Below are 114,084 nucleotides of genomic sequence, written 5' to 3' on the forward strand. Positions count from 1 at the left end.
ATTCCAGCACACCGTGTCCACCATTCCAGCACACCGTGTCCACCATTCCAGCACACCGTGTCCACCATTCCAGCACACCGTGTCCACCATTCCAGCACACCGTGTCCACCATTCCAGCACACCGTGTCCACCATTCCAGCACACCGTGTTGACCGTTCCTGCAGGGTGTGTTGACCGTTCCAGCACACCGTGTCCACCGTTCCGGCATGCCGTGTTTGGCTTTGCTGCGTGGCTTGTTGACCTTCGGCGCGTCGGGATGCTGGGTCTAGCACCACTAAGTCTCCACCTCAGCCGTATGAAGTTCCTGCTTTGGCGCCGTGTTGGTTTCTGTGGCTGGCAACCTTCGCTTTCAATGATGAAGAACCAAAGACAAAGAGGTCCTCGCCGGACGGCAGACCACCAAGAGTGAAGGGGAAAGCCGCCCTCCCTCCCGTCCGGCCTGCCCGATGGGAACCATGGGCGTCAAGGGAGTCGGTATGGCCTGGGTGCCTGGCTGGTCGGCGTTGGCCGACCCTCTTGACACCCATGGTTTGCGGTGCACAGGCCAGACGGGAGGAAGGAGCACGAAGGAGGCTCTTGGCGCTGACGCGCCCGCCGTGTGGCGGCGGTGATCCGTATTGCTGCCGCTGTGGCCTGCTTTTTCGTGGGCGGATCACCGCCGCATCCGTGCCGTTGGCTTTCTTCTTGACCCGATGGTCATGGTCGCTAGCCCTGAGTATTCATGGCGATCTTGATTCGGGCGCCGTGTCGGAACAGGGAAAAGTGCTCCTGAGCTGGGAAGATGAGGTTGCTAATGCCTGTTCTTACCCATGAAGCTCTGGAGCACTTTCGACGTGGATGTTACTGGGTGGTCGCGGGATCTGGCGGTAGAAGTCGGTGGGCGTGGCGTGGTCAGTCATGCCGGGACCGCGGCGGTGCGGTTGCTGGCCGACCGCACCGGGTTGACGGAAGGCTTGTCGCGGGCGATGGCGCGGCGTGGGTTCATGCCGGTGCATGACCGTGGCCGGGTGTTCGCCGACACCGCGGTGTTGATCGCTGACGGCGGGCGGGTCCTGTCGGATCTGGCTGTCCTGCGCGATCAGGCCGAACTGTTCGGGCCGGTCGCCTCAGATCCGACGTTGTGGCGCACGTTGGACGCGGTCGGTCAGGTGCAGCGCAACAAGATCGCCCGTGTGCGTGCCCGGATCCGCGAGCATGTGTGGTCGTTGATCGAGCGACGGCACGGCCGGATTCCGCCGTCGCGGGTGGCCGACCGTGATCTGGGCACGACCGTGGTGGTCCGGTTGGATGGTTCGCTGGTGATCGCGCACTCGGACAAACAACTCGCCGCGGGAACCTACAAGGGCAGCTTCGGTCATCATCCGCTGCTGGCCATGTGTGACAACACCGGCGAATCGCTGGCCCTGTTGCTGCGCACAGGAAGCGCCGGATCCAACACGACAGCTGATCACCTCGAGGTCCTCGACGCCGCGATCGCCCAGATCCCGGCGAAACATCGAAGGAACCTTCTAGTCACCGTGGACGGCGCGGGCGCCTCCCACGGTCTCATCAAGTACATCACCGCGCTGAACGCCAAGCCAGGCAGGCAGGCGCACTACAGCGTCGGCTGGGAACTCGGTGCGCGGGAACGAGCCGCGATCGGCCGTGTCCCCGCGAAGGCATGGCAGGCAGTGCTCGATCACCACGGCGATCCTCGGCCGCTGGACAAAGCCGGCGTGGTGGAACTGACCGCGCTACTACGTCACCACCCCGACGGGGACCAACTGGAGAACTGGCCGGCCGATCTGCGGATCATCTGTCGTCGTGAGAAACCCCACCCCGGCGCACAGTTGTCCCTGTTCGAAGAAGCCGACGGCTGGCGCTACCAACTGGTGGCCACCAACACCCCGGGCAGCGGTTCGGGCGCCACCGTCCAGTTCCTGGAAGCCCGTCACCGCCCGCACGCCCGAGTCGAGGACCACGTCCGCTGCGGCAAGCAAACCGGCCTCGGTCACCTGCCCTCCACCAAGATCGAGATCAACCGGGCCTGGTGTCTGGCCGCCACCATCGCCATCGACCTGCTCGCCTGGCTGCGCCTGCTCTGCCTTGAGGGCACCCTCGCCAAAGCCGAACCCAAAACCCTGCGCTACCGGCTACTGCACACCGCCGCCCGCATCGTCCGCGGCCAACGCAAACGCAAGATCAAAATCCCGGAAACCTGGCCCTGGGCCGACCCTCTCGCCGCCTGCCTCCGGGCAGCGCTGGCCCTGCCACCACCAACTCGATGACCCCTGTCCCTGCCCCTCGACCTGAAAGGCCCGCCCCCCAACCCGGCGCCCAGCCAACACCGGCGGCCGGGCTCGAACCCTGACCATCACCACACAGCAACCAACTCAAGATCAACATCCGAACCGGCACAGGCGGACACGTCACCCACGTGAATGATCAAGGCTAGGGCTGCTGTCGTGGCCGCCAGGATCATCACAGCCGATGGGGACGTTTCGTCCACCACGAATCCTCCGGCTACAGATCTTGAAAGGCCAGGATTACGGCGGTTGTGGTTCGAGGTTCAGTCTGGTGTGGGCGAAGAACGCGTCGATCAGCCCGGGTCGGTACTGGATGCGTTTGAGTCGGTTCTTCACGATGGCGGTGAGCTGGTCGATGCCGTGCACGATGAGGTTTCCGAGGTTGCGTTTGACGTGGGACCACACGTGCTCGGTCGGGTTGAGGTCCGGGGCGTAGGGCGGGAGTTGGATCACGTGTAGCCAGTCGCGGGCCGCGACCAGTTTGCGCATCGCGTGACTGGTGTGCGTGTTGAGGTTGTCCCAGATCAACACGATCGGGGCGCCGAGCTGCTGGTGTGCGGCGTCCAGCAGGGCGGCGTAGTCGGTTTCGGCGAAGCTGCGCCGTTCCCCCTTGCGGCCGCGGTGGGTCCGGACACGGTAGATCAACCGGGGCCGGTGTCCGGGCCGGACGCATACCAGCCCGGCGACCGATACCCGGCCCGAACCCTTGCCCGACACCGGGATCTGTGGTGTCTGGCCCCGGCGGCCCCAGGTGCGGGCTTTCGGCGGGCGCAGCGTTTGCCCGGCCTCGTCCTCGAAACACAGCCAAGCACCTTGCTGCGCCGCTACCGTTTTCCCGCCGGCCATACCTCCCGCCGCCAGGTGGCGATCGCCTGCTCGTCGCGCTCGATCGCGCGGTGGGCGGGTACTTGTGGCGAGAACCCCATGCGGTGCAGCAGATACGACACCCCGCGCAGCGTGTAGCGGGTGTGAAACAGCCGGGCGATCAGATCGGCGACCCGAGCCAGGGTCCAGCGCTGATCCTCGCCGAACCCATGCACGGCTGGGCCTTGTTCCACAGCCTGGGCCAGCCTGTCCAGTCGTGGCTGGTCCAGCCGGCAGGACGATCCGCCCGGTCCCTTCGACGCCAGCCCTGCCTCACCCTCGGCACGCCATCGACGCCGCCAGGTATAGACCGCGTTGGTGGATACCCGCAGTCTGCGGGCGATCTCGGCGGCCGGCACGTCCTGGGCGAACCATTGGGCCGCCTGCAACCGGACAGCTTCGCGTGTGGCCCTGCCCCGCTCGGAAAGGCCACCTCCATCCGCGTACCTCATCCATCCCTGCGTAGATCATGAATCGATCAGGATCCGGGAGGACACGCCGCCCAAGGACAAGATCAACCCTGGCCTTTCATGATCTGTAATGCGCCGATACCGATCGTCGCTTGGAATGATCCTGTGAACAGGACCGAGGCTGCCTCTGGTGCTTCGGGCGCGGACTTGGCGAACCATGTTTGTGAGCAGACTGGGACTGCGCCGTACGCCACGCCCCAGATCATCAGCAGGGCCGCCGCTCCTATGTCCCAGGAACCTAATGCTGGCAGCAGTATTGTTGCTCCGGCGATCATTGCTGTGCTGGTGGTGAATGTTGGTCGTAGCCGGTGCGCGATCATTGCTCCCGCTGCGAAGTTGCCGATGACGCCTGCGGCGCCGTATGCCAGTAGGAGGAGTGTGATCATGCCTGCGTCTACCTGCGTCACTTGTTCGAGGAATGGACGGACGTAGGTGTAGGCACCAAAGTGGGCTAGGACAACGAGAAACGTCACCGACAGTGCTGTCCGGCTGCTTCCGAGTGCACCGCGTAGGACGCTGAGGCGGGTGACGTCGACTGGCGGTAGGGGCGGCAGGGCCACCATCAGGGCGACGAACACTCCGCCTGACAACACCGCCATGACAACGAATGCTGTCCTCCACCCCGTGAAGTCTCCGATGAACGTTCCCATTGGCACACCCAGTACAGAACCCAGTGGGACGGCGGCGAAGATCACCGAGGTGGCTCTGGGGACCGCTTCTGGTGGGACCAACCGGGCTGCTAGGCCTGCGCCGATTGACCAGAAACCGCCGATGGTGATTCCGACCAGCACTCGGGAGATCACCACGACCCAGTACGCCGGTGCCGCTGCCGCGAGGATGTTCGCCAGTGTCAGTAGGAGTACCAAGGCGCACAGCATCTTTCGGCGGTCTACCGCAGCTGTGGATACCGTGACCAGTGGTGCTGACACCGCCGCCAGGAGGCCGGGCATGGTCATTGTCAGGCCCGCTGTTCCTTCTGTAATGGAGAAGTCTGCTGCTATTGAGGTCAGGAGACAGATGGGGAGTATTTCTGTTGTGACTATCGTGAAGATTCCTGTCATCACCGCAAGGACCGCGAACACGCCATCTACTCCATCAGTCCACATCTCGGGTGGGCTGGCGGGTTTCCGACGACAACGTCACCTTCCACTCGGTAGGTTCTTCCTATGACCGATGTGTTGCGCTTGGCTCAGAGTCTCATCAAGCCTGTTGCTCAGGCTGTTATCTCTGATCGGCGGCAACGGGCTCATCGGTCGCTTTCGCTTTCCGAGCTTGTCAATGTCACCGTTCTCGATGACTTCAAGCGTCGTCGGTTGACGCGTGAGATTGAGGCTATGTGCGACTCCGTTGCTGAACGGTTGGAGGCGTTCTCGACAGGTGAATGGCGCGGGCTTGAGGATGCCGAGCGGGCGTTGGCTGTTGAGGGGGTTGTTGCGGCTTTTGCGGCGGCTGATCTCTCTGATGACGCCTTCTTCACGGTGGACGCTGATCCTGCGAAACTCAACCGGCTTCTACAGAAGAAGATGGGCAGGCCTCCTCTGCTGAGTGAGGCTGGGTTGGCTTTGTACAACCGGCTGCTTGCGGAGAGCTGCACTATTTACGTGCAGGTCGCCATTCATCTTGCGTCGTTCACTCCGCGTGGGGTTTCCGAATCGCTCACACGCATGTCTGAGTTGCGGCAACAGGTTGATCAGGTGATTGCGCGGCTACCTATGCGATCGCTTGACGCTCCGGCGGGCACTGATCAGGATGATGAGTTTGTTCAGCGGTACCTGAAGTACGTCATCAGCACGTTCGATCACGTTGAGCTCTTCGGGGTTCATACTCGCAACTTTCGGCCACAGACTGCGTTGAGCGTCGCGTATGTCAGCTTGACTGTCGCCGTCGACAACCGTCATGAGGGTGAAAATCTTCCTGAGACCAGCACTGTGCGGGTTGAGCAGGCGCTTGCTGGGGCTGATCGGACGTTGCTCACTGGCGAGGCTGGGTCCGGCAAGACCACGTTGATGCAGTGGCTGGCTATCACCGCTGCTCGCGGGCGGTTTGAGGCTGATCTTGCGAGGTGGAACGGGCTGGTTCCGTTCTTTGTCAGGCTTCGCGGTTATACGGGTAGCAGGATGCCGAATCCTGAGCAGTTCTTGGACAACTGTCCGTTCGGCTCGCTCATGCCGCCAGGTTGGGTGCATCGGGTGCTCACCGACGGGCAGGCTTTGCTGCTTGTCGACGGCGTGGATGAACTACCTGTGGCAGAACGCAACAGCGTTCGTTCTTGGTTACGGACTTTGCTGCAGACGTATCCGCAGAACAAGGTTGTGGTGACGGCGCGTCCAGGGGCCGCCGCGCCTGCTTGGCTTCAGCATGAGGGGTTTGCTCCTGCCGCACTGGAACGGATGAGTCCGCGGGATGTTCGCGAGTTGATCGCCTACTGGCACAAGGCCATTCGGAAGGCTGGGCATCTGCCGTGCGCGGAGAATGAACTTCCTGGTTACGAGCGGGCTCTCGTGGCGAAGCTGGAAACCAGCGCGCCGCTGCAGACACTCGCGACGAACCCGCTTCTCTGCTCACTGCTCTGCGCCCTCAACCTTGATCAGCACACCGCGCTTCCACCTGACCGGATGGGTATTTACGCCGCCACGCTGGACATGTTGCTCGAACGTCGGGACATTGAGCGGCGCATCGCCAGCGATGTCTCGCTCACCATCCGGAACAAGCTTCATCTGTTGCAGTACTTGGCTTGGCGGCTGTCTTTGAACAATCGGACCGAACTTACGAAGCAGGACGCCGTTCAGCGGATCACTGAACGGCTTGCGACCATGTCGATTCCGGTTGAGCAGGCTGGGTCTGTTGTGGACCATCTCGTGCAACGCAGTGGTGTGCTCAGGGAACCGGCTGTTGATCGGATCGACTTTGTTCACAGGAGCTTTCAGGAGTACCTGACCGCCAGCGAAGCTGCCGAGCATGGTGATGTCGGGCTGTTGATCGATCGCGCGCATCTGGATGCGTGGCGGGAAACCGTGATTCTCGCGGCTGGTCATGCCAACAAGCCCACGCGGCACGAGTTGCTGTCCGGCTTACTTGACCGCGCCGACGCGGAACCTCGGAATGCTCGTACGCTCAGGCTGCTCGCTGCCGCGTGCCTGGAGACGTCTGGTCCGCTCGATGTGGATCTGCGTTGGCGCATTGACGAGTGTCTGGCCAAGTTGGTTCCGCCCAAGCGATTCGCTGAGGCTCAGTCGCTCGCTTCGATCGGTCAGCCGTTGCTGAACCACTTGCCCGGCAGCATCTCCGGGATGACCAAGGCTCAGGCGAAGGCGCTGTTCGAGACGGTCGCGTTGATCGGCGGAGAACAGGCCCTTGACCTGTTGTCGACGTACGCCCGCTCTGCTCCGGGCGATCTGGAGCGGTTCTTGCTGGACAAATGCAGGTATTTCGATCCTGCCGCGTTTGGCGATCAGGTCGTTGTCCATCTCAGGGAATTCCTCGATGTGCCGTTCATCCTCGATGCCGCTCAGCTGGAAGCGTCTCGGCGGGTCGCGCTTGCCAAGATCGAGTATCTGGCTCTGCAAGGCGTGGCCGATTTGGCCATGCTTTCGGGGTCTGCCGCCGATCGACAACTTGTGGCTGTCAGGAAATCTGTCCGATCTGAGCCCGCTGGCACGACACGCGAAACTGACCAGCCTTGCCGTGTGGTCGGCGACCGCACTGACCGGGCTTGGGGTACTGGCCGAACTCCCCGCATTGACCATGCTGACCCTCGGCAGCAGCGGGTTCGAGGACATCGAGTTCGTTCGCTCAGCGCCCGGACTCACCTCGCTGCGGCTGCACGATCTGGATGCCGTCACGGACTTCAGCCCGCTGCGGACTCTGACAAGACTCAACCACCTCAGCATCGAAACTCCGAAAACGCTGACCTCATTCGAGTCAGTGCGGAACATTCCCACCTTGCTTCGGCTGACCCTTCGCGGGCATACGTCGCCACCTGGCGGTCTGCCTCAACTGGCAGCCGAGCTACCGCGCCTCATCACACTGAACCTTTTCGAAGCTGACTGGCTGACCGACCTTGAGCCCATCGGACGTTTCGAGCACCTGGACCGGCTGACCTTGCGGTCTGGCCGCCTATCGAGCATCGCTGCCGTTGAGCAGGTCCCCAACCTGCAGTTTTTTGACCTTGACTGCCCTCAGGTGGACGACATCTCGGTCATCGGCAAGCTCACGAAACTGAAAACCCTGTACCTCCGGGAGCCTGCGGCCAGGGTCGATCCCGTTGCGCTGTCAATGAAGGACACCACCGTGCATGTTCCGGACCGGCCGACCGCGCAGCGGTGGCGGCGGGTGCCCGGTCAGGCCGCGAAGATCAAGGTGATCGACGACTAGAACGTGTTACAGTTTTTCACATGATCCTTGATCGGTTTCGGGTTGACGGACTCGTCGCTGTGGTGACCGGGGCCGGGCGGGGAATCGGGGCCGCTACCGCCGTCGCACTGGCCGAGGCCGGGGCTGATGTAGTCATCTCGTCGCGCACCGCCGAGCAGCTCAAAGACGTCGCCCAACGAGTCGAAGCCGCTGGCAGGCGGGCCAAGGTCGTCGAGGCTGACCTGAGCGACCTTGATGCCGTCACGCAGTTGGCAACGGCCGCGAACGAGGAGTTCGGGCGGCTCGACATCGTCGTCAACAATGTCGGCGGGTCGATGCCAGGTCCGTTCATGCGGACCTCGCCCAAAGCCTTGAAGGACGCGTTCCATTTCAATGTGGCGACCGCGCACGCGTTGAACCTCGCAGCCGTTCCGATCATGCTGGCGAACGACGGCGGGTCGATCGTGAACATCTCGTCGGCCATGGCACGGTTGACTGGCCGGGGTTTCATCGCTTACGGCACCGCCAAGGCCGCGCTTTCGCACTACACCAGGCTTGCCGCCACGGACCTTTCGCCGAAGATCAGGGTCAATGGGATCTGCGTTGGGTCCGTTGCCACGTCGGCGCTGGATATCGTGCTGCAGAACCAGGAAATCAAGTCCAAGATGGAACAGGCCACCCCGTTGAAGGTCATCGGGGAGCCCGCGGACATCGCGGCGTCCGTGCTCTATCTGGTGAGTGGCACAGGGAAGTTCGTGACCGGCAAAGTGCTCGAAGTGGACGGTGGCATCGAGCGGCCGACGCTCGATCTCGGCTTGGAGGATCTGTGACGTATCGCGTTGTCGCGTGGAGCACCGGAAACGTTGGACGCCAAGCCATCGCGGGCATCGACGCCCGGCCCGACCTCGAACTCGCCGGGGTTTGGGTGTCCTCGGCCGAGAAGGTCGGCCGGGACGCCGGTGAGCTCGCTGGGCTTGGCCGGGAGCTGGGCGTCAAGGCCACCAATGACGCGGATGCCTTGCTGGCGTTGAAACCTGACTGTGTCGTGTACACCGCCATGGCTGACGACCGGTTGAGCGAAGCCATGGACGACCTGGCCAAGATCCTGCGTGCCGGGGTCAACGTGGTGTCCAGTTCGCCGGTGTTCCTGCAGTTCCCCGACGGTGTCGTGCCAGAGGAAGTCTCCGGCCCGATCAAAGCCGCGGCGCAGGAGGGCCAGGTTTCCCTGTGGGTCAACGGGATCGACCCCGGCTTCGCCAACGACACGCTCCCGCTGGCACTCACCGGGATCAGCGAACGGATCGACGAGGTCCGTTGCCAGGAAATCCTGGACTACTCGACGTACGACAACCACAAGGTCCTGTTCGAGATCATGGGCTTCGGCGCGAAACCCGGCGACACCCCGCTGCTGCTGCAGCCCGGCGTGCTCGAACTGGCCTGGGGCAGTGTTGTCCGGCAGATCGCCGCGGGCCTTGATGTCGAACTGGACGAGGTGACGGCCACGTTCGACACTGTGCCCGCGCCGGAAACGTTTGAAATCAAGTCCGGTGTGATCGAGGCAGGGACCGCCGCCGCCCTCCGGTTCGAGGTTTTCGGGAAAGTCAACGGCAAAGCGGTGTGCGTGCTCGAGCACATCACGCGGCTACGTTCGGACCTCGCGCCGGAGTGGCCGCAGCCAGTTGGACAGGGCAGCTATCGCGTCATTGTCACTGGTGAGCCGACTATGACCGTGGATCTGCAACTCCTGGCGACCGACGGCGACCACAACACCGCTGGCCTGAAAACCACCGCGATGCGGTTGGTGAACGCGATCCCCGCGGTCGTGACGGTCAAGCCAGGACTGCTGACTGTCCTTGACCTTCCGACGATCACCGGCCAAGGGCTTGTGGCACAGTGAGGACATGACTAGGGGGCATTGGTTAGTCGGATTAACGTCGACCTGCAGGCGATGAGGACCCGTGAGCCGAACGCGGTTCCGCCGCCGGGCGCCGCCTTCGGGTTCAGTGTCAAGGGCGGCTGCGTCACCGGCGCCGTCACGCCGGACGCGGTCAGCCTGAGCGCGACAGGACCGATCGCCGAAGTGGGCTGCAACTTGATGCCCTTCACGCACTGACCGAGGAACGTTTATGTCCTTCCCTCGCTGGATTGTCATCGGCGCGTTGGTGTCACTTGTCGCGGCATGCGGGCAGAACGCACTCGGCAAATCCGATGGACCGCCGACGTACCCACCGCAAAAGCCCAGTCTCCCAGCCGACATGCCGCTGAACCACGTGGACAACAACGCGTGGAAGGACCCGAAGGACATGACCGAGGACGACACGCGCGCTTGCGAGACCATCGCGGGCTGGCTACGTCCCAAGTTGGAAGCCTTGCACGCCAAGCAGGACTTCACGGTCGAGTCGACCCGCAAGGCCATCGCCGACTTCGGTTACCCGGACGCCGGTGTCTCCCAGCTGTACCCCCGGTACGACAACACCGGCACGCTCGTTACCCCGCCTGGTGTGATGTTCGGCTTCAGCATCCGCGGCGGCTGCATCAAGGGAGACGTCACGCCGCAGCGGGCCTTGGTGGTGGTCGAAGGCTCCATCGCGGACGCAGGCTGCATGCCGCCACCGCCGACTCACTGACCGAGGAACTTACGAGCGGCGTCCACCGCAGCCTCGGTGCAGCTGCACATCAACCACAGTAAAGCGACAAGCCCGGCACAAGTGCCGGGCTTGTCCACTTCGTTGGCTGTCTCAGTCCTTCTTTGGCTCCGAGGCCTCGGACTCGTCCTTCTCGTCGTCCTTGGCTTCCGGTGCCGCCGGGACCTTCGCGGTCTCTTCGTCCTTGGCCTCGTCGTCCTTCTCCGAGGCGTCCGAGGCGTCTGCGGCGTCAGAGCCCGAGGGATCCTTCTTGTCCGCGGCGTCCTTGTCGTCGGAGTCCTCGTCCACAGCGTCGTCGGAGGCTTCGATCGGGGACGGGTCCTGTGGCGTGCCGTCGCCGCGCAACAACGCTAGGTCTTCGCGTTCGCCCTTGCTGCGGGCCAGGATGAAGTACACGACCGCGCCGATGAACACCAGGATCGAGACCCAGACGTTGATCCGGACGCCGAACACGAGCGTGGCGTCGTCCGTCCGCATCAGCTCGATCCATGTCCGGCCAAGGGTGTAACCGGCGACGTACAAGGCGAACGCGCGGCCGTGGCCGAGGCGCATCTTTTTGTCGACGTACACGACCAGCAGCGCGACACCGAGGTTCCAGAGCAGCTCGTAGAGGAACGTCGGGTGCACGACGGCGATCGGTGTGTGGTCCACCGCGATGCCCGAGAGCTGGTCGGCGATGCCGGTCTCCGGGTTCACCCGCTGGTAGATCTCCAGGCCCCACGGCAGGGTCGTCGGACCGCCGTAGAGCTCCTGGTTGAAGTAGTTGCCGATCCGGCCGATCGCCTGCGCGACCACGATGCCGGGCGCGACCGCGTCGGCGAACACCGGCAGCGGGATGCCCTTGCGCTTGCAGCCGAGCCAGGCGCCGACGGCACCGAGCGCGATCGCGCCCCAGATGCCGAGGCCGCCGTTCCAGATGTACAGCGCTTCGATCGGGTTCTTGCCCTCGCCGAAGTACCGGTGGTAGTCGGTGATCACGTGGTACAACCGGCCACCGATCAGGCCGAACGGCACCGCGTACACCGCGATGTCGACCACTTCACCGGGGCGCCCGCCCCTGGCCTGCAGGCATTTCTCGCCCCACCAGATCGCCACGATGATTCCGATGATGATGAACAGCGCGTACGCGCGGATCGGGATCGGGCCGATTTCCCACACGCCCCGGTCGGGGCTGGGGATGTTCGCCAGGAAGACTGTCGCTCCGGTCACGAGGGCACACGTTAACGCCTTGCCTCACCCGGCCCGCATACCACCCTGCCGACTGGTTCGGTTAACCGGCCTGACCTGCGACGACGCGTGAACGCACACCTTGCGCCAATTCGCCTGCCAACGTACGAACCTCGTCGGTGCCCGAGGCGGCCTTGGCCACGAACGCCGAGCCCACGATCACCGCGTCGGCGTACGCCGCGATCTCCGCCGCCTGCGCGCCGGAGCGGACACCGAGACCCACACCGATCGGCAAGTCCGTGTGTACGCGGACGCGCTCAACCAGGTCCGGCGCAGCGTTGCTGACCGAGTCACGGGCGCCTGTCACGCCCATGACCGATGCGGCGTAGAGGAACCCGCTCGTCTTGGCGACCGTACGGACGATCCGTTCCTCCGTGGACGCGGGCGCGACCAGGAAGATCCGGTCAAGGCCGTGGGCCTCGGACGCGGCGATCCACTCGTCGGCCTCGTCGACGATCAGGTCCGGCGTGATGATGCCGAGTCCACCGGCCGCTGCGAGGTCACGGGCGAACGCGTCGACGCCGTAGCGGTACACCGGGTTCCAGTACGACATGACCACGGCGTGGCCACCGGCCGCCGAGACGCGCTCGACGACCGAGAAGATGTCCTTCACGCGGAATCCGCCGCGCAGCGCCTCTTCGGCGGCGTGCTGGATCGTCGGGCCGTCGATCACCGGGTCGGAGAACGGCAGGCCCACCTCGACGATGTCGCAGCCGGATTCGATCATGGCCGTGAGCAGGTCGGCCGAGCCGTCCACAGTGGGATACCCGGCGGGCAGGTAGCCGACGAGCGCGGCCCGGTTCTCCGCACGAGTGGCCGCGAAGAGCGTGTCCAAGCGACCCATCAGGAGTCCTTCCCCACAAGGCCGAAGTACTTGGCCGCGGTGTCCATGTCCTTGTCGCCCCGGCCGGACAGGCTGACCAGGATCACGCCGTCCGGCCCCAGCTCCTTGCCCAGCTTGAGGGCACCGGCCAGAGCGTGCGACGACTCGATCGCCGGGATGATGCCCTCGGTGCGCGACAGCAGCTGGAACGCGTCCATCGCCTCCGCGTCGGTCACCGGGTAGAACTCGGCGCGGCCGGAGTCCTTGAGGAACGAGTGCTCCGGGCCGACGCCCGGGTAGTCGAGGCCTGCGGAGATCGAGTACGCCTCGGTGATCTGGCCGTCCTCGTCCTGCAGCAGGTACGACCGCGAGCCGTGCAGCAGGCCTGGGCTGCCCTCGGACAGCGTGGCGCCGTGTTCACCGGACTCGACGCCGTGCCCACCCGGCTCAAGGCCGACCAGACGGACGTCCTTGTCGTCGATGAAGCCGTGGAAGATGCCGATCGCGTTGGACCCACCGCCGACACACGCGGCGACGGCGTCGGGCAGCCGCCCGGCCTTCTCCAGCATCTGCGCGCGGGCCTCGATGCCGATGACCCGGTGGAAGTTACGCACCATCAGCGGGAACGGGTGCGAGGCCGCGGCCGTGCCGAGCAGGTAGTGCGTGGTCTCCACATTGGTGACCCAGTCGCGCAGCGCCTCGTTGATGGCGTCCTTCAACGTCCGCGAGCCGGTCGTGACCGGGATGACCTCGGCGCCGAGCAGCCGCATCCTGGCGACGTTCAGCGCCTGGCGCTCGGTGTCGACCTCGCCCATGTAGACCACGCAGTCGAGGTCGAGCAGGGCGCACGCGGTGGCCGTTGCCACGCCGTGCTGACCGGCCCCGGTCTCGGCGATGACCCGCTTCTTGCCCATCCGCTTGGTGAGCAGCGCCTGGCCAAGCACGTTGTTGATCTTGTGAGAGCCGGTGTGGTTGAGGTCTTCGCGCTTGAGCCAGATCTGCGCGCCACCGGCGTGCTCGGCGAAGCGCGGCGCCTCGGTCAGCATCGACGGACGGCCCGCGTAGTCACGCAGCAGGCGCAGCAGCTCGTTGACGAAGTCGGGGTCGAGCCGAGCCTTGTCGTACTCGGCCGCCAGCTCTTCCAGTGCCGGGACCAGGGCTTCCGGGATGAACCGGCCGCCGAAGGCCCCGAAGTAACCGCGCTCGTCCGGGTCGTGCGAGTCGTGCTCGTGCCCGGTCTTCTCATCGCTCATCGGGACGGCCTCGGGCATGCGGGGTGCGAACCGGCGGTGACCAGCTTGGTCAGCGCCGCCTTGGGATCGCCGCTGGCCACAAGTCCCTCGCCGACCAGGATCGCGTCGGCACCGGCACCGGCGTACGCCATCAGGTCGCCGGGACCGCGGACACCGGACTCGGCGATCTTGATCGTCTCGAACGGCAACCCCGGGGCTATCCGGGTGAAGACCTCACGGTCGACCTCGAGCGTGTGCAGGTTGCGGGCGTTCACGCCGATCACCGACGCACCGGCCTCAAGGGCACGGTCGGCTTCCTCGGCCGAGTGCACCTCGACAAGGGCCGTCATCCCGAGCGACTCGACCCGGTCGAGCAGACCAACCAACGTGTTCTGCTCCAACGCGGCCACGATCAGCAGCACGAGGTCCGCGCCATGCAGCCGCGCCTCGTGCACCTGGTACGGGCTGACTACGAAGTCCTTGCGCAGCAACGGAACACTCACCGCAGCGCGGACCGCGTCGAAGTCAGCCAGCGATCCCCCGAAGCGCCGCTGCTCGGTCAGCACGCTGATCACCCGCGCGCCGGCCTCTTCGTAGTCCTTCGCCAGCACAGCCGGATCCGGGATGTCAGCCAGGTCACCCTTGGACGGACTGCGCCGCTTGACCTCCGCGATCACACCGACATCCGTGGAGCGCAGCGCGCTTCGCGCGTCCTTGGCCGGCGGCACCTTCGCCGCCTGCTCCTTGAGGACTTCGAATGGAAGCCTTGCTTCGCGGGCCGCGAGATCCTCGCGCACACCGTCGATTATCGACTCGAGAACGCTCACGCGTTTGCCCCTTCCCGCCGCACTGATGCTAACCCCGCGCCATTTCGCGGCAGGACGCCGGGTCGGCCGTGCACAGTAAGCATGCGCCTGGCGACGCAACGATTGCGCGACGGGTCATACGGTCGGGTCCTTTCCCTCGGACAGGGCGTTCCAGAGCTCTTTCTCGCCTTCCGGCTCCTTCTCGGCGCCGGGGCGGTCGTACTTCGCACCAAGCCTTGGCATCTTGTGGCCGTAACGCACAAGCAGCACCCCGGCGACGACGACCGCGAGCCCGGCGAGCAACGCCACGCCACGGCCCCACAACACTTGTCCGGCCGCGAAGGCGCCGTTGGCAGCGAGCCAACAAGCCGTGAAACCGGTCAGCGCCAACAACACCCCGACGATCCGGCGGGGCAGTCCGCTGGTCGCCAGCACACCGGCGATTCCGGCCAAGTAGATCAGCGCCAACGGGATCAAGGCGCTCACCTGTTCGGAACCTGTCAGTTCAGCGGACCAATTCAGCCGCGACGAACCCCACAGCCCGGCTGAGGCGGCCAGCAGCAGGACCACCACGATCCATAGTGGACGCCGCTCGGCCATCGGATCCCGCGCAGCCATGGGACCTTGCTCAGCCATCGGATGCCGACCTGATCGTCTCGGCCATGGCGATCGCGGCAAGCACCGCGCCAGCCTTGTTCTGGCACTCGTCGTCCTCGGCGCCAGGGTTCGAGTCGGCCACGATTCCCGCGCCAGCCTGCACGTACGCCACGCCTGCCTGCATCAACGCGGTCCGGATGGCGATCGCGGTGTCCGCGTTGCCCGCGAAGTCGAGGTAGCCGACCACGCCGCCGTACAGGCCTCGCCTTGTCGGTTCGAGCTCCTCGATCAGCTCCATCGCACGGGGTTTCGGCGCACCGGACAGCGTTCCGGCGGGGAAACACGCCGTCACGGCGTCGAAAGCGGTCTTTCCCTCGGCGAGCTTGCCGGTGACCGTCGACACGATGTGCATCACGTGGCTGTAGCGCTCGACCCGGAAGAAGTCGACGACGTGCACGGATCCGGGCTCGCAGACCCGGCCGAGGTCGTTGCGGCCGAGGTCGACGAGCATCACGTGCTCGGCGCGTTCCTTCTCGTCGGACAGCAGGTCCTTTTCCAGGATGGCGTCTTCGTCCGCGTCCACACCACGCCAGCGGGTACCGGCGATCGGGTGCGTGGTCGCGATCCCGTCCCTGACCGTGACCAGGGATTCGGGGCTGGACCCGACGATGTCGAAGCCGTCCAGCCGCAGCAGGTACATGTACGGGCTCGGGTTGGTGGTCCGCAGGATTCGGTACACGTCCAGCGCGTCGGCCTGCGTCTGCATCTCGAACCGTTGGGACACCACGATCTGGAAGGCCTCACCGGCCCGGATCGCTTCCTTGGCCGTCTCGACCGCGGCACCGAACTCAGCACGGCTGCGACGGCGGGTGAACTGCGGTTTGGGCCGCTCGAACACCATCGCGGTCGGCGGTGCCGTCGTCCACAGGTCCTCGGTCATCCTGCCGAGCCGTGCGACCGCGTCGTTGTACGCCTCGTCCACCCGCTCCGGGGTGTTGTCCCAGTTCACGGCGTTGGCGATGAGCGTGATCGTGCCTTCGTGGTGGTCGAGAGCGGCCAGGTCGGTCGCCATCATCATCACCAGCTCGGGGATCCCGAGGTCGTCTTCGGCCAGCTCAGGTAGTCGTTCAAGGCGCCGGACGGTGTCGTAGCCGATGTAGCCGACCATTCCGCCGGTCAGCGGCGGCAGGCCAGGCAGCGGCTCGGTGTGCAGCAGCCGGAACGTCTCCCGCAGGGCCTCAAGCGGGTCGCCGTTGCCGTGCAGGTCGTCCGGCACCTTGCCGGACCACGTGGCCTTGCCGTCCTTGGAGGTCAGCGACGCGGCACAGCGGGCGCCGACGAAGGACCATCGTGACCAGGACCGGCCGTTCTCCGCCGACTCGAACAGGAAGGTCCCGGTCCGGTCGCCGGCGAGCTTGCGGTAGACGCCGACGGGGGTCTCGGCGTCCGCGAGCAGCTTGCGGGTGACCGGGATCACCCTGCGTTCGCGGGCGAGAGCGTGGAACTCCTCACGGGTGGGGCTGATCGCGCCCATCCCGGTGTGCACGGGCAGGTCGGATCCGATCACGCTGGCCATGCCGGCCATTCTGCCGGGACACCACGACAACGCACGACCGGGTTGAGCGGCAGGTTAAAGTACCCAGTCGGACAAAATTCACCGCATGTTGAAAAGTTCGCCGTGGCGAGTGATGATGGTGACGTGACAACAAGCGCGGAACAAGAAGGCAAGCGCCGCGGGCGGCGGCCCGCCGGTGCCGACACCAAGAACGCCCTGATCGAAGCAGCAAGAGCGGTCTTCACCGAACAAGGCTACGAGGGCGCGACGGTCCGCGCGATCGCGAAACGGGCGGGCGTCGACCCTGCCATGGTCAACCACTGGTTCGGCGGAAAGGAAGGCCTGTTCGCCCAGTCGGTGCTGCAACTGCCGGTCGATCCGGCGGAGATCGCGAACGAGATCGCCAGCGGCGACGTCAACACCCTCGGCGACCGGGTCGTCCGGCGTTTTCTGACCGTCTGGGACAGCACCGGCGGCGGCCAGTTCGCGGCTCTCGTGCGTAGCGTCGCTGGCCACGAGATGGCCGTGCACGGGCTGCGGGAAATCTTTCTCAAGCAGATTTTCGCGCGGGTGGCCGCGAAGACCGGAGCCGACAACGCGATGTTCCGGGCCACTCTGGTGGCCAGCCAGCTGATCGGGATGGGCATGGTTCGGTACGTCGCCAAGTTCGAACCGTTGGCAAGCAACGACATCGAGACCTTGGCCGCCGCGGTCGGGCCGACCGTGCAGCGCTACTTCACTGGCGAGATCGCTTCGCCTAGTTGAGGTGGGCCGAGCGGGCCGCGGTCCTGAGCGGCGCGAGAATCCGGGCCACCGGGGACAGTTCGACGACCTCACGCCTGCAGTCCACGCAGACCTCGACGTGGTCGTGAAAGTCCTTGTTCTCCCGCACAGTCAGCACTCCGAGCACATATCCGCCTGCCGTGACTGTGTACGAGCATGTCGACGTCATCGTGTCTCCTTAAGAGGGAAGGGCGAGCGGAGGCCCGGGGGGTGTGACCGCCGCCCGCCCCTGGGGAGTGGCGTCTGCTGGGAGCAAATGTCGCCACTCGCGCCGCGGTCAGTTCTCTGGGCGCGCTGACGGCGGCGTGCCTTTGTCCTTGCCTGGCTGCTCGTCGTTCCCACGTTCCCCAGGTTGCGCCGGGCTGTTGCCGTGCTCCCCCGGTTGCGTCGGCTTGCCTGGCTCGGTTGGCTTGTGCTCGTTGGTCTTCTGTTCGTTTGGCTGCTGCACGGTTGCGCAGAACCCTGGCACCTTGTCCCGGCCGCCAGCGGCGTCGATCAGCGCGCCGAAAGCCGGATTCTCAAGGCGTTTGCCGTGTTCGGCCGCCGGTCCCGCGCTGTAGGCCTGGCAAAGACCGTGCAGCGAAGGCGACGGGTTGTTCGCGTTGTTGTCCTTATCGGACTTGTCGCTGCCCGGCTTAAGGCTGTTATCCGGCTTGTTCGGCAAGTTCTTGTCAGGGTTTTCACCTGGCGCGGTGGTGGAACCGCTGGTCGTGGCAGGCACAACCGGGCTGTCCTGTGAAGGCAGGTTTCCTGTCGCAGCAGCGAAAGCGACGCCGCCAGCGGCCATCGCGCCAATGGCGACGGCTGCCGCCTTCACCGTGACAAGCTTGGTAAGTCTGTGCATCGACCATCTCCGAGGCTGTGTGGTTTCGGCGAGACGAGCCGTTCGAAACGCGGCCACCGCGGCCTCCTCGCCAGCGAGTTCGCTGGCATGGGCCGGTGCGGACGCGTCGGCGAGCAACTGCTCCAACGCCTGGTCCGGCGTACCGCCAAGCCCCTGCTGCCGGGCGGTACGCCGGTCCACCCGGCGGAAACGTCTCGTGCTCATCTCGGATACCTCAGCGTCGTGGTCGTCAAAAGTGTCACTCTGCCTGGTCAGCGGCCTGTTCGAGGAGCTCGGCCAGCTTGCGCAGACCTCGGTAGGCCGACGTGCGCACGGCGCCTGGCCGCTTGCCGAGCACCTTGCCGGAAGCCTTCGCGTCGAGCCCGACGACCACGCGTAACAGGACCGCTTCGGCCTGGTCCTGCGGCAGTTTCGCGATCATCGCCAGTGCGGCGCCGGTGGCCAGTGAGTCCACAGCGGACTCCGCGGTGTCCGTTGTGGCCGGGCGATCGACGACTTCCTCGACCGGTTCGACCGGGCGTCTGCGTTGGCTCCGAAGGTGATCCATTGCCCGGTTACGCGCGATCGTTGTTGCCCAGCCACGGAAACCGTCCGCATCACCACGAAAAGACGGCAGGTCACGCGCGATTTGCAGCCATGCATCGGAAGCAACGTCCTCGGCATCCTGCCCGACCAATACCCGCAGGTAACGCAACAATGCGGGTTGGACGGATCGGTACACCACCCGGAACGCGTTCTCGTTGCCGCCCTTGGCCTGCGTGATGGCCGTGGCCAGCGCGGCATCCGGTGCTGCGTCTACTGTGGACTCAATTCGCCTTATCGGCCGGTCACCGAAAGCCGCCGCAGTCTGCACGCGCGACATCTTGAGCCATCCCGGCGCCGAAAGAAAGCCCTACGGGTCAAAGAACTCAGTCGGTCAACAACACGTCAGCGTCGAAACACGTGTGGTCACCGGTGTGACACGCTGCACCTTCCTGGTCGACGATCAGCAGCACGGTGTCGCCGTCACAGTCAAGCCGGACTTCATGTACGTGCTGAATGTGACCGGAAGTCTCGCCCTTGACCCAGAGTCGCTGACGGCTGCGCGAGAAGTACGTGCCCTTGCGCGTCGTGAGAGTGAGATCGAGCGCCTCGTCGTTCATCCACGCGACCATCAGCACCTCGCCGGTGCCGCGTTGCTGGGCGACCGCGCACACCAGCCCGTCGGAGTTGCGCTTGAGACGTGCGGCGATCTTCGGGTCGAGGCTCATTTCGGCTCCAGGTAGTGCCGTGCGGGCTCGGTGTTGACCAGCACGGCGGTGAAGAGATATCCGGCGGTGAACAGGCCGGACACCACGCGCACCCACCAAGGTGGCATATCGGACAACGCGATCAGCAGGTGGATGAGGGCAAGCAAACTGGTCACGACCATCGCCGCGATGCGGGCGAAACGCAGCCGCAAGATCAGGCCGACACACACGGCCACGGCCACAATGCCCGCGCCGACAGGCAAGCGCAGGTTGCTCGAATCCCACGCCATGGCCACGATCACGAACAACACGGCGCCGAGACCGATCACGCCAAGCGAGATCTTGATCTCGGCGGGCGTGGTCACCGGATCTCGATTCCCGAGGCCCGCATGGCGTCCTTGACCTCACCGATCCGCAACTGTCCGAAGTGGAAGACACTGGCGGCGAGCACGGCGTCCGCACCGGCCTCGACCGCGGGCGCGAAATGCTCGACGGCACCGGCGCCGCCACTGGCGATCAGCGGCACGTCGACGACCGCGCGCACCCGCTTGATCAACTCGATGTCGAACCCGGCCTTGGTGCCGTCCGCGTCCATCGAGTTCAGCAGGATCTCGCCGACCCCGAGCTCCTGGCCCCGCGCGGCCCACTCGATCGCGTCGATGTCGGTGCCGCGCTTGCCGCCGTGGGTCGTGACCTCGAAGCCGTCGCCTTTTCGCCGCGCGTCCACGGACAGCACGATGCACTGTGCGCCGAACCACTGAGACGCCTCTTTCAGCAGCTCAGGGCGCAGAATGGCGGCGGTGTTGATGCTGACCTTGTCCGCGCCCGCCCGCAGCAGCTTGTCGATGTCCTCGACCGCGCGCACGCCGCCGCCGACCGTCAATGGGATGAAGACCTGCTCGGCTGTGCGCCTGACCACGTCGAACGTGGTTTCCCGGTCCGAAGAGGACGCCGTGACATCCAGGAAGGTCAGCTCGTCCGCGCCTTCCGCGTCGTACGCGGCGGCCAGCTCGACCGGGTCACCGGCATCCACCAGGTCCGTGAAGTTGACGCCCTTGACCACTCGACCAGCATCGACGTCAAGACAGGGGATCACACGCACCGCGACAGCCATGCGCAAAGCCTACGTGGACGTGACCGCGTAACAGATGGTGGCGTCGCTGCCCCGCAACAGCCTGCTGCCGTAGATCACGAACACTCCGCTGAGGCCGTACTTGCGGACCATCACCTTGCGCAGCCGCGCGGTCTCGGCCGCGTCGAGTTCGCGTGCCACGCCCGTGATGGGCTCGCTCTTCGGCTTGCCGCGGATGTCGGCCTCGCCGATCTCCACGTTCGGGTTGCGGCGCAAACGTTTCACCTTGCCGACGTCGACCCGGGTCCAGAAGATCAACTCGTCCCCGTCGCGCGCGCACCACACGACGGTCGGCACCTTCCGCCCGTCCTTGCGGAAGGTCGTGACCAGCACGTACTGGGCGTCGGCCAGCCTGGCCAGCTCGGCATTCATGCTCAGACCGGCTGCAGCGGCTGGTGGGGCTGGGCAGGCAGCTCGACCCGGATCTGATCGCCGGTGTGAACGATCCCGCCGATGAGCACGACCGACATGATCCCGGCCTTGCGGATCACGTTGCCCGCGTCGTCCTTGCCGAGGACCTGCTTGAGCAGCCCGGTGGCGAAGTTGTCGATCTGCGCGCACGGGTTGCGCAGGCCGGTCACCTCGACGACGGCTTCGGCGCCGAGGTGCAGCAGGGTGCCGGTGGGCAGGCCGAGCAGGTCGATGCCGCTCGTGGTCACGTTCTCGCCGATCTGGCCGGGCCCGACCGTGAACCCGGCTGCCCGGAAGTCGTCGAACAGCTCCTGGTGGATGAGGTGGACCTGCCGAAGGTTCGGCTGGCTCGGATCACGCCGCACCCTTGATCGGTGTTTCACGGTCACGCCTTGGTGGATGTCATCTTCCACGCCGAGCCCGGCGAGCAACGTGATGCTGTCCACGGTGGGTTTGGTGAACGTGTACTCCTCGCTGCGGCTCACGGCCGCCACTACCCCAGACATGATTACGACTGTACTTCGGCAGCACGCGGCTCCCGTACGCCTTTTGTCGCCACCACGAACACGGGCACAAGCAGCGCCACGACGACCCACGGGAACGACTGGGGTCCGAAGGAGTCGAGGAAGACACCGCCAACAATGCCGCCACCGGCCATCGAGCCGTTCCATGACGTCACGAGCATGGCCTGGGCGGTGTCACCGCCGTGTGCGATCGCGGTCTGCAGCAACGTCGGGATGCCTCCCCAGCCCAACCCCCAGAGCACTGCGGCGACGTACGGACTTCCAGTCAGGCCAGCGGCGGCAACAGCGACGAGAACCGTGCTCACGATCAGCAGGATTCTCAGGTGTCGGTCGATGTACACGCCGACGATCCAGATGCCCGCCATTGAGGCGGCCCCAAGCAGCAACAGCACGAGGTCCACGTCACCGCCCGCGTAGTTCAGGAAGGGCGCGATGTAGGTGTAGAGCACGTTGTGCGCCAAGACAAACGCGATCACTACAAACAAACCCGCCACGACACCAGGGATCCTGAGCGTCTGCCCGAACGAAACCCGCTCCCCTGTTTGCTGTCCGGGATAGTCGGGCACCATCGCGGCGATCCAGACGATCAGCACGACCGCGAGTGCTGAGACAACAGCGAACGTCACCCGCCACCCGACGAGCCCGCCAAGGAACGTGCCTGCGGGAATGCCGAGGGAAAGCGCGATCGGGATACCGGCCATGACGATCGCCATCGCCTTGCCCTGCAACCCTTCCGGCGCCATCCGCCGGGCGTATCCGGCCAGCAGCGACCACACGACGCCAGCGGCTACTCCAGCGACGAACCTCCCACCCATGGTCAGGACGTAGCTCGACGAGACCACAGTGACCGTGTTGGCCACCGCGAATCCGACAATGGCTACCAGTAACAGCTTCTTACGCCGCCACCTCGACGTGACAGCTGACAAAGGGATCGCCGCGATGGCGGTTGCCAGGGCGTAGATCGTCACCGATTGCCCCATCGCGGACTCGCTCACGCGCAGATCGGCGCTCATCCCGGTGAGCAGCCCAGCGGGCAGGGCTTCGGTGAGTATCGTGATAAAAGCGGCTGTGGCCAGGGCAATGAGCGCTCGCAGCGGCAGTTTCCGGTCCATGTCCGGTATGCTCAAACCTTGACATCGATGTGAAGGTCAAGGCGGCGTGAGGGGGACCACAGATGCGGATCGGCGAGCTTGCTGACCGGACCGGAACACCGCCGAGGTTACTGCGCTACTACGAGGAACAAGGCCTGATCAAAGCCAACCGCCTGGCCAACGGCTACCGTGACTACGAAGAGGCCTATGTGGACAGAGTGCTGCAGATCCGCGGCCTGCTCGACACCGGGTTGCCGACGCGGATCATCAAGCAGATCCTGCCGTGCCTGAACAATCCCCGCGAGATCCACTTCGATGACGCGACCCCGGAAACACTGGAATTGCTTGCCGCCGAACGTGACCGGATGACCGCCCGGATCTCGTGCCTGACCCGCAACCGCGACGCGATCGCCGAGTACTTGAGGGCGGTCGCTACCTCACAGCGCGCGACCTGAACTGGCTTCAATGCCGCGAAGGCCACCCTCGCGGCGTTAGACGCGCGAGGGCCTCCCTTGACGCGTTAGAGGCCAATGCCAGGAACCTAAGACTGGGCTCTGGTCGAGACTTGACCGGACTCAGGCTGTTGACCTGTGAATATCATGCGCCTGGTGTGGGTCGTCGGGCGCTGGGACCAGCCGTTCGGGCGGGGTTGCGGGGATTGCGTGGTTCCCGGGGTTGCGAGGGCCGAGTTAGGTGCGTTGAGTCCAATCAAGGCGGCCTTCACGGCGTTGTATCCCGCGTTTCACGTCCATCGTCAACTTAGAGTTGACGTTTTCCGGATCGTCAACCTACAGTTGACGCATGACGAACACGCCAACCCTCGGTGACCTGATCAACGCGGTGGAGCAACTGCACACCGAGCCCCTGAAACAACTGACCGACGCGGTGCTCATCGCACAGCACCTCAACGAAGTGGCCGACCACCTGATCGGCCACTTCGTTGACCGCGCAAGACATTCCGGCGCCTCGTGGACCGAGATCGGGCAGAGCATGGGCGTGACGAAGCAGGCCGCTCAGAAACGGTTCACTTCCAACGCCCCCGAGCAGCTGGATGTCTCCCAGTTCGCCCGGTTCACCGACAAGGCCCGCATCACGATCGTGGCCTCGGAGAAGGAAGCCGAGCGCCTCAAGCACGCCGAGATCACCCCTGGCCACATCCTGCTCGGCCTGTTCGCTCCGCCGGACGCCTTGGCCATCAGGGCTCTCACGTCACTCGGTGGGAAACCAGAGACCATCATCGCCGCAGTGACCCCGAAACTAGGCCCGGCCGTCGAGAATCCGCCGAGCCCGCACACCCCGTTCTCCGGTCAGTCCAAGAAGGTTCTCGAACTGACCGTGCGGGAAGCCCTTCGGCTCGGCCACAACTATGTTGGCACCGAACACATCCTGCTCGGCCTCGTGGCACTGGACGACACCGTCATCAAGGACACGTTCAGCGAGTCAGGAGTACCGGTCGACCGGATCGAGGCCGCGGTCGTCAGCGTGTTGCCGCCAGAGCCTCAGGCAACGTGAAAGCGCCCGCGTACAACGCTTTTCCGATGATCACACCCTCGACGCCATCGGCTTCGAGAGTGGCCAAGGCGCGCAGGTCGTCCACACTGGACACACCACCGGATGCGACGATCGGCGCGTCGGTCCTTGCGCAGATCTCGCCGAGCAGGTCGAGGTTCGGACCCTTCAGCGTGCCGTCCTTGCTGACATCGGTGACCACGTAACGGCAGCAGCCGTCGCGGTCCAACCGGTCGAGCACGTCCCAGAGGTCGCCGCCGTCCTTGGTCCAGCCGCGGGTCTTGAGCCGGTGGCCTTCCTCAGTGATCCGCACATCAAGGCCAACCGCGATCTTGTCGCCGTACTCGGCGATCGCCTTCGCGCACCACTCCGGGTCCTCGAGGGCCGCGGTGCCAAGGTTCACCCGGCGGCAGCCAGTCGCCAGCGCGGCCTTCAGTGACTCGTCATCCCTGATCCCACCGGACAGTTCGACCTGGATGCCGAGCTCACCGACGACACGAGCAACGAGACCCCGGTTGGAGCCGCGGCCGAACGCGGCGTCGAGGTCGACGAGATGGATCCACTCGGCGCCGTCACGTTGCCAGGCCAGAGCGGCCTCCAGCGGGTCACCGTACGCGGTCTCGGTGCCAGCCTCGCCCTGGACAAGGCGCACGGCCTTGCCATCGGCCACATCAACGGCTGGGAGCAACGTCAGAGTCACGGCGGAGACTCTACTTGGCGTAGCGGCTACACTTGGCGTAGCGGCTACCCCCGAGGCTGCGTCGCCGACCGGCGAACAAGAATTTGTTGCGTGTGAATTTTAACCGCTAGCCAAACTCATGTTCGACACGCCATGATGGTAAACGTATGCGCAACGTAACCAGGGGTGGAGATTAATGCGTTTACCCGTTTCTCTTAGTCCTTCCAGAGTATTGACAGCCGCTGTTGTGTCAGCGGCCGCGGCTGTCACTTTCGTCGCACCGACGGCTTTTGCCCAGACTGGAACTGTTCAACGCGTTTCCGACGCAATTCCCGACAGCTACATCGTCGTACTGAAGGATCGCCAGGCCAACATCGCAAGCGCGCTTACCGCAAGGTACGGGGGCAACGTCACGTCGACGTGGAGCGCTGCGCTGAACGGATTCGCGGCGAAAATGACCGCCAAGGAGGCGGCCAGTCTTGCCGCCGATCCGAGCGTTTCCTACGTTCAGGAAAATGGGTGGGTAACAAAGCAGGACTCGCAGTCGAACCCGCCATCATGGGGCCTCGACCGGGTTGACCAGCGGCAGGTCGGACGCGACGGAAGGTACGTATTCGACGGATCAGCTTCGAATGTCACGGCCTATGTACTCGACAGCGGAATCAGGATTTCTCACGCCACATTCGGCGGCCGTGCGCGCTGGGGTGTGAACACGGTTGGCGACGGCATCGACACCGACTGCAATGGGCACGGCACGCACGTCGCCGGAACCATCGGGGGCGCGGAGTTCGGTGTGGCCAAGAGCGTCAACCTGGTCGCAGTGAAGGTACTGGGCTGCAACGGCCGCGGTACGTTTGCAGGCATCATCTCCGGCATCGACTGGGTGACGCGCAACGCCGCACGGCCAGCCGTCGCCAACATGAGCCTCGGCGGCGACCCGAACCCCGCGGCAGACGAGGCTGTTCGTAACTCGATCGCGTCGGGCATCACGTACGCCATCGCATCGGGTAACGCCAGCGCGAACGCGTGCAACGTCTCCCCTGCTCGGGTCGCCGAGGCGATCACGGTCAACGCGACAGACGCCAACGACCGCAGGGCCGATTTCTCCAACTGGGGTTCGTGCACCGACATCTTCGCGCCGGGCGTGGACATCGTGTCGTCCTTCCACACGTCGGACAATGCGACGGCCACCGGGGAAGGCACTTCGATGGCCAGCCCACACGTAGCGGGCGCCGCAGCACTGTGGTTGGCCGAACATCCTTACGACACACCGCAGCAGGTGACCAACGCGATTCTGACTGACGCGACACGGGACAGGGTCGGCGACACGGTTGGTTCACCAAACCTGTTGGTACACACCCGTATCCCCAATGGCGTCACGGATCACGACGCGGACTACAACAACGACAACCGTGACGACATCGCGATGAACGGCGCCCAGAACTGGAGCACCGTCCCCATCGCGGCCTCGGACGGCAACGGCGGATTCAACGTCACCAACTCGCCCGTGTCGAACTTCGCGGGCTGGGCAGGGTCGCCGGGTGTGTACTTCCTCCCGGGTGACTTCAACGGTGACGGCCGGACTGACCAGGCGATGACCGGCGTGAAGGGCTGGAGCACGATCCCCATCGCGTTCTCCAACGGCAACGGCACGTTCAACGTCACCAACAACAGCGTGCCGAACTTCCCGGACTGGGCGACAACCCCAGGTGCGAAGATCGTCACCGGTGACTTCAACGCGGACGGCCGGACGGACATCGCGATGACCGGCGGCTACGGCTGGAGCACGATTCCCATCGCGTTCTCCACCGGTAACGGCGGATTCAACGTCACCAACAACAGCGCGCCGGGCTTCACGGACTGGGCACGCAGCGGAAACGTGAAGGTCGTCGCGAAGGACTTCAACGGGGACAAGCGGGCCGACCTGTCCATGACCGGCGTGGGCGGCTGGAGCACGATCCCGATCGCGTTCTCCAACGGCTCCGGCGGATTCAACGTCACCAACAACAGCGTGCCCGACTTCCCGGGCTTGGCCGCGACACCGAACGCGAAGCTGCTCCCCGGCGACTACAACGCCGACGGCCGGACCGACTATTCGCTCACCGGAGTGAAGGGCTGGAGCACGATCCCGATCGCGTTCTCGACCGGAACCGGCGCGTTCAATGTCACCAACACGAGCGCATCCGATTTTGCGAACTTGGCAACCACCCCAGGCGTGAAGATCATCGCCCGGGACCTGGGAGGTACCGCAGCTGGCACGGACATCGTGCTGACCGGCGGCGCCGGCTGGGGCACGATCCCAGTGGCCTTCTCGGAAGGAACCGGCACGTTCACCTTCACCAACGCGAGCGTGTCGGGCTTCCCGGCCTTCGCGTCGGCACCCGGCGCCGAGGTCGTCGCGCGGGACTTCAACGGCGACAACCGCGTTGACCTGGCAGTGACCGCCGCGAACGGCTTGACCAGCATCCCGGTGGCGTTCTCGAACGGTGACGGCACATTCAACGAGACCAACAACAATGTGCCGAACTTCCCGGACTGGGCGACGACACCGGGAGCACTGGTCCTATAGGGACTTGAGCCAGTTCTGAAGTAGATGCGCGCCGGCGTCGCCGGACTTCTCTGGGTGGAACTGCGTCGCGGACAACGCGGTGTTCTCCACGGCGGCGACGAAATCGCAGCCATGGTTCGCCCAGGTGACCAGCGGCGCCGGCAGCGTGTCAGACGGCTCAAGCTCCCACTTGCGCACGCCGAAAGAGTGCACGAAGTAGAACCTCGTGTCAGCGTCGAGACCATCGAAGAGAACCGAGCCCTCTGGGGCCTTTACCCGGTTCCAGCCCATGTGCGGGACAACGTCAGCCTCAAGCCGCTCGACCGTGCCAGGCCACTCGTTGCAACCCTCAGTCTCCTCGCCGTGCTCGATGCCCCGCTCGAAGAGAATCTGCATGCCAACGCAGATGCCGAGCACAGGCCGCCCACCAGCAAGCCGCGTACCCACTGTCCGATGGCCCTGGATGGACTTGAAGCCCTTCATGCAGGCAGCGAAGGCGCCCACGCCAGGAACCACGAGCCCGTCCGCGTTGAGCGCCGCATGGCTGTCGGCCGTCACCTCGACGTCGGCGCCAACGCGCTGAAGTGCACGTTCGACGGAACGAAGGTTCCCCGACCCATAGTCCAAAACGACAACTCGCACGGCCATAGCCTACCTGCTGCTCCGAACAGGTCACGGCGACCGAAACGAGACGCTGAAGGTGTCGACGAGGCCCACCGCCGGATCGACGAAGCCCGCGACACCGACGTCCTCAACTTGGATGGTCACGACCTGGCGAGCCTGCCACCGGAACCCTTCGAGCTCACGCGTCAGCAAGGGACTCGGACGGCTTCAAGACATACACGAGGGCGACCACATGCCTTCGCTGCGGGCGGAGAACGATGCCGATTTCCGCGCATTCGAGGCGATGCTGGCGCTGTACCTGTGTTCAGAGCACCGGCAGGCTTACCAAGGCTGACACAATCCTCCTGTGTTGTTGATCGGTGACCCACTCGGCTCCGAGGCCGCGCGACGGCTCGAGCGCGTGGGCTGTGTCGACATTCAGCCGGGTCTGACGGACGCCGAGTTCGCGACCATCGAACGACGCTACGGCTTCGAGTTCGCCAGCGATCATCGCGCCTTTCTGGCCGAGGGGTTGCCGGTGCGGACCGTCGGCGACGACGCCCGAGAGCATGCGGGTTGGGGCTGGCCGGACTGGCGCGACGGCGACCCGGAAACCTTGTGGCAACAGCTTGATCACCCCGTGGACGTGGTTCTCGACGCTGTCCGCGACGGCTCCTAGTGGCCAACTGAATGGCGCAAGCGTCCTGCCGATCCCGAGCACGCGGTGGCCAAAGCGCAGGCACAACTCGCGGACCTGCCACGCATGGTTCCCGTGTACTCCCACCGCTATCTACCGGCTGGCCGCGACACCTCAGCACATCCCGTGCTGTCCATTCATTCCCTTCATGACACGGTCATTTACGGGTTGGACCTCGCGGACTACGTCGATCGAGAGTTCCGGACAGCCGATGTCACCGCGGTCATCTGGCGTGACGTCGTCTAGCTCGTCAGCTGAGGACGACTGGGAGCTCCTTCAGGCGGCTGCCGCCTATGCCGCCGAACACGATCTGCTCGAGCTCCTCGTACGGCATGGCGAGGCGTGCGGATGGGAAGTCGCGGGCCAGGACCGTTTGCACTGCGCGGAGTTCGGCTTGGGCTAGTTGGGCGCCGATGCAGAAGTGTGGACCTGCGCCGAAGGTCAGGCCTAAACCGCCGATATCCACGAGTACCGGTGCGCGTTCGGGGAGCTCAACACCGGCGAGCTCCAGTGGTTCTGTAGTGAAGCGCCAGAGGCTGAGGGGTGCAGGTGGGTTGTGCCGTAACGTCTCTTCTACCGGGTCGTCTGCCGATGTTCCGAGGGTGCGGGCAATGAGGAAGCCTAGTGCAGCGTCCGTTGTTACTTGGCTGGCGAAGATCAGGCCGAATAGGTGGTAGCGGATTTCTTCCTCTGGTGTCTCCGGTGGGAGGCGCTGCCTGAGTTCCGCTGCCAAGCCTCCTTCTCGGCCGGTTGCCGCGATGTCCATCAGTGTTTGGGTTGCGTCGGGTTGGTCTCCGGTGAGCATTTGCCTGCAGGCTTCCATCGCTTTGTCCACGTTTCCGGTGGGATCGCCATCATGTCCAGCAGGACCGTTAGGGGGTAGCGGGTTGTGAAGTCTGCCATCAGGTCTACGACGCCTGAATAGGACGAGAGTACGTCACGGGCGAGCTCTTCGATTCTGGCTTGCTGGTCACGGATTCGTTTGCCGGTAAGCAAAGGGGCTTGCGCTCGGCGCAGCGCCGTGTGCGCTGGTCCGTCCATTGTGGTCAGTGAGGGGCGCTGGGTGGCCGTTGGTTCCAGGCCCGCTCTCACCGGGTCCCAGTTCAGCGGCGCCATCGCTGGGTCTTTCACTATTCGCGGATCGGACAGGACCTGTTTGGCCAGGTCAGCGTCGGTCACGAGCCAGACGTTCCCGCCCGCTGGCGCGGCTGCGACGACCACGGGGCCCGCTTCGCGCAGGGCGGCTGGGACCAGGTTGGGCTCGGTCATGTTTCGCACTGTTGAGGCAAAGGGATCGAACATTCGTTGTACCTTCCCCAGAAAGTTTCTTCACTGTGAAGTTACCAGTGGGGTTGGGTAGGTTGTCAATGCAGCAAGTGCTTGGTTGATTGGTGGAGGTAGGGCAGCCAAGTGGCGACGACGCATGCCGAGAACCGGGAGCCGATCCGGCCGCACGCGGCGGATCCGGAGTTCAATGCGCACGCGCTCAGAATCCTCGACGCGTTACGGGGGTTCGGGGCGGACTACACCGAGATCACGCGTCAGTTCGCCGCCCACCTCGGGCTGCATTCCACAGACGCCGCCGCGATCGTCGAGATCCTCTATGCCGAGGACAACGGGCAGCTGCTGTCCCCAAAGGAGCTCGGTGAACGCTTGGGGCTGACATCAGGGGCGACCACAAACCTGCTGAACAGGCTTGAGCGGCAAGGTCACATCGAGCGGTTACGGATACACGTCGACCGGCGCAAGGTGACCATCCGGATGAGCGACGCGATCGAGGAACCGGCGCGCGAGTTCTTCGGCGCGTTTAGCTCCCAGATGGAAGAGTTGGTCAGCGTGTACGAGCCGGAAGAACTCGAGCGCTTCGAGGGGTTCCTGCTGGGTCTACGGCGTATCCTGCACGGGCTCTAGAGCAGCCACGCGACGGCGCCGCCGACCGCCAGCACTGCCAGCGCGCCAAGCAGGATCGCGAAAACCTTGGCCGTCTTCCACGCCGCGTACACGCCGCCGACGAGGAACCCGGCCAGGATCATCAGGCCGATGATCGGCACTTCCTTCGGCACTAGAGCACACCCTTCGTCGACGGGACCCCGCTCACCCTAGGGTCTGGCTCGACGGCCGCGCGCAGTGCCCTGGCCACGGCCTTGAACTGCGCCTCGGTGATGTGGTGCGGGTCCCGGCCGTGGATCACGCGGACGTGCAGCGCGATGCCCGCGTGGAACGCCAGCGAGTCGAACACGTGCCGGTTGAGCACGAACGGGTAGTTGTTGCCGATCGTGAAGGTGTTGAACTGCTCGGGCTCGCCGACGTGCACGCAGTACGGCCTACCGGAGACGTCCACCGCGGCGTGCGCGAGGGTTTCGTCCATCGGGATCCAGGCGTCGCCGAAGCGCCGGATGCCCGCCTTGTCGCCCAGCGCCTCCCTGATCGCCTGACCGAGCACGATCGCCACGTCTTCCACCGTGTGGTGCGCGTCGATGTCGACGTCGCCGGTCGCACGGACGACCAGGTCGAAGGACCCGTGCGCGCCGAACGCGGTGAGCATGTGGTCGTAGAACGGCACGCCGGTGCCGATGTCGAGCTTGCCCGAGCCGTCCAGGTCGATCTCGACGTGCACGGACGACTCTTTGGTTGTCCGTTCGATCTTCCCGATCCGGTTCACCCGATGATCTCCTTACTGGCGGCCAGGAATGCGTCGTTCTCGTCCGGTGCGCCGATGGTGACCCGCAGGTGTCCTGGGATCCCGACGTCACGGATCAGCACGCCACGGTCCAAATAGGACTGCCAGGCGCCGGACTCGAACCGTCCGAAGAGGACGAAGTTGGCGTCGCTCGGCACCGGCGAATATCCCATTCCGACAAGGGCTTCGACGACACGGTCACGTTCGGCGGCGAGCTTGGCGACCGACGCCAGGGTGGCGCCGGCGTGCCGCAGCGCTGCTCGCGCGGCGGCCTGTGTGAGCAAAGAAAGGTGGTACGGCAAGCGAACCAGCTGCAATGCGTCAACAACGGCGGGCGCGGCGATCATGTAGCCGAGTCGCCCGCCCGCGAACGCGAACGCTTTGCTCATGGTCCGGCACACGATCATCTTGTGGCCGTACTCGTCCAGAAGGGACACGGCACTCGGCTGGGACGAGAACTCGGCGTAAGCCTCGTCCACCACAACGATCCCGGGCGCCGCGTCGAGCAGGACCCGAAGGTCCGCAAGCGGGACCGACTGCCCCGTCGGATTGTTGGGACTAGTCACAAAAGTGACGTCAGGCTGCTTCTGGCGCAAAATTTCTACCGCTTGGGAGGCATCCAGCGAGAAATCTTCGCGACGTGGCGCCGGTATCCACTCGGTCTTCGTACCAGCCGAGATGATCGGGTGCATCGAGTAGGACGGCTCGAAACCCAATGCGGTGCGGTCTGGACCGCCGAACGCCTGCAGGATCTGCTGCAGGATCTCGTTGGACCCGTTGGCGGCCCACAGGTTGTCCCGCGTCACCGGATATCCGGTGCTCTTGGCGATATACGCGGCCAGATCTTCCCGCAGCGCCACCGCGTCCCGGTCGGGATAACGGTGCAACTGGCGCGCGACCTCGTCGACCGATGCCGTCACGTCGGCGACCAGCTCGGGTGGCGGCGGGAACGGGTTTTCGTTGGTGTTCAAGCGAACCGCGACATCGAGCTGCGGCGCGCCGTAGGGCGTGCGGCCGCGCAGATCGTCCCGCAGCGGCAAATCCTCTAGCTTCACGTCTTTCATGGGTTCTCGAATCTACCCAAATCGAATCGGGCCGCGACGGCTTGGCCGTGCGCGGGCAGGTCTTCGGCGTTGGCGAGGGAGATCACCATGTCGGCGACCTCGCGCAAGGCATCCGCGGAGTAGTCCACGACGTGGACGCCCTTCAGGAACGTCTGCACTGACAAGCCGGACGAATGTCGCGCACAGCCGCCCGTCGGCAGTACGTGGTTCGAACCCGCGCAGTAATCCCCTAGGGACACAGGTGAATACGCGCCGATGAAGATCGCGCCCGCGTTGCGCACCCGCGCCGCCACTGCCCTGGCGTCCACGGTCTGGATTTCCAGGTGCTCGGCCGCGTACGCGTCGACGACCTTGACTCCTGTGTCCATATCGGACACCAAAACACAGCCGGACTGCTTGCCGGACAAGGCAGTCGCCACGCGCTCGTTGTGCTTGGTCGCTTGCACCTGGCGGCGCAGTTCGGCGTCGACCTTGCCTGCCAGTTCCACCGACGTGGTCACCAGGACGCTCGCGGCCAGCGTGTCGTGCTCGGCCTGGCTGATCAGATCGGCGGCCACGTGCACCGGATCGGCCGTCTCGTCGGCCAGGATCGCGATCTCGGTCGGCCCCGCCTCGGAGTCGATTCCGATCAGGCCGCGGAGCAAGCGCTTGGCCGCGGTCAGGTAGATGTTGCCCGGCCCGGTCACCATGTCGACCGGTGCGAGGTTACCGCCGTCGGTGTCGATCCCGCCGTAGGCGAGCAACGCGACCGCCTGAGCACCACCAACAGCCCACACCTCGTCGACCCCGAGCAGCGCGCAGGCCGCGAGGACGGTCGGGTGCGGCAGGCCGCCGAAGTCCTTCTGCGGCGGCGAACAGACCACGAGCGACTCGACGCCAGCGGTCTGCGCCGGAACGACGTTCATGACCACACTGGACGGATAGACCGCCAGACCACCCGGCGCGTAGAGGCCTACTCGCTGTACCGGAACCCAACGCTCAGTGACCGTTCCGCCAGGCACAACCTGGGTTGTGGTGTCCTTGCGGCGCTGGTCGGCGTGCACAAGACGGGCACGCTTGATCGACTCAAGCAACGCTTCCCTGACGTTGGGCGCGAGCTTACGTTCGGCCTTGGCGAGTTCCTCGGCGGGGACCCTGATGGTCGCCGGCCGCACGCCGTCGAACTGCTCGGTGAACTCGAGGACCGCTTCGACACCGCGATGATGGACCGCCTCGACCAACGGACGGACGCGGTCGAGCACCACGTCCACATCCGTCTCAGCTCTTGGGAGGGCAGCCCGCAGTTCGGCGGGCGACGGCACACGGCCACGCAGATCGATGCGGCTGAGCATGGCTCAAGGGTAAAGGTCGGCTGTTGGCGTGCCGAATGTGGCGTGCATCAGATCGAGGCCGAGGCCGCCGGTGAGCAGCCGCTCCTTGGCGTTGCCGAGCAACTGGCGTGTCCACGTGGTGAAACCACCGTCCGCCAACGACATGTCCCCGGCTTTGAGCTCGAAACAGGCGTCCGTGTAATAGCCGCGGCCCTTCTGCCTTTCATCATCGAAACCCACCTTGACATGGGGAAATGCTGCTTTCAGCGGCCCAAGGACGCGGTCTTTGAGGACTGTCCTGCGCGTCTCGTCGAGCACGGTGACGCCTGCTTGCAGGTCGGTCAGGTGGCCGATCAGTGTGATCATGGCGCTGAGCTGGGCGAACAGGCTTTCGGTTTCGAACCTGAAGGAGCCTTCGTCGCGGCCCGCGATGGTCAACGCGAGCAGCCGGAAATGTGACGACCATCCCTCGGGGAACGGCTGGGCTCGGACCATTCTTTGGGACGCGCAGAGCTTCACCCGGTCCGTTCTGTGCCTGTGGACCGCCGATTCCATGGCGAGGACGTTGGTCGCGTCGGCCATCACTTCGGTTCCTCGGGCCGTGGCGATCACGCGGTTCTGGCCCATTCCGGAGAGCACGCTGACCGTGCCAAGTGGACTGACCGGAGACAGCTCGATTGGAGTGTATCCCTTGGCTTTCAGGATTTCGAAGGCATAGCGGTCGTAGTTCGCGTGGGTTTGTGGGTCCACTGTGGCTGGTTGGGTGAAACGGTCTTGCTTGTACTGCTTGAGAATGTGGGCTGGCTTCAGCTTGCCCGCTTGGCGGCGGTGGACTTCGAGCAGGAGGGAACGCAGGTCCGCCGCTGGCAGGTCGCCCAGCAGCGCGGCGAGGCCGGGCACTCCGGCGGCCCGTTCAATCCGGTCGATGAGTGTCACCAGGCCGACGGTGCCACATCAAGCCACCGCCCGCTCCCCATTTTCGTGTCCACCATTGCGACACCATGAAGTACACGTTCCGGCACCGTGAAACGCACAGTCCGCGCGGGCACGAAGTTGACTCAGGTGATGGTGTGCTCGTGCAGGGAATTTCGGTGTGCCGGAAAGGTCAACACACCCTGCCGGAATGGTGGACACGGTGTTCTGGAATGGTGGACACGGTGTTCTGGAACGGTGGACACGGCGATTTAGCGACTGGCGAGCAGGGTGTCGTAGTACCCCTGCTGGGCCGGGTAGTAGTCGTTGAAGTCCGGGGTCGGCGTGCCGTCGCGCGAGGCGATCAACATGTCCAGGTAGTACTCCCAGCCTGGGCCGATGCTGCCAACGCCGTCAGCCTTCTCGATGTGCTGCACCAGGTTGAGTTCCGTCGTCCCGGCCGTCTCCGAAAGCAGCGCTTCCAGGCGCCACACCCCGTGGTCGTCCACGCTCGTCACGGCAAGACGGCTGGGTGCCTCACACGCGTCGATGTGCATCTCCATCCACGGCTGGCCTTCCTCGTGGACCATCTGGACCTTGATCGTGCTGCCCGCGCCCGCCGAACCCTCCCATGGTCCGAACCAGCGACTGGTGCGCGACGACTCCGTCAGGCTTGCCCAGACGTCCTCGATCGGCGCGCATAATGTCCTGGTCAGGACCAGGTCGTAGCCGTTATCCGTCGGAACCAGTTTTCCGGTTGGGATGGGCTTCATGCTGTTCTCTCCGTTCGCGTCGGGTTCGGTAGACCTCTGTTTCCAGCGCGTCGAGGCGCTGCTCCCATACAGGGGCCGCCACCATCGAGGCGATCCATGCCGCGAGTTCGCCCAGCGCCGCCGGTTCAAGTGCGTACATCCGTTGTCTGCCAACGGTTTCGTCACGCACTAGGCCGCTTTCCCGCAACACGCGCAGGTGGCGGCTGATCGCCGGGCGGGTGATCGTGAACCGGCCAGCGATCTCACCGGCCGGTAGTGGCCCCGCGCGCAGCAACTCCAGGATTTCTCTGCGTACGGGGTCAGCGATCGCGCCGGCCACGAGGTCAACCACAGACGGAAGCGTAACCAGTGGGTTACACGTCAGTCAAGGCCGATGCGAAGGCCGAGATCTCCTCAGCGGACACGAAGTAGTGCGGCGAGGCCCGGACCAGTGACGTCAGGCCTCGGCGGGTCATGTCGTACTGGGTCGAGGTCGAGTACGTCACCGAAGTGGCAATCCCCTTGTCCCACAACCGGTCCCGGACTTCCTCGGCGGAGACACCAGCCTTGGCGAAGCTCACGATCCCGCTCTGCTCCCTGCCGAGATCGTGCACCGAAACACCCGGGATCTCCCGCAAAGCACCCCTGATCAAAGCCGAATTCGACGACACGGCCGAAGCGATCGACGACATCCCCAGCCCCAAGGCGTACTTGGCGGCCGCGATCAGCCCGAGACGCTCGGCCACGCCGTACTCCCACAACTCGAACCCGCGCGCCCCGGCAGCCACAGTGAACCGGTCGGGAAACTCCCACACGGCAGCCTTGCCATCGATCAGACGCGGCCGCAGCCCGGACTGGTCACGCACCACCAGCACACCAGTGCCACGTGGCCCGCGGAGCCACTTCCGCCCAGTTCCCGTGATCACGTCCACGCCCAAAGCAGCCGCGTCAACCGGCAGTTGCCCGATGGACTGGCACGCGTCGAGCAGCACCAACGCGCCCACCGAATGCGCGGCCTCGACCACTGGCTTGACCGGGTTCACCAAGCCGCCATTCGTCGGCACGTGCACCAGCGACACCAGCTTGACCCTGGAATCGAGCATGTTCCGCAAGGCGTTGACGTCCACAGCGCCCGAAGCGTCCGACGGGATCGGTTCCAGCTTGAGACCCAGGTTGAGCAGGCCCAAGGCGTTGCTGTGGTACTCAACCTCCGTCACCAGCACACGGTCGTCAGGCGTCAGGCCCATGGCGTCGACGGCGGCTAGCCACGACCGTGTCGCGCTGTCGGTGAACGCGACCTCGTGCGGCTCGCACCCAAGTAAGGAGGCGACCACCGAGTAGCCCTCTTCAAGGGAGTCCGCGCGCTCGGCGGCGGCACGGTAGCCGCCAATCTGAGCCTCACGGCGTAAGTGCGACAAGACCTCGTCGAGCACCGGTGTCGGCGGCAACGACGAGCCTGCGTTGTCGAGGAAGATCAGGTCATGGCAGCCAGGCGTGTCTGCGCGTACCGCGCCAAGATCGATCACATACCTGACGCTACCTCGGTTGCCACCGGGAGAGGTTCCACCAAGCGCCCCACGTTGCGTCCTGGCTGTCCGCGTCGACGACCGCTTGGTAGCCCGTCCAGTTCCGACGCAACACGTATGTGTGCTCCAGGCCGACGAGCGCGACCATGCTCGGCGCCTCAATGTACGTACGCTGCATCTTTCGGTACTCGGCGACGCGCTGCGCCGGGTCGGACATGCTGCGAGCCGCGTCCAGCGATGAGGTGATCTTGCTGTCGCTCCCACGCAGCAACGGGTACAACGCCAGGTCGGGGTCGAACGGGTCACCCGCACCGACAACCGACGCCTCACCCGCGTTGGGAGTGCCCGCGCGCGTCTGGACCTTCACGCCAACCGCGTCCGCGTCGGCCGCGAAAGCCGTTGCCAAGTCACGTGCGACGTTGTCGCCAACCGGGTACGCGAGCACGAACTGAGCGGCAACACCGTTCTTGGTACGGATGCCGTTCGATCCAGCGACCCAACCGCCGGTGTCGAGGAACGACTTCGCGGTCGGCACGTCATGTGAGAACTTCGCCGTCGGTTCGTAGAACTCGGCCAGGACCGGCGACAGCGGTGTGAACGCTTCGGTGCCGTGGCCCGCGAGCGGACCGTCGATCATCGCGCGACGATTTACCGCGTAGTTCAGCGAGAGACGGATAGCGGGATCGGCCGTCACGGGGTTGTCCGTGGGCATTCCGATGGCACGCACGGCCGCGCTGCGTTGACGCAGCACCTGGAACACGTCGGATTGCTCGAACGCCTGCGCCTGCGCGGGCGGCAAGGCCGCGCTGTCCAGCTTGCCGTCACGAATCCGCTGCACCCGTGCGTCGTCGTCGGGCACGAAGTCGACCGTCACCCGCGCGACCGAGGGCGCGCCGAGGTAGTAGGAAGTGTTGGCACGCAACGTCATGCTCGTGCCGTGCTGCCAGGACTCCAGCTGGTACGGGCCGGTGCCGACTGATTTGAGGCCGGTGAACGGTCCCGGGGTTGACAGCGTTTCGCTAGGAACGATTCCGAGCACCAGCAGGTCCAGGAAAGGCGCGTACGGCTGGGACAAGTCGAACCGCACGGTGCTGCCGACCGGAACCGTCCGCGGCGGTGGCGCGACACGGCTGGACGAAGTCGGCGGAGCCGTCGTCGCGGTCGTGGTGGTCGGCGGCGGTGTCACGTCGGTGACGCCCGTGATCATGCTGTAGCGGTCACGCAGCGGCGAACCGAACTCTGGGTTCAGCAGCGCCTGGTACGTCGCCACGACGTCCTTGCCGTCGAACGCGCTGCCGTCGTGAAACCGCACGTCACCGCGCAGTTTCACGGTCCATGACTTGCCGTCGGCTGACGGCGTCGGCATCTCCGCGGCCAACGCCGTCCGCAACGCCGAGTCCGCTTGGTGCTCCAGCAGCCCGTCGAAGACCTGGGCCGAGCCGTGCGTCCCGTATCCCGCCAACGGGTGCACGTTGGCGGGCTCGGACGGCACAGCCAGCACAAGGGCAGTGCTGTCCGTGCTGCCGGAGGCGGTCGGCGTCGGCGCCGCCGTGCACCCGACCAGGCCAAGGCCTGAGCAGAGCGCGACTGAGCTCAACAGGATTCGACGACTGGGCACACCCGCACCCTAGCGTCCCGCTGAAACAGCCGCCGGTGTTTCCACCGGAGCAAGATCCATCCCGATGTCCACGATCGGCGCGGAGTGCGTCAATGCACCCACTGCCAGGTAATGCACGCCCGTTTCGGCGTATGCCCGTGCGACATCCAGCGTCAACCCGCCGGACGCCTCCAGTTCGGTCCGCGTACCCGCGGCGCGCCGGACCGCCTCCACGCACTGCTCGGGCGTGAAGTTGTCCAGCAGCACCAGTTCCACGCCAAGGCCGAGTGCCTCATCGAGCTGGTCGAGGGTGTCGACTTCGACCTCGCACGGCAGCTGTGGCGCGTGCTGCCGGGCGGCGGTGAAAGCGGCCGTGATCGACCCGGCGGCCAGCACGTGGTTGTCCTTGATCAGCACGGCATCGCCGAGGCCGAGCCGGTGGTTCTGGCCGCCGCCCATCCGCACCGCGTGCTTTTCCAGCAGCCGCATGCCTGGCGTGGTCTTTCGGGTGTCCCGGATCACGCATCCGGTGCCCTCGATCGCGTCCACCCAGGCCCGGGTCAGTGTCGCGACACCGGACAGGTGCGAGACCAGGTTCAACGCCGTGCGCTCGGCAGTGAGCAGGCCACGCAACGAGCCACGGACCACCAGGACAGCCTCGCCCGGCACCATGAAAACGCCGTCCTGCGTCCGGGTCAGGACCTCAAGGTTGTCCACCCGGCGGCGGAAAACAGCCAACGCGGCCTCGTTGCCCGCGAGCACACCCGTCTTGCGCGGGGTGATCGCGGCGGTGCCGATCGCGTCGGCCGGGACCGTGGCTTCGGTCGTGACGTCGGGGCCGTACCGGAGGTCTTCGGCGAGTGCCCAGTCGACGACGGCCAGTGCCTCCTCGTTCATGCCGCGCTCCTCAGCAAAGTGTTGGCCGCCAGCACGGGCTGGCCGGACGGGTTGAGCCGGACCGCGAGGCTGTGCTGCCACGCGGGATCCGTGTCGGGGAAGTCGGTCCGCACGTGACAGCCACGGCTTTCCGTGCGTGCCGCGGCGGCCGCGATGAGCGCGCGGGCCACCAACGTCAACGCCGCGTCCTCGACCCGTTGGCTGGTCTTCAGCACAGTGTCCACTGCGGACACATCGAGCACCGAGCCGATCACGGCAAGGCCTTCGGAATCACGGCCGATCCCGGCGTAACGGCTCATCACGCGCTGCAGGACGTCCCTGTCCGCGACCGGCGCCGTCGGCAACGGCGCCTTCACAGCCGCGCGCGGATCCGCCAGTACGCAGGCCGCGAGGTCTTCCGCGATCGCTTGTGCCGCGCGGGATCCGACCACGAGGCCTTCGAGCAAGCTGTTGGACGCCAACCGGTTCGCGCCATGCAGGCCGGTGCGGGCGACTTCACCGACCGCGTAGAGACCGGTCACGCCGGTCCGCCCGTCCACAGTGGCCGCCACGCCGCCACACGCGAAGTGTGCGGCTGGAGACACCGGAATCGGGTCCTTGGCCGGGTCCACGCCGACCGAGTTGCAGGCCGCGAGCACAGTCGGGAAACGACGGCGGAACTCCGCCGCGTCCAGGTGGGTCGCGTCAAGGAAGACGTGATCGTCGATGCCGCCAGGCTCCGACGCCATCCGGCGCGTGATCGCGGCCGAGACGACGTCACGCGGCGCGAGATCTTCCAGCGGGTGCACGCCTTTCATCACACGCTCGCCAAGAGGGTCGATGAGCACGGCACCTTCACCTCGAACAGCCTCGGTCACCAGCGGGCAGCGGCCACGCGCGCCCGGGCCCGTGTACAGCACGGTCGGATGGAATTGCACGAACTCGACATCCGCCGCGGGCGCACCGGCACGCAGGGCCAACGCGAGCCCGTCTGCCGTCGCCACTTCGGGGTTGGAGGTCGCCTGGAACAACTGTCCTAAGCCACCCGTGGCCAGCAACACGGCTGGCGCGCTCACCACGCCGGGAACACCATTCGGGTCCAGCACAAGCAAACCGACAACCGCACCCGTCGCCGTCCGTACGGTGTCGACAGCAATGTGGTTGTCCAGCAACGGAACGCGCCCGTCCTGCGTCGCCGCCAACAGCGCGCGCTCGATCTCCGCGCCCGTGGCGTCGCCGCCCGCGTGCACGACACGGAACGCGCTGTGCCCGCCTTCCCTGGTCCTGGCCAGCTTTCCATCCCCGGCAGGGTCGAAAACCGCGCCCAGCTTGCGCAGTCGTGTCACGGCTGTCGCGCCGTCCGCCAGGATCGCGCCGACCGCGTCGTTGTCGCAGAGGCCGACGCCCGCCACCAGCGTGTCCTCAACGTGCGCGGCGACCGAGTCGCCTTCGTCGTGCTCACCAGGCAGGACAACAGCGACACCACCTTGCGCCCAGCGTGTGTTGCCTGAGCTCGCCGACGCCTTGGTGATCACCAGGACTCTCAGGCCACGCTCACGGGCCTCCAACGCGGCTGTGAGGCCAGCGACGCCGGTACCGACGACGATCACGTCGGCACGGGCCTCCCATTGCGGGCTCACTCCCCACCGCCGGGCTGGCCGATCTCGATCATCCGCTGCACCGAGGCACGCGCGCGGGCCGCGGTCTCGAGGTCGACGTGCACCTCGTCCTTGTTCTCCCGCAGGCTACGCAGCAACGCGGCCGGTGTGATCATCTTCATGTACCGGCACGAGGCGCGGTCGTTCACCGCCCGGAAGTCGATCTCCGGCGCCGCCTTGCGCAGCTGGTGCAGCATGCCGATCTCGGTCGCCACGAGCACCGAGGTCGCATTGGTCGCCTTGGCCTCCTTGACCATGTCGCCGGTCGACAAGATCTTCACCTTCTCCGGCGGCACGATCCCCTCACCTGCCAGGTAGAGCGCCGAGGTCGCGCAGCCGCACTCCGGGTGCACGAACAGATCCGCCGACGGGTCCTGCGAGGCGCGTTCGGCCAGCTCAGGACCGTTGATCGCGGCGTGGACGTGGCACTCGCCCGCCCAGATGTGGATGTTGTCCCGGCCGGTCACGCGCTTGACGTGCGCGCCGAGGAACTGGTCCGGGCAGAACAGCACCTCACGGTCCGCGGGAATCGAGGCGACCACGTCGACCGCGTTCGACGAGGTGCAGCAGATGTCCGTCTCCGCCTTCACCTCGGCCGTGGTGTTCACATAGGACACGACCACCGCGCCAGGGTGCTGCGCCTTCCACTCCCGCAGATCCGCCGCGGTGATCGAGTCGGCGAGCGAACACCCGGCCCGCTCGTCGGGGATCAGCACGGTCTTGTCCGGCGACAGGATCTTGGCGGTCTCGGCCATGAAGTGCACGCCGCAGAACACGATCGTGGACGCGCTGCTTTCGGCGGCGATCCGCGACAGCGCCAGCGAGTCACCAGTAAAGTCCGCGATGTCCTGGATCTCGGGAAGCTGGTAGTTGTGCGCGAGCAGGACGGCGTCGCGCTGATCGACCAGGCGCCGTACCTCGTCCCGCCAAGCCGCGTCCGGCTCGACCCCGCTATAAGGAGTCAATGTTGCCGTCATCAGGTCCTCCTAGCTCCGGGTTTCCCATCCCGAGGTTTTCGCCTAAGGATCGAAAACATGCTTGATGCTACCACCGAGCCCCCCGTCCTCGGCCATGAGGTTTTGGCCGCGGTACTGCAAGTGAGAGCGGGATCACTCCAGGTCCTGCTCTGGGAACGGGCGAAGGAGCCGCACCTTGGCCGGTGGTCTCTGCCCGGTGGCAGGCTGCGACTGGACGAGGACGTCGAGCATTCGATCCGCCGTCAGCTGAAGGAAAAAGTCGACGTCCGGCAGCTCGCGCATGTCGAGCAGCTGGCCGTGTTCAGCGCGCCCGACCGCGTCCCAGGGCCACGTCTGATCGCCTCGGCTTTCCTCGGGCTCGTGCCGTCCGACAACGACCCCGAAGTACCGCCGGACACCTGCTGGCACCCGGTGAACGCCCTGCCAACGACCGCTTTCGACCATGAGGCGATCGTCCGGCGGGCCCAGCACCGGCTGCGCTCGAAGCTCTCGTACACCAACATCGGCTTCGCACTGGCACCACCGACGTTCACGATGTCCGAATTGCGGGAAATCTATTCGGCTGCGTTGGGTTACAGCGTGTCGTCCACGAACCTGCAGCGCGTGCTGTCCAGGCGTGGGCTACTGGAGCCAACTGGGGAAACCACCAAGCCAGGACGGGCAGGCGGGCGGCCGGCGGCACTGTTCAGGTTCACTGTCCGTGGCATGCAGGTGACCGACGAGTTCGCGGTATTGCGCCCGCCCGCTGCGAAAACGCGGTGATGCCCGTACTTTTAGTGTTGTGCCCGAGACGCTTCCGCTGTTTCCTCTGCAGACAGTGCTGCTGCCGGGCGCGAACCTGCCCTTGCACATCTTCGAGCCGCGCTACCGGCAGCTGACCGTCGACCTGGTCACCGGGACAGTGCCGGAGAAACGCTTCGGTGTGGTCGCGATGAAGGCACCCGTCAGCGAGGAAGTCGACAAGGTCGACCAGGTGCTGGCGGTCGGCTGCTCGGCGCTGCTGCGTCAGGCAACCCGCCTCGGCGATGGGCGCTACGACATCATCACCACGGGTGAGCGGCGGTTCCGGCTGCTCGACCTCGACGCGACCAGCGCGCCTTACCTCGTCGGGACCGTCGAGTGGATCCCGGACGACGAGATCCCCGCCGCCGGTGCGGACCGGATCGACTCGCTGGCCGAGTCGGCTCGGGCGGCGTATCGCCGGTACTGCGAGACCGCTTGGGAACGCGAGGACTGGGACGAGCCAGCGGACGACACGGACCCTGCGGCGCTCGCGCATCTGCTGGCCGCGGATGCCTTGCTGCCGATGGAGGACCGTCAGGCCTTGCTGGAGGAGACGCGGCCGCTGCACCGGCTGCGGATGGTCTACTCCCTGCTCACACGAGAAGCGGGGATCATCGCGGCACTCCACGCTGTCCCCGCTCCCGCGTCGTCCTTCTCGGCCCCGATGAACCTCAACTAAAAGCTCGTGAGTGGTTATCCGTGCTAGAACACGGATAACCACTCACGACAGGCTCTACACTCACCTTTCTGTTGTCCCTCATGACAATCAGCGCGATCGCAGCCGCCACGAGCACACCGATCCCGCTGATCACGAACGTCGTGGACATCGCGTCGGTGAACGCGATCTTCGCGGTCTCGGCAAGGCCGGGCACCTGAATGGACTCACCGATCGAGATCGGCGAACCGGCGGGCATCTCAGCCGTGAACGCGCCACTCAGAATGCTGCCCAAGGCGGCGACGCCAAGCGCGGCACCCAACTGCTGAATGGTGTCGTTCAACGCGGAACCGACGCCTGCCTGCTCCGGCGGGACCGTGCCCATCAAAGCCGCGATCGCCGCCGGCACCGCAAGACCGCCACCACAACCCAGCACCAACAGTGCGGCGCCGATCGGCAGGAAACCCGCGCCCGACGAAAGCGTTGACATCCAGAAGAAGGCGACCGCGTACAGCGCCAGTCCGATCGCGGCCATCAGGCGGTTGCCGATCTTCTGGCCGAGCGTGGCGCCAACACCGTTGCACACCAACGAACCCACGGCCATCGGCAGGAACGCCAACCCGGCCGCGGTCGGCGTGAACCCGAGGACGAACTGCAGGTACTGGGTGACCACGATCATCAGGCCGCCGTTGCCGATCTGCGACAGCGTCAACGCCAGGCTGCCACCGCTGAAGTTGCGGGCCTTGAACAACTTGAGCGGCACCATCGGCGACGGCGTGTACTTCTCCCATGCCACGAACGCGACCAAGCTCGCGACCGCAACACCCAGCGGCACAAGGACATTCGGGTCAGAGAACGCGTACTTCGGCAGTTCGATGATCGTCCACACGACAGCGGTCATGCCCAGCGCGGACAGCACGGCACCCAGCGGATCCGGCTTCTGCCACGGGCCCTTGGACTCCGGCATCAAAGCGACAGCGGCGATGATGGCCAACACAGCGACCGGCACGTTGATCAAGAACACCGCACCCCACCAGAACCACGCGATCAGCGCACCACCCAACACCGGACCACCAACGAACCCGACGGTCGCGGCGGCACTCCACACGGCCATGGCCTTGGGGCGCTCGTTGTCGTCGAAGACCGTGATCAGGATGGACAGCGTGCTCGGCATGATCAGCGCGCCGCCGATGCCCATCACTGTCCTGGCGATGATCAGCTGCGCCGGATCCGACGCGAACGCGGCGAGCAAGGACGAAGCGCCGAAGAGCGCCAGCCCGATGATCATGACCTTCCGGCGGCCGAACCGGTCACCGAGGCTGCCCGAAGTCAGCAACAGGCCAGCGAAAACCAGGATGTAGGAGTCCAGGATCCACTGGATGTCCTGCGGGCTCGCGGCCAGGTCCTCGGACAGCGGCGGCACCGCCACGGTCAGCACCATGTTGTCGATGACCAGCACCAACGTGCTGAGCACCAACACCACCAAGATCCACCAGCGGCGTGGGTTCCGCTCTTGCATCGGGCTCACTCCCCAGATTCTGCGAACGTTGTTCGGTCGATGCGCACACTGTACGCACACTGCGAACAGTGATGCAAGAGCGCACATCGTGCGCTACTGTGAACGCATGACGAGAGAGATTCCGTCCGTGTGGGCCCGTCCCAAGAAGGGGCGCGAGCAGCCCGCGCTGAGCCGCGAGCAGATCGTCAGCGAGGCGATCAAGCTGCTGGACACCGACGGCCTTGACGCGCTGAGCATGCGTAACCTGGGCAAACGCCTGTACGCGGGCGCGACCTCGCTCTACCGGCACGTGGTCAACAAGGACGAGCTGATCGAGCTGGCGATCGACGAGGTCTACGGCGAGATCGAGGTTCCGTCAGGAGACGACTGGCGTGCTGGTGTGATCAGCACCGCGCAGAGCGTCCGGGCGATGATCACCCGGCATCCGTGGGTCGGCTCGGTTCTCGGCCAGGTCGGCCTGTCCTACCTGGGGCCGAACGTGATCCGGATGAGCGACAAGATGCTCGCGCTGTTCGAGCAAGGCGGCTTCGGCCTTGTCGACGGCAACCGCGCGATGCGGCTCGTGCTGAGTTATGTGATCGGCGCCGGGATCGGCGAGGCCGCGTGGCTCACGTCGCTCGCACGCAGTGGCCTGAGCGACGCGGAATGGGCCGAACAGGTGCTGCCCCTGGCCAAACAGGCTGCGGCGCCGTACCCACGACTGCTCGCGGCGCTCGACACCCCGGACACCGAGGACCTGTTCGCTTACGGCCTCGACGCGCTGCTCGACGGCCTGGTGGCCAAGCGGCCCTAACCCAGACGGCGGCCCAGGTCGTCCATGCCGTTCCAGGCAGCGAGGACGCCGTAGGCCAACGCTGTGGCCAGTGGTTGCGCCAGGATCACCCAGATCGATTCGAGGGTCGGCGCGATCGTCAGGGTGTCTCCGATGTTGGTTGTCGACGGGACCTCGTACATCCAGCCGGTGAACATGCCGGTCATCAGCGTGCCGAGATACGCGGCACCCAACGAACCCAGCACGGCGGCGACCATCGTGACCGGGCCACGGCGTTCGCGCAGGAACCACACGGCGACACCGACGATCAGCCCGGCACCGAAGCCGAGCAGCACGAACACCGCGATCGAGTCGAACCGGTGGTAGCTCTCGGCGGTCAACGGGATCAGGCCGCGCGTCGTCACCGACTTGAGCTGGCTCGGCGCCAGCAGCGACCACAGGTACGCGAGCGGAATGCCGACCAGCGTGATCAACGACAACACGCTGACCGCGGGTAGCAGATCCGCCTTGATCACTACGCGTGAGCGCGGCGGCTGCGGGAGGTAGTAATGGGCGCCGTAAAGCGGATACAGCGGAACCTCCGCTGGCGCATCCCGTTGCTGCGCCTCGACGGGCTGTTCCGCCACAGCCAAAACCTCCCCTGGTCGACTACCCAGGGAACCGAGCTTAACTTGTGGACTGCGCCGAAGTTGACTCGCCGTGCCGACTGCACTTGGCCGTCCACCCGGTCGGGGTCACCTGAACGACCATCCGCCGCGCGCACTGCGGGCAGAACCGCGGCGGGTCGATCAGAGCCAGCCGTTTCTGGCAGTACGCGTGGTCGGCTTCGGTCTCCGGCTTACCGCACCAGCTGCAATACGTCACAACGTCTCGTTCAACGCTTTGATCGGCATCTTCAGGTCCGCGAGCATCTCGAGGTCCTGGCTGGCTGGGCGGCCGAGGTTGGTCAGGTAGTTGCCGACGATGATCGCGTTGATCCCGCCGAGCATGCCCTGCTCCGCACCAAGGTCACCCAGGGTGAGCTCACGGCCGCCTGCGAACCGCAGCATCGTGCGCGGCATGGCCAGCCGGAACGCGGCCACCGTGCGCAACGCTTCGGCGCCTTCGACGATCGGGTAGTTCTCGTAGGGCGTGCCGGGGTTGGGGATGAGGAAGTTCATCGGCACCTCGTCCGGCTGCAGCTCGGCGAGCTGGACCGCGAACTCGGCGCGCTGCTCGATCGACTCACCCATTCCGATGATGCCGCCGGAGCACACCTCCATGCCCGCCTCACGGACCATCCGCAGCGTCTCCCAGCGCTCCTCCCACGCGTGCGTGGTGACCACGTTCGGGAAGTGCGAGCGCGCGGTTTCGAGGTTGTGGTTGTAGCGGTGGCAGCCCATGTCGACGAGCTCGTCCACCTGCTCCTGCGTCAGCATGCCCAGTGAGCAGGCGATCTGGATGTCGTTGCCGTCGTCCCTGATCGCCTTGATGCCGTCCCGCACCTGGCTGAGCAAACGCTTGTCCGGGCCACGGACCGCGGCCACGACGCAGAACTCGGTCGCGCCGGCATCCCTGGTCTGCCGAGCGGCCTTGACCAGGCCGGGGATGTCCAGCCAGGCCGAGCGCACCGGTGTGGGGAAGCGGCCGGACTGCGAACAGAAGTGGCAGTCCTCCGGGCAGCCGCCGGTCTTCAGGCTGACGATGCCCTCGACCTCGACCTCAGGGCCGCACCAGCGCATCCGGACCTCGTGGGCGAGGCCGAGCAGCTCCTCGAGCCGGTCGTCGTCGAGCGTGAGCACCTGGACAAGCTGCTCCTGGGACAGCCCGACCCCGCGCTGGAGCACCTGCTCACGCGCGATCTTCAAGATGTCGGTCTTCTCAGCTGCGGCCGTCAATGGTCCTCCCTCAAGCCCGGGGCTGGTTCCGGTCGCTCAGTCTGCCTTAGAACAAGCCCTGCGGTGAGGGACGTATCTCACGCAGATGGTCACGAGGATTTGTAGGTCATCGCGAACTGCTCGGGGTCGAACTCGCCGCCGAACCACGGCGACAGCCCGCCGCGCGCGATTTCCAGGAAACGCTGGCGATCCAGCGCGCCCGCGCCTTCCGGCAGGGCTCCGAGCAGCGGCGCGCCCGCGGCGACCGGGAGATCTTCGAGGTTGCACCGGGCGGCGAGATCGGGTTCGGCTGGCCAACTGCCGACCACCACACCCAGCGATTCGATGCCTCGGCGCAGCAGTGCCTCGGCGGTCAGCGCGGTCGCGTTGAGGGTGCCGAGGCCGGCCTGTGCCACGACGATCACTGGCACGCCCATGGCCCACGCGGCGTCCGCGATCGTCGAGCCGTTGCTGTCGAACCGGACCAGCAGGCCGCCCGCGCCTTCGACGATGACGACGTCGTGGTCCTCGTCCAGCATGGAGGTCTCTTGGGCGATGTCGGCTGGCCCGATCGTAGCCATGCCGCTGCGTCTCGCCGCGGTCTCCGGAGCGAGCGGGTCGATGTATCGGGCCAGCTCACGAGTGGTCACGTCGCCAGCGAGCCTGCGGACGGTGTCCACGTCGCCGGTGCCGTCCTCATTGAGTCCGGCCTGTGCGGCCTTGAGCACCGCGACTCGCCTGCCGTCGGCTTGGGCCAGCGCGGCGATCGCTGCGGTGACGATCGTCTTGCCCACACCGGTCCCGGTACCGGTGACCACGATCACGCTCACGTCGAACCAGACTACGAGCCGTACTCACGGTACGACACGCCGGGGGTTATGAAAGCGCTTACTCAGCGGGGTGGAGTCACTGATTCCCTGACCATCAACTCGGCGGGCATCCAGAGCTTCGTCGGGCCCGTGACGACCTCCACGCCGCTCGCGATCCGTCCCGCACGCCTCGCTCCCTGGTCCAAAGGGAGCCGCACGGTCGTGAGCGCTGGGACGACGTCCACCGCGGCAGGCAGGTCGTCGAAACCCGCGACCGAGATGTCGTCAGGCACTCGGATTCCACGCTGCCGCAACGCAGCGATGACACCGAGCGCCATCAGGTCGTTGCCCGCGATGATCGCCGTGTACCCGGCGTCGGCCAGTTCCATCCCCGCGTCGAACCCCGACGCACGGGAGAAATCGCCGTGCAGGACCACGGATTTCTCGATGGTCTGCTCTTCCAGGGCCTTGAGATGGCCGTTCAGCCGTGCGGTCGTCGTGCTGTTGCCAGGTGGACCCGCCACGTACGCGATCCGCTTGTGTCCCATCGTGATCACGTGCCTGGTCAGCGCGCGCGAACCGCCTTCGTTGTCGAACGCCACGCACGGCACGTCGACATCCGGCGGTGCGGGGCGTCCACACATCACGACCGTCGTGCCCGCAGAGAGCGCTTGGCCAATGAGTTTCGTAATCGCCGTCAGGTGCTCGGGCTCCTCACGGCTACCGCCGGTCAGCACGACGCCTCGGACGCGTTGACGCAACAGCATGCTGATGTACTTCAGCTCGTCCGATGGCGAGCCCGCGGTGTTGCAGATGACAGCGAGCAGGTCCGCGCTCGCGGCCTCCCACTGTGTCCCGCTTGCCTGGATTGAGAAGAACGGGTCGGACACGTCGTTGACGATCACGCCGATCACTTCCGACGTTGCCGCGGCCAGTGCTCGTGCCGGTCCATTGACGACGTAGTCAAGCTCACCAAGCGCCCGGTGGACGCGCTCACGCGTCACGGCGGAGACCGGGTAATTGCCGTTGAGCACTCGCGACACCGTCGCGGTGGACACTCCCGCGCGTGCCGCGACGTCCGCCAATGTCGCCGCCATCCGGTTACCTCCCAGCACAGCCTATTGACACCCGGTCCGGTGCCTGCCTAGCTTACGCTGATAGTAAGCGCTTTCTACGGAGGTGGACGTGACGCGTGTGCCTCCATGCGGGTGGCTCGCCGGTCTCGGTCCGCGAACGGTCGTTGTGCAGGGCAGCGCCTGGTCGCGGCCGAGGCCGGTTTCCGTGAGCCTTTTCAGAAGGGGAAGGGGAGACGATGGCGGATCGTAGGCCGGTCGGCATCGCGATGAACGGCATCACCGGGCGGATGGGCCTGCGGCAGCACCTGCTGCGGTCGATTCTGGCCATCAGGGAGCAAGGCGGGATCCCGGTCGGCGACGGCAGCGTGATCTGGCCGGAGCCGGTGCTGATCGGCCGCAGCGAGCACAAGGTCAAAGCGATCGCCGATGAGCACGACCTGCCGTGGACGACGAACCTGACCGAGGCGCTCGCGGATCCGGGCGTGCAGGTGTACTTCGACTCGCTGGTGACCGGCGAGCGACAGAAGACGCTGCGCCAGGCGATCGAGGCAGGCAAGCACATCTACTGCGAGAAACCGACGGCATCGGACCTCAACACAGCTCTGGAGCTCGCGCGTTTGGCGCGGTCCGCTGGCGTGAAGAACGGTGTCGTGCAGGACAAGATCTTCCTTCCCGGCCTGCTGAAGCTCAAGCGCCTGGTGGACGGCGGATTCTTCGGCCGGATCCTGTCGGTGCGCGGCGAGTTCGGCTACTGGGTCTTCGAAGGCGACTGGCAGCCGATCAACCGGCCGTCGTGGAACTACCGCGCGGAAGACGACGGCGGAATCATCCTGGACATGTTCTGCCACTGGCAGTACGTGCTCAACCACATCTTCGGCAAACCGCGGACCGTGCAAGCCCTTGCCGCCACCCACATCCCGACCCGCTGGGACGAGCAAGGCGCGGCGTACAAGGCGACCGCGGACGACGCGGCCTACGGGATTTTCGAACTCGAAGGCGGAATCGTCGCGCAGATCAACTCCTCGTGGACAACGCGAGTGTTCCGCGACGAGCTCGTCGAGTTCCAAGTGGACGGTACGGAAGGCAGCGCGGTCGCGGGATTGCGGCGATGCCGCGTGCAGCACCGCTCGCAGACGCCGATGCCCGTATGGAACCCGGACCTCCCGCCGACCGAGGACTTCCGTTCGCAGTGGCAGGAAGTCCCGGACAACGCGGTGTTCGACAACGGCTTCAAGACCCAGTGGGAACTGTTCCTCAAGCACGTCGTGCTGGACACGCCTTGGCACTGGGACCTACTGGCCGGTGCGCGTGGCGTGCAGCTGGCGGAGCTCGGTCTGCGGTCCGCGCGTGAAGGCCGTCGGCTGTCGATCCCGGAGTTGGACCTGTGATCATCGAACTGCCTTCCGGGCCGTACACGGTCGTTTCGTCTGGCGGGTATGACCCTGGCCCGGCTCCGGTCAGCCGTCGGCTGTTCGCAGCGGCGCACGTGGTCGCGGATCCGTTGGGTGACAACACACCTGGCAGTCCCGCTGCTGTCGACTGGGACGCGACCCTGGCCTATCGGAACCATTTGTGGTCGCACGGTTTCGGTGTCGCCGAAGCTATGGACACCGCGCAGCGTGGGATGGGCTTGGATTGGACCGCTACCCAGGAGTTGATTCGCCGCACTGGAGCCAATGCGGCTGGGCCGTTGGCTTGCGGCGCCGGGACAGACCAATTGGCGCCGGGTCCGCATTCGGTTTCCGAGGTGATCGATGCGTACCTTGAGCAGATCGCCGTGATCGAGGAGACCGGCGGCCAGGTGATCCTGATGGCCAGTCGTGCGTTGGCCGCCGCCGCTTCCGGACCCGATGACTACCACCGGGTGTACGGACAGTTGCTGTCCCAGACGTCCAAGCCGGTGATCCTGCACTGGCTTGGGCCGATGTTCGATCCTTTGCTGGAAGGTTATTGGGGTTCGCCGGATCTGGACGTGGCAACGGATGTGTTCCTGGAGATCATCAAGGCCAATGCGTCCGCTGTGGACGGCGTGAAGATCTCGCTTCTGGACGCGTCCCGCGAAGTGGCGATGCGTCTGCGACTGCCTGCCGGTGTGCGGTGCTACACGGGCGATGACTTCCATTACCCAGAGCTGATCCTGGGTGATGAGTCAGGGCACAGCGACGCGCTACTGGGAATTTTCGACGCCATCGCCCCGGCCGCGGCAGCGGCTGTCCGGGCTTTGGACACCGGGGATGTGTCGGCCTACTCGTCGATCTTCGCGCCGACCGTGCCGCTGTCCCGGCACATTTTTGGAGCGCCGACGTACTACTACAAGACCGGGATCGTGTTCCTGGCTTGGCTTGCCGGGCACCAGTCGCACTTCAAGATGGTCGGCGGGCTGGAGAGCGCCCGGTCCGTGCCGCACCTGGTGACGTTGTTCAAACTGGCCGACGCCGCCGGTTTGCTGCCCGACCCGGCGCTGGCCGTGCACAGGATGCGTGCGTTCTTGGAGGTTTCCACGTGAGCTCGCGGTTGAGCCTCAACCAGGCCACCACCACCCAATGGGACATGCCTACTTTTGTCGACGGTTGTGCCCGTGCGGGGATTACCCAGGTTGGCTTGTGGCGCGGTCCCGTGGCGGAGTACGGACTTGAACGGTCGGCGAAGCTTGTCCGTGACGCTGGCCTGACCGTGACTTCGCTGTGCCGTGGCGGTTTCTTCGCTTCCGATGACGCGATCGCCGACAACCGCCGCGCTATCGACGAGGCCGCCGCCTTGGGCACGTCGATCCTGATCCTGGTGTCCGGTGGGCTTGCTGCGGGCAGCTCGGATATCGATGGGGCTCGGCAGAACGTGATCGACTCGATCGCCGAGCTTGCTCCTTATGCCGCGGAGCAGGGTGTTCAGCTTTCCATCGAGCCACTGCACCCGATGTTCGCTTCGGACCGCTGCGTCGTGTCTACTTTGGATCAGGCATTGGACATGGCATTCCTGTTCCCAGCCAACCAGGTTGGCGTCTGTGTGGACACGTATCACATCTGGTGGGACCCGGGGGTGTACCAGGCGATCGCCCGTGCGGCCGGGCGAATCTCGATTTTCCAGGTCTGCGACTGGATCACGCCGTTGCCGGAAGGCGTGCTGCTCGGCCGCGGCATGATGGGCGACGGATGCATCGAACTGCGGCGGTTGCGGCAAGCCGTGGACGCCACGGGTTATGCGGGCCCGATCGAAGTAGAGATCTTCAACCAGTCGATCTGGGACAGCCCAGGGGACGAGGTAGTGGACCGAGTGGTTGCCACCTACGCCGAACACGTCATCTAGAGCACACAGCCCAGTACCTGAGCATCACCTCGCAGCCCACAGAGCCCTGTACCCAGCATCACCTCGCACCCAGCATCACCTCGCACCCAACACCACCTCGCACCCAACACCACCTCGTGCCCCACTCCACTTCGTGCCCTGCAACCGCCGCGCACTCCGCACCTCACACCCGCACCACCCCACCTCGCGCCCTGCACTCTGAATATAGAGCACAACATGCTGTGCCCTACATGCTGTGCTTTGCGTTCAAAGTTCAGCATTCTGAATTCAGAGTGCAAGGTGCGCGGGTAGGCGCTGTGCAGGTTGTGCTTTACATGCTGTGCTCTGTATTCAGAATTTAGAGTTCAAAGTTCAGAGTTCATGCCACGGCGGGAGCAAGATCCCTCTGCGGCATGGGCCGTCCAGCCAGGACACTGCGGAAATCTGTCCGTGTGCGCAAGACGAACTGGCTGGCCGGTGCAGCCGCTGCCTGGGCCGCGATGTCCGCAGTGTTCGGGTTTCGCGCCGAACTGGCCGATGGTCGCCATAGGCCTCGTCGGAACGATCGCAGCACTCTTCTGTACCCGCGAAAAGCCGCATGTCACAGCATGGCTAGGAGCATCCGCGGTAGCCGCGATCGCGCTTGCGGGCGGAGTGTTCACGATGATCACGGTCGTAGCCTTCGTACTGACCGGAAAGGTCGACAGCTGGTCACAAGCGATCGCCCAGACGGTCTCGCTCATCGGAGCGGCGATGTTCGCTGCCACAGCAGTCACGGCAAGGCGTCGCGCAAACGGACGGTGCCCGCGTTGCGGGAGAACGCACGACTCCCCCGCACCTCCAACGAAGCCAGTAACGAAAGCACTGCGTTGGACAGCGGCTGCGGGAGCAATCGCATTCGTGCCCTACGTCCTCATGAAGGTGCTATGGGCAATCGGTCTGCCCATCAACGGTATGGAAGGCCCCGACCTGACGAACAGCAACGGATTGTACGGATTCCTAGCAAGACATGGAATCGATGGCACGTCGCTCGCAGCGTTAGCAGGCATAGCCCTGCTGTGGGCGCTAATAAGCAAATGGGGCGAAGCGTTGCCGCGTTGGACGCTGCTAACGCCCGCATGGTTGGCAGCGTTGCTCGGACCGTACGGCGTGCTCGCGCTGGGTTGGGTCGTACTCGCTCTCGCGGGCGTCGTGGACACCGACATCCCAGTGTGGGTGGCCGCCGTCGGCGCGCTCGGGTTTGGTGGGTTCGGGATAGCAGCCGCCGTGACGGCACTGTCGTACCAGCGTCGGACCAAGCCGCGCTGTCAGCACTAGCCTGCCGCGACCGCCGCGCACAGCGCCTTGGTGATCTGTGCGAGGTCCTCGTCTGAGGTGATGTACGGCGGCATCGTGTAGATCAAGTCACGGAACGGCCGGAGCCAGACACCGGCATCCACTGTGGCCTTGGTGGCCTCGGTGACGTCGACCTGGTGATCGAGCTGCACCACCCCGATTGCGCCAAGAACCCGCACATCGAGCACGCCAGGCAAGTCGAGTGCGGGTTCAAGACCGGTGATCAGCCCGTGCTCGATCCGTCTGACCTCACCGGCCCAGTCGCTCTCCAACAGCAGGTCGATTGAGGCGTTCGCGACAGCCGCGGAAAGCGGGTTGCCCATGAAAGTCGGCCCGTGGGCCAGCACCGGCAGCTCGCCCTGGGAAATCCCGTTAGCCACCTCGGACGTGCACAGCGTCGCGGCCATCGACATGTAGCCGCCGGTCAGCGCTTTACCCAGGCACATGACGTCCGGACTCACCGCAGCATGGTCGGCGGCGAACAACGTCCCCGTCCGGCCGAACCCTGTGGCGATCTCGTCGAAAATCAGCAGCACATCGTTGGTCAGTGTCAGTTCACGCAGTACGTGCAGATACCGCGGATCGTGGAACCGCATGCCGCCCGCGCCCTGAACCAAGGGTTCGATGATCACGGCGGCCAGTTCGTCGGCGTTCTGCTCGATCATGTCGGCGAGGGTCGCGACGTACTCGTGGTCGACGCCCGCGTCGAACCCCGCTGGCGGGGTCGGCGCGAAAAGCTGCTCTGGCAAGACACCGCGCCACAGCGAGTGCATTCCGCCGTCCGGATCGCAGACGCTCATCGGGTGGAACGTGTCGCCGTGATAGCCGCCGCGCCATGTCATCAAGCGGCGTTTCTCCGGGCGCCCGGTTGAGCGCCAGTACTGCAGGCACATCTTCACGGCGACTTCGACCGAGACCGAACCTGAGTCGCAGAGGAACACGTGCCGCAGGGGCGTCGGCGTGATTTGGACCAAGCGCGACGCGAGTTGTACGGCGGGCTCGTGTGTCAGGCCGCCGAACATTACGTGGCTCATGCGGCCTGCTTGGTCGGCCATGGCTTTGTCGAGCCGTGGGTTGCGGTACCCATGGATCGCCGCCCACCAGGACGACATGCCGTCCACCAGGTCACGCCCGTCGGCTAGGTGCAGTCGTACCCCCGACGCGGATTCGACGACGTACGGATCCCTCGTGCCCGGCATCGGCCCATACGGATGCCAGACGTGCGCGCGGTCCAACGCGATCAACTCGGCGACGTCCACGGATCGACATTAGTGCCAATTGGTCGCATTTAGGGCCGAATTTCGACACATCGGCGGTATCCAGCCCGGCCATCAGCTGGATGGTCGGCAGGCTAACGTCGTATTCCATGACTGACTGGACCGTTCTGCACCCGTTCATCGACGGCGGGGACCCGGACAACGTCGCACGTCAGGTCCGTCAGTTGGACGCGGGCGTCCGTAAGAAACTGGCTGAATCGCTCCGCGCTTATGAAAAAGAACAACGAACCGGCGCATTCGTCAGCAAGCGGTTCTGGGCGCCCAGAATGTGTGCGATGACCGTCGCGGGCGCGGCATTGTTGCCATCCGCGTCCAGTGTCGCGGTATGGATCGCACGAAACGGCATGCGGGAGGACGAGACCGGCACCGACGTGATCGACTTGGTCATCGAGGTGTTGCTGGACCGCCGGGTGACGTGGCTGCCGGACCTGGTTGACCGCCTCGCCCTCCGGCTGCCGTCGGACCGCCTCGACCCGGACATGCAGCAGTTGGTCACAGGCCTGGCCGCGCACACCGGCATCGCGCCGCTGGCCACCGACGGCCTCGTCTATGCCTGGATCGCCACCGGCCACGCCGACACGAGCCGTTCGTCACTGGCCCGTCGACTGTTCGAAGTGGACGGCCTGGGCCCGTTGCTCGAAGCAGGCGACTGGCCGCGCAAACTCGCCGACGACCAGTCCCTCGACCGGGCAATGCTGCTCGAAGGCTGCCTCTACCGCCTGCGCCGGGGCGGCAAAGCGGCAGACCTCAACGGCTTCCTCTTGCTGCACAAGGCACTCGCGCCCACCCGCGAGGAAGTCGCCAAGCTCGCCGAGGACTACGAGGCGCTGCTTGCAGGCGCACACGCCCCGACCGCAGCCATGGCCCGCCACGAACTGCTGCTCGCCTCGCAGAACGCTTAGGCCAGGCAGCCCGGCCCGAGCAGCGCCTTCAAGTCGCCCATCAGCGCCGGGTTCGGCGTCACGCGCAGCGCGTCGTCGAGCCGCAGCAAAGTCTTGCGCTGCCCGTTGATCAGGCGCAGATGCACCTCGGTCGTGCCGGGATGCGTCGACAACGCGTCCTTCAACTGGGCGACCACGGTCGGCGTGCACTTCGACGCGGGCATGCTGACCCGGAACGGCTGGCTGCCTGCCAGCGATTCGAGGTCGGGCACCACGAGGTCGTTGGCGATCAGCGAGATCCGGTCGTCACGTTTCGCCACCCTGGCCTTCACCAGGACGATCGCGTCCTCGACCACGCTCATCCCGACCACCGAGTACGTCTTCGGGAAGAACAGCGCTTCGATCCCACCGGCGAGGTCTTCGAGCTGGGCGGAGGCCCACGGCTCACCGTTCTTGTTCACCCGCCGGGTCACTGAGGCGAGGATGCCGCCGATGACCACTTGGGCGCCGTCGGCGATGCCGCCTTCGAGGATCGCCGCGATCGGGGTGTCGGACTGGGCGGACAGGATGTGCTCGACGCCGTCCAACGGATGCCCGGAGACGTACAGACCCAGCATTTCCCGCTCAAGCGCGAGCTGGTGCTTGGTCTCCCACGCGTCGTCGGGGACCTTCACGTCGAACACACCACCGGCGTCGTCACCGCCGGAGTCGCCGCCGCCGAACAGGTCGAACTGGCCGACCGCCTCGGCGCGCTTGGTGTCCATGACCGCGTCGATCGCGTCGGTGTGCACGAGGAACAGGCCCTTGCGCGGGTGCTTGAGCGAGTCGAACGCGCCTGCCTTGATCAGCGATTCGACGACCTTCTTGTTGCACGCCTGCGCGTCGACCTTGCGCAGGAAGTCGGAGAAGTCGACGAACGCGCCCTTCTCGTTTCGCGCTCGGATGATCGAGTCGACCACGTTCGCGCCGACGTTGCGGATCGCGCCGAGGCCGAAGCGGATGTCGTCGCCGACCGGCGCGAAGTCGCGGTCCGACTCGTTGACGTCCGGCGGCAGGACCGTGATGCCCATCTTGCGGCACTCGGCCAGGTAGATCGCGGCCTTGTCCTTGTCGTCACGCACCGACGTGAGCAGGCCGGCCATGTACTCAGCTGGGTAGTTCGCCTTGAGGTACGCCGTCCAGTACGACACCAGGCCGTACGCGGCGGAGTGCGCTTTGTTGAACGCGTAGTCCGCGAACGGGACCAGGATCTCCCAGAGGGTCTTGACCGCGTCCTTCGGGTAGCCGTTGTCCAGCATGCCCTTCTCGAACCCGGCGAACTCCTTGTCCAGGATCTCCTTCTTCTTCTTACCCATCGCGCGGCGCAGCAGATCTGCTTGGCCGAGCGTGTACCCGGCCAGCTTCTGCGCGATCGCCATAACCTGCTCCTGATACACGATCAGGCCGTAGGTCGTGCCGAGGATGTCCTCGAGCGGTTCGGCAAGCGCCGGGTGGATCGGCGTGATCTCCTGCTGCTTGTTCTTACGCAGCGCGTAGTTCGTGTGCGACTTCGCACCCATCGGGCCCGGCCGGTAGAGCGCGCCGACCGCGGAGATGTCTTCGAAGTTGTCGGGGCGCATCAGGCGCAGCAGGTCACGCATGGGCCCGCCATCGAGCTGGAACACGCCCAACGTGTCGCCACGCGACAGCAGCTCGTATGTCGCCTTGTCGTCCAGCGCCACGGTCTGCAGGTCGACCGGCTGTTTGCCGTTGCGCTCCATGTTGCGCAGGCAGTCGTCGATCACCGTCAGGTTGCGCAGGCCGAGGAAGTCCATCTTCAGCAGGCCAAGCGACTCACACGTGGGGTAGTCGAACTGGGTGATGATCGACCCGTCCTGCGGGCGCTTCCACAGCGGGATCACGTCAAGCAGCGGCTCAGCTGAGAGAATCACGGCACAGGCGTGCACACCGGCGTTGCGGATCAGGCCCTCGAGGCCGCGGCCGGTGTCGATGATCTGCTTGACCTGCGGATCCTGGTCGTAGAGCGCGCGGATCTCGGTGGCTTCCTTGTACCGCTTGTGGTTCGGGTCGTGGATGCCCGACAGCGGGATGTCCTTGGCCATCACGGCTGGCGGGTACGCCTTGGCGATCCGGTCGGCCACCGCGTAGCCGGGCTGGCCGAACAGCACGCGGGCGGCGTCCTTGATCGCGGCCTTCGCCTTGATCGTGCCGAACGTGATCACCTGGGCGACCTTGTCCTCGCCCCACTTCTCGGTCACGTAGCGGATGACGTCACCGCGACGGCGCTCGTCGAAGTCGATATCGATATCAGGCGGGGAGACACGGTCCGGGTTGAGGAACCGCTCGAAGATCAGCCCGTGCGCGAGCGGGTCGAGGTCCGTGATGCCCATGGCGTACGCGATCAGCGCGCCTGCGGCCGAACCACGGCCGGGGCCAACGCGGATGCCGTTGGACTTCGCCCAGTTGATCAGGTCGGCGACCACGAGGAAGTACGCGGGGAAGCCCATCTGCAGGATGACGCCGATCTCGAACTCGACCTGCTGGCGGTGGACCTCGTCGACGCCGTCGGGGAAGCGGCGGTTCATGCCTTCCCAGACCTTCTGCTTGAAGTACTCGCCCTCGGTCATCCCCTCCGGGATGGGGAAGTTCGGCATCAGGTTGCGGAACTTGAACATCCCTTCCGTGCTGACCTTCTCGGCGATCAGCAGGGTGTTGCGGCAACCTTCCTGCCAGGCGTCGGACGAGTCGATCGCGCGCATCTCGTCCGGCGACTTCAGGTAGTAGCCGCTGCCGTCGAACTTGAACCTGGTCGGGTCCTGCATGGTCTTGCCGGTCTGCACGCACAGCAGCGCGTCGTGGGCGTCGCGCTCGTGCTCGTACGTGTAGTGCGAGTCGTTCGTGACCACGAACGGGATGCCGACCTTCTTGGCCAGGTCGAGCAGCTCGTTGCGGACCTTCAGCTCGATGTCGATGCCGTGGTTCATCAGCTCGACGTAGAAGTGCTCTTTGCCGTAGATGTCCTGCCACTCGCCCGCGGCCTTCACGGCCTCGTCGAACTGGCCGAGCCGCAACCGGGTCTGTACCTCACCCGAGGGGCACCCGGTGGTGGCCATCAGGCCCTCGGAGTTCTCGGCGAGCAGCTCTCGGTCCATCCGCGGCCACTTGCCCAGCTGGCCTTCCATCGAGGCGAGGCTGGCGGCGCGCATCAGGTTGCGCAGGCCGGTGTCGTTGCGTGCCCAGATCGTCTGGTGCGTGTACGCACCGCTACCGGAGACGTCGTCCGATTTCTGCGACGGGTCGCCCCAGCGAACGCGGTCCTTGACGTGCCGTGAGCCGGGCGCGACGTATGCCTCGATGCCGAGGATCGGCTTGATGCCCGCGCCGGTGGCCTGCTTGAAGAAGTCGTAGACACCGTTCATGTGACCGTGGTCGGTGATCGCGACGGAGGTCATGCCCAGTTTCTCGCACTGGGCGAACATGTCTTTCAGCTTCGCCGCTCCGTCGAGCATCGAGTACTCGGTGTGCACATGCAGGTGTGTGAAGGAGTCCGCGGCCACAACTCACCACCCTAAACGTCCACCGCCCAGTCCGTGGGCGCCACCCCGATTGAACATGACAGGTCTGACATTCTTGGGTGTCGTGCGCTTCCAACCTGTGTCCTTCGCCGCACTGACCGAGCACGTCGTGTCATGCATAACCGCTGTGCCCGGCCAGATCCGGGTCGTTGTGGACGGTGCGCCGGCGGCCAGACCGCACGAGCTGGCCGACGCCCTGATCGACCCGCTGCGGGTGCTGGGCAGGCAGGTGATCAGGGTGCGTGCCGATGACTTCCTTCGGCCCGCGTCACTGCGGTTCGAGCAGGGCAAGACCGACCAGGAAATTCGGTATTCGTCCTGGCTGGACGAAGGCGCGCTGCGGCGCGAGGTGCTCACCGGTGACAAGGTTCTGCCATCGCTGTGGAACGCCGAGACCGACCGGGCCACCCGAGCCGATTACGTCCCGCTACCGGCCAACGGCGTGGTCGTGGTGGACGGGGAATTGTTGCTGGGCCGGGGATTGCCGTTCGACCTCGCGGTCCATCTCTGGCTTTCCCCGGCCGCGCTCGCCCGCCGGACCCCGGCGGACGACGCGTGGAGTTTGCCCGTTTTCGCCCGTTACGACGCCGAAGTGGACCCGTTGACCACGGCCGACGTGGCCGTTCGCTACGACGACCCACAGCATCCGGCGATGCGGGTCGGCTAGCCGAGAATCGTGCCGTCCTCCTTGCTGTACAGCAAAAGGCGCCCTTCCTCCGGCGCCGCCGTGACCGTCGAGCCGATCGCCGGTTCGTGCTGCTCGCGGACCGTGAGGCCGACCAGGCTGCCGTCCGGGCACTCCAGTGTCACGAGTGAACTCACGCCGAGGTTCTCGATCGTGGACACGGTCCCGGTGATTCCCGGTCCTTCAGCACCGAGCGCCAGGTACTCCGGTCGGACACCGACCGTCACCTTTGTCTCGTCCGGCAGGTCCACAGGCGAGGGCAGGGTGGCCCCGGCCACCGCCAGTTCGCCGTTCTCGATGGTGCCGTCGAGCAGGTTCATCGGGGTCGAGCCGATGAAGTTGGCGACGAACGTGTCCGCTGGGCGGCCGAACACCTCGCGCGGGCTGCCCAACTGGCGGATCTTGCCGGACTCCATGACCGCGATCCGGTCGGCGAGGGCGAGCGCTTCGGCTTGGTCGTGCGTGACGAACACCGTCGTCACACCGATTTCCTTCTGCAGTCGCTTCAGGAATGTCCTTGCTTCAAGGCGTAGCCGTGCGTCCAAGTTGGACAGTGGCTCGTCCAGCAACAGTACTTCGGCGTCGATCGCGACGGCACGCGCCAGCGCCACACGCTGCTGCTGACCGCCCGACAGCTGGCCTGGCCTGCGCTCGAGCAAGCCGCCGAGGCTCAGGCTGTTGGCTGTCCGTTCGGCCACTTCTCGTTGCTGTGGCTTGGGTTGACGCCTGACCTTCAACGGGTAGGAGATGTTCTCCGACACCGTCATGTGCGGGAACAGGGCGTAGTCCTGGAAGACCATCGCGACCTGGCGCTTGCCAGGTTCGACCGAGGTGACGTCCCGTTCGCCGATCGTCACCGTGCCGTCGGTGGCCTGTTCGAGCCCGGCGATGGTGCGCAGCAACGTCGTCTTGCCACAGCCGGACGGCCCGAGCAGGGCGAAGAACTCTCCGTCGGCGATCTCCAGGTCGAGCTCGTCCACCGCACGTACCCCGTTCGGATACACAGTGGACAGTTCGTCGATCTTGATCCGGGCCATCAGCTCTTGATCCCCCCGTGGAAACGGAAGCCATAACGCTTGCTCACGAACAGGTACAGCACGACCACCGGGATCGAGTACAGCAACGAGAACACCGGGATCACGGTCAGGTTGGCACTGCCGCCCTCGTCGTAGAGGGTGCGCATCAGCACGGCGGCAGGCTGGCTGTCGACGTCCCGCAACAGCAGGAACGGCAGTAGGAAGTTGCCCCAGGCCTGGACGAACGACCACACCACGATGGTCGCGATGCCTGGGCGGGCGATCGGCAGCACGACGTGCCGCAGGATCTGCCACGGGGACGCGCCGAACACTCGCGCCGACTCCTCGTAGGACCGCGGCACCGCGTCGACGAAGTCCTTGAGGATGAAGATCGCGGCTGGTAGCATGCCGCCCGCGATCACCAGTGCAGTGCCGTACTGCGAGTTGATCAGGCCGAGCTGGTACATCATCACGAAGATCGGCACCATCGCGGCCGTCCCGGTGACCACACTGGACAGCAGCAGCAGGACGTACAGCAGGATGTCCCGGCCGGGAATTCGCACGCGGGACAGGGCGTAGGCGGAGACCGCGGCGAGAGCGGTCGTGACGATCATCGCCAAACCACACAGCACCAACGAGTTCAGCAATGAGCCCAGTGCGTACGGATGCTCGAACGTCGCCGTGACGTTGTCGAACGTCCAGTCCGGCCAGCGCAGCCCGAGACCTGGCCTGCTGTCGAACGGCGCACTGGCCAGCCACAGCATCGGGACGGCGAAGAACGCGAGGATCACCGCGAAGAAGACCGTGTACGCGATCCGGCGCAATACCAGGGAAGTCATCCGCGCCTCCGCAGCAACCTGAGGTACACCAACGCGATCACCAAGTTCACCAGCAACAGCAGGAACGAGATCGCCGACGCGTAGCCGAGCGCGCCCGAGCCAAGCGCTTGCTGGTAAATGAACACCGGCAACGTCTCCGACCGGTGGTCAGGGCCGCCCGCGGTCAGCAGGAACGGCGTGAAGTCGTTGGCCGTCCACAAGGTGATCAGCAAGGTGTTGGTCAGCACATGCCCACGGATGTGCGGGAACACGACGTCCCTGAGCGTGCTCAGCTTGCCCGCGCCGACCATCCGCGCGGTCTCCAACTGGGACGGTGGCACGACATCCAGCGCCGAGCTGTACAGCAGCATCGAGAATGCCGTGCCACGCCAGACGTTGAACACGATCAGACTGATCATCGGATACTCGACGAGCCAAGCAGTGCCCGGCGTGCTCAGCAACGCGTTGAGCGTGCCGCCATCCCTGTCCAGCACGGCGACCCACAGGTACGCGACCACCGTGCTCGGCAAGATCCACGCCAGCAACACCATGCCCTCGACCAGGCGCCGCAGCCAACGCCGCGCGCTGCGCAGCATCCATGCCAGCGCGAACCCGAGGATGTTCTGGCCGATCAAGGCTGACCCGAACACGAAGACCAAGGTCAGCCACAGCGAGTTGCCGAACAGCGGGTCGCTCAGCGCGTCGGTGATGTTGTCGACGCCAACGATGTCAGGACGGACCGACGTCGGCCCGGTCAACGTGTAGTTGGTCAGTCCGATGTAGATGCTCCACAGCGCGGGGAAGACCAGGAAAACCCCGATCAGCACCAGCGCGGGTGCCACGAACAGCAGCGCGCGACCACGGCCGAGACCGGCCGAGTCGGTCGCGAGCGCTGAGTTCTTGGTCCTTTTCTTCGCGGTTACCGGCGCAGTCGCGACGTCAGCCGGTGGCAACGTTGCCCTCGCCGACCGCCTTCACCACGGCTTGCTGGTACGTCGCCGCGGCCTCGTCCACGCTCTTGCCCGCGACCACATCGGCCGTCGCCTGCTGCAACGCCGAGGAGACCTGCGTGTACTGAGCAAGGCCGGGACGGTAGCGGGTGATCGGCAGGACCTCTTTGGACACGTACGTGAGCATCGGGTCGCCCTTGAGCACGTCATCGTTGACATCGCTGCGCACAGTGATCTGCGGCGTCGCGGACACACGTGCCTTGGTGGCGTCGAACGAGTTCATGAACTGCAGCAGTTCCCATGCCTGCTGCGGGAACTTGGAGTTCGGGTTGACGATCCGGATCCCGCCGCCGGACATGCTGACGAAGTCCTGGCCGCCGACACCGGAACCGGCCCGCTCAGCCGGGATCTTGGCCCAGCCGACGGCAGTGTCCCGGTCGGCCATCTTGGCAACGCCGTTGGCGGGGTTGACCACCGCGCGCCAGAAGTAGTCGCTCTCCAGCAGGATGCCGATCTTGTTGTCGGCGAACTGTGCGAAGGACTTGTCGCGCCCCTTGGCCTCCTGCTGCAGCAACGGGTCACCGAGGCCGCCGGAATAGATCTTCTGGTACAGCCCGAGGACGTCCTTGACGTTCTGCGTTGCGCCCTGCCACTTGCCGCTGTCGTAGACGGGTTTGCCAGTACCGACGAGCAAAGGCAGCACGCCCTGCATCGTCGTCGCCTCGGTCATGGCGGTGCCCGCGTTCAGCTGGATCGGCACGACACCAGGGATGGTCTTGAGCTTCTGCCCGGCTGCCAGCACGTCGTCCCAGCTGCGCGGCTGCCAGTCGGCAGGCAACCCGGCCCGTGTGAAGAGCTTCTTGTTGAAGTACAGCACGCGACCGTCGGTGCCGACCGGGACGCCGTACCGCTTTCCTTCGAAGTCACCGAGCGCGGTGACGGCCGACGGGATCTTCGACCAGCCCTCCCACGCGTCCACTTTGTCCTGCCCGACCAGGTCGGCGAGCGGTTTGGCCTGCCCGGCCTGCGCGAACTCACCCAGCCAGATCCCGTCGATCTCCTGGACATCGGCGCCGCCGCCGGTCTTCAGATCGAGCGCGACCTTGGTCTTGTAGTCCTTGTCGTCCGCGCCGTTGCCGTCGAACCGGACCGTGGCGGTGACGCCCTTGGCCTTCTGCGCCTCGACAAACTTGGGGATCACGTAGTCGACGGTCCACTTGGCTATGTTGGCGTTCTTGCCGCCTTCAAGGGCGTTCGAGGAGATCGTCAGGGTGATCTCCTTGGCGTCCGCGTTCTGCCCGGTGTTCGTGTCGGCAGGCTTGCCAACACACCCTGCGGCCAGCAACGGCACGGCCACAAGCAGGGACATCAAGGGCCATCGTCGCATCGTCGCGCCTCCCAAGTGGAACCTTCACCAAAACCCACTGGCGGTTGGGTGCGCGTATCTTCACCTCAGAAGGTGATCAATGACAAGAGAGCCTCGCGCCCGTTCGGGCGAGAGGGATACGGCGGTGCACGCGCTGGTCACCACGACGGGGTAGCGTTTCCAGCCGTGGTGACCCCCGATCCCGTGGACATGCGACTGCTCAGCCTGATCGCCGAGATGGGCCGGGCCGCCGTGCACGAAGTCGCCGCCCGGCTGGGAATGGACCCACGAGAGGTGGCCTCCCGGCTAGTCGCACTGTCGGCCAATGGCCTCCCGCTGGTCGTAGGCGTCGAATGCGACCCAAACGGGATACGGGCCGCGCTGGCGGCCATGACACCACCCAGCTACCCGGTCCAGGGCACACCATCCGGTGCATATCCGGCAGCGGCCTACCCGCCGAACGTCGTCCAATCCGGCGGATACCCGCCACCAACGGGCTACCCTGTGGCTCCCTCCGGGGGCGCGCCAACGGGAGCTCCGCCGGTCCACCCGTACCCGCAGCCAGCAGGAACGCCCTCAGGTCCGTACCCACCCCCGGTCCCTGCGACCCCGTCCGGCCCGTACCCGGTCCACGGCACGCCATCAGGCCGCTACGCGGGCCCCGCACAGCCACCAAGCCAGCCGATCCCGGCCCAGCCACCACCGCCACCACCAGCAGACCCGGTGATGAGCACATGGGGGCCACCCCAGACGTCCGCATGGGCCCGAGGCGACCAACCAGCCGGGCACGCGGCCGTCCAGGTGCAACCCGCACCCCCACCCGCCCGCCCAGCAACGGCACGTACCGGCAAGGTCGGCGGCACACTGGAGACCGAAGGGCTCGAAGGCGAGCGCCTGGCAATCCAACTCGTAGAGGTGGTCGACCCAGCCGACTTCCTGTTCACCGCGGCCGGTTACCGCCTGCAGGAAGGTGAACGCTCGGTGGTCGTCCACACGGAGATGGTGAACAGGGGCGCGGTGAACTTCAACTCACTGCCAGACCTGTACCTGGTCCTGGTCACCAAGGACGGTCAAGCGGTCCCCAAGGCCCCGGTCTCACTCTCGTCCCGCCCGCCACACCGGATCGGCGTAGCTCCCGGCGAAACCGCCGGTGGCCACGCGGTGTACGTGCTGCCCGAGAACATCGAGGTCACAGCCGTTCGGTGGACAGCACGGCCCGACGACACGTCCAAAGCTCTGACCTGGACCGTCGAGCCATAGCTGGCCCACGCTGCTGCCAAGGCCCTGCCGGAACCGTTGAGCCATAACCCGGCCACGCAGTCCTGCCAACGCCTCTGCCAGCACGCCATCGAGCCCGACCGACCGGACGCAGTCCGCTGCGAAAGCCCGCCAGAACCATTGAGCCGCGACCAGCACACACTCCGGCCAATGGCTTGCCTCGACCGGTCGACCCGCACCAACCCGACGCCATGATCGAGGCGCTCGCCTCGATCATGGAGCCTTCCCTGCCATCAGGACTCGGCGCGTAGCCCTTCAAGGGCCACCGCGAGGTCCTCGGGGTACTCGCTGGTGAACTCCACCCATCGGCCGTCGGCCGGGTGGTCGAACCCGAGTGTCCGTGCGTGCAGCCACTGCCGGGTGACGCCCAACCGCTTCGCCAGCACGGGGTCCGCACCGTAGGTCAGGTCCCCGACGCATGGGTGCCTCAGTGCCGAGAAGTGCACCCGGATCTGATGTGTCCGGCCGGTCTCCAGCTTGACCTCGACCAGTGACGCCGCCCGGAACGCTTCCAGCACCGTGTAGTGCGTGACGCTCGGCTTCCCTGACGCGACAACGGCGAACTTGTAGTCGTGCTTGGGATGCCGGTCGATCGGCGCGTCGATCGTGCCCGTGCTCGGATCCGGCAGTCCTTGGACGACTGCGTGATAGATCTTCTCCACAGTGCGTTCCTTGAACGCCCGCTTGAGCACGGTGTAGGCATATTCACTTTTGGCGACGACCATGACGCCGGTGGTGCCGACGTCCAGCCGGTGCACAACGCCCTGCCGTTCAGCGGCGCCCGATGTGGACACCCGCACGCCAGCCGCGGCGAGGCCGCCGATGACGGTCGGCCCAGTCCAGCCGGGACTGGGGTGTGCGGCGACGCCGACTGGCTTGTCGACAACGACGATGTCGTCGTCCTCGAAGATGATCCGCAGGCCCTCAACGGGAACAGGGATCATCTCCACTGGACGTTCCGGCGCGGGGAGCGTCACTTCAAGCCACGTGCCCGCGACCAATCGGTCGGACTTACCGGCAGGCCGCCCGTCGATGACAACGTCGCCCGACTCAGCGATGGCCGCGACAGCAGTCCGGGACAACCCGAGCAATTTGGACAGTCCGGCATCTACCCGCATGCCGTCAAGGCCATCGGGAACGGGCAGGGTTCGCAGGTCACTCACTTGGCGCGGTCTCCGTCTTCTTCTTGTCGCGCGAACGACGGCCGTCGTACTCGTGCCCGAGCAGCGACAGCACCACGATCAGGATGCCGCCCACCACGATGCTGGAGTCCGCGACGTTGAACACTGGCCAGTACTCCCCATTCGGGCCGAACAGGGAGACGAAGTCCACGACGTGTCCCCGCAGCGGTCCAGGTGCCCGGAAGAACCGGTCGACCAAGTTGCCAATGGCACCGGCCAGGACCAGCCCGAGCCCAACGGCCCACCCGCCGGACCGCAGCTTGGGCAGCACCCAGATGATCGCGACAACCACTCCGATGGCAACAAGCGCGAGCACCCAGGTCATCCCGGTCGCGACGGAGAACGCGGCACCCGGATTGCGAACGATCTGCAGGTAGACCAGGCCGCCAAGGGCCCGGACCGGTTCCCTGCCCTCCAGCTGGGCCAGTGCCACGACCTTGGTCACCAGGTCGGCCGCGAAGAACACGACGGCCGTGCTCAGCAGGATCGCCGCCTTCCGCGGTGGCCTTGGCTCCTCCGGATTGCTCTCGGTACTCACCTGGTCATTGTCCACGCATCACCCGACACCCCGCTCACCCCCGGCCGGAGCGGGGCCCGCACCGGTCGGAAAGGTCACGCACCCGGGTAGGTGCCGAAGGTCCAGATGTTGCCCTCGGGATCGGCCACGGCCACGTTCCGCGAGCCATAGTCGGTGTCCTCGGGCTCAGTGACCACCTTGCCGCCCGCCGCGACGACCCGCTTGTGGACGGCGGCCACGTCCTGGGTGACCACGTAGATCCACTGGGTGCCGGGAACGGGCTGCGGGTAGTCCGCGTGGGTACCGCCGGAGCCGTACATGATCCCGCCGCCTTCAGGCCATTTCACCTCCGCATGCACGATTCGGGTGTTGTCGTTGTCGTCGCGAACGGTCAGCGTCTCGGCGAAGCCGAGCACCTCGGTCATGAAGACCCGAGCAGCATCAGCGTCGTTGTACCTGAGACATGTCCACACGCCTGGGTTGTTGTCGCCTGCGTTGTTGTGGTCGGTCATGCCAGCGACTGTGCCGGGTCCTCGTCACCTAGGTCTTGGAGAAACGGGAGCTCCTCCCGAACCCACGTCGCTGGAGTGCACCCAGCGAACACCCGCCACTCGTTGGTCATGTGCGCCTGGTCGTAGTAGCCCGCCGCGACGGCGGCTTCGGCCAGCGACTGGCCACCGCGGATGAGCGCCGCGCTGTGCTCGAACCGGATCAGCCGCGACACCTGTTTAGGTCCAAGTCCCACCTCTCGCGCGAATCGTGACGTGAAATGCCGTCTGCTCCACCCGACCTCGTCAGCCAGGTCGTTGACCGACCGCACCCCACGCCCGGTCATCATCTGCCGCCAAGCCCACTGCACTTCGGCCACCAGGTTGACCGGACACAGCGTCCCGGACAGTTCGGCGTCGAGAAGCGTGAACCGCGCCGCCCACGTCGGTTGCGCCGCCAGCCGATCCGGCAACGAGCCAGCCCACTTCACCGGCAGATCAGCCAGGTCAATGACGTCCGAAGTCAGCTCGGTCGCCGGAATCCCGAGCAAGGCCCGAAGACCGACCGGGTTCAGCTCGAGGTGCAGCCCTTGCTGGAACCGGTCCTGCTGGATCAACGTTGGCTCCAGATGCAGCCCACCGACCGCGGCTTGGGTCTGACCGCCGCCACCGGGCCCACCGACCATCTTGATCGGCTCAGCCAAGCTGATGATCAGCGTCACCGCGCCGGACGGCAGCCCACGGTGAACCGACAAGCTGACGTCATGCTGCGTATACCCGATGTACCGCCGGACAAGGTGACGCAGCGCGGGGTGCGGAGCCCGCGTCACGAAGTCCACGTCCGACTCAGTCATCGAGGCCAGCGTAAGCCAGGTCAGTCGCCAAGTAAGTCCGAAGCGACCGAGACCAAACCGGTCTCATAGGCGACGATCACGAGCTGCGCCCGGTCACGAGCCTTGAACTTGCCGAGCAAGTGGCTGACGTGAGTCTTTACGGTGCCCTGGCTGACATACAGCCGTTGTGCGATCTCAGCATTGGAATGTCCTTTCGCGATCAGGGTCAACACATCTGTCTCCCGCTCGGTGATCATCGTGAGCTCCTCGGCGGCTCTGCGCTGCACCGGCCGCCTGGTGAACTCCGTGATCAACCGCCTGGTCACCTTGGGCGCGATCAACGCATCCCCTGCCGCAACAGTCCGGACCGCCGCAAGCAAGTCACCAGGCCGCGCATCCTTGAGCAGAAACCCGCTGGCCCCTGCCCGAAGCGCGCCGTACACATACGCGTCGAGGTCGAACATGGTCAGGATCAAGACCCGAGTCTCCGGTCGCGCAGCACAGATCAAGCGTGTGGCCTCGATCCCGTCCATCTCCGGCATCCGGACATCCATCAGCACGAGATCCGGCTGCTGTTGATCAACGATATCGACCGCCTGCCGCCCGGTCCCGGCCTCACCGACGACGGTGAAATCCGGGTCGGAATCGATCAGCGCCCGAAAGCTCCCACGCAGCAAGGCCTGATCATCGGCAATGACAACCCGAACCATGTCCGCCTTCACCAGCCGAACTCATAACAGCCACAGCCATCCTGTCCTCATTTCCTCTCCCAGCCATAGATGCCAACATCGAGCCTTCCAGAACCCAAGCTCCCCACACCGATCCACGACGTCACCCTACAGTTCGCCTCCGTTTTTCCTTATCTCACAAGGCATGTGTAACCACCAGCTACCCTGACCAGTCAAACCATCACCGGCCCGCACTTGACCCGTCGATCGGCACCCCTCACACGACAATCAACAGAAACTGGTCGTCGGCCAGGACCTGCCCATCGATCAGAAACCGCTCATCGCATGCCCCCGGGCGCGCAGTGTCGACGTCTGCACGCAGGAACTGCGCTGTGAGCACATCCGCCAGGTCCGATCCAGCGGCCGCTCGGTGCTGTCGACCTTGGTCGATCTGGACGAGCTGACCGACCTGCCAGACCGGGTTGTCGTGAGGTAGCGCCGCCATCTCGTGCCCGAAGACCCACCGCCCGCCGGTCACGGCCGAGGATCCAGGCCGTGTGATGACAGCTCCACGCCGAGGCAGGCCACCACGTGAAGACGCAGTCACACTGACTGTCTTCTCCTCACCCACATCTACTGCTAGCAGATGCGACTGAAGCCCTTCCTGTGCGCAGACCGCAAGGAAGCGGAGTGCTTCACCAGACATGACAGCTAGCCCTCTCGTGTGCCGAAGTGACCAGTGAACCGACGCACCGACCGCTTCTGACTTAGACGGTTACCACTCCCGATAAGGACACGTAGCGGCATGGAATCCGCCCCCTGCAACAGGATCCACCCAAACAGACCGGACAACCGACCCAAACCCCTTGCCACAAAAGGCCTCACACCGCCCGATCATGGCGGGGGCGGACCTGGACCACATCTGCTCAGTCGTTGCTCCTCGGCACCACCAGCGGATCGTTCCTGATCACACAAACAACTCACGAAGCCCTCCACAAGGAAGTAGGTCGTCTCCGTAGCCTCTCGCCAGAACAGGGGCCCGCCTCGAAAACGCGGTCGATTCATCGCCTTGCCACTGAGCCCCAACTGCGGCACAGCAGAACCAACCCATGTCTCGTCACTCATTGATCTCTCCCATCACCAACAAATCGCCTCGCAACACACAAGCTGCTCATCACTCCCCTCCACGAAGAAGTACGGCTTGCACCCATACCCCTTGTCCGGGGCACGGCCCCGCCTCGAAAGCCATACATCGCAACCTGCCCACTGTCGTTCAGCCTGCCGACGGACAAAGCGGTGTCTCGCCATCCTTTGTGCCCCAATACCGCTAGCGGATCGCCGACTCATGTGAGCCGTTCATGACGTCGCTCTGTAAGGAAGTGTTGCGGAGACACGGAATCCGCCACTCGGACGTGGTCCTGCTTCGAAGGTTCCGTTGTACATCGTCACTCTTTCTCTGATTCCGATCAGGCCATGACCAGGCTGACGGCCTGAGATGTTGCCGCCGGATCCATCGTCAGCCACCTCGATCCGCACCTGACTTTCGTTGTTCTCCACCACGACTCGGCACACCGTCGGTGCCGCGTGTTTCACCACATTGGTCAATGCCTCCTGCACGATTCGGTACACCGACAGCCCAATACCCTCCGGTAATCGGTCCACGCCTCGGGTCTCCATAGTGACCCGCACGCCTGCCAGCGCGGCTCGATCGGCGAGTTCCACTAAGTCACGGGTCTGCGGCGTTGGAGCGAGGTCGACCGGAGAGCCGTCGGTCCGCAGCACTCCCAACATGTGTCGCAACTCCGTCAACGCGCTTCGCCCTGCTGACTCGATGAGGTCAAACGCCTCTCGCGCCTGGACTGGCTGGACGTTGTGCAAATGGTTGGTGAATCCGGCCTTCACTACGATCAGACCCATACTGTGCGCGACAACGTCATGCAGTTCACGCGCGATACGCAGCCGCTCCTCGGTCACTGCTCGATCGGTCGACCGTGCCAGATACGCGCGCCGATCACGGATCGCCCGGCCCACTGTCCAGGTAGTGCCCATGATCGCGAGGCCGACCAGTAACTGGCCCGCAGTCGACCCCCGCACACCGACCGGGCTGATGAGCAAGACCATCAGCAGGCCGAGGCTGCTGAGCAGGCCGAGTGGCAAGGTCGGTTCCCATCGAGGTCTCCGCTCTGTCAGGGCGAGTATGTACACCGCGGCCGCTGGGGCCACGTAGGGCATGTCGGTCAGATTCAGCAGAACTGACAGTGTTGATAGGGCGAGGACGATCCCGAACACCGGCCGCGGCCAGCGGCGGCGCACCGCTATCGGCAGGATGCTGCCCGCCACGATGACCGCGGCGAGCCACTCCGGCGCAGGCGTCGCGACGCCGCGCAGCAGGCACGAGAACACGGCCAGCAGCGCGAAGGCGAATGCGAAAGCGCTGTCGCACAAGTACTGTTGCGCTTTTGTCGTCCCGCCGAACTGGAAGGGTCGAGGTTCGTTTTCGTCCACGCCTTCGACGCTAGCGTGGGGGTCCGACATCTCGCCTCTGTCTGGAGATAGAGATCGCGGTTCTATCTCCAGACAGATGCGCCGACCAGCCCGGATGCGGCAGCGTGGAGTCGTGATCGAAACGACGCACCTCACCAAGCGCTACGGCGCCACCGCGGCGGTGGAAAACCTGTCGCTGCAAGTAAATCCCGGCTGTGTCACCGGTTTCCTGGGCCCGAACGGGGCAGGGAAGTCCACCACCATGAGAATGGTGTTGTGCCTCGCCGCGCCCACCTCGGGCGAGGCGTTGGTGCAGGGCCGCCGATATGACCAGTTGCGTTTCCCCATGCATGAAGTCGGAGCGTTGCTCGACGCCAACGCTGTCCAAGGTGGACGAACAGCATTCGACCACCTCCGTTGTCTCGCCAGGACGAACCGCATACATGACACCCGCGTGGTGTCCGTCATGGAACAGGTTGGCCTCGCAGGCGTCGCCACACGAAGGATCGGCGGGTTCTCGTTGGGGATGAGACAGCGGCTCGGCATCGCCGCAGCTCTTCTGGGTGATCCTGGCGTGCTGATATTCGACGAACCGGTCAACGGACTGGATCCGGACGGCGTCCGCTGGATCCGCGGCCTGACCAGATCGTTGGCTGCCGAAGGCCGCACTGTTCTTATCTCGAGTCACCTGATGAGTGAGATGGAGCAGACGGCCGACCGGTTACTGATCATCGGCCGTGGTCGGCTGATCAGCGACACCACAGTCCGTGACCTGCTCAGGCAGTTCGACCGAGGTGTGCTGGTTCGTTCCCCTCAGCCAGCCGAGCTGGCTTCGATACTCATGGCATCAGGTGCCACAGTGGACAGTGAGCTGGGTGGCCTGTTGGTGAAAGGACTGGCAGTGGCCGACATCGGCAATATGGTCGCGCGGCACGGAATCACCGTTCACGAAGTGACTCCACGCAACGCGTCCCTCGAGGAAGCTTATTTGGCGCTGACCTCGGACAGCGTCAACTACCGTACAGGTGACCAGCGATGAGAGATGTGCTTTCGGCCGAGTGGCTGAAGATCCGCACTAGTCGATCGACCCGGTTCGTACTGCTCGCGGTGATCGCGATCGCGCTGCTCGGGGCACTGTTGGCGTATGCATGGGGTCAGACATGGGAAGCCATGTCGCTGGAAAGCCGGGGACGTCTCTCGGACGCCTCGATCGAGGACACCACGGCACCCTTCCTGCACTTCTGTCTCGCAGTGCTCGGTGTTCTGATCGTGACGGGCGAGTACGCGACGGGCGCGATACACACGAGCTTGACGGTCGCACCAAGGCGACTGTCCGTGCTGGCGTCGAAAGCAGTTGTGGTCGGTGTGCTCGCGTTGCTGTCCGGTCTCCTCGTCACATTCTCGACGTACCTGGTGAGCAAGGACATCCTTGCTAGAAGGGGGTTTCCTGGATATGCAACGCCCTTCGCAGAGGAGTTACCCAGCTTGGTCCGGGCCAGCGTGGTGGTAATGGTGGTCGCCATTGTCGGTTTGGGACTCGGCGTAGTGCTCCGCTCGACAGCGGGCGCGTTGTCCGCGATCGCCGCACTGGTGTTCATCTTGCCGGTCCTGGTCGGCTTCTTGCCTGCCCCGTGGGACGACCGGATAGGTCAGCTGATGCTGCCGAACATGAACCACCCGTTGGTCGTGATCGGCTACGTCGGCGCGGCTTGTGGTGGCGCGGCCGTCGCGATACTCCGGCGGGATGTGCCCTGATTACCTACCGCATTGCCTGACCAACAGCAGGAAGGAGCACGACTATCTCCGCAAGCAGCCAGAGAACAAGCGACAAGGTCAGAGCGGCGATGAACGCACCGCCACCATCCACGAGGACCTTGACGATCGCGTAGACGTGGTACAGGACCACGACGGCGCCCAGGATCGCGGTGAGCCACCGGGCGAACGCCAGCCTGGCCGCGAGCAGGATCGCCAACAAAACGAAGGTGCAGCCGACCGAGATCCCCATGGAGATGCCGAAATCGACGTTGCCGGTGAGGTCCTCGGAGAACATCATCCCTGGCACAGCCAGGACCGCTTCAATGCTTCTCGTTGAGCCGTCCCAGGAAATGATCGAGACCACAAGGGAGATCACCGCGCACGCAGCAAACAACGCCGCCGAGACATAAGCGGGAGCCGTGCTCGGGCGTGCCGCGTATCCGCCATAGGGCGGCTGCGGCCAACCAGGACCTAGATAGCTCATGGCAGGGAGTATTGACGATGAGACCACACAGGACAGCACGAACGACAAGATCCGGAGATATGGCTGGCCTGCAGGGCCGCGCCCCGCCCGGTGCGATCAGTCGGTCAGGAACGACGGCAGCGGCCGAATGTCGTTCTCGGGCACCCAGCGGCCGTCCTCAAGCCGGTAGTTCAGCGCCGGGCCCTCGGTCACCAATGTCCTCAGTGCGTTGACAAGCCGGTCCACGTGTTCGATGGTGCTGCCAAGGCCGAGGCTGGCCCGCAGGGCACGCTGCTCTGTCGAGCCGACTTTGCCCAGCAGCCGACGAGTCGCGATGTGTGCGCAGAACGCGCCGTCTCGCACGCCGATGCCGTACTCGGCGGACAATGCGGCCGCGATCAGGCCTGCGTCATGGCCAGCGATCGTGAAGCTGACCACGCCGACGCGCGGACCGTCGAAGATGCTGAGCTCGGACAGGCCTGGGACGTCACGCAAGCCCTTACGCAGCCGGTGCAGCAGGGCGAGTTCGTGGGCTTCGATGTCGGCCCACTGCGCGGAGATCGTCTTGCACGCCACCGCAAGGGCGTGCACGCCGACGACGTTCGGGGACCCGGCCTCATGCCGCTCAGGCACAGCTGACCAGGCGACGCCAAGGCGGTCACCCCAGCTCACCACCTGCTTGGTGGCTCCGCCGCCAGCCAGGTACGGCTCCGCCGCCTGCAACCAGTCGGCGCGGCCGATGAGAACACCGGCGCCGAAGGGGGCGTACAGCTTGTGTCCTGACAGCACGACGTAGTCGACGTTCCACGACTTGATGTCGATCGGGCGGTGCGGCGCCAACTGAGCCGCGTCCAACGCGACTCGCGCGCCGTGGCGCCGGGCGACCTCGGCGAGTTCCTCGACCGGCCAAAGCTCACCGGTCACATTGGAGGCCCCGGTGATCACCACAAGACGTGGACCTGTTGGCGCTGCTGCCAATGCGTTGTCCAAGGCGATAACGGCGTCGCCTGCCGACGGCGGAGTCTGGACGCGGCGCACCGAAGGTCCCCGCCACGGCAGCAAAGCGGCGTGGTGCTCGGTGTCGAACAGCACCACTGACGTCGCCTTGGGCAACGATCGAGCGAGGAGGTTCAGGGAATCCGTGGAGTTACGAGTGAAGACCACAGTGTCGCGGGTGCGTGCACCGACGAACTCACGCAGAACGTCACGGGCACGCTCGTAGACCTTGGTGGAGACCTGGGAGGCGAAACCCGCGCCGCGGTGGACGCTGGCGTACCAGGGCAGCAGTTCGTCGACGGCATCCTGCACGCTGCGCAGACAGGGTGCACTCGCCGCATGGTCGAGGTTGGCGTACTGGATCTGCTCACCGGTGGCGAGGGGGACAGTCAGCGTGTCGCTGACGACCGGCGGCACCTGGGCGTGGTCCTGAGCGAACTGGCGTTGGCTGGGCAGTGCGAGCGTCATTTCTCGGCTCCTCCGGGCCTAGGGGACCCAGGAGGGTCCGCGCTTGCCCTGCCACGGTTTGTGGCGGGCCTGGTCCTCACCCGGGGCACCCCACCGCGGTAGGAGGGTTGCCGGCCAGCAAGCCGGGGCTTCGCGCTGGCACTCATGACCTTCGTTTCGAACAGTAGCGGAAGGAGACCGTTTGACGCGACCACCCGACGGCCTAAATGTGCCGTATGCCACAACTCACGCAGCGCACTCACGTTGCTCCACCCGGGCGACGGACTACCTGAAACCCCAGGTGATAGCCAACTTTTGCCGAGAACGGTTCCGAGCCTGCGAGACCGGGAGTTTCGAGAGATGAATGCTGGCGCTCCCCACAGAAGCCGTCACCAGCCGACGACCGAGGACTGACTGTCACCGGCCAGGCTTGACTAGATGGACCGAATCGCAGGGCTTGAACTCGCGGGTCGAACCGCAGATGTGATCGGAGGCCACCGTGACAGGCTTGGCTGGCATAAACCGGTCACGGGCTTATCCATCGGAAGCGCGCCGCAGGCATGGTTGATCGCTTCAACCGCTGGTTCGGTTGCGGCTCGGCTGGCTGGGCTTCGCAGGCGTGGCTGGTAGTTGCTGTGGTCGAGGGGCTTGGTTGGGTCGCTGGTTAGTCGCCGTGCTCGCCGCGCCAGCGGGCGTAGCGGCCGGCCCGGTCGAGGGCGCGGATGCGGCGTTCCGTCGCGTCGCGGGCTTGCTGCGTGGCCACGATCAGGATTTGGTCGTGGACTTGCAGGCGGGTGGTTGGGGCTGGGGTGAAAGCGTCGCCTTCACGGGTGACCAAGCTGACCGTTGCTCCTGGCGGTAGCCGGAGTTCAGTCAGGTAGATGCCGTGCAGCCTGGAGCCGTCCGGGATCTTGACCTGGAGTAGCTCGGCTCCCAGCTCGTCCAGGGGTGCGGCGTCGACCTCCACCTGCTCGGACCGTGCGCCTTTGGCGAGGCCGAGCAACCGGGCGACAAAAGGCAGGGTGCCGCCTTGGACCAGGGTCAGCACGATTACGAGCACGAAGACCGCGTCGACCAGGTCTCTGGCACCGGGCAGGTTTTCGCTGAGCGGGATCATCGCGAGGACGATCGGTACCGCACCGCGTAGCCCTGCCCACGACAGGAAGAGCTGATCTCGCCATGGGACGCGGAAGGGTAGGACAGACAGCAGGACAGACAAAGGTCGGGCCAGCAACAGCAGGACTGCCGCGGCGACAAGGCCGGGCACAACCGATGCGAGCAGACGGGAGGGTGAGGCGAACAGGCCGAGTAAAACGAACAGGCCGATCTGGGACAGCCAGCCCAGGCCTTCAGCGAAAGACAGCGTGTCGGCGCGGTGTGGGAGCTTGGAGTTGCCGAGGACCAGGCCCGCGACGTAGGTCGCCAGCAGGCCGGAGGCGTGGGCCAGTTGACCGGTTGAGAAGGCGGCCACGCATACGGCGACTGTGGCTAACGGGTAGAGGCCGGTGGCGGGCAATGCGACCCGGCGCAGACCTACCGCTCCCAGCCAGCCGAGGCCTAGGCCGATCAACGCGCCCGCTGCCAGTTCGTACACGGCAAGCAGGGGGAACATCCAGTCGATCGTGGTGGCGGTCGACAGCAGCACCACGGCTATGTAGGACGGGGCGTCGTTCAGGCCGGATTCAAGCTCGAGTGAGCCGACCAGACGTTTGCTGACGCCCAGGCCACGCAGAACGCTGAAGACCGCGGCAGCGTCGGTTGATGCCAGCACCGATCCCCACAGTGCGGCCTGTTTCCAGTCAAGGCCGAGGATGTAGTGCAAACACGTCGCGGTCACGCCGATACTGACTGCTACGGCCACAGTGGACAATGCGATGCCGATTCCGACGGATGGTCGGACCTCTGTCCAGCGGGTCGTGAGGCCACCCTCGGTCAGGATCAGCACCAGCGCCGCGAGGCCCAATGCCTGGGTGAGCTGGGCGTCGTCGAAGCGGATGCCGATCCCCGCCTCGCCGATCGCGACCCCGATGCCCAGGTACAGCAACAGCGACGGGAGGCCAAGCCGGACCGACACCCGGACCGCGAGCACGGCCACGAGCACCACGGCGGCCCCGATCCCCAGGGCGAGGGTCAGCCCGTTCACGCCAGCATTGTCTCATCTGTCCTAAGTGCTCTCGGCCAGCAGCGTGTTGAGCCGTTCGGCCGCATCAGTTGGTGCGGGCGACAGCTCGACAACCTTGTCGCGACCACGCTCACCCGCCACAAGAGACACAGCCGCCTTGCGCACACCGAAAGCCTTGGCCAGCACGACACGCAGCTGCTCGTTCGCCTTCCCTTCCACGGCAGGTGCCGCAACCGCAACAATGAGCGCGTTTTCGCCCCATCGGCCGCCGACCCGATCCTTACGCGCACCGGGTTTCACCCGGACAGCAAAGCGAAAATCCACCACCCGATTATCCGGGAGCTGTCGAACACGGTGTGAAACTGACGATGGACTACCCGAAAAAGTCGGCACTATGCACAGTGATCACTGTCGAACATCGCCTGCAAGGCAAGCGCACGCTGAGGTTGGGATTAGGCATGGCCTATGTGGTTCTGTTGGCGGGAGTGTAAAAATTTCGGTGTAACTGTCCAAAGTGGAGGGTACACCTGTGACTGACAGGACGAAGACTCAGGCCACGACGGCGGCCAGCCCGGTGGTGGATGAGAAGCTCGTGGCCGAACTGGCGAAGCGAGCACAAGCCGAGGGTATGGCGATCAGCGGTGAGGGTGGGCTGATCGCGCAGCTGACCAAGATCGTGCTGGAGTCCTCGCTGCAGGGCGAGATGGACGCTCACCTGGGCTACGGCAAGCACGACCCGGCCGGCCGCAACGGCGGCAACTCCCGCAACGGCACGCGGGCCAAGACCGTGCTGACCGAGACCGGCCCGGTCGAGATCACCGTGCCGCGGGATCGGGACGGCTCGTTCGAACCCACGATCGTGCGCAAACGCCAGCGCCGGCTGGACGGCATCGACGGGATCGTGCTGTCGCTGTCGGCCAAGGGTCTGACCACCGGGGAGATCTCCGCGCATCTGGCCGAGGTGTATGGCACCAGCGTGTCCAAGGACACCATCTCGGCGATCACCGACCGGGTGCTGGAGGGCATGACCGAATGGCAGAACCGGCCGCTGGACGCGGTGTATCCGGTGGTGTTCATCGACGCGATCCGGGTCAAGATCCGCGACGGGCAGGTCGCCAACCGGTCGATCTACCTCGCGCTCGGGGTCACCATCGACGGCGACCGCGACATCCTCGGGCTGTGGGCCGGCGAGCACGGCGACGGTGAGGGAGCCAAGTACTGGCTGCGGATCCTGACCGAACTGAAGAACCGGGGCGTGCGGGACGTGCTCATGCTCGTCTGCGACGGACTGAAAGGCCTGCCCGACGCGGTGAACACCGTGTGGGACAAAACGATCGTGCAGACCTGTGTCGTGCATTTGCTGCGCAACAGCTTCCGGTATGCCTCCAAGAAGGACTGGGGCGTGCTGGCCAAGGACCTCAAACCGGTCTACACCGCACCCAGCGAGCAGGCCGCGCTAGACCGGTTCGCCGAGTTCAGCGAGAAATGGGAACGTAAGTATCCGGCGATCGTGCGGCTGTGGACCGACGCATGGGCCGAGTTCACCCCGTTCCTGGCCTTCGACGTCGAGATCCGCACGGTCATCTGCAGCACCAACGCCATCGAGAGCATCAACGCCCGGCTGCGTCGGGCGGTCAATGCCCGCGGACACTTCCCCACCGAGCAAGCCGCACTCAAGTGCCTGTACATGGCCCTGATGGGCCTGGACCCGACCGGCAAAGGCCGAGGACGCTGGACCATGCGCTGGAAAGCCGCCCTCAACGCCTTCGACATCGCCTTCGACGGACGCCTGTCCGCCGACCGAATCTAACCTTATCAAGATCCAATTACACCGAAAATTTGACAGTCCCCTGTTGGCTGAACGGCGGGTTGGGTTCAACGGCTGGGTTGAGTTGAACGGCTGGGTTGGCTTAGCGGTAGTTGTCAAGTCCAATTGAGACGGTTTGTGTCTACAGGGCTGGTTGTGACTGTGGAATGGGTTGGTTGATCCAGACTGCCTCGGGCAGTTTGGGTGGCCGGGGTCGGCGGGTGAAGCGTTCGGGGTGTGCGGCGTAGGCCCGGTTGAGGGTGGTTTGGCGTTGGGTCTGGATCTGCTCGGCGGTGCCGAAGTGGACCGAGGCCGGGGTGTGCATCCCGATCCCGGAATGCCGGTGTTCGTGGTTGTAGGCCAGGAAGAAGCTCTCGCAGAACGCGCGGGCGTCGGCCAGTGACCCGAACCGGTCGGGAAAATCCGGCACGTACTTCATCGTCTTGAACTGGGCTTCGGAGTACGGGTTGTCGTTCGAGGTTCGGGGGCGGGAATGCGACCGCAGCACGCCGAGATCGACCAGGAGGTCGGACACTGGTTTGGAGACCATCGCCCCGCCGCGGTCGGCGTGGATGGTGTGCGGCTCGACCCCGTTGCGGGCGACCGCGTCAGCGAGGAAATCCTTGGCCACGACCGCGTCCTCGGCCGCGGCGACCAGCCAGCCCGTCACATAGCGGGAGAAGATGTCCAGCACGACATAGCACTTGTACCAGACGCCTTTGACCGGTCCTTTCAACGCGGTGATGTCCCAGGACCACACCTCGCTGGGGCCGCGGGCGATCAGCTCCGGGCGGACCCGGGGTGGATGGGTGGCCAGCCGGCGGCGTTCGGACACCTGCCCAGCCGCGCGGGCGATGCGGTACATGGTGGAGATCGAGCAGTGATATCGGCCCTCGTCCAGCTCGCGGGCCCAGACCTGTGGGATCGCCAGATCCGCGTAGGTCGGGCTGGTTAGCAAGGCCAGCACGGCTGTGCGTTCGGTGTCGGTCAACGCCGAGGGCGGTGGTTGGCGCGGTAGCCACGGACCGTGCTTGGCCGGCGGCGGGTTGGCGCGCCGGTAGTAGGTCGCGCGGGAGATCCCGGTCAGCGCGCACGACTGCTGCACCGAGACCTCGGCTGCGCGTAGTTCGGTGAACGCGGCCGTCATGACGTCCTCGGCGGCTCGTCGTTCTCCGCGCTCTCGGAGAGTCCTTCCAAGAGCGCGTGTGCTTTTCCCATGATGTCCAGCGCTATCCGGGTTTTCGCCAGGTCGGATCGCAGTTTCTCGTTCTGGCGGCGGAGTTTCTCCAGCTCGATCTGCTCGGCTGATTTCTTCGAGCGTTTCGCCGGTGTCGACGGGTCCGCCGGGCCGCTGGTCAGGGCGGCCGCGTCGCGGGCGCGTGTCCACTCGATGATGTGCGAGGAATACAGGCCTTCCCGGCGCAGGATCGCGCCTTTCTCGCCGTTGGGGGCGTTCTCGTACTCGGTGACGATCGCCAGCTTGTACTCCGGGCTGAACACCCGCCGGGACGGACGCGGCGCGGGATCGCCCGCCGGTGTCGACGGGATGGGCTGGTCGTCAGCGGGAGTGGACACGTACACAAGGATCTCCGATCCCGCCCTTGGTCAGGAACCCCGGTACTCACACCGGGTGTCTCACACGATCCTGACAAAGAGGGTAGCGGCGAGTTGGGCTGAGTGACTGGATTGCCTGAGCGGCCGGGTTGGGTTGGATTGAGTGGCTGGTGGCTGGTGGCTGGGACATACGACCGCGGCCCGGCTCTGTTCTGAGCCAGGCCGCGGTTGGGGTTCTTAGGTGTCAGGACAGGGCTGCTTCGAGGATCTTCTTCACTTGGGCGACGATGTCTACCCGGTTCTGCTCGAAGGTTGGGTCTGTTATCGCTGTTGTATTGTCTGGGGCGAACTGCAGGACCGGCGTGTGCACGTGGCCGCCGGGGACCTTCAGCTTCAATGCGTCACGCAGAAGTGTTGTGCGGTAGGCGATTTCGTTGGAGAGGTAGCTTCCTCCGCCGCCTGCCCTTGCTGTTGATCCTGGCGTTGGGCCGGTTGGGGAGACTACTGGCGTTGTTGCGCCTGCTGGGATTTCTGTCACCGATGTGTTGTCGAAGACTGGGAAGCGGCCTGTTGTCGCCGCGAGGATCTTCTCGTACGGCAGGGTTGTCGGCACGAACTCCGGTTGCGGGGTTACCGTCGGGATCCCTGATGGGATTGGGATTGTCGTCGCGCGGGTGAGGTTGTCGTTGTCCAAGCCTGTGTGCCAGCGGCCGTTGTAGCGTTCTATGTCGATTCGGCCGACTCGGCCTTGGCTCACCGTTGTGAACATGGTGAGTTTTGGCATCTGGGAAAGGAATGTGCGCTCGACTGTTCCTGCTTCGAAGGGGCCCCACAGGACTGGGAACATCGCTGTTTGCACTATTGCTGGACCGGTTGGGGTTTTGATGATCACGCCGTCCAGCGCTAGCGCTGTTGCTCCCGATGGGTTGCTGCGGCGGATGTCTCCGTCTAGCTGGAATGGGTCGAAGCCGCTCACCATCACTCGTTTGAGACCCGGTGGGAAGTTGACCGTGTCTTGCCCGCGGGAGCTGGTTTCCATTGCGTTGATCAGGCCCGTGCGGTCGGCTTCCGGCAGGGTGAAGCGGGGTTTCCATTGGCGCAACGCCTTCGTCAGCGCCAGGCGGGCCCAGTAGAGCGGACGGTCGTCTGCTCTGGTCAGGTCTCCGCCTGCAGGTCCACGGCCTTGAACGCGGTCTACCGCCGCGCGCCACAGGCTGTCGCCTTCCGCACGGATGAAAGCGGATGCGGCATGTTTCGTCCGAATGGCGCACAGTTGGCGCTCAAACTTTGCTCCGAAGCGGTCGAAGCCACTGCGGCGCAGCACTTCCTGCGGCACCGCCAGATCCAGTCGGCGCTCCGACACCGTTACTGGCACCGCGCGGTCGACACAATCCGCACCGGTCGTTTGCGCGTAGCCAGCCGGTGCCGCAGCGATTAGCGAACCGATGACAATTCCGCAGGTCAGGATCCTGCGCAGCACTGTCCTCACGAAGATTCTCCTCACGTCACTGACATGCAATCAGGGATGAGGTGGCTCCGCACGAGACGAAAGTCGGCTTGACGCCGCAGAGGAAGTTCGCCGTCCCGGTCAGGGCTGCCGTCGATGCCGTGCCACCCGAGACGGAAACTCGGCTACAAGCCGCAGAGGAAGCTCGCCATGACCGTCAGTGCAGGCGTCTATGTCCTGCCGCCCGAAACCGGCTAGAAGCCGCGGAGGAAGTTCGCCGTCACGGTCAGTGCTGGCGTCGATGTCTTGCCGTCTTCGACAAGCACCGCGAAGGCGACGTCACCACGGAAACCGACGAACCAGCTATTGGCGTTGGTTCCTTGGCTTTCTGTTTCCGCCGTGCCTGTCTTGCCGTAGGTGCCTTTGAAACTGCTTAGCGAGGTCGCTGTTCCGGATGTGACGACCGCGCCCATCATCGACTTGATCTGGCTCAGGACTGCGCCCGAGGGTGGCTGGTAGCCGGTCACCACGTTGGTTTGCACGTCCGCACGCAGCTTTGGCGTCACCGCTTTCCCGCTGGCCACAGTGGCGGCCACTACGGCCATTCCCAGCGGGGAGGCGACGACCCGGCCCTGGCCGATGCTGTCCTCCACGCGCTGCACCGCGTTTCCTGAGGGCTCGACTTTGCCCAATTCTGTCCTCAGGCCGGGGATTTCGAAGTCGGCGTTCAGTCCGAACTGGCTTGCCGCTTTGCTCAGGCCGTCCGCTGGGAGCTGGCTGGCGATCTTGCCGAAGGTTGTGTTGCACGACCTTGCGAATGCCGTTCGCAGATTCGCGTTCGGCACGTCGAAGCCCGCGTTCTTCAGCGTACGGCCGCTGATGTTCGCCGAGGCTGGGCATTCCACTGGTGAGTCCACGTTCAGGCCTTGCTGAATCGCTGCCGCCACGCTGGCGATCTTGAAGGCCGATCCCGGCGCGAACAGGCCGCTGAACGCATCCGTCGCCCCTGCCGAGGAGTTGTTGGCCACGGCGAGGATCCCGCCGGTGCTCGGCTTGATGGCCACGATGATGCTTGGCTGGCTGGACTTGTCGACCGCGCTCTGCGCCGCTGCCGTGATCTTCGCGTTCAGCGTGGACTTCACCGCATCGGCCGAGCTGTGCGTCGGCTTCTCGCCGTACAGCAGCTCCACGTCTTTGCCTGCGCTGTCGACAATCGCCACGTACCGCTTGTCCCCCGAACCGCTGCTGCCGCCCGAAGAACCATCCAGGAGCGCCTTCATCACGGGAGCCGCGATCTGCGGGCCAGTTGGCTTGGTCGTCGAGCCTTCCCAGACAGCGAGCGGTTTTCCTGCGTCATCGAGCACCGCGGCCTCGCCGGTTTCGCCCTGTTCCCCTAACACCGCGATGGTCTGACCGGCTTGCAGCTTCGGGTGCAGCACGGTTGGCGACCACTTCACGACCCACTTGTCGTCGCTGACCTTCGTGACCGGCACCGACATGTTCCAGCTGAGCGGCACCATGACCTTCAATGTCGCGGTGACCGGTACAGTCGCGGGATTCGGGTCGGTCGACGGCATGCCCTCGTACGTCAGCGAACCGGCCGGAAGCCCCTTGAACAGCGCCGTAATCGCTTCACGGGCCGCCTCAGGGTTATCCGTCAATGCGGCCGCTTCGTCCGCCTTACCTGCCGACAGGGCCTTCAGGAAGGGCCCGATCACCAGGCTTGGCTGCTTTTTCGGCGGAGTTGTCCGAGCCGCGGGCGTTTGATCCGCCGTCTTGCTCTCCGATGATGAGGGCCACAAAACAAAGACCCCGGCGACGATGATTGCCACCGCCGCCAGGGCCCCGCCGATCAAGATCCCGCGTCTTCTGCCGTCAGTCACTACGTTCCACTCCCCCTGCCGAGACACGTGCCTAAGACCCCCCGGTCCGTTGGCAGCATGCCAGAAAGTGTCAACGTAGTGGCATATGAGCTATCTCTTGGTAACGCTGACCCGAACCGTTACGCCATCGCCGACCGTGCCCTCGACGGCATCCGGGCCAACTGGACCGTAGGACACCTCTTCGGCCAGGGTTTCCGAAGCGACGAACTTCTCATGGTGCTGTGCGGCCCGCAAGACATCGCCAGTCACTTCAAGCACAAGTGAAATCCGGTCGGCGACGTCCAATCCGGAGGAGCGACGAGCCTGCTGCACAACCCGGACAAGGTCGCGCACCAGCCCTTCGTCGTTCAGCTCAGGCGTCACGTCGGTGTCGAGCACGACCAGACCCGAACCGCCAGGCAGCGGAGCCGCCACGCCGTGATCACCCGTGACCAGCCGACGCTCGTACTCCCCTTCCTGCAGCTCGATCCCAGCCGCGACAACGGCTCCTGACGCTGAGGTGGACCACTCGCCCGCCTTCACGGCCTTGATCACCGTCTGCACGTCCTTGCCAAGCCGAGGACCGGCCGCCCGCGCGTTCACCACGAGCTCGAAGTGCCCGTGCGCGGCCACATCCGTGGTCAGCTCTACCTGCTTGACGTTCACCTCGTCCTTCAGCAGATCGGTGAACGGGTCGAGCACGGCGGCGTCATCGGACGCGACCACGAGGCGTGCCAACGGCAACCGCACGCGCAGCTTGTTGGCCTTGCGCAACGACAACGCAGCCGACGCGACCTGACGCACCCGATCCATCCCAGCGACCAACGCGTCGTCGGCGGGCAGCAAGTCCTCCGACGGCCAGTCAGTCATGTGCACCGAGCGCTCGCCCGTCAGCCCGCGCCACACCGTCTCCGCAGTCAGCGGAAGCAGTGGCGCGGTCAACCGGCTCACGACCTCAAGGACCGTGTGCAGCGTTTCGATCGCATCCTTGTCACCGGCCCAGAAACGGTCACGCGAGCGCCGCACGTACCAGTTGGTCAGCACCTCCAGGTACTCACGGACCGAGGCACACGCGCCGGAGATGTCGTACGTCTCCAACGCAACGCGCACCGAAGCGGCCAGATCATGAGTCTTGGCAAGGATGTAGCGGTCGAGCACGTGCGTGCTGTCGGTCCGCCAGGTCCCCTCCACGCCCTCGGCGTTGGCGTACAACGCAAGGAAGTAGTACGAGTTCCACAGCGGCAACACGGCCTGCCGGACGGCATCCCGGATCCCGCGCTCGGTGACGATCAGGTTGCCACCACGCAAGATCGGCGATGCCATCAGGAACCAGCGCATCGCGTCCGAGCCGTCGCGCTCGAACACCTCGTTGACGTCCGGGTAGTTCTTCAGCGACTTGGACATCTTCTGCCCGTCATCGCCGAGCACGATCCCGTGCGCCACACAGGAACGGAACGACGGCCGGTCGAACAACGCCGTCGCCAGCACGTGCAGCGTGTAGAACCAACCACGCGTCTGGCCGTTGTACTCGACGATGAAGTCGCCCGGGTAGTGGTGGTCGAACCAGTCCCTGTTCTCGAACGGGTAGTGCACTTGGGCGAACGGCATCGAGCCGGACTCGAACCAGCAGTCGAGCACCTCGGGGACACGGCGCATCATCGATTTGCCGGTCGGGTCGTCCGGGTTCGGGCGGACCAACTCGTCGATCGCGGGCCGGTGCAGATCCGTTGGCCGGACACCGAAATCACGCTCGATCTCGTCAAGCGAACCGTAGACGTCCGTCCGCGGGTACTCGGGGTTGTCCGAGCGCCACACCGGGATCGGCGAACCCCAGTACCGGTTTCGCGAGATGCCCCAGTCGATCGCGTTGGCCAGCCATTTGCCGAACTGGCCATCACGAACGTGCCCGGGAACCCAGTTGATCAGCTGGTTCAGCTCGACCATCCGGTCACGGAACTGGGTCACCGCAACGAACCACGACGACACGGCACGCTGGATCAGCGGGCTGTCGCAGCGCCAGCAGTGCGGGTACGGGTGGTCGTAGGTCTCGTGCCGCAGCAGCAATCCCGCTTCCTTGAGGTCGCGGATGATCACCTTGTTGGCGTCGAACACATGCATGCCAACGTAAGGCGCGACCTCGTCGGTGAACTCGCCGTGCGGGTTCACCGGGCCGACGACCGTGATGCCAGCAGCGTCGGTGACCTTCTTGTCCTCTTCACCGTAGGCCGGTGCGATGTGGACGATGCCCGTACCGTCATCGGTCGTGACGTAGTCCGCGGCGAGGATCTGATGCGCGTTGGGCTGCTGGCCGTAGAAGAAGTCGAACGGCGGCCGGTAACGACGGCCGACAAGCTCGCTTCCCTTGTACCGGGCCACGATGCGCGAAGCAGCGTCCTCGCCGAGTTCCCGCGAGTACGCGGAAACCCTTGCCTCGGCGAGCAAGTACTTGCGGCCTTCGTGCTCCACGGTCACATAGTCGACGTCCGGGTGCACGGCGGCGGCGAGGTTGCTCGGCAGCGTCCACGGGGTGGTCGTCCAGACCAGCGCCTCTTCGCCGTTGTCCAGGCGCAGGCTGACGGTGACCGCCGGGTCCTGCCGGTCCTTGTAGACCTCGTCCATTTTGGTCTCGGTGTTGGACAGCGGCGTCTCGCAACGCCAGCAGTACCACATCACCTTGAAGCCCTCGTAGACCAAGCCCTTGTCCCACAAGGACTTGAACGCCCACATGACGCTTTCCATGTAGTCGAGGTCAAGCGTCTTGTAGTCGTTGTCGAAGTCGACCCAGCGGGCCTGACGGGTGACGTAGTCACGCCACTCCGAGGTGAAGCGCAGCACGGACTTGCGGCACGCGTCGTTGAACGCGGCGACACCGTAGGCCTCGATGTCGGCCTTGGTCTTGAAGCCGAGTTCCTTCTCCGCGGTCACCTCGGCGGGCATGCCGTGGGTGTCCCAGCCGAACCGGCGTTCGACGTGCTTGCCCTTCATCGTCTGGAAGCGCGGCACGACGTCCTTGACGTAGCCGGTCAGCAGGTGGCCGTAGTGCGGCAGGCCGTTGGCGAACGGCGGACCGTCGTAGAACACGAACTCGTTGGAGCCGTTCTCCCCGGCTGGCCGTGCCTCGACCGACGCCTGGAACGTCCGGTCGATCTCCCAGTACTGGAGTACCTCGGCCTCGAGCTTGGGGAAGGACGGCTGGGCGGGCACAGTTGCCTCGCCGCCGTGGGTGGCCTTGGGGTACGGCATGTCCGGGTGCCTCTCGCGGTCGTCTGCCCAAACTGGGGACGACACACCAGGCTTTCCTGGCGTACCGCGGTACCACCCCGATTGCTCCCGAAGGAGCCTCTCGTTGACGGCTGTGACGGGCCTACCCGTCCGGTTCTACTGAGACTCCACGAGTCTGTTCTTCCGGAGGCTCCCCGGTGATGGCCGGATCGGTGCCTGTAGTTCCAAGGGTACAAACCCCGGCAAACGGGTTACGAGCGAGCCCTCTGCTGTGCGGCGAGAGTGGAATCCGGGCTGCACAGCGCGCACGGGGTGAACCCGAGGTCGCGGGCTTCGGACACCGGCAGCGGCAGGATCGGGCGGTTGCCGAGCCAGGCGCAGGAGTCCAAGTGGTACCTGGGCCGTTCGTCGATCACGACCACCTCGGCCGAGAGCTCACTGACCACGAGCAGGTCGGTGGCATCCGTGGCCTCTTCCGGCGGCTCGATGTTCGCGTCGAGCACCGGCTGCTGAACGGCCGTCACCAGTTCAGGCGGTGAGACGGGCCGCTGGAACGCGGTCGCCTGGTCCGGCGGTGAGACCGGTCGCTGGAAGGCCGTTGCTTCATCCGGCGGCGCGACCGGCCGTTGGATCACGGTCGCCGACTCCGGCTCTTGCAACGCGTCCTCGACCGGGCGGAAGTAGCCCGTCGCGGACTCCGGAGGCAGATCGGTGACCGGTTCCTGGACTGCGGTGACCGGCTCCGGCGGAGTGGTGCCGAAGGGCGGTTCACCGAAGACCGGCGTCTCGTACGAGGGCTCCCGGTCGATTGGCAACGGCGCAGGATCCTGCAACTGCTTCTCGAACGCCTCGAACGACTCGTCGAAGTCGGACGCGTCCGACTCTCGATGCGGCACGGCAGCCTGAGCCGGGGGTCGCGCTGCTGGAGCCAGCATCGGCTCCTCGGCGGGCCATTCCCTAGCCGGCGGCTCGTCCGAGACAGAGACAGGATGGCCGGTCGCAGGAGCCTCCTGCGACCGACGACGCCTGTTCTGGGCCCAGTCCCGAAGCATCAGGACACCGGCGAACACGCTGATGATCACGGAGATCCACGCCCACAGCGTGTTGGCCGTGGTCAGCGCCGCGATCAACAGACCGAGCGACGCCACCACGAGGACCAGGACCAGGTACAGCATCTTCTAGGTCAGACTCTCGCCAGCTCAGCCAGCCTCGGCCGCACGCGGCCCGAACGAATACCCCTGCTGGCTGGCCGACCGGCTCCCCTCCGACGACGGTGCCGCCGGTGCGCGGTCCTCCAGCTCCCGCAAGGACGACTGCAGGAGGGTCTTCAGGCGCGTGCGGTACTCGCGCTCGAAGGTCCGCAGCGTGTCCAGCTTCTTCTCGAGGGTGAGTCGTTCCTGCTGTGCCGAGCCGATCAGCTCGGTGTGCTTGCGCTGGGCCTCACGTTCCAGGGCCGTGGCCTTGTCGCGGGCTTCGCGGGTCAGCGTCTCGGCACGGGTGCGCGCGTCGTTCAGCATGGTCTCGGCCCGGGTACGGGACTCGTTGATCATGGTGTCGGACTTGGCACGTGCCTCGGACATCAGCTGCTCGGCCTTGGTACGAGCCTCGGCGAGCATGCCGTCAGACTCGGCCTTGGCCTCGCCGGTCAACCGGTCGGCCATCTCCTGGGCGAGCCCAAGGACCTTGGCCGCCTGGACGTGGTGGTCCCCCCCACCAGCGCCAGGGTTGGTCTGCTCCAGTGCGCTGGGTGGCGGCACCGGGGTCAGCCGCCGGGACGGCACAGGCTCGTCCACGACGCGGGTCGGAGGGCCGGAGGAGAGGTTGGTCCTGGCGTCGTCCAGATCCGCCCGCGCCGACTCGAGCTGCGCGTCCAGCTGCTCGACCTGCGCGCGCAGGTCGTTGTTCTCCTCGATCAGCCGGGCCAGTTCGCCCTCGACCAAGTCGAGGAAAGCGTCAACCTCGTCCTCGTTGTAGCCCCGCTTCCCAATAGGAGGCTTGCTGAACGCGACGTTATGCACGTCAGCGGGGGTCAACGACATCAGATCACCTCACGCACTCACGGCCTGCGGGCACCCAGGTTCCCCGTTCACCCGGGATACACCAGTCGCATCCCGATGAACACGACCAGCAGCAGCACCATAATCGATAAGTCCAGTCCTACGCCTCCGATCCGAACCATCGGGATCAACCGACGGAACAAACGGACCGGAGGGTCGGTCACTGTGTAGATGGTCTCCAGCGCAACCGCAACCCCGCCCGCTGGATGCCACTCGCGGGCGAACGCCCGGACTAGCTCCACGATGACACGAGCGGTGAGCAGTAGCCAGAACGCGAACAACACGTACCAAACGGCTAGGAGCACTGGTTCCACGCTACAACTCTGCCATTCATCAGCCCCTGCTGGCGAACCCGCCCTCAGCGAGTCGCCGCCTGTCCTCGGCGCTGACGTCGACATTCGGCGGTGAGATCAAGAACACTTTGTTGGTGACCTTGTCCATCGCACCGCGCATCGCGAACGCGAGGCCTGCCGCGAAGTCGACGAGACGCCGCGCGTCCGAGTCGTCCATCTCGGTCAGGTTCATGATCACCGGGGTGCCCTCGCGGTAGTGCTCGCCGATGGTCCGGGCCTCGATGTAGCTGGTCGGATGCAGTGTGATGATCCGCCCGAGCGGGGTGGCGGCCGGTGCGGACTCCGGCACGGGGCGCAGCCGCCCGGCCGGCTCACGGTGCGGCTCCACCGCGAGTGCGCCCCTTGTCGGCGGCGTGTCCCCAGCCCATGCGGGCCGGCCCCTGCCCCGGTCCGCTGGCTGGTAGTCCTGGTCGTCGGCTTCCTCGCGGAAGCCGGAACGGCGCCGGCGAGGGGCACGCTCCGAATACGCTGAGTAGTCATCCTCGACATACTCCGAGCGGTACCCATCGGAGCGGTACGAGCCGTAGCGCTCGTCCTCGCCCTCGTAGTCCTCGTCTTCCGCAGGGACCATCCCGAAGTAGGCCTTCAGCTTCTGCAGAGCACTCATGCCGTTGCCTTCCCTCCGCGACTCCCCGACATGCGGAAACAGCTACCCGATCCACTAATACCCAAAACCGTGGGGACCAGGCCGTGAATCGCACTCAGGGTGAGATTAACGGCCGGTCCCCTAGCAGAGCGGTTCCGACACGCACGCAGGTGGACCCGTGCGCGATGGCGGACTCCAGATCGGAGCTCATCCCCGCCGACATCTCGGTCGCCCCGGGATGATCGTTACGGGTCCGCTCGGAGACCTTTGCCAGCAGGTCAAAGGCATGATCAGCTGACCAGCCCAGTGGCGCGACGGCCATCAGTCCGCTGAGATTCAATTCACCCTTCTGGGCTACCCCGTCGGCCAGGGCCGCGACCTCGCCGATCGGACACCCGCCGCGGTTCGCGTCACCGTCCAGTGAGACCTGGATGAGGACGTCCAATGGCGAATTTCGGTCACCCGCTGTCAGCGCCGCGTCCACCGCACGGGCGAGCGCGTCGGCCAGCCGTGGCGAGTCCACGGACTGGACCACCGCGGCCCACCTGGCCACCGAACGGGCCTTGTTGCGCTGGAGCTGGCCCACCATGTGCCACCGCACGTCGACGCCAGACAGCAATTCACCGACGGACCGAGCCTTCGGCCCGGCTTCTTGATCTTTGTTTTCGGCCAATTGGACCAAGCCGAGTTCCGCCAGCAGGACGGCGTCCGAAGCCGGGAACCGCTTGGTCACCGGCAGCAACATCACGTCGCTTGGATCCCGGTTGACCTGCGCACATGCCGCCGCGATCCGATCTTGGACGGTCCGGATGTTCGCCGCGAGCCACTCCCGTCGGCCGGTCATGCCGGATCGACCCAAGTCAGGGCGGCCAATCGCCCAGTGGTCCCTTCCCTGCGGTGACTGAACAGTGAACGATCTTCAACCGTGCACCGCGGGTCGATCCCGATCTTGTTCACCCCGATCGCGGCGAGCTGCTCCCAGAGTCCGGCACGAAGGTCCAAACCGGTCTTTCCAGACCTGGTCCGCGAGGCGCTGCCCGGCAGGTGTTTGTCTACATCCGCTTGCATGTCCGGCGGAACTTCGTAGCACTGACCACAGACCGACGGACCGAGCAGAACCTCGATCCGATTCATGCGTGCTCCCGCATCCTTCATCGCCTGCAGTGCTGCTGGCAGGACGCCAACACGGGCGCCGACCCGGCCCGCGTGGACCGCGCCGACGACTCCGGCTTCGGGGTCGGCGAGCAACACCGGAACGCAGTCGGCGACGAGCACCGCGATCGCGAGTCCCGGCTGAGTCGTCACGAGCGCGTCGGTCGCCTCGGCAGGAGTCGTGCGTGGCCCATCGACAACCGTGACGGTCCGGCCGTGCACCTGTTCCATCCAGACCACGTGGTCCTCGGGAAGTTTCAGGTCACGAGCCAGCCGCCGCCGATTCGCGGACACGGCTTCCGGGTCGTCGCCGACATGCGGCCCCAGATTGAACGAGTCGTACGGCTTCGCCGAGACACCACCGGCTCGTGTGGTGACCACCCGCCTGATGCGCAAATCCACTCCCACCCATAAAAAGACTCGTGAGTGGTTTCGCCGGTTAGAACCGGCGAAACCACTCACGAGGGTAGTTCGGTCAGCGACGCATGAAGGGTGGGACGTCGACCTCGTCGTCCGGGTCTTCGGTCACCGGGACCGCGCGGCTGGGCAGGTGCCCACGCCCCGTTGAGTCCAGGCCAGTCGCCCGCGGGCCGGGCAGGCTCGTCGGACGCTCGGTCGGCCGCGGCGCCGCGTACTGCGTCGGCTGCTGCGGAGTGGCCGGCGGGGTGTACGTGGTCGCAGGCGGCTGGGGTGCCGGTTGGATCGTCGGCGCCGGTTGCGGCTTCGGTTCCGGGGCAGGCTGCGGTGCGGGCCGCGAGACCTGACCGGCCTCGGCCGTCGCCGTCGGCGGGTTGGCCGGCGTGCGCGACGCGACCATCTGCGGGTCCAGCTTCTTGTGCGTCGGTGTGCCGCCGTCGAAGCCTGCCGCGATCACGGTCACCCTGACCTCGTCGCCGAGCGAGTCGTCGATCACCGTTCCGAAGATGATGTTGGCTTCCGGGTGCGCCGACTCCTGAACCAGCGAGGCGGCCTCGTTGATCTCGAAAAGGCCGAGATCCGAGCCACCCGCGATCGCCAGCAGCACGCCATGGGCACCGTCCATCGAGGCTTCCAGCAGCGGCGAGTTGATCGCCTTCTGCGCAGCCTGGATCGCCCTGCCCTCACCACGGGCCGAGCCGATACCCATCAACGCCGAACCAGCGCCGGACATAACGCTCTTCACGTCGGCGAAGTCCAGGTTGATCAGACCGGGCGTGGTGATCAGGTCGGTGATGCCTTGGACACCGGACAGCAGCACCTCGTCGGCCGAGCGGAACGCGTCCATCAGGCTCACGCCGACGTCGCCGAGCTGCAGCAGCCGGTCGTTCGGGATCACGATCAGGGTGTCGCACTCGTTGCGCAGCTCGGTGATGCCCTCTTCGGCCTGCCGCGCACGGCGCTTGCCCTCGAAGGAGAACGGCCGCGTGACGACACCGATCGTCAGCGCGCCGAGCTTGCGCGCGACCGACGCGACGACAGGCGCGCCACCGGTTCCGGTGCCACCGCCCTCGCCAGCGGTCACGAACACCATGTCCGCGCCCTTGAGGACTTCCTCGATCTCCTCGCGGTGGTCCTCGGCGGCCTTGTGGCCGACCTCAGGATTGGCACCGGCACCGAGGCCACGGGTCAGTTCGCGGCCGATGTCGAGCTTGACGTCGGCGTCCGACATCAGCAGGGCCTGCGCGTCGGTGTTCACCGCGATGAACTCGACGCCCTTCAGGCCGACCTCGATCATCCGGTTGACCGCGTTGACCCCGCCGCCGCCGATACCGACGACCTTGATCACCGCCAAGTAGTTGTGCGGGGGCGTCATCGGTTCCGCCTTCCTCCAGTCATAGGTTCACACGTGGTTCACGCCGTTTTGCGTCCGGCGGCCACGCAAACCCTCAACCTCAACCAGAGATTCAGAGTCATGTCAACCCCGTACGTCCTCAACCGTGGACGGTAAAGACGGAACGTGCTCGGGTCCAGCAGCCACGCCGTGTGTGACGCATGCGATCACCCGGCAGCACTAAAAATACCGGGAATTCCGGGATTCCGCGTGTCGCCCGATCTCACAGGTCAAGAAACGGTCGGTAAATCCGGGGCAGCTACGTCGTACGTCTTGCCAGGGCGTTGCAGCAATGCCGCGAGCACCATCGCCTTGCGCTCGGAATCCGCCGCGTTGCCCCACTTCACCAACTGCCCCGTGGTGAGCCTGAGCTGCACGTCGCCTGGGGTCTTGGCGGCCAGCGTGACCACCCGTTCCTTCAGCTGTGGCGGAATCCTGCCGAGTACGTCGACGACCGCACGGGTCGCCGCGTCACCGGTGCCCAGTGTGGCGACCTCGATCGACGGAAGTCCAGCAGGCGCTTGGGGGACGACCGCGTAGTCGGCTCCGGTCGCGTCGACCATGTGTGCGCCGTCGGCGAGCTTGGCGTACGCCACCGGGGTTCGTTCGGTGATGATGATCTCCACCGTACTCGGCCACGAGCGCTCGACGCTGACTTTCGCGACTCGTGGCAAAGTGGCGACCCGGTCGGCTATCTCGCCGGTGTCCAACCGGACCAAGGGTTTGCCCATCTCCACGGCGGCGACCGTGCGCACTTCGTCCGGTGTCAGGCCTTCCAGGCCTTGGACGTCGACCGAGCGCACGCCGAGGACTGGCGTGAACAAGATCACGTAAAGCAAGCCGACGATCCCGAAGAACACCAGAACGACCATCCACCGGCGCATCAACGCCCGGCGGCGGGTCGGCCGCAGCAGTTCCCGCTTTTCCCTGCGCTCGCGAGCCGCCGCGCCCGCACTGCTGGCGGGGCGGCGGCTCTCGGGACGCGTAGGCGTGGTCATTGCCGGTCCAGTGCGGCAATCAGTTCGGGACCGAGCGAGGTGACGTCACCGGCACCCATGGTCAGAACCAAGTCCCCGTCTTTCGCCAATGACGCGACCAGCCCGGGCACCTTGTCGAACGCGGGCTCGTAGTGCACGTGGTCAGTTGGCAACGGGACAGCGTCGGCGATCAGCGCTCCGCTGACGCCCGGCTCCGGCGCTTCGCGCGCACCGAACACGTCCAGCACCACGACCTCGTCGGCCAACGCGAGCGCTTCGCCGAACTCCTTGGCGAACATCCGGGTCCGCGAGTAGAGGTGCGGCTGGAACACGACGAGCACCCGTCCGCCCGCGGCTGCCGGACGCACGGCTCGCAACTGTGCGGCGACCTCGGTCGGGTGGTGGGCGTAGTCGTCGTACACGCGAACTCCGCGAGAACGGCCCTTGAACTCGAACCGCCTGCGCACGCCACCGAACGCGGCAATGCCGTCAAGCAAACCCTCGAGCGGCGCGCCGAGTTCAAGCCCAGCGAGCAAAGCAGCCAGCCCGTTGAGGGCCATGTGCTCACCAGGAACCGCGATGCCGACTTCGATCTCCTTGCCTGCCAAGGAGATCACCGCACGACCGGCACCGTCGACCGGGTCGTACGACAGCAGCCTGGCCGAGTCGTCACCGTCCGCGTCGCGGCCGTAGCGCCGTACGCGCAGGCCACGTGCTTCTGCTCGCTCGGCGAGTGCGGCCGCGCCTGGGTCGTCGACACAGACGATGAGCACGCCATCGGAGTTCAGCCGGTCCACAAAGGACTCGAAGACCGCCGTGTACGCCTCTTCGGTGCCGTGGTGGTCAAGGTGATCGGCCTCGACGTTGGTCACGACCGCGACCGACGGCGAGAACACCAGGAACGAGCCGTCACTTTCGTCTGCCTCGGCGACAAAGATCCCACCGGAACCCTGGTGCGCGTTCGCGCCGGACTCGTTGAGGTCGCCGCCGATCGCGAACGACGGGTCCAACCTGCAGTGTTGCAATGCGACAGTCAGCATCGACGTTGTCGACGTTTTGCCATGCGTACCAGCGATGCAGGCGACCCGGTGGCCGACCATCAGGCCAGCCAACGTTTCCGAGCGGTGCAGCACGGTGATGCCGCGCTTGCGTGCCTCGACCAGTTCCGGATTGTCCTCTTTGATCGCTGTCGAGACGACCACAGCGGACGGCCCGTCCGCCAACAGATCGAGGTTCTCGGCGGCCTGGCCGACGGCGATCCTCGCGCCCTGTGCGCGCAGCGCGAGGAAAGTCCGCGACTCCTTGGCGTCCGAACCGGACACTTGCAGGCCACGGGCGAGCAGGATGCGCGCGATACCGCTCATCCCGGCGCCACCGATGCCGACCAGATGCGCCCGCTCCAGCACGGCAGGGGTGGTGATGGTGCTGCTCACTTGCGCACCACGTCCAGCACCATCTTGGCCAGCACGTCAGCGGCCGAGCCGTGCCCGGTGCTCTGCGCGGCGGCACCCATCGCGGACAGCCTGCGCGGGTTGGTCAGCAGCGGCAGCAGGACCTCCCTGAGCTTGTCCGGGCTCAGTTCGTTGTCCGGGATCATGATCGCGCCACCGGCGGTGACCTGGGGACGGCAGTTGAACGCCTGCTCGCCGTTGCCGATGGGCAGCGGCACGTACACGGCGGGCAGTCCGACAGCCGAGACCTCGGCAACGGTCATCGCGCCGGACCGGCACAGCACAGCGTCGGCGGCCGCGTAGGCGAGGTCCATCCGCTCCAGGTACGGCACCGGCACGTACGGCGGTGCGCCCGGGATCTGCTGGACCGCCAAGGTGTTCTTGGCGCCGTGCGCGTGCAGGACACCGATCCCGGCCCTGGCGAACTCGCTCGCCAGCGGGGCCACCGAGTTGTTGATCGACACCGCGCCCTGCGAACCACCGAACACCAGCAGCGTCGGCGCGTGCGGGTGCAGCCGGAAGAACCGGCGCGCCTCGTCACGCAGTGCCTGCCGGTCAAGCTCTGTGATCGACTGCCGCAACGGGATCCCGATCACCTCGGCGTTCGGCAATCCCGAATCCGGCACGGCGGCGGCGACCCTGGCCGCGTACCGGGCACCGACCTTGTTCGCCATCCCGGTACGGGCGTTCGCCTCGTGCACCACGATCGGCAGACGGCCACGCGCGGCCAGATACGCGGGCAACGACACGTACCCGCCGAACCCGACGACGACATCCGCGCCGACCCGGTCGAGCACGTCGCGGGTCTGCTTGATCGCGCGGCGCACGTTCAGCGGCAGCTTGAGCAGGTCCATCGTGGGCTTACGCGGCATCGGCACCGGCGGGATCATCTCCAGCTGGTAGCCACGCGCGGGCACGATCTTGCCTTCGAGGCCGCGCGGCGTTCCGAGCGCGACGACCCGAGCGTCTGGCCGGGCACGCCGCACCGCGTCGGCCAACGCGAGTGCCGGTTCGATGTGCCCGGCCGTGCCCCCACCGGCCACCACGACACACGGTCCCTGGTTAATGACGTCCTCCTTCGTCCGCACGGGGATGGCCGGCACGGCCGCGTGCCGAACGCCTGTGTTCCCGACGGTGTTCCGGAACCGGAACGCTACGACGAGTCCTGCGGCGCTCGTTCAGCTGGCGCTCCGACGTGCCTGCCCGCCGGGAAGCCGGTTCGCGGCGTCCGGTCGCTCGTGGCGGCGTGGACGGTCGCGACGGCTTGCGCTTCTGCGGCGGGTTGTACACGTCGGGGGCGGGCAGCTTCATGAGCCGGCCGAACCGACCTGGTCCCTGCGAGCGTAGTGCGGCCACGGATTCGGGTTCATGGCGAGCACAGTTTGCGAGGATCCCGAACACGAACATGGTGACCACGATCGAGCTGCCACCGGCGGAAATCATCGGCAGCGTGATTCCCGTGACGGGCAGCAGGCCCACCACGTAGGCGATGTTGATCGCGGCCTGGCCGACCAGCCACACCGTCAAAGTGGCGGCGACCATCCGGATCCACGGGTCGATGTTGCGGGCGGCGATTCGCAGGCCGACCACGGCGAGCATGGCGAACAGCCCGAGCACCAGCGCGCAGCCCAAGAACCCCAGCTCCTCGCCGATCAGCGCGAAGATGAAGTCGTTATGCACGTTGGGCAAGTACTCCCATTTCGACTGTCCCTGCCCGAGGCCCCGGCCGAGCAGACCGCCGTCGGCGAGCGCGTACTTCGCCTGCAGCGCCTGGTGTCCCTTGCCGGTCGGGTCCGCGTCCGGGTTGAGGAACGTCAGCACGCGGGCCAATCGGTAGCCCTCGTTGAGCGACAGCACCACGATGCCACCAAGACCACCGAGCGTGGCGGCACCGAACAGGCGCATCGGCGCGCCCGCAAACCACAGCAGCGCGAACAGAACGACGATCAACGTGACCGTGCCGCCCAGGTCGGGCTGCATCATGACCAGCGCGAACATCAGCAGCGCGACGGGGACCAGCGGCACGAGCAGATGTCGGTACTGGTGCAGCATGGCTTTCTTCTGCACCAGGACGTGCGCGCCCCACAGCACCAGCGCGAGCTTGGCGACCTCGATGGGCTGGAACGAGATCGGGCCGATCACGAACCAGCTGGTCGTCCCATTGCGTGTGGTACCGACCACCAGAACCAGCACCAGCAGGCCGAAACACACCGCGAGCGCGGGCGCCGCGAACTGCCGCATCTTCTTGAGCGGCATCCGGACCGCGACCCAGAACGCCACCGTGCCGATCACCACGAACAGCAGCTGCTTCTTGAAGACCGTGTACACCGACGAGCCGGTGTCCAGCGACACGACCGAGCTCGCGGACAGCACCATCACCAGACCGAGCACGGTCAGCAGACCGAACACGGCAAGCACCAGGTGGAAGCTCGCCAACGGTCGGCCGAGCCATGCCGTCAGCAGCGTGAAGACGCTCGTGCGCTTGCGGCGTTCCGCCCTTGCGCGCTTACGCTCCTCGCCCGGAGTGAGGGTGGCTGTCATGACAATGCCTCCCTGTCACGCCGACGCCTGGACTGCCTTCGTGAACACCTCGCCGCGGTGCACGTAGCCCTCGAACATGTCGAACGACTTCGCAGCGGGCGCGAGCAGGACGACATCACCAGGGCATGCCAGTGCGCGGGCCGCGCGTACCGCTGCAGTCATGGCCCCATGGTCTCGTGAATCCAACCTCGTGATGGGGACCTCGGGGGCGTGTCGCTCCACAGCTTGTGCGAAAACCTCCTGATCAACGCCCATGAGCACGACTCCGCGTAGGCGGTCGGCCACGCTGGCGACAAGGACGTCGACCTCGGCGCCGTGCAGTTCGCCGCCTGCGATCCACACGATGTGCTCGTAGGCCATCAAAGACCCGGCCGCGGCATGGGTGTTGGTGGCCTTGGAGTCGTTGATGAACGGAATTCCGTCGATCTGGCCGACCAGTTGGACCCGGTGCGGCTGGGGTTGGTAGCTACGCAGGCCTTCGCGGATCGCTTCAGGGCTGATGCCGTACGCCCTGGCCAGCGCGGCTGCGGCGAGCGCGTTGCTGACGTTGTGCAGGCCAGGCGGCTGAACCTCGTCGACGCGGCACAACTGGGTGTCGCCGTCCACGAGCCAGCCGTCGGTCACGCCGAACCGGTTCGGACCAGGCTCTCCGACCGTGAAGCCTTCGCCGACGCCCCCGGACAGCCGGACCGACCATTCATCGTCGGCGTTGAAGATCCGGGTTTTCGCGCCCCGGTAGATCTTGGCTTTGTCGGCCGCGTACGCCTCCATCGAGCCGTGCCAGTCGATGTGGTCCTCGGCCACGTTGAGCACAACGGCCGCGTCCACATCGAGGGACTCCAGCCAGTGCAGCTGGTAGCTGGACAGCTCGACCGCCAGCACCTCGTAGCCCGCACGGACCGCGTCGAGCACCGGCAGACCGATGTTCCCGCAGGCCACGGCCTTCACCCCGGCCGCGAGCAGCATCGACTCCAGCATCGTGACCGTGGTGGTCTTGCCGTCCGTGCCGGTCAACGCGAGCCAGGTCTGACCGGACGACAACCACCTGGCCAGCTCGACATCACCGATGATCTCGATGCCCGCGTCGGCCACGGCCTTGTGCAACGGACTGTCCGGCTTCCAGCCTGGCGTGGTCACCACCAGGTCCGTGCCCTCGGGCGGGGCCGTCAGGCCTGGCCGCGCGAGGTCACCGAACTCCCGCAAGGACTCGGGCGTACCGCCGGTGATGGTGACGCTGACGCCGAGGTCCACCAGCGCGGCCACGACCGAGCGCCCGGTCACGCCGCCGCCGATGACCAGGACGTTGCGCCCGACGAGATCAGCCCGCGCCACTTGCCGCCAGCCATTCGCTGTAGAACAGGCCGAGCCCGAACATCGCACAGACGCCGCCGAGCAGCCAGAACCGGATGATCACCGTGGTCTCCGCCCACCCGGCGAGCTCGAAGTGGTGGTGGAAGGGTGCCATCCGGAACACCCGTTTCTTGGTCATCTGGAAGACCCCGATCTGCACGATCACCGAAAGCATCTCCACTACGAAGATGCCACCGATCACGATCATCAGCAGCTCGGTGCGGGTCATCATGGACAAACCGGCGACAAGGCCACCCAGTGCCAGCGAGCCGGTGTCACCCATGAAGATCTTGGCCGGTGCGGCGTTCCACCACAGGAAGCCGATACACGCGCCCATCGCCGCGGCGGCGACGATCGCGAGGTCGAGCGGGTCGCGGGTCTCGTAGCAGGCCGGGCCGAGCACCGCGGAGCAGTCGTTACGCAGCTGCCAGAAGCAGATGACCACGTACGTACCGAACACCATGGCCGCGGAGCCACCGGCCAGGCCGTCGAGGCCGTCGGTGAAGTTCACCGCGTTCGACCAGGCGCCGATGATGCCGTAGCAGAACACCACGAAGCCGACCGTGCCGAACGAGATGAACGAGATGTCCCTGATGAAGGACAGGTTCGGCGAGGCGGGCGACAGGCCGTTCTCGTCGACGAACCGCAGCGCCAGGATGGCGAACGTGATACCGACGACCAGCTGGCCGACCAGCTTGGCCGTCTTGTTCAAGCCGAGGTTGCGCTGCTTGCGGATCTTGATGAAGTCGTCGAGGAAGCCGACCAGGCCGAGGCCGGTGGTCAGCATCATCACCAACCAGCCGGACGCGGTCGGCGACTCGTCCCGGCCCATCAGCATGTTCACGCCGTACGAGCCGAGGTAGCCGACCCACATGGCGACCATGATCGCCACACCGCCCATGGTCGGGGTGCCGCGCTTGGACTTGTGGCCCTGCGGGCCTTCCTCGCGGATCTCCTGCCCGAAGCCCTGCCGTGAGAACAGCTTGATCAGGTAGGGCGTGAACAGGATGGAGATCACCAGCGCGATCGCGCCGGCGATACCGATGCCGATCACTTACTGTCCTCCAGGAGGGCATCGGCGACTCGCCACAAGGCCGCGGATTTCGAGGCCTTGACGAGTACCACGTCACCAGGTCGTAGTTCGGTTCGAAGCAGCGCGATCGCCGCGTCGACGTCCGGCACCAGCACGGATTCCTCTCCCCATGAGCCTTCGAGGTGGGCGCCCTGGTGCATAGCCCGTGCGTCTTCTCCCACCACCACAAGCCGATTGATGTCCAGCCGGACCGCGAGCCTGCCGATCCCGTCGTGCGCGTTGACGTGCTCGGCGCCGAGGTCGGCCATTGTTCCCAGCACCGCCCAGGTGCGGCGGTTTCCCTGCCTGGCGATCTCGACGATGCTCTTCAGCGCGGCCCGGACCGATTCCGGGTTGGCGTTGTACGAGTCGTTGACGAACGTGACGCCGTCCGCCCGGGTGGTGACCTCCATCCGGCGCGCGGACATGCGCTGTGCCTGTGAGAGCCGCTCGGCCACCTCGTCGACCGTCGCACCGAGTTCCAGCGCGACCGCGGCCGCCGACAGCGCGTTGCCCACGTGGTGCTCGCCGTGCAGCGTCAGCTTGACGTCGGCGTTGCCCTGCGGCGTCACGAGCTGGAAGCTCGCGCGCGCCTCGGCGTCCAGCACGATGTTCGCGGCGCGGATCTGCGCGTCGGCGCTCTCGCCGACCAGCACGACCCGGGCCTTCGTCCGGGACGCCATCGCCCGCACCAGCGGGTCGTCCGCGTTGAGCACGGCGACGCCGTCCTCCGGCAGCGCCTCGGCGAGTTCGCCCTTGGCCTTCGCGATGTCCTCACGGGAGGCGTAGGCGCCGACGTGCGCGGTGCCAACGTTGATCACCGCGCCGATCTTCGGCGGCGCTACCTCGGTCAGCTCACGGATGTGGCCCATGCCGCGGGCGGACAGTTCGAGCACGAGGTACTTGGTCTGCTCATCGGCCCGCAACACCGTCCACGGGTGGCCGAGTTCGCTGTTGAACGAGCCCGGCGGCGCGACCGTCGGCCCCATCGGCTTGACGAGCTGAGCGATCAGGTCCTTGGTCGAGGTCTTGCCGGACGAACCGGTCACCCCGACGATCGTCAGACCAGGCAAGCGGTCGACGACATAACGGGCGAGAGCGGCCAAACCGGCAAGGACCGCGGCACCAGAACCGTCCTTGTCGCCGATCAGCGCGAACGAGCCGTGGTTCGCCTCGGTCACCGGAGGAACGATCACCGCGGGCGCGTCGATCTCGCGGGCCGCGAGGGTCAGCCGAGCCCCTGAGGACTTGGCGAAGTCGTGGCCGTCGACCTTCACTCCCGGCAGTGCCACGAACAGGCCGTCCGGCCTGACCTCGCGGGAGTCGAACTCGACCGTGCCGGTCACGACCACGTCGGGCTCGACGTTGTGCAGCCTGCCGCCGACCGCCTCGGCGATCTGTCCGGCGGTCAATGGGATCACAGGGTCACCTCACGGATCGCGGCCGAGAGCTCGTCCCGGTCGGAGAACGGATGCACGATGCCGGCGATCTCCTGGCCGGTCTCGTGGCCCTTGCCCGCGATCACGACCGCGTCACCGGGCTGGGCCTCGGCAACCGCGGCGGCGATGGCCGCACGCCGGTCACCGATCTCGCGCACGTCACCACGGCCCTCAGTGGCCATGGCCCCGGCGATCATCGCCTTACGTATCTCGGCCGGGTCCTCGCTACGCGGGTTGTCGTCAGTCACGATCAACAGCTCGCTGCGGACCGCGGCCTCGTGGCCCATCAACGGCCGCTTGGCCGCGTCACGGTCGCCACCACAACCCAGGACCGTGATCACACGGCCCGTTGTCCGCGCGCGGATCGCGTCCAACGCGAGCGCGACTGCGGCGGGCTTGTGCGAGTAGTCGACGACGGCCGTGAACGGCTGCCCCAAAGCGACACGTTCCATCCGGCCAGGAACCTGAACCTCGTTCAGTCCCCTGGCGATCGCGTCCGGCTCGACTCCGATGACGGTCAGGCACGCGGCGGCCAGCAACGCGTTGGCGACGTTGAACGTGCCGGGCATCGGCAGCGTCACCAGGAACTGAACATCTGGGCCGTGCACGGTGAACGTCTGCTCACCGTCGATCGAGGACGTGATGCCCGAGGCGGTCCACTGGGCAGTCCTATCAGCGCTGTGCTCGGTGCTCACAGTAATTGTGTCCGCCTTGACCAGGCGCGCGCCCCACTCGCCGTCGGTGTTGACCACTTCCTTGGTGGACCGGCCGTCGAACAACAACGCCTTGGCGTTGAAGTAGTCGTCCATGTCCTGATGGAAATCCAGGTGGTCCTGGGAAAGATTGGTGAAGGCACCGACCGAGAACCGGGTTCCGCCGACCCTGCCGAGCGACAAGGCGTGGCTGGAGACCTCAATCGGCACGTGCGTGACGCCTCGTTCCGCCATCACCGCGAACAACGCCTGCAGATCGGGTGCTTCGGGCGTGGTGAACGCACTGGCCAGGCGTTCACCGGCGATCCGGGTCTCGACGGTGCCGACAAGGCCGGTCGTGTGCCCGGCGGCGCGCAGGCCAGCGTCGAGCATGTAAGTAGTCGTGGTCTTGCCGGACGTCCCCGTCACACCGAGCACGGACAGGCGCAGCGACGGCTCGCCGTAAATCCATGCGGCGATCGATCCGAGCACGCCACGTGGGTCTTTGTGGACAAGGACCGGAACGTCCAGATCCGCCAACTGGTCCGCACCCGCGTGGTCGGTGAGGACCGCGACGGCGCCAGCGGCCACCGCGTCACGGGCGAACTGCGCTCCGTGCACGCGGGCACCCGGCAACGCGGCGAACAGGTCGCCGGGCTGGGCATGTTGGGCACGCAAGGTGGCGCCAGTGACCATCCCATCCAGATCGCCATGGGCTGGGTGCGCGTCCGCACGGGCCACCAGGGTGGTCAATGGGACGGGTTCTGTTTTGGCAGGGCGGGGCGGCGCGTTCACAGCCTTGCCCTCGAGCTTCGCGGGCACGCGCGAGAGGCTACCTTCGCTCGTTCGGCCGTCACCCGGCGGTGCTCGATCTTGCCCCGCGTACAGGCGTGGTAGGCGGTCAACCCACCGTCAGCGGCACGACCGGGGACGGTTCCGGCGACAACGGCAAGTTGAAGCGCTGTGCCAGGTAGGACGCGATGTCGTGGAACAGTGGCGCGGCCGTCTTGCCGTTCGGTGCCCCGAAATAGTCGGGCCGGTCGATCAGGATGCCGACAACGAACCTCGGGCTGTCCGCGGGCAGGATGCCGGCGAACGTGATCGTGTGAAGCGATTCACTGTATTTGCCCGTCAGCGGGTCGATCTGTTGCCCGGTGCCGGTCTTGCCGGAGATCTGGAAGCCGTTGAGGGCCGCGGGGACGCCAGTGCCGGTCTGGTTGCCCGGCGCCTTCTGCATGGTCGCGCGGAACATGTTCCGGACCGTGATCGCAGTCTGCTCGCTGACCACCCGGATCCCTTCCGGGCGTGGCTCGACGTGCCTGGTGCCGTCCCGGTCGATTGTGGACTTGATGATCCGGGGCGGCACGCGTACGCCGTTGTTGGCGATGGTCTGGTACGTCCCGGCCATCTGCAGCACGGTCATCGAAAGGCCTTGGCCGATCGGCAGGTTGCCGAACGTCGAGCCGGACCACTGTTTGCGCTCGGGTACCGACCCGGGGCTCTCACCGGGCAGGCCGATGCCGGTCCGCTGGCCGAGGCCGAACTTCTTGAGCATCTCGGCATACCGGTCCTGGCCGACCCGCTCGGCCAGCATCAGCGTGCCGACGTTGGACGACTTGGCGAAGATGCCGGTCGTCGTCATGTTCAGCGGGCCGTGGTCCCAGCCGTCCTTGATAGTCCGGTCGGCGACCTTGTGAGTGTCCAGTACCCGTTGAGTGTCCTCGGGTTTGGTGAGGCCGTCCTCGATCGCGGCCGCCGCGGTCACGATCTTGTTCACCGAGCCGGGCTCGTACGGCGTCGTCACCGCCGGGTTGCCGGTGGCCTGCGGGTTGCCGTACCCGTTGGGACCCTTGGGGTTCGCCGGGTCGAAGCTCTTGTCGTTGGCCAGCGCGTACACCTCGCTGGTATGCGCGTCCATCACGATGACGGACCCGCCTTTCGCGCCCTGCGCGGCGACATAGGCGGCCAGCTTCTGCTGGACGTCGTACTGGACGTCAGCGTCGATGGTCAGCTCGATGTCCGAGCCGTCTTTCGCTTGCTGCACATTGCGTTCCGTGCCGGGGATGACCACACCGTCCGCGCCTTCCGCGGTGTCGACAGTCTGTCTGCCCGGTTCACCGGCCAGTTCGGCGTCCCGGTCGTTCTCCATCCCGAACAGGCCGTGCACGTTGTGCTTGGCGGGATCCTTGTCGTCGGACCGCCAGTTCGCGTAGCCGAGGATGTTGGACGCCACCGTGCCGCCCGGGTAGTCGCGGCGGGACTGCGTCTCGGAGATGACTTCCCGGTACTGCTTGCGGATCTGCCGTTCCTGCGCGGGCAGCACGTCACGGGCCAGCGTGCTGTACTTGTCCGACATCATCTTGGTCAGCAGTTCGTTCTCGTCGACCTTGTCACCGAGAACGGCCTTGATCTTCGCCGCGATCTCCTTGACCCGGGTGTCATAGTCGATCTTGTTCTTCTCGTAGTCCTTGCGCACCACCTGTGGCGACCACGCCAGCGCGCGGGTCTCCACGCTGAACGCGAGCTTCATCCCGTTGCGGTCGATGATGTCGCCGCGTTTCGCCGGAATAGGAATGGTGGTCGCGCGCTGCTTGTTGGCGCGCGTGGTCAACGCCTCAGCCTCGAGCCCCTGTACCTGGACCAGCCGCACACCCGCCGCGATCAACGCGGCGATCAGCACGAACCGGACGGTGACGATGCGCAGCCGTGGATTGGAGGCCACGCGCTTGCGCCGCAGCATCGGCGCCCGCTTCGCCGGTGGCTTACGGGCAGGCGGGCGCGCCGGTTTCGCGGACGGCCGGTGGTTCGTCGGTGGCTTACCCTTCGAACTCGCCTTGCCCTGTGAAGACTTACCTTGAGTCCATTTGCTCTGGGCCGATTTGCCTTGGGGTGGCTTGCGTTTCGGGTAGCTCTGCTGCTGCTTGCGAACCGACGGCGGGATCCACTCGTCTCTTTCCATCAGCCGGTGCCTCCAGCGGGCGGCGCGGTCACCGGCTTGGGATCACCGATCACGCTCACCTTGCCGTCCGGCCCGACGACCAGCCGGGACGGGTCACCCGCCGGGACCATGCCCAGCTTGCGCGCCATGTCCGCGAGCGTGGCCGCGGACTCGAGACTGGTCACGTCCTGCTGCAGCATCTCGACCCGCTCGGCCAGTTCGGTCGCCGCTTTCTTGGCCTGGTCAAGACGATACGAGTCGGCAATGGCCTGTGTGGACAGCCAGAGCGTGCTGATCACGCCAACGACGAGCAAACCCATGATGAGCATGACGAACGAAGCCCGCGACGCGCTGCCGCGCTCGTTCTTCGGCCGCGGCGGCCGCGGCCTCCGTTGGACTGGCTCGCCTGTGCGGCCTTCGCGCTGGGCGCGGCGTGCGTACGCCTTCTCCGCCGCGGCGGTGCGCGGGCGGCGTTGCGTCCGTGTTGGCGCTTCGGTCGTCTCCGGCGTTGCTGTGGTGGCTTCCGCGTCAGCCTTACGACGTGACTGCGACGAGCGGCCGCGCGAGGATGACCCGCCTACCCTTGCCGGTGCGGTCATGACGCCTCCCTGATCCGTTCCGCCGCCCGCAGCCGTACTGGTGCCGCGCGTGGGTTGTATTCCGTCTCCGCCTCGTCGGCCTGCTCGGCTCCCCTGGTGAGCAGCCGGATCTGCGGTCCGTGGCCTGGTAGTTCGACCGGCAGGCCCTCCGGTGTGGTCGATTTGGCCAGCTCCGCGAACGCACGCTTGACCAGCCGGTCCTCCAGTGACTGGTAGGACTCCACGACGATCCGGCCGCCGACGCTCAGCCGCGACAGCGCCGCGGGCATCGCCCGGCGCAGGACTTCGAGCTCGCCGTTGACCTCGATCCGCAGTGCCTGGAACGTGCGCTTCGCCGGGTGCCCGCCCGTCCTGCGGCTCGCCGCGGGCACGGCGTTGTAGAGCAGCTGCACGAGGCGTTCGCTGTTGCTGAACGGCTCGCGTTGCCGTTCCGCCGCAACAGCTTTGGCGATCTTCCCGGCGAACCGTTCCTCGCCGTAGTCCCGCAGGATCCGGGCGAGGTCAGGCACGTCGTAGGTGTTCAGCACGTCCGCCGCGGTGATCCCGGTGCTCTGGTCCATCCGCATGTCCAGCGGGGCGTCCTTGGCGTACGCGAAGCCCCGGTCGGCCTCGTCGAGCTGCATCGACGACACCCCGAGGTCGAACAGCACACCTTCCACGGTCGCCATGCCGAGCTCATCGAGCACGTCCGGCAACTCGTCGTACACGGCATGGACCAGGTGGACTCGGTCTTTGTACGGCGCGAGGCGCTCACGGGAGAGGGCGAGCGCGTTGGGGTCGCGGTCCAGCCCGACCAATGTGACCTGGGGATGCGCTTGGAGCAGGGCTTCCGAGTGGCCACCGAGGCCGAGGGTGCAGTCCACGAGGACCGCTTGTGGTTCAGCCAGCGCCGGGGCGAGCAACGCGAGGACCCGCTCCAGCAGCACGGGTACGTGCCGCGGATTCTCGCGCGTCATGGTTCTCGACCCCTCTGCAGGTACTGCTCGTGATTCGTCCGGCGAGAAAACAGATGCCGTCAGGTCCCAGCCCGGAGAAGCGAACCTGGCGCCGGGGAAGGTGCGCCAGGGTCGATCGCCACCGGGCCGAGGCCTCACGGCATCCCGCGATCTGCCTAGAAGAATCCGGGCAGTACCTCCTCCCGCGCCTGCGCGTAGCTGTCCTCGTGCTCGTCCAGATATGCCTGCCAGGCCTGGGCGTCCCAGATCTCCAGCCGGGTGATCGCGCCGATCACCACGCACTCCTTGGTCAGCTTGGCGTACCGCCGCAGCTCAGGCGCGATCGCGATCCGTCCCTGGCCATCGGGCCGCTGCTCGTCCGTTCCGGCGAACAGGTACCGCTGGTAGGCACGAACCGCCTCGTTCGTCAGCGGGGCGGCGGCGACCTTCCGGGCCATTTCCTCGAACTCCGCACGGGGGAAGACGTAGAGACAGTGATCCTGACCCTTCGTGACCATCAAGCCCCCCGCGAGGGCGTCGCGGAACTTCGCCGGCAGCGTCAGCCTCCCCTTGTCGTCCAGTTTCGGGGTGTGTGTACCGAGGAACATCGGTCCACCACCTCCCCACCAGCCCTGCGGACCGGCCATGGGACACCCTTCTGCCCCACTTGCGGCCACAGTACCCCACTTTTCACCACAGTCAACGCGGATCTGACTCGGATTACCCGGTCGAAGGACGCGTTTTCGCAGGTGACGCAGGTGGGGGCCAGGTGGGGCCGCAGTGGCCCCCTCCCTCGGTACAGGGATGCTTATTCGCTGTTCAGAAGGTGTTCAGATGTCCACAGTGGGCATTCGCGGGCCACTTGGCCGGTCCGGTGGGTGAATGTGGGGAGGGCCAGGCGGACCCAGCCGACTCGTGCCGGTTCGGGTGATGACTGACGGTGATCGTCGGCTTTTGTTGTGCCGTGAAGGTCACCTTCACGGCGTTCAACCTGGATTCACCGAAGATCTTGGCGGGTTGGTCGTGTCGTGAACGGGCAGATGCCCTCTGACTTGGGACGATTGTTCTTGTGACAGAAACATATCGGTCCGAGTGAGAGGGCATCTGCTGAGTGAAAGCATCGCATACGCGTGGCGCGGTGTCGGTGAGGTTCGACGATCCGGGATTGGTGTCGCACGCGGGCCTGGTGGCGGTGATGCGGCTGGCCGAGGACGCGGGGTTGTCGGATCTGGCCGGTGAGCTGGTCCGGCTGGGTGGTTCGGTGGGGGCGAACGCGGGCGCGAAGATCAGCTCGATCGTGGCCGGGATGGCCGCGGGCGCGGACTCGATCAGTGATCTGGATGTGCTGCGGCATGGTGGGATGGCGGGGTTGTTCACCGGGATCCGCGCACCGTCCACTGTGGGCACGTTTCTGCGCTGGTTCAGCATGGGTCATGTCGCTCAGCTGGAGAAACTCTCCGCCCGGCTGCTGGCCCGCTTGGCGGAGCTGACGCCGCTGCTGGCGGGGGCCGACCGGTTGGGGTTGCTGGATCTGGACTCGAAAATCAGCCAGGTCTACGGGCGGGGCAAAGACGGGGCCGCGTTCGGCTATACCGGGGTGTTGGGGTTGAACACGCTGGCCGCGACCCTGACCACAGCGGCGGGCAGGCCGGTGATCGTGGCGACCCGGTTACGGGGCGGCAACGCCGATACCCGCCGCGCGGTGAGCTCGCTGGCCCGCCGCGCGCTGGGCACCGCCCGCGCCGCGGGCGCCACCGGGCCGCTGCTGGTACGCGGCGATTCCGGGTTCTATGTCGGGGAATTGATCACGATGCTGGCGCGGGAAGGGGCCTGGTTCTCCATCACCGCCCCACAACATTCCGCGATCCGGGAGGCGATCGACGCGATCACCGAGCACGCCTGGCAGCAGCACACCTACCGCGACCCGGTCCTCGACCCGCACACCGGGCAACTGATCCACACCGCCCAGATCGCCGAGACCAGCCATACCGCGTTCACCAACCCGACCGTCAATCCCGGCCAGAAAACCACCGCCCGGCTACTGGTCCGCCGGACCCGGATCACCACCCGCGACGAGCAGGGCGAGTTGTTCCCAGCCTGGCGCTACCACGCGGTGTTCACCAACCTCCCACCCACCACCACCAGGCCCGCCACCACCGAGCCCGACACCACCGAGCCCGACACGGCCGGCTTCGACACGGCCACCGCCTGGCGTCTGCACGACCAACGCAGTGGCGCGATCGAACACGTCTTCGCCGAACTCGCGGCCGGCCCGCTGGCCCACTTCCCGTCCGGACTGTTCGCCGCCAACGCCGCCTGGCTGTCCCTGGCCGCCCTGACCCACAACCTCCTGCGCGCCACCGCCTGCCTGGCCGGCCCTGCCCACGCCCGAACACGGCTGACCACCCTGCGCCGCCGGTTGATCACCATCGCCGCCCGCGTCACCCGCACCGCCCGCCACATCACCCTGCGACTACCACAAGACTGGCCCTGGGCCACCGACTTCACCCACCTGTTCACCACCATCCACGCCCCACCCCACCCCGCCTGAACCCCTAACCACCCGCCTGACCAGGCCCAACCCGAAAGACCACAGTGGAAAAGCTGGGCAGACCAGCAACTCCCACACGACCACACCACACACCACCAGCCCACCACCACAACCACCCACCACCACAACCACAACCCAAGATCAACGGTGAATCCAGGTCCAACGCCCCAAAAGTTCCCCTCGCGCGGGCGTCTTTGGTGACCGGGCCCGGAATACCAGACCCGGCGACCGTCGGCTTTTTGATCATGGTCATGGTCATGGTGACATGCCTCGGGCGAATGGCTTGATCCTGCCTGTCCAAGCCCTGTCTTTCTGCTGTCCGATTGCCTTGTGCCGCCGTTTGGCGGCGTGTGAGCATCCAGAATGGCAGCAACCTCGTCGGAACGGGCGCGTCCAAAGGGGGCACGGGAGCCGAAGGAGTGGGGCCTTTGTCGCCAACTGCCCTGCACGTCGAGGGCGTCTTGCCGGATACTGATATCGAGAATGACAACCCCGGGCGACTTCGCCCTGGTTTGACACCACTCGTGTCAAGCTGTGCCGCCCTCGTTCGCCCAATCAGGGGAGTGAGGAGCTGGCATCGCATCGGTGGGATCTGGGAGAGCACCACCGAGGAGCATCAGGAGGTCGAGTGACGTCTTCTACCCCGTCCGCCGCGTTGCCTGGGCACCCATATGGCGGCAACGGTGCTGGGTCCGACCCCTATGCACTGCAGCAGGCCAATGGGACGAGTCCCAGCCCGACGCCGCGCGCTAGTACGGGTAAGGCGCTCGATGAGGTACATGCCACAGCCCAGCGCATCGCCGCGAACGTCGAGCGGGTGCTGGTCGGCAAGCCGGACGTGGTGCGGATCGCACTGGTCACGCTGCTCGCCGAGGGACACCTGCTGGTCGAGGACGTGCCAGGGGTCGGAAAGACCTCGCTGGCCAAGGCACTGGCGAAGTCGATCGACTGCTCGGTCTCCCGGCTGCAGTTCACCCCCGACCTGCTGCCGAGCGACGTGACCGGCGTATCGATCTTCAACCGGCAGACCACCAACTTCGAGTTCCGGCCCGGCCCGGTGTTCTCCAACATCGTGGTCGGCGACGAGATCAACCGCGCATCGCCGAAAACCCAGTCCGCGTTGCTTGAGTGCATGGAAGAGCACCAGGTGACGGTGGACGGCAACACATACCGGCTCGAGTCACCGTTCATGGTGATCGCGACCCAGAACCCGATCGAGATGGAGGGCACGTACGCCCTGCCAGAGGCGCAGCGCGACCGCTTCACCGCGCGTGTATCGATCGGCTACCCGGACCCGAACGCCGAGCTGGCGATGGTGGACGAGCACGCGGGCCACGACCCGCTGTCCACGCTGACGCCCGTGTCGGACGCCGCGCAGGTACGCACGCTCGTCGAGGCCGTGCGCGGTGTACACATCGCGCCCGAGGTTCGGCGGTACGCCGTCGACCTTGTGTCCGCGACCCGTCGGCTGCCGGAGATCCGTCTCGGCGCTTCGCCACGGTCGACGCTGCACCTCGTACGCGCCGCGCGTGCGCAGGCCGCACTGTCCGGCCGTGACTTCGTTGTGCCGGACGACATGCACGCGGTTGCCGTGCCTGTGCTCGCGCACCGTCTCGTGCTCACCGCGGAGGCTCAGGCTGCGCGTCGGTCGCCTGCGGACATGATTCGGGGGTTGTTGCAGCGTGTGCCGGTCCCGCAGGGCGTCGATCCGGCCGCGCAGTGGCCCACAGGGAACAGGCCGTAAACGATGGCTGGTCCACTGGCGGGCATGACCACTCGTGGCCGGTGCCTGCTGGCCGCCGGTCTGGCCGCTGCCCTCTGCTCGTTCGTGCTGAACGAACGTGACCTGCTGCGCGTGTCTGTTTTCGTGATCGCGATGCCGTTGCTGGTTTGCTTCCTGGCCGGACGGTCGCGCGTCGGGCTGCACACCGAACGGCACATCAACCCGATGCGCACCCCGGTTGGCGGCCGTGCCGAGGTGTCTTTGAACGTCTGGAGCACCGGACGGTTGCCGACGGGTGGACTGCTGCTGCAGGACGGCGTGCCGTACACCCTCGGTGGTAGGCCACGGTTCGTGATCGAGCACTTGCCGCGTAACAACGGCATCCAGCTGCGGTACACCGTCGAGCCGACGATGCGCGGCGTTCAGCACTTAGGTCCGTTACGCGCCAAGGTAACCGATCCATTCGGTTTGTCCGAATTCGACCGTGAGCTCGCCGGGGTGACTCGGTTGATCGTGGTCCCCCGGGTCGTCCCGCTGATTGGGATGCCGGGCGGATCGGGCATGGGCGCGGGCGAGGACGGCTCGGTCCGGTTGTCCTCCGGCCAAGGCGAGAACGACGCGGTCGTCCGGCCGTACCGGCAAGGCGACGACCTCCGGAAGGTGCACTGGCGCTCGACCGCGCACCGCGACGAGATGATGGTCCGTGTCGAGGAGCGCCCGTGGCGCGGCGGCACGACCGTATTGCTTGACCACCGTGAGCACGCCCATAAAGGCAGCGGCCCGACGGCCAGCATGGAATGGGCCGTCTCGATGGCCGCGAGCGTCAGCTTGCACCTGCTGCGCAACGGTCACCGCGTACGGCTCGTCGCCGAGGACGGCAGGCCGATCGCGCCGGAAAGCGCCGACGGCATCCACAGCGACTTCCTGGTGCTCGACTCGCTCGCCGCGCTGCAGGCGTCGCACCAGAAGGAGATCGCCATCGCGGGCGACCCCGGCCAAGGCCAGGAACTGGTCGCGATCCTCGGCTCGATCGACCCGGAGTCGGTCGAGCAGTTGATCCGCTATCGGCCGCGGGCCAGCCGCAGCCTGGCGATCCTGATGGACACCCACGCATGGACAACGCAGAGCGACTCGACCGCCGCCGACCCGGAGAGCGCGGCGACGCTGCTCAACACGGCGGGCTGGAGCACGGTCATCGCCAAACCTGACGTCCCGATGCACCAGATCTGGAACAACCTGTGCCGCGCCAGCCAAAGCCGTGGCGCGATGCACGCGAGTGGATGGTCCTGATGGTCTATACCCCGTCCCGGCCAACAGCGCCGCCTCCCCCACCGCCAACCCAGCCGCGCACGATCCAGCGCGCCCCTGAGCTGCCGTCGAACAACGTCACCCCGATCTTCGCCGCGATCACAACGCTGTGCGCGTCAACGGCGCTGTCCGGCGTGATCGCTGGAAGCGTGTGGCTCGGCCACGCGGCCGTGGCGATCATCGTCGTCGCCGGAACCGGAATCGGCCTGCGCGCGATGCGCTTCCCGATCCTGCTGATCGGTCTCGCGCAGCTGTTCGCGCTGATGTGCCTGGTCATCGCGCTGTTCACGACCGAAGGCGTACTCGGCTTCCTGCCAGGGCCCAAAGCGGTCGACCAGATCGGTGACGTCTTACGCGACGCGGTCACAGTGGTGCAGACAGGCGTCCCGCCAGTCGACCCCACCACACCGATCCTCTGTCTCGTGGTCATCGCGATCGGCCTCGTCGCGGTGCTCGTCGACTCACTCGCGGTCGCCGCAGGCACGCCCGCCGCCAGCGGTCTGGTGCTGCTG

113 protein-coding genes, 2 pseudogenes and 1 riboswitch (1 of these 116 only partly in view) are annotated in these 114,084 nt (G+C 65.8%); of the genes and pseudogenes, 31 read left to right on the forward strand and 84 right to left on the reverse strand.

Annotation, left to right across the window (positions count from 1 at the left end; genetic code table 11):
• The first annotated feature begins 809 nt into the window (after window positions 1-809).
• On the forward strand, window positions 810-2,267 hold the full coding sequence (locus tag LWC34_RS31795) for an IS1380 family transposase (RefSeq protein ID WP_233722402.1): 1,458 nt from the start codon (window positions 810-812) through the stop codon (window positions 2,265-2,267).
• 258 nt (window positions 2,268-2,525) lie between these two features.
• On the opposite strand, the gene LWC34_RS31800 is transcribed toward LWC34_RS31795, so the two are convergent.
• The 3 genes from LWC34_RS31800 to LWC34_RS31810 all read right to left on the reverse strand — a co-directional run bounded on the left by LWC34_RS31800 (window position 2,526) and on the right by LWC34_RS31810 (window position 4,725).
• Entirely contained in the window at window positions 2,526-3,131 is a 606-nt protein-coding gene (locus LWC34_RS31800; RefSeq protein ID WP_233724349.1) for an IS630 family transposase, read from the reverse strand.
• On the reverse strand, window positions 3,110-3,601 hold the full coding sequence (locus LWC34_RS31805) for a winged helix-turn-helix domain-containing protein (RefSeq protein WP_233723037.1): 492 nt from the start codon (window positions 3,599-3,601) through the stop codon (window positions 3,110-3,112). The genes LWC34_RS31800 and LWC34_RS31805 overlap by 22 nt, the downstream gene beginning before the upstream one ends.
• A 62-nt stretch (window positions 3,602-3,663) precedes the next feature.
• Complete coding sequence (locus LWC34_RS31810; RefSeq protein WP_233728983.1) at window positions 3,664-4,725, reverse strand: MFS transporter; 1,062 nt, start codon at window positions 4,723-4,725, stop codon at window positions 3,664-3,666.
• A 60-nt stretch (window positions 4,726-4,785) separates the two neighbouring features.
• Between LWC34_RS31810 and LWC34_RS59015 the strand changes: the two are divergent.
• A pseudogene (locus tag LWC34_RS59015) lies at window positions 4,786-5,994 on the forward strand (NACHT domain-containing protein); the annotation flags it as partial.
• A 186-nt stretch (window positions 5,995-6,180) separates the two neighbouring features.
• Here LWC34_RS59015 and LWC34_RS31820 read toward each other — a convergent pair.
• Entirely contained in the window at window positions 6,181-6,654 is a 474-nt protein-coding gene (locus tag LWC34_RS31820) for a hypothetical protein (protein WP_233728985.1), read from the reverse strand.
• A 36-nt stretch (window positions 6,655-6,690) separates the two neighbouring features.
• Window positions 6,691-7,185, reverse strand: a complete 495-nt coding sequence (locus tag LWC34_RS31825) for a hypothetical protein (protein ID WP_233728986.1) — start codon at window positions 7,183-7,185, stop codon at window positions 6,691-6,693.
• Window positions 7,186-7,234: 49 nt separating this feature from the next.
• Between LWC34_RS31825 and LWC34_RS31830 the strand changes: the two genes are divergently transcribed.
• From LWC34_RS31830 to LWC34_RS31850, 5 genes are read left to right on the forward strand one after another with little or no spacing between them, the layout of a single operon-like run.
• On the forward strand, window positions 7,235-7,993 hold the full coding sequence (locus tag LWC34_RS31830; RefSeq protein WP_233728987.1) for a leucine-rich repeat domain-containing protein: 759 nt from the start codon (window positions 7,235-7,237) through the stop codon (window positions 7,991-7,993).
• Between the two features lie 20 nt (window positions 7,994-8,013).
• Window positions 8,014-8,802 (forward strand): SDR family oxidoreductase, encoded by a 789-nt coding sequence (locus LWC34_RS31835; RefSeq protein WP_233728988.1) that lies wholly within the window; start codon window positions 8,014-8,016, stop codon window positions 8,800-8,802.
• Window positions 8,799-9,869 (forward strand): NAD(P)H-dependent amine dehydrogenase family protein, encoded by a 1,071-nt coding sequence (locus tag LWC34_RS31840; RefSeq protein ID WP_233728989.1) that lies wholly within the window; start codon window positions 8,799-8,801, stop codon window positions 9,867-9,869. The genes LWC34_RS31835 and LWC34_RS31840 overlap by 4 nt, the downstream gene beginning before the upstream one ends.
• A gap of 51 nt (window positions 9,870-9,920) precedes the next feature.
• The gene (locus tag LWC34_RS31845; RefSeq protein ID WP_233728990.1) at window positions 9,921-10,085 is read left to right on the forward strand and encodes a hypothetical protein; all 165 of its coding nucleotides are present in this window, start codon (window positions 9,921-9,923) and stop codon (window positions 10,083-10,085) included.
• A gap of 13 nt (window positions 10,086-10,098) precedes the next feature.
• Window positions 10,099-10,599 carry a hypothetical protein gene (locus tag LWC34_RS31850; protein ID WP_233728991.1) on the forward strand — a complete coding sequence of 167 codons (501 nt, stop codon included), beginning with the start codon at window positions 10,099-10,101 and terminating at the stop codon, window positions 10,597-10,599.
• Between the two features lie 111 nt (window positions 10,600-10,710).
• Here the strand turns inward: LWC34_RS31850 and lgt are convergent, their stop codons facing one another.
• From lgt to LWC34_RS31880, 6 genes are all read right to left on the reverse strand, one after another.
• On the reverse strand, window positions 10,711-11,826 hold the full coding sequence (gene lgt, locus LWC34_RS31855) for a prolipoprotein diacylglyceryl transferase (protein WP_233728992.1): 1,116 nt from the start codon (window positions 11,824-11,826) through the stop codon (window positions 10,711-10,713).
• 61 nt (window positions 11,827-11,887) lie between these two features.
• The gene (gene trpA, locus LWC34_RS31860) at window positions 11,888-12,688 is read right to left on the reverse strand and encodes a tryptophan synthase subunit alpha (protein WP_233728993.1); all 801 of its coding nucleotides are present in this window, start codon (window positions 12,686-12,688) and stop codon (window positions 11,888-11,890) included.
• On the reverse strand, window positions 12,688-13,938 hold the full coding sequence (trpB, locus tag LWC34_RS31865) for a tryptophan synthase subunit beta (RefSeq protein WP_233728994.1): 1,251 nt from the start codon (window positions 13,936-13,938) through the stop codon (window positions 12,688-12,690). Before trpB ends, trpA begins: the two co-directional genes overlap by 1 nt.
• Window positions 13,917-14,726, reverse strand: a complete 810-nt coding sequence (trpC, locus tag LWC34_RS31870) for an indole-3-glycerol phosphate synthase TrpC (RefSeq protein WP_233728995.1) — start codon at window positions 14,724-14,726, stop codon at window positions 13,917-13,919. The genes trpB and trpC overlap by 22 nt, the downstream gene beginning before the upstream one ends.
• Before the next feature lie 114 nt (window positions 14,727-14,840).
• Window positions 14,841-15,323, reverse strand: coding sequence for a Trp biosynthesis-associated membrane protein (locus tag LWC34_RS31875; protein ID WP_233728996.1), 483 nt, complete (start codon window positions 15,321-15,323; stop codon window positions 14,841-14,843).
• 10 nt (window positions 15,324-15,333) lie between these two features.
• Window positions 15,334-16,878 carry an anthranilate synthase component I gene (locus tag LWC34_RS31880; protein WP_233728997.1) on the reverse strand — a complete coding sequence of 515 codons (1,545 nt, stop codon included), beginning with the start codon at window positions 16,876-16,878 and terminating at the stop codon, window positions 15,334-15,336.
• Window positions 16,879-17,001: 123 nt separating this feature from the next.
• Between LWC34_RS31880 and LWC34_RS31885 the strand changes: the two genes are divergently transcribed.
• Window positions 17,002-17,622 (forward strand): TetR/AcrR family transcriptional regulator, encoded by a 621-nt coding sequence (locus LWC34_RS31885; RefSeq protein WP_233728998.1) that lies wholly within the window; start codon window positions 17,002-17,004, stop codon window positions 17,620-17,622.
• On the opposite strand, the gene LWC34_RS31890 is transcribed toward LWC34_RS31885, so the two are convergent.
• From LWC34_RS31890 to LWC34_RS31930, 9 genes are all read right to left on the reverse strand, one after another.
• The gene (locus tag LWC34_RS31890) at window positions 17,615-17,809 is read right to left on the reverse strand and encodes a hypothetical protein (protein ID WP_233728999.1); all 195 of its coding nucleotides are present in this window, start codon (window positions 17,807-17,809) and stop codon (window positions 17,615-17,617) included. The genes LWC34_RS31885 and LWC34_RS31890 overlap by 8 nt on opposite strands.
• 108 nt (window positions 17,810-17,917) lie before the next feature.
• Entirely contained in the window at window positions 17,918-18,688 is a 771-nt protein-coding gene (locus LWC34_RS31895; protein WP_233729000.1) for a hypothetical protein, read from the reverse strand.
• Between the two features lie 34 nt (window positions 18,689-18,722).
• Window positions 18,723-19,337: an RNA polymerase sigma factor gene (locus tag LWC34_RS31900; RefSeq protein ID WP_233729001.1), complete on the reverse strand. Its 615-nt coding sequence runs from the start codon at window positions 19,335-19,337 to the stop codon at window positions 18,723-18,725.
• A 55-nt stretch (window positions 19,338-19,392) separates the two neighbouring features.
• The gene (gene hisI, locus LWC34_RS31905) at window positions 19,393-19,734 is read right to left on the reverse strand and encodes a phosphoribosyl-AMP cyclohydrolase (protein ID WP_233729002.1); all 342 of its coding nucleotides are present in this window, start codon (window positions 19,732-19,734) and stop codon (window positions 19,393-19,395) included.
• Entirely contained in the window at window positions 19,731-20,078 is a 348-nt protein-coding gene (locus LWC34_RS31910; RefSeq protein WP_233729003.1) for a hypothetical protein, read from the reverse strand. The genes hisI and LWC34_RS31910 overlap by 4 nt, the downstream gene beginning before the upstream one ends.
• Entirely contained in the window at window positions 20,075-20,827 is a 753-nt protein-coding gene (gene hisF / locus LWC34_RS31915) for an imidazole glycerol phosphate synthase subunit HisF (protein ID WP_233729004.1), read from the reverse strand. The genes LWC34_RS31910 and hisF overlap by 4 nt, the downstream gene beginning before the upstream one ends.
• Before the next feature lie 9 nt (window positions 20,828-20,836).
• Window positions 20,837-21,217 carry a PPOX class F420-dependent oxidoreductase gene (locus LWC34_RS31920; protein ID WP_233729005.1) on the reverse strand — a complete coding sequence of 127 codons (381 nt, stop codon included), beginning with the start codon at window positions 21,215-21,217 and terminating at the stop codon, window positions 20,837-20,839.
• Between the two features lie 2 nt (window positions 21,218-21,219).
• A complete protein-coding gene (locus LWC34_RS31925; protein WP_233729006.1) occupies window positions 21,220-21,762 on the reverse strand; it encodes an MOSC domain-containing protein in 543 nt (180 codons plus the stop codon).
• Window positions 21,763-21,764: 2 nt separating this feature from the next.
• Complete coding sequence (locus LWC34_RS31930) at window positions 21,765-22,892, reverse strand: MFS transporter (RefSeq protein ID WP_233729007.1); 1,128 nt, start codon at window positions 22,890-22,892, stop codon at window positions 21,765-21,767.
• Window positions 22,893-22,954: 62 nt separating this feature from the next.
• Between LWC34_RS31930 and LWC34_RS31935 the strand changes: the two genes are divergently transcribed.
• Together LWC34_RS31935 and LWC34_RS59410 are read left to right on the forward strand one after the other, a co-directional pair.
• Window positions 22,955-23,326, forward strand: coding sequence for a MerR family transcriptional regulator (locus tag LWC34_RS31935; RefSeq protein ID WP_233729008.1), 372 nt, complete (start codon window positions 22,955-22,957; stop codon window positions 23,324-23,326).
• A 535-nt stretch (window positions 23,327-23,861) separates the two neighbouring features.
• Window positions 23,862-24,276: pseudogene (locus LWC34_RS59410) on the forward strand (Clp protease N-terminal domain-containing protein); the annotation flags it as partial.
• Between the two features lie 72 nt (window positions 24,277-24,348).
• Here the strand turns inward: LWC34_RS59410 and priA are convergent.
• Window positions 24,349-25,080 carry a bifunctional 1-(5-phosphoribosyl)-5-((5-phosphoribosylamino)methylideneamino)imidazole-4-carboxamide isomerase/phosphoribosylanthranilate isomerase PriA gene (priA, locus tag LWC34_RS31945; RefSeq protein WP_233729010.1) on the reverse strand — a complete coding sequence of 244 codons (732 nt, stop codon included), beginning with the start codon at window positions 25,078-25,080 and terminating at the stop codon, window positions 24,349-24,351.
• 175 nt (window positions 25,081-25,255) lie between these two features.
• On the opposite strand from priA, the gene LWC34_RS31950 reads away from it, so the two are divergent.
• Entirely contained in the window at window positions 25,256-27,628 is a 2,373-nt protein-coding gene (locus LWC34_RS31950) for a S8 family serine peptidase (protein ID WP_372496672.1), read from the forward strand.
• On the opposite strand, the gene hisH is transcribed toward LWC34_RS31950, so the two are convergent.
• Entirely contained in the window at window positions 27,623-28,255 is a 633-nt protein-coding gene (hisH, locus tag LWC34_RS31955) for an imidazole glycerol phosphate synthase subunit HisH (protein ID WP_233729012.1), read from the reverse strand. The genes LWC34_RS31950 and hisH overlap by 6 nt on opposite strands.
• Before the next feature lie 322 nt (window positions 28,256-28,577).
• Here hisH and LWC34_RS31960 point away from each other — a divergent pair, with 322 nt between their 5' ends.
• Complete coding sequence (locus LWC34_RS31960) at window positions 28,578-28,889, forward strand: hypothetical protein (protein ID WP_233729013.1); 312 nt, start codon at window positions 28,578-28,580, stop codon at window positions 28,887-28,889.
• A gap of 45 nt (window positions 28,890-28,934) precedes the next feature.
• Entirely contained in the window at window positions 28,935-29,153 is a 219-nt protein-coding gene (locus LWC34_RS31965) for a hypothetical protein (protein ID WP_233729014.1), read from the forward strand.
• 4 nt (window positions 29,154-29,157) lie between these two features.
• Here LWC34_RS31965 and LWC34_RS31970 read toward each other — a convergent pair whose 3' ends face one another.
• Both LWC34_RS31970 and LWC34_RS31975 read right to left on the reverse strand, forming a co-directional pair.
• Window positions 29,158-29,640 (reverse strand): cytochrome P450 family protein, encoded by a 483-nt coding sequence (locus LWC34_RS31970; RefSeq protein ID WP_233729015.1) that lies wholly within the window; start codon window positions 29,638-29,640, stop codon window positions 29,158-29,160.
• A gap of 32 nt (window positions 29,641-29,672) precedes the next feature.
• Complete coding sequence (locus LWC34_RS31975; protein ID WP_233729016.1) at window positions 29,673-30,176, reverse strand: cytochrome P450 family protein; 504 nt, start codon at window positions 30,174-30,176, stop codon at window positions 29,673-29,675.
• A 141-nt stretch (window positions 30,177-30,317) separates the two neighbouring features.
• Here LWC34_RS31975 and LWC34_RS31980 point away from each other — a divergent pair, with 141 nt between their 5' ends.
• Complete coding sequence (locus LWC34_RS31980) at window positions 30,318-30,818, forward strand: MarR family winged helix-turn-helix transcriptional regulator (protein ID WP_233729017.1); 501 nt, start codon at window positions 30,318-30,320, stop codon at window positions 30,816-30,818.
• Here the strand turns inward: LWC34_RS31980 and LWC34_RS31985 are convergent.
• The 12 genes from LWC34_RS31985 to nadA all read right to left on the reverse strand — a co-directional run bounded on the left by LWC34_RS31985 (window position 30,815) and on the right by nadA (window position 42,259).
• A complete protein-coding gene (locus LWC34_RS31985) occupies window positions 30,815-30,940 on the reverse strand; it encodes a CG2302 family histidine operon protein (RefSeq protein ID WP_504925745.1) in 126 nt (41 codons plus the stop codon). The genes LWC34_RS31980 and LWC34_RS31985 overlap by 4 nt on opposite strands.
• A 29-nt stretch (window positions 30,941-30,969) precedes the next feature.
• On the reverse strand, window positions 30,970-31,569 hold the full coding sequence (hisB, locus tag LWC34_RS31990; protein WP_233729019.1) for an imidazoleglycerol-phosphate dehydratase HisB: 600 nt from the start codon (window positions 31,567-31,569) through the stop codon (window positions 30,970-30,972).
• A complete protein-coding gene (locus LWC34_RS31995) occupies window positions 31,566-32,651 on the reverse strand; it encodes a histidinol-phosphate transaminase (protein WP_233729020.1) in 1,086 nt (361 codons plus the stop codon). The genes hisB and LWC34_RS31995 overlap by 4 nt, the downstream gene beginning before the upstream one ends.
• A complete protein-coding gene (hisD, locus tag LWC34_RS32000; protein WP_233729021.1) occupies window positions 32,648-33,982 on the reverse strand; it encodes a histidinol dehydrogenase in 1,335 nt (444 codons plus the stop codon). The genes LWC34_RS31995 and hisD overlap by 4 nt, the downstream gene beginning before the upstream one ends.
• A gap of 3 nt (window positions 33,983-33,985) precedes the next feature.
• Window positions 33,986-34,897, reverse strand: coding sequence for a hypothetical protein (locus LWC34_RS32005; protein WP_233729022.1), 912 nt, complete (start codon window positions 34,895-34,897; stop codon window positions 33,986-33,988).
• 248 nt (window positions 34,898-35,145) lie between these two features.
• Entirely contained in the window at window positions 35,146-35,646 is a 501-nt protein-coding gene (locus LWC34_RS32010; RefSeq protein WP_233729023.1) for an SRPBCC family protein, read from the reverse strand.
• Complete coding sequence (locus tag LWC34_RS32015; RefSeq protein ID WP_233729024.1) at window positions 35,606-35,977, reverse strand: metalloregulator ArsR/SmtB family transcription factor; 372 nt, start codon at window positions 35,975-35,977, stop codon at window positions 35,606-35,608. The genes LWC34_RS32010 and LWC34_RS32015 overlap by 41 nt, the downstream gene beginning before the upstream one ends.
• Before the next feature lie 22 nt (window positions 35,978-35,999).
• Complete coding sequence (locus tag LWC34_RS32020) at window positions 36,000-37,151, reverse strand: aminotransferase class V-fold PLP-dependent enzyme (RefSeq protein ID WP_233729025.1); 1,152 nt, start codon at window positions 37,149-37,151, stop codon at window positions 36,000-36,002.
• Window positions 37,152-37,161: 10 nt separating this feature from the next.
• A complete protein-coding gene (locus LWC34_RS32025) occupies window positions 37,162-38,769 on the reverse strand; it encodes an ABC transporter substrate-binding protein (protein ID WP_233729026.1) in 1,608 nt (535 codons plus the stop codon).
• Window positions 38,770-38,778: 9 nt separating this feature from the next.
• Window positions 38,779-39,645 carry a carboxylating nicotinate-nucleotide diphosphorylase gene (gene nadC / locus LWC34_RS32030; RefSeq protein ID WP_233729027.1) on the reverse strand — a complete coding sequence of 289 codons (867 nt, stop codon included), beginning with the start codon at window positions 39,643-39,645 and terminating at the stop codon, window positions 38,779-38,781.
• Entirely contained in the window at window positions 39,642-41,264 is a 1,623-nt protein-coding gene (locus LWC34_RS32035) for an L-aspartate oxidase (RefSeq protein ID WP_233729028.1), read from the reverse strand. Before LWC34_RS32035 ends, nadC begins: the two co-directional genes overlap by 4 nt.
• On the reverse strand, window positions 41,261-42,259 hold the full coding sequence (gene nadA, locus LWC34_RS32040) for a quinolinate synthase NadA (protein ID WP_233729029.1): 999 nt from the start codon (window positions 42,257-42,259) through the stop codon (window positions 41,261-41,263). The genes LWC34_RS32035 and nadA overlap by 4 nt, the downstream gene beginning before the upstream one ends.
• A 57-nt stretch (window positions 42,260-42,316) precedes the next feature.
• Here nadA and LWC34_RS32045 point away from each other — a divergent pair, with 57 nt between their 5' ends.
• Both LWC34_RS32045 and LWC34_RS32050 read left to right on the forward strand, forming a co-directional pair.
• On the forward strand, window positions 42,317-43,021 hold the full coding sequence (locus tag LWC34_RS32045) for an NUDIX hydrolase (RefSeq protein ID WP_233729030.1): 705 nt from the start codon (window positions 42,317-42,319) through the stop codon (window positions 43,019-43,021).
• A gap of 19 nt (window positions 43,022-43,040) precedes the next feature.
• Complete coding sequence (locus LWC34_RS32050; protein ID WP_233729031.1) at window positions 43,041-43,721, forward strand: LON peptidase substrate-binding domain-containing protein; 681 nt, start codon at window positions 43,041-43,043, stop codon at window positions 43,719-43,721.
• Here the strand turns inward: LWC34_RS32050 and LWC34_RS32055 are convergent.
• A complete protein-coding gene (locus LWC34_RS32055; protein WP_233729032.1) occupies window positions 43,714-45,216 on the reverse strand; it encodes an MFS transporter in 1,503 nt (500 codons plus the stop codon). The two genes, LWC34_RS32050 and LWC34_RS32055, sit on opposite strands and share 8 nt — an antisense overlap.
• Window positions 45,217-45,322: 106 nt before the next feature.
• Between LWC34_RS32055 and LWC34_RS32060 the strand changes: the two genes are divergently transcribed.
• A complete protein-coding gene (locus LWC34_RS32060) occupies window positions 45,323-46,009 on the forward strand; it encodes a TetR/AcrR family transcriptional regulator (RefSeq protein WP_233729033.1) in 687 nt (228 codons plus the stop codon).
• Here LWC34_RS32060 and LWC34_RS32065 read toward each other — a convergent pair.
• The 5 genes from LWC34_RS32065 to LWC34_RS32085 all read right to left on the reverse strand — a co-directional run bounded on the left by LWC34_RS32065 (window position 46,006) and on the right by LWC34_RS32085 (window position 49,750).
• A complete protein-coding gene (locus LWC34_RS32065; RefSeq protein WP_233729034.1) occupies window positions 46,006-46,614 on the reverse strand; it encodes a DUF2567 domain-containing protein in 609 nt (202 codons plus the stop codon). The genes LWC34_RS32060 and LWC34_RS32065 overlap by 4 nt on opposite strands.
• Before the next feature lie 40 nt (window positions 46,615-46,654).
• Complete coding sequence (gene bsaP, locus LWC34_RS32070) at window positions 46,655-46,852, reverse strand: biotin synthase auxiliary protein BsaP (RefSeq protein WP_233729035.1); 198 nt, start codon at window positions 46,850-46,852, stop codon at window positions 46,655-46,657.
• The gene (gene bioB / locus LWC34_RS32075) at window positions 46,849-47,865 is read right to left on the reverse strand and encodes a biotin synthase BioB (RefSeq protein ID WP_233729036.1); all 1,017 of its coding nucleotides are present in this window, start codon (window positions 47,863-47,865) and stop codon (window positions 46,849-46,851) included. Before bioB ends, bsaP begins: the two co-directional genes overlap by 4 nt.
• Before the next feature lie 89 nt (window positions 47,866-47,954).
• The gene (gene bioD / locus LWC34_RS32080) at window positions 47,955-48,674 is read right to left on the reverse strand and encodes a dethiobiotin synthase (protein ID WP_233729037.1); all 720 of its coding nucleotides are present in this window, start codon (window positions 48,672-48,674) and stop codon (window positions 47,955-47,957) included.
• A 62-nt stretch (window positions 48,675-48,736) separates the two neighbouring features.
• A complete protein-coding gene (locus LWC34_RS32085; RefSeq protein WP_233729038.1) occupies window positions 48,737-49,750 on the reverse strand; it encodes a LacI family DNA-binding transcriptional regulator in 1,014 nt (337 codons plus the stop codon).
• A gap of 215 nt (window positions 49,751-49,965) precedes the next feature.
• Between LWC34_RS32085 and LWC34_RS32090 the strand changes: the two genes are divergently transcribed.
• Genes LWC34_RS32090 through LWC34_RS32100 form a run of 3 tightly spaced genes read left to right on the forward strand, consistent with a single transcriptional unit; the run spans window position 49,966 to window position 53,032 of the window.
• Window positions 49,966-51,117, forward strand: coding sequence for a Gfo/Idh/MocA family protein (locus tag LWC34_RS32090; protein ID WP_233729039.1), 1,152 nt, complete (start codon window positions 49,966-49,968; stop codon window positions 51,115-51,117).
• Entirely contained in the window at window positions 51,114-52,235 is a 1,122-nt protein-coding gene (locus LWC34_RS32095; protein ID WP_372496674.1) for a dihydrodipicolinate synthase family protein, read from the forward strand. Before LWC34_RS32090 ends, LWC34_RS32095 begins: the two co-directional genes overlap by 4 nt.
• Window positions 52,232-53,032, forward strand: a complete 801-nt coding sequence (locus LWC34_RS32100; RefSeq protein ID WP_233729040.1) for a sugar phosphate isomerase/epimerase family protein — start codon at window positions 52,232-52,234, stop codon at window positions 53,030-53,032. The genes LWC34_RS32095 and LWC34_RS32100 overlap by 4 nt, the downstream gene beginning before the upstream one ends.
• 751 nt (window positions 53,033-53,783) lie before the next feature.
• Here the strand turns inward: LWC34_RS32100 and LWC34_RS57240 are convergent.
• Window positions 53,784-53,909 (reverse strand): hypothetical protein, encoded by a 126-nt coding sequence (locus LWC34_RS57240; protein WP_284051781.1) that lies wholly within the window; start codon window positions 53,907-53,909, stop codon window positions 53,784-53,786.
• 2 nt (window positions 53,910-53,911) lie between these two features.
• Between LWC34_RS57240 and LWC34_RS32105 the strand changes: the two genes are divergently transcribed.
• The gene (locus LWC34_RS32105; protein WP_233729041.1) at window positions 53,912-54,328 is read left to right on the forward strand and encodes a hypothetical protein; all 417 of its coding nucleotides are present in this window, start codon (window positions 53,912-53,914) and stop codon (window positions 54,326-54,328) included.
• On the opposite strand, the gene LWC34_RS32110 is transcribed toward LWC34_RS32105, so the two are convergent.
• On the reverse strand, window positions 54,325-55,605 hold the full coding sequence (locus tag LWC34_RS32110) for an adenosylmethionine--8-amino-7-oxononanoate transaminase (protein ID WP_233729042.1): 1,281 nt from the start codon (window positions 55,603-55,605) through the stop codon (window positions 54,325-54,327). The genes LWC34_RS32105 and LWC34_RS32110 overlap by 4 nt on opposite strands.
• Before the next feature lie 107 nt (window positions 55,606-55,712).
• Between LWC34_RS32110 and LWC34_RS32115 the strand changes: the two genes are divergently transcribed.
• On the forward strand, window positions 55,713-56,525 hold the full coding sequence (locus LWC34_RS32115; RefSeq protein WP_233729043.1) for a hypothetical protein: 813 nt from the start codon (window positions 55,713-55,715) through the stop codon (window positions 56,523-56,525).
• On the opposite strand, the gene dnaE is transcribed toward LWC34_RS32115, so the two are convergent.
• Window positions 56,522-60,061, reverse strand: a complete 3,540-nt coding sequence (gene dnaE / locus LWC34_RS32120; RefSeq protein WP_233729044.1) for a DNA polymerase III subunit alpha — start codon at window positions 60,059-60,061, stop codon at window positions 56,522-56,524. The two genes, LWC34_RS32115 and dnaE, sit on opposite strands and share 4 nt — an antisense overlap.
• Window positions 60,062-60,143: 82 nt before the next feature.
• On the opposite strand from dnaE, the gene LWC34_RS32125 reads away from it, so the two are divergent.
• On the forward strand, window positions 60,144-60,746 hold the full coding sequence (locus LWC34_RS32125; RefSeq protein WP_233729045.1) for a nucleoside/nucleotide kinase family protein: 603 nt from the start codon (window positions 60,144-60,146) through the stop codon (window positions 60,744-60,746).
• Here LWC34_RS32125 and LWC34_RS32130 read toward each other — a convergent pair.
• From LWC34_RS32130 to LWC34_RS32145, 4 genes are read right to left on the reverse strand one after another with little or no spacing between them, the layout of a single operon-like run.
• The gene (locus LWC34_RS32130) at window positions 60,743-61,801 is read right to left on the reverse strand and encodes an ABC transporter ATP-binding protein (RefSeq protein WP_233729046.1); all 1,059 of its coding nucleotides are present in this window, start codon (window positions 61,799-61,801) and stop codon (window positions 60,743-60,745) included. The genes LWC34_RS32125 and LWC34_RS32130 overlap by 4 nt on opposite strands.
• Entirely contained in the window at window positions 61,801-62,619 is an 819-nt protein-coding gene (locus LWC34_RS32135) for a carbohydrate ABC transporter permease (RefSeq protein ID WP_233729047.1), read from the reverse strand. The genes LWC34_RS32130 and LWC34_RS32135 overlap by 1 nt, the downstream gene beginning before the upstream one ends.
• The gene (locus LWC34_RS32140) at window positions 62,616-63,551 is read right to left on the reverse strand and encodes a carbohydrate ABC transporter permease (protein WP_233729048.1); all 936 of its coding nucleotides are present in this window, start codon (window positions 63,549-63,551) and stop codon (window positions 62,616-62,618) included. Before LWC34_RS32140 ends, LWC34_RS32135 begins: the two co-directional genes overlap by 4 nt.
• Complete coding sequence (locus LWC34_RS32145) at window positions 63,538-64,935, reverse strand: extracellular solute-binding protein (RefSeq protein WP_233729049.1); 1,398 nt, start codon at window positions 64,933-64,935, stop codon at window positions 63,538-63,540. Before LWC34_RS32145 ends, LWC34_RS32140 begins: the two co-directional genes overlap by 14 nt.
• Before the next feature lie 165 nt (window positions 64,936-65,100).
• On the opposite strand from LWC34_RS32145, the gene LWC34_RS32150 reads away from it, so the two are divergent.
• On the forward strand, window positions 65,101-66,174 hold the full coding sequence (locus LWC34_RS32150) for an Lrp/AsnC family transcriptional regulator (RefSeq protein WP_233729050.1): 1,074 nt from the start codon (window positions 65,101-65,103) through the stop codon (window positions 66,172-66,174).
• 251 nt (window positions 66,175-66,425) lie between these two features.
• Here the strand turns inward: LWC34_RS32150 and LWC34_RS32155 are convergent, their stop codons facing one another.
• The 7 genes from LWC34_RS32155 to LWC34_RS58225 all read right to left on the reverse strand — a co-directional run bounded on the left by LWC34_RS32155 (window position 66,426) and on the right by LWC34_RS58225 (window position 72,384).
• Window positions 66,426-67,310 carry an RluA family pseudouridine synthase gene (locus LWC34_RS32155; protein ID WP_233730908.1) on the reverse strand — a complete coding sequence of 295 codons (885 nt, stop codon included), beginning with the start codon at window positions 67,308-67,310 and terminating at the stop codon, window positions 66,426-66,428.
• 37 nt (window positions 67,311-67,347) lie between these two features.
• The gene (gene lspA / locus LWC34_RS32160; protein WP_233729051.1) at window positions 67,348-67,911 is read right to left on the reverse strand and encodes a signal peptidase II; all 564 of its coding nucleotides are present in this window, start codon (window positions 67,909-67,911) and stop codon (window positions 67,348-67,350) included.
• 74 nt (window positions 67,912-67,985) lie between these two features.
• Entirely contained in the window at window positions 67,986-68,402 is a 417-nt protein-coding gene (locus LWC34_RS32165) for a VOC family protein (RefSeq protein WP_233729052.1), read from the reverse strand.
• Entirely contained in the window at window positions 68,399-69,232 is an 834-nt protein-coding gene (locus tag LWC34_RS32170) for a helix-turn-helix domain-containing protein (protein WP_233729053.1), read from the reverse strand. Before LWC34_RS32170 ends, LWC34_RS32165 begins: the two co-directional genes overlap by 4 nt.
• A gap of 20 nt (window positions 69,233-69,252) precedes the next feature.
• Window positions 69,253-69,921, reverse strand: coding sequence for a response regulator (locus LWC34_RS32175; RefSeq protein WP_233730909.1), 669 nt, complete (start codon window positions 69,919-69,921; stop codon window positions 69,253-69,255).
• A gap of 235 nt (window positions 69,922-70,156) precedes the next feature.
• Window positions 70,157-70,417: a hypothetical protein gene (locus LWC34_RS32180; protein ID WP_233729054.1), complete on the reverse strand. Its 261-nt coding sequence runs from the start codon at window positions 70,415-70,417 to the stop codon at window positions 70,157-70,159.
• Window positions 70,418-71,235: 818 nt separating this feature from the next.
• Window positions 71,236-72,384, reverse strand: coding sequence for a sensor histidine kinase (locus tag LWC34_RS58225; protein WP_233729055.1), 1,149 nt, complete (start codon window positions 72,382-72,384; stop codon window positions 71,236-71,238).
• A gap of 112 nt (window positions 72,385-72,496) precedes the next feature.
• Here LWC34_RS58225 and LWC34_RS32190 point away from each other — a divergent pair, with 112 nt between their 5' ends.
• Complete coding sequence (locus tag LWC34_RS32190; RefSeq protein WP_233729056.1) at window positions 72,497-73,402, forward strand: ABC transporter ATP-binding protein; 906 nt, start codon at window positions 72,497-72,499, stop codon at window positions 73,400-73,402.
• On the forward strand, window positions 73,399-74,118 hold the full coding sequence (locus LWC34_RS32195; protein ID WP_233729057.1) for an ABC transporter permease: 720 nt from the start codon (window positions 73,399-73,401) through the stop codon (window positions 74,116-74,118). Before LWC34_RS32190 ends, LWC34_RS32195 begins: the two co-directional genes overlap by 4 nt.
• A gap of 4 nt (window positions 74,119-74,122) precedes the next feature.
• Here the strand turns inward: LWC34_RS32195 and LWC34_RS32200 are convergent, their stop codons facing one another.
• From LWC34_RS32200 to LWC34_RS32215, 4 genes are all read right to left on the reverse strand, one after another.
• Window positions 74,123-74,602 carry a hypothetical protein gene (locus tag LWC34_RS32200; RefSeq protein ID WP_233729058.1) on the reverse strand — a complete coding sequence of 160 codons (480 nt, stop codon included), beginning with the start codon at window positions 74,600-74,602 and terminating at the stop codon, window positions 74,123-74,125.
• Window positions 74,603-74,698: 96 nt separating this feature from the next.
• Window positions 74,699-76,045, reverse strand: coding sequence for an aminotransferase class V-fold PLP-dependent enzyme (locus LWC34_RS32205; RefSeq protein WP_233729059.1), 1,347 nt, complete (start codon window positions 76,043-76,045; stop codon window positions 74,699-74,701).
• Window positions 76,046-76,079: 34 nt separating this feature from the next.
• Window positions 76,080-76,195: riboswitch (SAM riboswitch) on the reverse strand.
• 493 nt (window positions 76,196-76,688) lie between these two features.
• Window positions 76,689-78,167 (reverse strand): potassium/proton antiporter, encoded by a 1,479-nt coding sequence (locus LWC34_RS32210; RefSeq protein WP_233729060.1) that lies wholly within the window; start codon window positions 78,165-78,167, stop codon window positions 76,689-76,691.
• A gap of 21 nt (window positions 78,168-78,188) precedes the next feature.
• Window positions 78,189-78,470, reverse strand: coding sequence for a DUF167 domain-containing protein (locus LWC34_RS32215; protein WP_233729061.1), 282 nt, complete (start codon window positions 78,468-78,470; stop codon window positions 78,189-78,191).
• Window positions 78,471-78,720: 250 nt separating this feature from the next.
• Here LWC34_RS32215 and LWC34_RS32220 point away from each other — a divergent pair, with 250 nt between their 5' ends.
• Window positions 78,721-79,956: an IS256 family transposase gene (locus LWC34_RS32220; RefSeq protein ID WP_233728926.1), complete on the forward strand. Its 1,236-nt coding sequence runs from the start codon at window positions 78,721-78,723 to the stop codon at window positions 79,954-79,956.
• 139 nt (window positions 79,957-80,095) lie between these two features.
• On the opposite strand, the gene LWC34_RS32225 is transcribed toward LWC34_RS32220, so the two are convergent.
• The 24 genes from LWC34_RS32225 to mraZ form a co-directional block, all read right to left on the reverse strand.
• Window positions 80,096-81,100, reverse strand: coding sequence for an IS3 family transposase (locus tag LWC34_RS32225; protein ID WP_233723014.1), 1,005 nt, complete (start codon window positions 81,098-81,100; stop codon window positions 80,096-80,098).
• Window positions 81,097-81,528 (reverse strand): hypothetical protein, encoded by a 432-nt coding sequence (locus LWC34_RS32230; RefSeq protein WP_233723013.1) that lies wholly within the window; start codon window positions 81,526-81,528, stop codon window positions 81,097-81,099. The genes LWC34_RS32225 and LWC34_RS32230 overlap by 4 nt, the downstream gene beginning before the upstream one ends.
• 223 nt (window positions 81,529-81,751) lie before the next feature.
• Window positions 81,752-82,996, reverse strand: a complete 1,245-nt coding sequence (locus LWC34_RS32235) for a PA0049 family protein (protein WP_233729062.1) — start codon at window positions 82,994-82,996, stop codon at window positions 81,752-81,754.
• A gap of 212 nt (window positions 82,997-83,208) precedes the next feature.
• Window positions 83,209-84,837 (reverse strand): penicillin-binding transpeptidase domain-containing protein, encoded by a 1,629-nt coding sequence (locus tag LWC34_RS32240; RefSeq protein WP_233729063.1) that lies wholly within the window; start codon window positions 84,835-84,837, stop codon window positions 83,209-83,211.
• 90 nt (window positions 84,838-84,927) lie between these two features.
• Complete coding sequence (gene ileS / locus LWC34_RS32245) at window positions 84,928-88,059, reverse strand: isoleucine--tRNA ligase (protein WP_233729064.1); 3,132 nt, start codon at window positions 88,057-88,059, stop codon at window positions 84,928-84,930.
• A gap of 230 nt (window positions 88,060-88,289) precedes the next feature.
• Window positions 88,290-89,213, reverse strand: a complete 924-nt coding sequence (locus LWC34_RS32250) for a hypothetical protein (RefSeq protein WP_233729065.1) — start codon at window positions 89,211-89,213, stop codon at window positions 88,290-88,292.
• 24 nt (window positions 89,214-89,237) lie between these two features.
• Window positions 89,238-90,077, reverse strand: coding sequence for a DivIVA-like cell division protein Wag31 (gene wag31 / locus LWC34_RS32255; RefSeq protein ID WP_033381644.1), 840 nt, complete (start codon window positions 90,075-90,077; stop codon window positions 89,238-89,240).
• 47 nt (window positions 90,078-90,124) lie between these two features.
• The gene (locus tag LWC34_RS32260; protein ID WP_033381653.1) at window positions 90,125-90,400 is read right to left on the reverse strand and encodes a YggT family protein; all 276 of its coding nucleotides are present in this window, start codon (window positions 90,398-90,400) and stop codon (window positions 90,125-90,127) included.
• A gap of 28 nt (window positions 90,401-90,428) precedes the next feature.
• Window positions 90,429-91,055 (reverse strand): cell division protein SepF, encoded by a 627-nt coding sequence (locus LWC34_RS32265; protein ID WP_233729066.1) that lies wholly within the window; start codon window positions 91,053-91,055, stop codon window positions 90,429-90,431.
• Window positions 91,056-91,149: 94 nt separating this feature from the next.
• A complete protein-coding gene (locus LWC34_RS32270; RefSeq protein WP_233729067.1) occupies window positions 91,150-91,878 on the reverse strand; it encodes a YggS family pyridoxal phosphate-dependent enzyme in 729 nt (242 codons plus the stop codon).
• On the reverse strand, window positions 91,875-92,582 hold the full coding sequence (pgeF, locus tag LWC34_RS32275; protein ID WP_233729068.1) for a peptidoglycan editing factor PgeF: 708 nt from the start codon (window positions 92,580-92,582) through the stop codon (window positions 91,875-91,877). Before pgeF ends, LWC34_RS32270 begins: the two co-directional genes overlap by 4 nt.
• Before the next feature lie 79 nt (window positions 92,583-92,661).
• Window positions 92,662-93,978: a cell division protein FtsZ gene (gene ftsZ / locus LWC34_RS32280; protein WP_233729069.1), complete on the reverse strand. Its 1,317-nt coding sequence runs from the start codon at window positions 93,976-93,978 to the stop codon at window positions 92,662-92,664.
• 248 nt (window positions 93,979-94,226) lie between these two features.
• Window positions 94,227-94,994 carry a cell division protein FtsQ/DivIB gene (locus LWC34_RS32285; protein WP_233729070.1) on the reverse strand — a complete coding sequence of 256 codons (768 nt, stop codon included), beginning with the start codon at window positions 94,992-94,994 and terminating at the stop codon, window positions 94,227-94,229.
• On the reverse strand, window positions 94,991-96,406 hold the full coding sequence (gene murC / locus LWC34_RS32290; RefSeq protein WP_308200172.1) for a UDP-N-acetylmuramate--L-alanine ligase: 1,416 nt from the start codon (window positions 96,404-96,406) through the stop codon (window positions 94,991-94,993). The genes LWC34_RS32285 and murC overlap by 4 nt, the downstream gene beginning before the upstream one ends.
• The gene (murG, locus tag LWC34_RS32295; RefSeq protein WP_372496742.1) at window positions 96,403-97,518 is read right to left on the reverse strand and encodes an undecaprenyldiphospho-muramoylpentapeptide beta-N-acetylglucosaminyltransferase; all 1,116 of its coding nucleotides are present in this window, start codon (window positions 97,516-97,518) and stop codon (window positions 96,403-96,405) included. The genes murC and murG overlap by 4 nt, the downstream gene beginning before the upstream one ends.
• Window positions 97,487-98,965 (reverse strand): putative lipid II flippase FtsW, encoded by a 1,479-nt coding sequence (gene ftsW, locus LWC34_RS32300; RefSeq protein ID WP_233729072.1) that lies wholly within the window; start codon window positions 98,963-98,965, stop codon window positions 97,487-97,489. The genes murG and ftsW overlap by 32 nt, the downstream gene beginning before the upstream one ends.
• Window positions 98,966-98,980: 15 nt before the next feature.
• Complete coding sequence (gene murD / locus LWC34_RS32305) at window positions 98,981-100,297, reverse strand: UDP-N-acetylmuramoyl-L-alanine--D-glutamate ligase (RefSeq protein ID WP_233729073.1); 1,317 nt, start codon at window positions 100,295-100,297, stop codon at window positions 98,981-98,983.
• The gene (gene mraY, locus LWC34_RS32310) at window positions 100,284-101,369 is read right to left on the reverse strand and encodes a phospho-N-acetylmuramoyl-pentapeptide-transferase (RefSeq protein ID WP_233729074.1); all 1,086 of its coding nucleotides are present in this window, start codon (window positions 101,367-101,369) and stop codon (window positions 100,284-100,286) included. Before mraY ends, murD begins: the two co-directional genes overlap by 14 nt.
• Complete coding sequence (locus LWC34_RS32315; protein WP_233729075.1) at window positions 101,366-102,808, reverse strand: UDP-N-acetylmuramoyl-tripeptide--D-alanyl-D-alanine ligase; 1,443 nt, start codon at window positions 102,806-102,808, stop codon at window positions 101,366-101,368. Before LWC34_RS32315 ends, mraY begins: the two co-directional genes overlap by 4 nt.
• The gene (locus LWC34_RS32320) at window positions 102,805-104,340 is read right to left on the reverse strand and encodes a UDP-N-acetylmuramoyl-L-alanyl-D-glutamate--2,6-diaminopimelate ligase (RefSeq protein ID WP_233729076.1); all 1,536 of its coding nucleotides are present in this window, start codon (window positions 104,338-104,340) and stop codon (window positions 102,805-102,807) included. Before LWC34_RS32320 ends, LWC34_RS32315 begins: the two co-directional genes overlap by 4 nt.
• Window positions 104,341-104,419: 79 nt before the next feature.
• Window positions 104,420-106,477 carry a peptidoglycan D,D-transpeptidase FtsI family protein gene (locus tag LWC34_RS32325; protein WP_233729077.1) on the reverse strand — a complete coding sequence of 686 codons (2,058 nt, stop codon included), beginning with the start codon at window positions 106,475-106,477 and terminating at the stop codon, window positions 104,420-104,422.
• Entirely contained in the window at window positions 106,477-107,055 is a 579-nt protein-coding gene (gene ftsL, locus LWC34_RS32330) for a cell division protein FtsL (protein ID WP_233729078.1), read from the reverse strand. The genes LWC34_RS32325 and ftsL overlap by 1 nt, the downstream gene beginning before the upstream one ends.
• Window positions 107,052-108,011 (reverse strand): 16S rRNA (cytosine(1402)-N(4))-methyltransferase RsmH, encoded by a 960-nt coding sequence (rsmH, locus tag LWC34_RS32335; RefSeq protein WP_233729079.1) that lies wholly within the window; start codon window positions 108,009-108,011, stop codon window positions 107,052-107,054. Before rsmH ends, ftsL begins: the two co-directional genes overlap by 4 nt.
• Window positions 108,012-108,166: 155 nt before the next feature.
• Window positions 108,167-108,598: a division/cell wall cluster transcriptional repressor MraZ gene (mraZ, locus tag LWC34_RS32340; protein ID WP_054297366.1), complete on the reverse strand. Its 432-nt coding sequence runs from the start codon at window positions 108,596-108,598 to the stop codon at window positions 108,167-108,169.
• Between the two features lie 503 nt (window positions 108,599-109,101).
• Here mraZ and LWC34_RS32345 point away from each other — a divergent pair.
• The 4 genes from LWC34_RS32345 to LWC34_RS32360 all read left to right on the forward strand — a co-directional run.
• Window positions 109,102-110,541, forward strand: a complete 1,440-nt coding sequence (locus LWC34_RS32345; protein ID WP_233729080.1) for an IS1380 family transposase — start codon at window positions 109,102-109,104, stop codon at window positions 110,539-110,541.
• Window positions 110,542-111,169: 628 nt separating this feature from the next.
• Complete coding sequence (locus LWC34_RS32350) at window positions 111,170-112,285, forward strand: AAA family ATPase (protein WP_233729081.1); 1,116 nt, start codon at window positions 111,170-111,172, stop codon at window positions 112,283-112,285.
• Window positions 112,286-112,288: 3 nt separating this feature from the next.
• On the forward strand, window positions 112,289-113,554 hold the full coding sequence (locus LWC34_RS32355; RefSeq protein WP_233729082.1) for a DUF58 domain-containing protein: 1,266 nt from the start codon (window positions 112,289-112,291) through the stop codon (window positions 113,552-113,554).
• Window positions 113,554-114,084, forward strand: the beginning of a protein-coding gene (locus LWC34_RS32360; protein ID WP_233729083.1) for a transglutaminase TgpA family protein. The gene runs 2,028 nt beyond the window's last position; the window shows 531 of its 2,559 coding nt (coding positions 1-531); its start codon is at window positions 113,554-113,556; its stop codon lies beyond the right edge, outside the window. Before LWC34_RS32355 ends, LWC34_RS32360 begins: the two co-directional genes overlap by 1 nt.

Origin of the sequence: Kibdelosporangium philippinense, assembly GCF_021390435.2 — a bacterium.
In the GTDB taxonomy this organism is placed as follows: domain Bacteria; phylum Actinomycetota; class Actinomycetes; order Mycobacteriales; family Pseudonocardiaceae; genus Kibdelosporangium; species Kibdelosporangium philippinense.

Excerpts from the sequence above, each read along its gene's own strand:
- LWC34_RS32130 (WP_233729046.1), bottom strand. The coding sequence starts at position 61,801 with ATGGCCCGGATCAAGATCGACGAACTGTCCACTGTGTATCCGAACGGG.
- LWC34_RS31845 (WP_233728990.1), top strand. The coding sequence starts at position 9,921 with ATGAGGACCCGTGAGCCGAACGCGGTTCCGCCGCCGGGCGCCGCCTTC.
- LWC34_RS32055 (WP_233729032.1), bottom strand. The coding sequence starts at position 45,216 with ATGCAAGAGCGGAACCCACGCCGCTGGTGGATCTTGGTGGTGTTGGTG.
- LWC34_RS32250 (WP_233729065.1), bottom strand. The coding sequence starts at position 89,213 with ATGCTGTACCTGGTCCTGGTCCTCGTGGTGGCGTCGCTCGGTCTGTTG.
- LWC34_RS31985 (WP_504925745.1), bottom strand. The coding sequence starts at position 30,940 with ATGATCCTGGCCGGGTTCCTCGTCGGCGGCGTGTACGCGGCGTGGAAG.
- LWC34_RS32060 (WP_233729033.1), top strand. The coding sequence starts at position 45,323 with ATGACGAGAGAGATTCCGTCCGTGTGGGCCCGTCCCAAGAAGGGGCGC.
- LWC34_RS31995 (WP_233729020.1), bottom strand. The coding sequence starts at position 32,651 with ATGAAAGACGTGAAGCTAGAGGATTTGCCGCTGCGGGACGATCTGCGC.
- ftsZ (WP_233729069.1), bottom strand. The coding sequence starts at position 93,978 with ATGACGCCCCCGCACAACTACTTGGCGGTGATCAAGGTCGTCGGTATC.
- hisH (WP_233729012.1), bottom strand. The coding sequence starts at position 28,255 with ATGGCCGTGCGAGTTGTCGTTTTGGACTATGGGTCGGGGAACCTTCGT.
- LWC34_RS32225 (WP_233723014.1), bottom strand. The coding sequence starts at position 81,100 with ATGACGGCCGCGTTCACCGAACTACGCGCAGCCGAGGTCTCGGTGCAG.
- LWC34_RS32195 (WP_233729057.1), top strand. The coding sequence starts at position 73,399 with ATGAGAGATGTGCTTTCGGCCGAGTGGCTGAAGATCCGCACTAGTCGA.
- LWC34_RS31935 (WP_233729008.1), top strand. The coding sequence starts at position 22,955 with ATGCGGATCGGCGAGCTTGCTGACCGGACCGGAACACCGCCGAGGTTA.
- LWC34_RS31895 (WP_233729000.1), bottom strand. The coding sequence starts at position 18,688 with ATGAGCACGAGACGTTTCCGCCGGGTGGACCGGCGTACCGCCCGGCAG.
- trpA (WP_233728993.1), bottom strand. The coding sequence starts at position 12,688 with ATGGGTCGCTTGGACACGCTCTTCGCGGCCACTCGTGCGGAGAACCGG.
- nadC (WP_233729027.1), bottom strand. The coding sequence starts at position 39,645 with ATGAACGAGGAGGCACTGGCCGTCGTCGACTGGGCACTCGCCGAAGAC.
- hisF (WP_233729004.1), bottom strand. The coding sequence starts at position 20,827 with ATGGCTGTCGCGGTGCGTGTGATCCCCTGTCTTGACGTCGATGCTGGT.
- LWC34_RS32325 (WP_233729077.1), bottom strand. The coding sequence starts at position 106,477 with ATGGAAAGAGACGAGTGGATCCCGCCGTCGGTTCGCAAGCAGCAGCAG.
- LWC34_RS32115 (WP_233729043.1), top strand. The coding sequence starts at position 55,713 with ATGACTGACTGGACCGTTCTGCACCCGTTCATCGACGGCGGGGACCCG.
- LWC34_RS31920 (WP_233729005.1), bottom strand. The coding sequence starts at position 21,217 with ATGAATGCCGAGCTGGCCAGGCTGGCCGACGCCCAGTACGTGCTGGTC.
- LWC34_RS32045 (WP_233729030.1), top strand. The coding sequence starts at position 42,317 with ATGCTTGATGCTACCACCGAGCCCCCCGTCCTCGGCCATGAGGTTTTG.
- LWC34_RS32200 (WP_233729058.1), bottom strand. The coding sequence starts at position 74,602 with ATGAGCTATCTAGGTCCTGGTTGGCCGCAGCCGCCCTATGGCGGATAC.
- LWC34_RS31890 (WP_233728999.1), bottom strand. The coding sequence starts at position 17,809 with ATGACGTCGACATGCTCGTACACAGTCACGGCAGGCGGATATGTGCTC.
- rsmH (WP_233729079.1), bottom strand. The coding sequence starts at position 108,011 with ATGACGCGCGAGAATCCGCGGCACGTACCCGTGCTGCTGGAGCGGGTC.
- LWC34_RS32145 (WP_233729049.1), bottom strand. The coding sequence starts at position 64,935 with ATGCGACGATGGCCCTTGATGTCCCTGCTTGTGGCCGTGCCGTTGCTG.
- hisI (WP_233729002.1), bottom strand. The coding sequence starts at position 19,734 with ATGAGCCTCGACCCGAAGATCGCCGCACGTCTCAAGCGCAACTCCGAC.
- LWC34_RS57240 (WP_284051781.1), bottom strand. The coding sequence starts at position 53,909 with ATGCGATTGCTCCCGCAGCCGCTGTCCAACGCAGTGCTTTCGTTACTG.
- LWC34_RS32085 (WP_233729038.1), bottom strand. The coding sequence starts at position 49,750 with ATGGCGGCGACATTGGCGGACGTCGCGGCACGCGCGGGAGTGTCCACC.
- LWC34_RS32010 (WP_233729023.1), bottom strand. The coding sequence starts at position 35,646 with ATGAAGCCCATCCCAACCGGAAAACTGGTTCCGACGGATAACGGCTAC.
- ileS (WP_233729064.1), bottom strand. The coding sequence starts at position 88,059 with ATGCCGTACCCCAAGGCCACCCACGGCGGCGAGGCAACTGTGCCCGCC.
- LWC34_RS32355 (WP_233729082.1), top strand. The coding sequence starts at position 112,289 with ATGGCTGGTCCACTGGCGGGCATGACCACTCGTGGCCGGTGCCTGCTG.
- wag31 (WP_033381644.1), bottom strand. The coding sequence starts at position 90,077 with ATGTCGTTGACCCCCGCTGACGTGCATAACGTCGCGTTCAGCAAGCCT.
- trpB (WP_233728994.1), bottom strand. The coding sequence starts at position 13,938 with ATGCCCGAGGCCGTCCCGATGAGCGATGAGAAGACCGGGCACGAGCAC.
- LWC34_RS32135 (WP_233729047.1), bottom strand. The coding sequence starts at position 62,619 with ATGACTTCCCTGGTATTGCGCCGGATCGCGTACACGGTCTTCTTCGCG.
- LWC34_RS31810 (WP_233728983.1), bottom strand. The coding sequence starts at position 4,725 with ATGTGGACTGATGGAGTAGATGGCGTGTTCGCGGTCCTTGCGGTGATG.
- LWC34_RS32155 (WP_233730908.1), bottom strand. The coding sequence starts at position 67,310 with ATGCGGGTAGATGCCGGACTGTCCAAATTGCTCGGGTTGTCCCGGACT.
- LWC34_RS31880 (WP_233728997.1), bottom strand. The coding sequence starts at position 16,878 with ATGGCCAGCGTGATCGGATCCGACCTGCCCGTGCACACCGGGATGGGC.
- LWC34_RS31800 (WP_233724349.1), bottom strand. The coding sequence starts at position 3,131 with ATGGCCGGCGGGAAAACGGTAGCGGCGCAGCAAGGTGCTTGGCTGTGT.
- LWC34_RS32285 (WP_233729070.1), bottom strand. The coding sequence starts at position 94,994 with ATGACCACGCCTACGCGTCCCGAGAGCCGCCGCCCCGCCAGCAGTGCG.
- LWC34_RS31820 (WP_233728985.1), bottom strand. The coding sequence starts at position 6,654 with ATGACCAGCCGCGAGAATCACGGTTTCCCGCCACGCATCCAGATGCGC.
- LWC34_RS31850 (WP_233728991.1), top strand. The coding sequence starts at position 10,099 with ATGTCCTTCCCTCGCTGGATTGTCATCGGCGCGTTGGTGTCACTTGTC.
- LWC34_RS31925 (WP_233729006.1), bottom strand. The coding sequence starts at position 21,762 with ATGTCTGGGGTAGTGGCGGCCGTGAGCCGCAGCGAGGAGTACACGTTC.
- LWC34_RS32175 (WP_233730909.1), bottom strand. The coding sequence starts at position 69,921 with ATGGTTCGGGTTGTCATTGCCGATGATCAGGCCTTGCTGCGTGGGAGC.
- LWC34_RS32270 (WP_233729067.1), bottom strand. The coding sequence starts at position 91,878 with ATGACCGGCCGACGGGAGTGGCTCGCGGCGAACATCCGGACCGTCCAA.
- ftsL (WP_233729078.1), bottom strand. The coding sequence starts at position 107,055 with ATGACCGCACCGGCAAGGGTAGGCGGGTCATCCTCGCGCGGCCGCTCG.
- LWC34_RS31950 (WP_372496672.1), top strand. The coding sequence starts at position 25,256 with ATGCGTTTACCCGTTTCTCTTAGTCCTTCCAGAGTATTGACAGCCGCT.
- LWC34_RS32265 (WP_233729066.1), bottom strand. The coding sequence starts at position 91,055 with ATGAGTGCTCTGCAGAAGCTGAAGGCCTACTTCGGGATGGTCCCTGCG.
- LWC34_RS32090 (WP_233729039.1), top strand. The coding sequence starts at position 49,966 with ATGGCGGATCGTAGGCCGGTCGGCATCGCGATGAACGGCATCACCGGG.
- LWC34_RS31875 (WP_233728996.1), bottom strand. The coding sequence starts at position 15,323 with ATGGCTGCGCGGGATCCGATGGCCGAGCGGCGTCCACTATGGATCGTG.
- LWC34_RS31835 (WP_233728988.1), top strand. The coding sequence starts at position 8,014 with ATGATCCTTGATCGGTTTCGGGTTGACGGACTCGTCGCTGTGGTGACC.
- hisD (WP_233729021.1), bottom strand. The coding sequence starts at position 33,982 with ATGCTCAGCCGCATCGATCTGCGTGGCCGTGTGCCGTCGCCCGCCGAA.
- nadA (WP_233729029.1), bottom strand. The coding sequence starts at position 42,259 with ATGACGGCAACATTGACTCCTTATAGCGGGGTCGAGCCGGACGCGGCT.
- LWC34_RS31805 (WP_233723037.1), bottom strand. The coding sequence starts at position 3,601 with ATGAGGTACGCGGATGGAGGTGGCCTTTCCGAGCGGGGCAGGGCCACA.
- LWC34_RS32205 (WP_233729059.1), bottom strand. The coding sequence starts at position 76,045 with ATGACGCTCGCACTGCCCAGCCAACGCCAGTTCGCTCAGGACCACGCC.
- LWC34_RS31975 (WP_233729016.1), bottom strand. The coding sequence starts at position 30,176 with ATGACCGAGCCCAACCTGGTCCCAGCCGCCCTGCGCGAAGCGGGCCCC.
- LWC34_RS32165 (WP_233729052.1), bottom strand. The coding sequence starts at position 68,402 with ATGACCGACCACAACAACGCAGGCGACAACAACCCAGGCGTGTGGACA.
- LWC34_RS31795 (WP_233722402.1), top strand. The coding sequence starts at position 810 with ATGAAGCTCTGGAGCACTTTCGACGTGGATGTTACTGGGTGGTCGCGG.
- ftsW (WP_233729072.1), bottom strand. The coding sequence starts at position 98,965 with ATGACAGCCACCCTCACTCCGGGCGAGGAGCGTAAGCGCGCAAGGGCG.
- LWC34_RS31930 (WP_233729007.1), bottom strand. The coding sequence starts at position 22,892 with ATGGACCGGAAACTGCCGCTGCGAGCGCTCATTGCCCTGGCCACAGCC.
- LWC34_RS32170 (WP_233729053.1), bottom strand. The coding sequence starts at position 69,232 with ATGACTGAGTCGGACGTGGACTTCGTGACGCGGGCTCCGCACCCCGCG.
- mraZ (WP_054297366.1), bottom strand. The coding sequence starts at position 108,598 with ATGTTCCTCGGTACACACACCCCGAAACTGGACGACAAGGGGAGGCTG.